The 112605-nt window shown below is 74.1% G+C and carries 98 protein-coding genes and 2 tRNA genes (2 of these 100 only partly in view); 63 read left to right on the top strand and 37 right to left on the bottom strand.

Going from position 1 to position 112605, the window contains the following annotated elements:
* Nucleotides 1-99: the beginning of a C39 family peptidase gene (locus AC0OLQ_RS28835; RefSeq protein WP_484528863.1), read on the bottom strand. The gene continues 552 nt to the left of window position 1, outside the view; the window shows 99 of its 651 coding nt (coding positions 1-99); its start codon is at nt 97-99; the stop codon falls past the left edge of the window.
* Nucleotides 100-1651: 1552 nt separating this feature from the next.
* Nucleotides 1652-3391: a beta-N-acetylhexosaminidase gene (locus AC0OLQ_RS28830; RefSeq protein WP_484528862.1), complete on the bottom strand. Its 1740-nt coding sequence runs from the start codon at nt 3389-3391 to the stop codon at nt 1652-1654.
* A gap of 309 nt (nt 3392-3700) precedes the next feature.
* Here AC0OLQ_RS28830 and ppdK point away from each other — a divergent pair, with 309 nt between their 5' ends.
* The 4 genes from ppdK to AC0OLQ_RS28810 all read left to right on the top strand — a co-directional run bounded on the left by ppdK (nt 3701) and on the right by AC0OLQ_RS28810 (nt 9131).
* Nucleotides 3701-6436, top strand: coding sequence for a pyruvate, phosphate dikinase (gene ppdK / locus AC0OLQ_RS28825; protein ID WP_484528861.1), 2736 nt, complete (start codon nt 3701-3703; stop codon nt 6434-6436).
* 126 nt (nt 6437-6562) lie between these two features.
* Complete coding sequence (locus tag AC0OLQ_RS28820; RefSeq protein ID WP_357345848.1) at nt 6563-6916, top strand: VOC family protein; 354 nt, start codon at nt 6563-6565, stop codon at nt 6914-6916.
* 57 nt (nt 6917-6973) lie between these two features.
* Nucleotides 6974-8215 (top strand): deoxyguanosinetriphosphate triphosphohydrolase, encoded by a 1242-nt coding sequence (locus tag AC0OLQ_RS28815; protein ID WP_484528860.1) that lies wholly within the window; start codon nt 6974-6976, stop codon nt 8213-8215.
* A 76-nt stretch (nt 8216-8291) separates the two neighbouring features.
* Entirely contained in the window at nt 8292-9131 is an 840-nt protein-coding gene (locus AC0OLQ_RS28810; RefSeq protein ID WP_484528859.1) for a siderophore-interacting protein, read from the top strand.
* A 4-nt stretch (nt 9132-9135) separates the two neighbouring features.
* Here the strand turns inward: AC0OLQ_RS28810 and AC0OLQ_RS28805 are convergent, their stop codons facing one another.
* Nucleotides 9136-11109 (bottom strand): DUF459 domain-containing protein, encoded by a 1974-nt coding sequence (locus tag AC0OLQ_RS28805; RefSeq protein WP_484528858.1) that lies wholly within the window; start codon nt 11107-11109, stop codon nt 9136-9138.
* Between the two features lie 102 nt (nt 11110-11211).
* Between AC0OLQ_RS28805 and AC0OLQ_RS28800 the strand changes: the two genes are divergently transcribed.
* From AC0OLQ_RS28800 to AC0OLQ_RS28780, 5 genes are all read left to right on the top strand, one after another.
* Nucleotides 11212-12186: an ABC transporter ATP-binding protein gene (locus AC0OLQ_RS28800; protein WP_357345856.1), complete on the top strand. Its 975-nt coding sequence runs from the start codon at nt 11212-11214 to the stop codon at nt 12184-12186.
* Complete coding sequence (locus AC0OLQ_RS28795) at nt 12183-13034, top strand: ABC transporter permease (RefSeq protein WP_357345858.1); 852 nt, start codon at nt 12183-12185, stop codon at nt 13032-13034. Before AC0OLQ_RS28800 ends, AC0OLQ_RS28795 begins: the two co-directional genes overlap by 4 nt.
* A gap of 10 nt (nt 13035-13044) precedes the next feature.
* Nucleotides 13045-13296, top strand: coding sequence for a helix-turn-helix transcriptional regulator (locus AC0OLQ_RS28790; protein WP_189194803.1), 252 nt, complete (start codon nt 13045-13047; stop codon nt 13294-13296).
* Between the two features lie 69 nt (nt 13297-13365).
* A complete protein-coding gene (gene dnaG, locus AC0OLQ_RS28785) occupies nt 13366-15258 on the top strand; it encodes a DNA primase (RefSeq protein ID WP_484528857.1) in 1893 nt (630 codons plus the stop codon).
* Complete coding sequence (locus AC0OLQ_RS28780; protein WP_484528856.1) at nt 15258-15794, top strand: hypothetical protein; 537 nt, start codon at nt 15258-15260, stop codon at nt 15792-15794. The genes dnaG and AC0OLQ_RS28780 overlap by 1 nt, the downstream gene beginning before the upstream one ends.
* Nucleotides 15795-15798: 4 nt before the next feature.
* Here AC0OLQ_RS28780 and AC0OLQ_RS28775 read toward each other — a convergent pair whose 3' ends face one another.
* The 5 genes from AC0OLQ_RS28775 to AC0OLQ_RS28755 all read right to left on the bottom strand — a co-directional run bounded on the left by AC0OLQ_RS28775 (nt 15799) and on the right by AC0OLQ_RS28755 (nt 22781).
* On the bottom strand, nt 15799-16767 hold the full coding sequence (locus tag AC0OLQ_RS28775; RefSeq protein WP_484528855.1) for a TAXI family TRAP transporter solute-binding subunit: 969 nt from the start codon (nt 16765-16767) through the stop codon (nt 15799-15801).
* Nucleotides 16764-17156 (bottom strand): roadblock/LC7 domain-containing protein, encoded by a 393-nt coding sequence (locus AC0OLQ_RS28770; RefSeq protein WP_357345867.1) that lies wholly within the window; start codon nt 17154-17156, stop codon nt 16764-16766. The genes AC0OLQ_RS28775 and AC0OLQ_RS28770 overlap by 4 nt, the downstream gene beginning before the upstream one ends.
* Nucleotides 17153-19564, bottom strand: a complete 2412-nt coding sequence (locus AC0OLQ_RS28765) for a sensor histidine kinase (RefSeq protein WP_484528854.1) — start codon at nt 19562-19564, stop codon at nt 17153-17155. The genes AC0OLQ_RS28770 and AC0OLQ_RS28765 overlap by 4 nt, the downstream gene beginning before the upstream one ends.
* 65 nt (nt 19565-19629) lie before the next feature.
* Nucleotides 19630-20649, bottom strand: coding sequence for a TAXI family TRAP transporter solute-binding subunit (locus AC0OLQ_RS28760; protein WP_484528853.1), 1020 nt, complete (start codon nt 20647-20649; stop codon nt 19630-19632).
* A complete protein-coding gene (locus AC0OLQ_RS28755; RefSeq protein ID WP_484528852.1) occupies nt 20646-22781 on the bottom strand; it encodes a TRAP transporter permease in 2136 nt (711 codons plus the stop codon). The genes AC0OLQ_RS28760 and AC0OLQ_RS28755 overlap by 4 nt, the downstream gene beginning before the upstream one ends.
* Before the next feature lie 404 nt (nt 22782-23185).
* On the opposite strand from AC0OLQ_RS28755, the gene AC0OLQ_RS28750 reads away from it, so the two are divergent.
* The gene (locus tag AC0OLQ_RS28750; protein WP_484528851.1) at nt 23186-24118 is read left to right on the top strand and encodes an ABC transporter ATP-binding protein; all 933 of its coding nucleotides are present in this window, start codon (nt 23186-23188) and stop codon (nt 24116-24118) included.
* 44 nt (nt 24119-24162) lie between these two features.
* Here AC0OLQ_RS28750 and AC0OLQ_RS28745 read toward each other — a convergent pair whose 3' ends face one another.
* Entirely contained in the window at nt 24163-24408 is a 246-nt protein-coding gene (locus tag AC0OLQ_RS28745) for a flavin reductase (protein ID WP_357341203.1), read from the bottom strand.
* Nucleotides 24409-24677: 269 nt separating this feature from the next.
* On the opposite strand from AC0OLQ_RS28745, the gene AC0OLQ_RS28740 reads away from it, so the two are divergent.
* The 22 genes from AC0OLQ_RS28740 (at nt 24678) to AC0OLQ_RS28635 (ending at nt 50551) form a co-directional block, all read left to right on the top strand.
* On the top strand, nt 24678-25481 hold the full coding sequence (locus AC0OLQ_RS28740) for a helix-turn-helix domain-containing protein (RefSeq protein ID WP_484528850.1): 804 nt from the start codon (nt 24678-24680) through the stop codon (nt 25479-25481).
* Nucleotides 25472-25663, top strand: a complete 192-nt coding sequence (locus AC0OLQ_RS28735) for a DUF397 domain-containing protein (protein ID WP_484528849.1) — start codon at nt 25472-25474, stop codon at nt 25661-25663. Before AC0OLQ_RS28740 ends, AC0OLQ_RS28735 begins: the two co-directional genes overlap by 10 nt.
* A 178-nt stretch (nt 25664-25841) precedes the next feature.
* Nucleotides 25842-26636: an ABC transporter permease gene (locus AC0OLQ_RS28730; protein ID WP_357341439.1), complete on the top strand. Its 795-nt coding sequence runs from the start codon at nt 25842-25844 to the stop codon at nt 26634-26636.
* A gap of 12 nt (nt 26637-26648) precedes the next feature.
* Nucleotides 26649-27458, top strand: coding sequence for an ABC transporter permease (locus AC0OLQ_RS28725; protein WP_484528848.1), 810 nt, complete (start codon nt 26649-26651; stop codon nt 27456-27458).
* A gap of 63 nt (nt 27459-27521) precedes the next feature.
* Nucleotides 27522-28538 carry a YihY/virulence factor BrkB family protein gene (locus AC0OLQ_RS28720; protein WP_484528847.1) on the top strand — a complete coding sequence of 339 codons (1017 nt, stop codon included), beginning with the start codon at nt 27522-27524 and terminating at the stop codon, nt 28536-28538.
* 239 nt (nt 28539-28777) lie between these two features.
* Nucleotides 28778-29956 (top strand): ROK family transcriptional regulator, encoded by a 1179-nt coding sequence (locus AC0OLQ_RS28715; protein WP_484528846.1) that lies wholly within the window; start codon nt 28778-28780, stop codon nt 29954-29956.
* Nucleotides 29957-30042: 86 nt separating this feature from the next.
* Entirely contained in the window at nt 30043-31554 is a 1512-nt protein-coding gene (locus AC0OLQ_RS28710; RefSeq protein WP_484532456.1) for a sugar ABC transporter ATP-binding protein, read from the top strand.
* A complete protein-coding gene (locus tag AC0OLQ_RS28705; protein ID WP_484528845.1) occupies nt 31551-32660 on the top strand; it encodes an ABC transporter permease in 1110 nt (369 codons plus the stop codon). The genes AC0OLQ_RS28710 and AC0OLQ_RS28705 overlap by 4 nt, the downstream gene beginning before the upstream one ends.
* Nucleotides 32661-32752: 92 nt before the next feature.
* Nucleotides 32753-33796, top strand: coding sequence for a substrate-binding domain-containing protein (locus tag AC0OLQ_RS28700; protein ID WP_357341220.1), 1044 nt, complete (start codon nt 32753-32755; stop codon nt 33794-33796).
* 20 nt (nt 33797-33816) lie between these two features.
* Nucleotides 33817-35022 carry a Gfo/Idh/MocA family protein gene (locus AC0OLQ_RS28695; RefSeq protein ID WP_484528844.1) on the top strand — a complete coding sequence of 402 codons (1206 nt, stop codon included), beginning with the start codon at nt 33817-33819 and terminating at the stop codon, nt 35020-35022.
* A 256-nt stretch (nt 35023-35278) separates the two neighbouring features.
* Nucleotides 35279-36427, top strand: coding sequence for an inositol-3-phosphate synthase (locus AC0OLQ_RS28690; RefSeq protein WP_484532455.1), 1149 nt, complete (start codon nt 35279-35281; stop codon nt 36425-36427).
* Complete coding sequence (locus AC0OLQ_RS28685) at nt 36424-37311, top strand: SCO3242 family prenyltransferase (protein WP_484528843.1); 888 nt, start codon at nt 36424-36426, stop codon at nt 37309-37311. The genes AC0OLQ_RS28690 and AC0OLQ_RS28685 overlap by 4 nt, the downstream gene beginning before the upstream one ends.
* Entirely contained in the window at nt 37308-38324 is a 1017-nt protein-coding gene (locus AC0OLQ_RS28680; RefSeq protein ID WP_484528842.1) for a sugar phosphate isomerase/epimerase family protein, read from the top strand. The genes AC0OLQ_RS28685 and AC0OLQ_RS28680 overlap by 4 nt, the downstream gene beginning before the upstream one ends.
* Nucleotides 38325-38356: 32 nt before the next feature.
* Nucleotides 38357-38977, top strand: coding sequence for an EboA domain-containing protein (locus tag AC0OLQ_RS28675; protein ID WP_357341233.1), 621 nt, complete (start codon nt 38357-38359; stop codon nt 38975-38977).
* A complete protein-coding gene (locus AC0OLQ_RS28670; protein WP_484528841.1) occupies nt 38977-39828 on the top strand; it encodes a TatD family hydrolase in 852 nt (283 codons plus the stop codon). Before AC0OLQ_RS28675 ends, AC0OLQ_RS28670 begins: the two co-directional genes overlap by 1 nt.
* Entirely contained in the window at nt 39828-41015 is a 1188-nt protein-coding gene (gene eboE, locus AC0OLQ_RS28665; protein ID WP_484528840.1) for a metabolite traffic protein EboE, read from the top strand. The genes AC0OLQ_RS28670 and eboE overlap by 1 nt, the downstream gene beginning before the upstream one ends.
* Complete coding sequence (locus tag AC0OLQ_RS28660; protein ID WP_484528839.1) at nt 41012-42406, top strand: alkaline phosphatase family protein; 1395 nt, start codon at nt 41012-41014, stop codon at nt 42404-42406. The genes eboE and AC0OLQ_RS28660 overlap by 4 nt, the downstream gene beginning before the upstream one ends.
* Nucleotides 42403-43470 (top strand): polyprenyl synthetase family protein, encoded by a 1068-nt coding sequence (locus AC0OLQ_RS28655; protein ID WP_484528838.1) that lies wholly within the window; start codon nt 42403-42405, stop codon nt 43468-43470. Before AC0OLQ_RS28660 ends, AC0OLQ_RS28655 begins: the two co-directional genes overlap by 4 nt.
* Before the next feature lie 285 nt (nt 43471-43755).
* Complete coding sequence (locus tag AC0OLQ_RS28650) at nt 43756-46590, top strand: ricin-type beta-trefoil lectin domain protein (RefSeq protein ID WP_484528837.1); 2835 nt, start codon at nt 43756-43758, stop codon at nt 46588-46590.
* Between the two features lie 58 nt (nt 46591-46648).
* A complete protein-coding gene (locus tag AC0OLQ_RS28645) occupies nt 46649-48760 on the top strand; it encodes a ThuA domain-containing protein (RefSeq protein WP_484528836.1) in 2112 nt (703 codons plus the stop codon).
* Between the two features lie 79 nt (nt 48761-48839).
* A complete protein-coding gene (locus AC0OLQ_RS28640) occupies nt 48840-49337 on the top strand; it encodes a sensor histidine kinase (RefSeq protein WP_484528835.1) in 498 nt (165 codons plus the stop codon).
* 203 nt (nt 49338-49540) lie between these two features.
* Nucleotides 49541-50551 carry a sugar phosphate isomerase/epimerase family protein gene (locus tag AC0OLQ_RS28635; protein WP_357341252.1) on the top strand — a complete coding sequence of 337 codons (1011 nt, stop codon included), beginning with the start codon at nt 49541-49543 and terminating at the stop codon, nt 50549-50551.
* A gap of 45 nt (nt 50552-50596) precedes the next feature.
* Here AC0OLQ_RS28635 and AC0OLQ_RS28630 read toward each other — a convergent pair whose 3' ends face one another.
* The 4 genes from AC0OLQ_RS28630 to AC0OLQ_RS28615 all read right to left on the bottom strand — a co-directional run bounded on the left by AC0OLQ_RS28630 (nt 50597) and on the right by AC0OLQ_RS28615 (nt 57039).
* Nucleotides 50597-51781: an ROK family protein gene (locus AC0OLQ_RS28630; protein ID WP_484528834.1), complete on the bottom strand. Its 1185-nt coding sequence runs from the start codon at nt 51779-51781 to the stop codon at nt 50597-50599.
* 110 nt (nt 51782-51891) lie between these two features.
* Nucleotides 51892-52962 (bottom strand): sugar phosphate isomerase/epimerase family protein, encoded by a 1071-nt coding sequence (locus tag AC0OLQ_RS28625; RefSeq protein WP_484528833.1) that lies wholly within the window; start codon nt 52960-52962, stop codon nt 51892-51894.
* Between the two features lie 83 nt (nt 52963-53045).
* Nucleotides 53046-56384, bottom strand: coding sequence for a ThuA domain-containing protein (locus tag AC0OLQ_RS28620; RefSeq protein WP_484528832.1), 3339 nt, complete (start codon nt 56382-56384; stop codon nt 53046-53048).
* A gap of 262 nt (nt 56385-56646) precedes the next feature.
* On the bottom strand, nt 56647-57039 hold the full coding sequence (locus AC0OLQ_RS28615) for a hypothetical protein (RefSeq protein WP_357341267.1): 393 nt from the start codon (nt 57037-57039) through the stop codon (nt 56647-56649).
* A gap of 286 nt (nt 57040-57325) precedes the next feature.
* Between AC0OLQ_RS28615 and AC0OLQ_RS28610 the strand changes: the two genes are divergently transcribed.
* The 6 genes from AC0OLQ_RS28610 to AC0OLQ_RS28585 all read left to right on the top strand — a co-directional run bounded on the left by AC0OLQ_RS28610 (nt 57326) and on the right by AC0OLQ_RS28585 (nt 63663).
* Nucleotides 57326-57398, top strand: a tRNA-Asn gene (locus AC0OLQ_RS28610).
* Between the two features lie 170 nt (nt 57399-57568).
* Entirely contained in the window at nt 57569-59713 is a 2145-nt protein-coding gene (locus AC0OLQ_RS28605; protein ID WP_484528831.1) for an MMPL family transporter, read from the top strand.
* Entirely contained in the window at nt 59703-60944 is a 1242-nt protein-coding gene (locus tag AC0OLQ_RS28600; protein WP_484528830.1) for an NAD(P)/FAD-dependent oxidoreductase, read from the top strand. The genes AC0OLQ_RS28605 and AC0OLQ_RS28600 overlap by 11 nt, the downstream gene beginning before the upstream one ends.
* A 42-nt stretch (nt 60945-60986) precedes the next feature.
* Nucleotides 60987-61925: a hypothetical protein gene (locus AC0OLQ_RS28595; RefSeq protein ID WP_484528829.1), complete on the top strand. Its 939-nt coding sequence runs from the start codon at nt 60987-60989 to the stop codon at nt 61923-61925.
* Nucleotides 61922-63457 (top strand): M16 family metallopeptidase, encoded by a 1536-nt coding sequence (locus AC0OLQ_RS28590; RefSeq protein ID WP_484528828.1) that lies wholly within the window; start codon nt 61922-61924, stop codon nt 63455-63457. The genes AC0OLQ_RS28595 and AC0OLQ_RS28590 overlap by 4 nt, the downstream gene beginning before the upstream one ends.
* 129 nt (nt 63458-63586) lie before the next feature.
* Nucleotides 63587-63663: transfer RNA gene (locus tag AC0OLQ_RS28585), tRNA-Ile, on the top strand.
* Nucleotides 63664-64655: 992 nt separating this feature from the next.
* Here AC0OLQ_RS28585 and AC0OLQ_RS28580 read toward each other — a convergent pair.
* Complete coding sequence (locus AC0OLQ_RS28580) at nt 64656-65066, bottom strand: contact-dependent growth inhibition system immunity protein (RefSeq protein WP_484528827.1); 411 nt, start codon at nt 65064-65066, stop codon at nt 64656-64658.
* A gap of 243 nt (nt 65067-65309) precedes the next feature.
* Between AC0OLQ_RS28580 and AC0OLQ_RS28575 the strand changes: the two genes are divergently transcribed.
* The 5 genes from AC0OLQ_RS28575 to AC0OLQ_RS28555 all read left to right on the top strand — a co-directional run bounded on the left by AC0OLQ_RS28575 (nt 65310) and on the right by AC0OLQ_RS28555 (nt 67411).
* The gene (locus AC0OLQ_RS28575) at nt 65310-65753 is read left to right on the top strand and encodes a DUF5990 family protein (protein WP_484528826.1); all 444 of its coding nucleotides are present in this window, start codon (nt 65310-65312) and stop codon (nt 65751-65753) included.
* Nucleotides 65754-65780: 27 nt separating this feature from the next.
* Entirely contained in the window at nt 65781-65948 is a 168-nt protein-coding gene (locus AC0OLQ_RS28570) for a hypothetical protein (protein WP_484528825.1), read from the top strand.
* A gap of 11 nt (nt 65949-65959) precedes the next feature.
* Entirely contained in the window at nt 65960-66322 is a 363-nt protein-coding gene (locus AC0OLQ_RS28565) for a hypothetical protein (protein ID WP_484528824.1), read from the top strand.
* The gene (locus AC0OLQ_RS28560; protein ID WP_484528823.1) at nt 66315-66929 is read left to right on the top strand and encodes a nucleotidyltransferase family protein; all 615 of its coding nucleotides are present in this window, start codon (nt 66315-66317) and stop codon (nt 66927-66929) included. Before AC0OLQ_RS28565 ends, AC0OLQ_RS28560 begins: the two co-directional genes overlap by 8 nt.
* 74 nt (nt 66930-67003) lie before the next feature.
* Entirely contained in the window at nt 67004-67411 is a 408-nt protein-coding gene (locus AC0OLQ_RS28555) for a hypothetical protein (protein ID WP_484528822.1), read from the top strand.
* 47 nt (nt 67412-67458) lie between these two features.
* On the opposite strand, the gene AC0OLQ_RS28550 is transcribed toward AC0OLQ_RS28555, so the two are convergent.
* The 5 genes from AC0OLQ_RS28550 to AC0OLQ_RS28530 all read right to left on the bottom strand — a co-directional run bounded on the left by AC0OLQ_RS28550 (nt 67459) and on the right by AC0OLQ_RS28530 (nt 72517).
* The gene (locus AC0OLQ_RS28550; RefSeq protein ID WP_484528821.1) at nt 67459-68349 is read right to left on the bottom strand and encodes a glycine betaine ABC transporter substrate-binding protein; all 891 of its coding nucleotides are present in this window, start codon (nt 68347-68349) and stop codon (nt 67459-67461) included.
* 66 nt (nt 68350-68415) lie between these two features.
* Complete coding sequence (locus AC0OLQ_RS28545; protein ID WP_357341320.1) at nt 68416-69309, bottom strand: ABC transporter permease; 894 nt, start codon at nt 69307-69309, stop codon at nt 68416-68418.
* On the bottom strand, nt 69306-70535 hold the full coding sequence (locus AC0OLQ_RS28540; protein ID WP_484528820.1) for a quaternary amine ABC transporter ATP-binding protein: 1230 nt from the start codon (nt 70533-70535) through the stop codon (nt 69306-69308). Before AC0OLQ_RS28540 ends, AC0OLQ_RS28545 begins: the two co-directional genes overlap by 4 nt.
* Nucleotides 70536-71147: 612 nt before the next feature.
* Complete coding sequence (locus AC0OLQ_RS28535; RefSeq protein ID WP_484528819.1) at nt 71148-71324, bottom strand: hypothetical protein; 177 nt, start codon at nt 71322-71324, stop codon at nt 71148-71150.
* 35 nt (nt 71325-71359) lie between these two features.
* A complete protein-coding gene (locus AC0OLQ_RS28530) occupies nt 71360-72517 on the bottom strand; it encodes an acyl-CoA dehydrogenase family protein (RefSeq protein WP_484528818.1) in 1158 nt (385 codons plus the stop codon).
* A gap of 223 nt (nt 72518-72740) precedes the next feature.
* Here AC0OLQ_RS28530 and AC0OLQ_RS28525 point away from each other — a divergent pair, with 223 nt between their 5' ends.
* From AC0OLQ_RS28525 to AC0OLQ_RS28515, 3 genes are read left to right on the top strand one after another with little or no spacing between them, the layout of a single operon-like run.
* Nucleotides 72741-73427, top strand: a complete 687-nt coding sequence (locus AC0OLQ_RS28525; RefSeq protein ID WP_484528817.1) for a hypothetical protein — start codon at nt 72741-72743, stop codon at nt 73425-73427.
* A 25-nt stretch (nt 73428-73452) separates the two neighbouring features.
* A complete protein-coding gene (locus AC0OLQ_RS28520; RefSeq protein WP_484528816.1) occupies nt 73453-75549 on the top strand; it encodes a sensor histidine kinase in 2097 nt (698 codons plus the stop codon).
* Nucleotides 75546-76199 carry a response regulator gene (locus AC0OLQ_RS28515; RefSeq protein ID WP_484528815.1) on the top strand — a complete coding sequence of 218 codons (654 nt, stop codon included), beginning with the start codon at nt 75546-75548 and terminating at the stop codon, nt 76197-76199. Before AC0OLQ_RS28520 ends, AC0OLQ_RS28515 begins: the two co-directional genes overlap by 4 nt.
* Here AC0OLQ_RS28515 and AC0OLQ_RS28510 read toward each other — a convergent pair.
* A complete protein-coding gene (locus AC0OLQ_RS28510) occupies nt 76190-76777 on the bottom strand; it encodes a TetR/AcrR family transcriptional regulator (protein ID WP_484528814.1) in 588 nt (195 codons plus the stop codon). The genes AC0OLQ_RS28515 and AC0OLQ_RS28510 overlap by 10 nt on opposite strands.
* Nucleotides 76778-76847: 70 nt before the next feature.
* On the opposite strand from AC0OLQ_RS28510, the gene AC0OLQ_RS28505 reads away from it, so the two are divergent.
* Nucleotides 76848-78053 carry an FAD-dependent monooxygenase gene (locus AC0OLQ_RS28505; RefSeq protein WP_484528813.1) on the top strand — a complete coding sequence of 402 codons (1206 nt, stop codon included), beginning with the start codon at nt 76848-76850 and terminating at the stop codon, nt 78051-78053.
* 4 nt (nt 78054-78057) lie between these two features.
* Here AC0OLQ_RS28505 and AC0OLQ_RS28500 read toward each other — a convergent pair whose 3' ends face one another.
* A complete protein-coding gene (locus AC0OLQ_RS28500; RefSeq protein WP_484528812.1) occupies nt 78058-78585 on the bottom strand; it encodes an SRPBCC family protein in 528 nt (175 codons plus the stop codon).
* A 2-nt stretch (nt 78586-78587) separates the two neighbouring features.
* Nucleotides 78588-78893 carry an ArsR/SmtB family transcription factor gene (locus AC0OLQ_RS28495; RefSeq protein ID WP_357341339.1) on the bottom strand — a complete coding sequence of 102 codons (306 nt, stop codon included), beginning with the start codon at nt 78891-78893 and terminating at the stop codon, nt 78588-78590.
* 88 nt (nt 78894-78981) lie between these two features.
* On the opposite strand from AC0OLQ_RS28495, the gene AC0OLQ_RS28490 reads away from it, so the two are divergent.
* Nucleotides 78982-79911, top strand: coding sequence for an LLM class F420-dependent oxidoreductase (locus AC0OLQ_RS28490; RefSeq protein ID WP_484528811.1), 930 nt, complete (start codon nt 78982-78984; stop codon nt 79909-79911).
* A gap of 72 nt (nt 79912-79983) precedes the next feature.
* Here AC0OLQ_RS28490 and AC0OLQ_RS28485 read toward each other — a convergent pair whose 3' ends face one another.
* Entirely contained in the window at nt 79984-80190 is a 207-nt protein-coding gene (locus tag AC0OLQ_RS28485; protein ID WP_484528810.1) for a hypothetical protein, read from the bottom strand.
* A 97-nt stretch (nt 80191-80287) separates the two neighbouring features.
* On the opposite strand from AC0OLQ_RS28485, the gene AC0OLQ_RS28480 reads away from it, so the two are divergent.
* Both AC0OLQ_RS28480 and AC0OLQ_RS28475 read left to right on the top strand, forming a co-directional pair.
* On the top strand, nt 80288-81010 hold the full coding sequence (locus AC0OLQ_RS28480) for a hypothetical protein (protein WP_484528809.1): 723 nt from the start codon (nt 80288-80290) through the stop codon (nt 81008-81010).
* Nucleotides 81007-82233 carry an FAD-binding protein gene (locus tag AC0OLQ_RS28475; RefSeq protein WP_484528808.1) on the top strand — a complete coding sequence of 409 codons (1227 nt, stop codon included), beginning with the start codon at nt 81007-81009 and terminating at the stop codon, nt 82231-82233. Before AC0OLQ_RS28480 ends, AC0OLQ_RS28475 begins: the two co-directional genes overlap by 4 nt.
* A 29-nt stretch (nt 82234-82262) precedes the next feature.
* Here AC0OLQ_RS28475 and AC0OLQ_RS28470 read toward each other — a convergent pair whose 3' ends face one another.
* From AC0OLQ_RS28470 to AC0OLQ_RS28460, 3 genes are read right to left on the bottom strand one after another with little or no spacing between them, the layout of a single operon-like run.
* The gene (locus tag AC0OLQ_RS28470; protein ID WP_484528807.1) at nt 82263-83405 is read right to left on the bottom strand and encodes a site-2 protease family protein; all 1143 of its coding nucleotides are present in this window, start codon (nt 83403-83405) and stop codon (nt 82263-82265) included.
* A gap of 51 nt (nt 83406-83456) precedes the next feature.
* Nucleotides 83457-84326 (bottom strand): alpha/beta hydrolase, encoded by an 870-nt coding sequence (locus tag AC0OLQ_RS28465; protein ID WP_484528806.1) that lies wholly within the window; start codon nt 84324-84326, stop codon nt 83457-83459.
* A 39-nt stretch (nt 84327-84365) separates the two neighbouring features.
* The gene (locus tag AC0OLQ_RS28460) at nt 84366-85106 is read right to left on the bottom strand and encodes a TetR/AcrR family transcriptional regulator (RefSeq protein ID WP_357341355.1); all 741 of its coding nucleotides are present in this window, start codon (nt 85104-85106) and stop codon (nt 84366-84368) included.
* Between the two features lie 85 nt (nt 85107-85191).
* Between AC0OLQ_RS28460 and AC0OLQ_RS28455 the strand changes: the two genes are divergently transcribed.
* The 5 genes from AC0OLQ_RS28455 to AC0OLQ_RS28435 all read left to right on the top strand — a co-directional run bounded on the left by AC0OLQ_RS28455 (nt 85192) and on the right by AC0OLQ_RS28435 (nt 90250).
* Nucleotides 85192-86643: an MFS transporter gene (locus tag AC0OLQ_RS28455; protein ID WP_484528805.1), complete on the top strand. Its 1452-nt coding sequence runs from the start codon at nt 85192-85194 to the stop codon at nt 86641-86643.
* An 83-nt stretch (nt 86644-86726) separates the two neighbouring features.
* A complete protein-coding gene (locus AC0OLQ_RS28450) occupies nt 86727-87617 on the top strand; it encodes an ABC transporter ATP-binding protein (RefSeq protein ID WP_484528804.1) in 891 nt (296 codons plus the stop codon).
* 30 nt (nt 87618-87647) lie between these two features.
* A complete protein-coding gene (locus tag AC0OLQ_RS28445; RefSeq protein WP_357341363.1) occupies nt 87648-88454 on the top strand; it encodes an ABC transporter permease in 807 nt (268 codons plus the stop codon).
* A 30-nt stretch (nt 88455-88484) separates the two neighbouring features.
* Nucleotides 88485-89630, top strand: a complete 1146-nt coding sequence (locus tag AC0OLQ_RS28440) for a sensor histidine kinase (protein WP_484528803.1) — start codon at nt 88485-88487, stop codon at nt 89628-89630.
* Nucleotides 89627-90250: a response regulator transcription factor gene (locus AC0OLQ_RS28435; protein ID WP_484528802.1), complete on the top strand. Its 624-nt coding sequence runs from the start codon at nt 89627-89629 to the stop codon at nt 90248-90250. The genes AC0OLQ_RS28440 and AC0OLQ_RS28435 overlap by 4 nt, the downstream gene beginning before the upstream one ends.
* A 6-nt stretch (nt 90251-90256) precedes the next feature.
* Here the strand turns inward: AC0OLQ_RS28435 and AC0OLQ_RS28430 are convergent, their stop codons facing one another.
* Nucleotides 90257-91168, bottom strand: a complete 912-nt coding sequence (locus AC0OLQ_RS28430) for a L,D-transpeptidase (RefSeq protein ID WP_484528801.1) — start codon at nt 91166-91168, stop codon at nt 90257-90259.
* An 82-nt stretch (nt 91169-91250) separates the two neighbouring features.
* Nucleotides 91251-92696, bottom strand: coding sequence for an alpha-amylase (locus AC0OLQ_RS28425; RefSeq protein ID WP_484528800.1), 1446 nt, complete (start codon nt 92694-92696; stop codon nt 91251-91253).
* A 280-nt stretch (nt 92697-92976) separates the two neighbouring features.
* Between AC0OLQ_RS28425 and AC0OLQ_RS28420 the strand changes: the two genes are divergently transcribed.
* The 4 genes from AC0OLQ_RS28420 to AC0OLQ_RS28405 are packed head-to-tail and all read left to right on the top strand — an operon-like array spanning nt 92977 to nt 97600.
* Nucleotides 92977-94617 (top strand): ferric reductase-like transmembrane domain-containing protein, encoded by a 1641-nt coding sequence (locus AC0OLQ_RS28420; protein ID WP_484528799.1) that lies wholly within the window; start codon nt 92977-92979, stop codon nt 94615-94617.
* Nucleotides 94614-96077 carry an NADH-ubiquinone oxidoreductase-F iron-sulfur binding region domain-containing protein gene (locus AC0OLQ_RS28415; protein ID WP_484528798.1) on the top strand — a complete coding sequence of 488 codons (1464 nt, stop codon included), beginning with the start codon at nt 94614-94616 and terminating at the stop codon, nt 96075-96077. Before AC0OLQ_RS28420 ends, AC0OLQ_RS28415 begins: the two co-directional genes overlap by 4 nt.
* Before the next feature lie 21 nt (nt 96078-96098).
* Nucleotides 96099-96683: a redoxin domain-containing protein gene (locus tag AC0OLQ_RS28410; protein WP_484528797.1), complete on the top strand. Its 585-nt coding sequence runs from the start codon at nt 96099-96101 to the stop codon at nt 96681-96683.
* Nucleotides 96680-97600: a cytochrome c biogenesis CcdA family protein gene (locus AC0OLQ_RS28405; protein WP_484528796.1), complete on the top strand. Its 921-nt coding sequence runs from the start codon at nt 96680-96682 to the stop codon at nt 97598-97600. The genes AC0OLQ_RS28410 and AC0OLQ_RS28405 overlap by 4 nt, the downstream gene beginning before the upstream one ends.
* Here the strand turns inward: AC0OLQ_RS28405 and serS are convergent.
* The 4 genes from serS to AC0OLQ_RS28385 all read right to left on the bottom strand — a co-directional run bounded on the left by serS (nt 97584) and on the right by AC0OLQ_RS28385 (nt 101786).
* The gene (gene serS / locus AC0OLQ_RS28400; RefSeq protein WP_484528795.1) at nt 97584-98870 is read right to left on the bottom strand and encodes a serine--tRNA ligase; all 1287 of its coding nucleotides are present in this window, start codon (nt 98868-98870) and stop codon (nt 97584-97586) included. The two genes, AC0OLQ_RS28405 and serS, sit on opposite strands and share 17 nt — an antisense overlap.
* A 93-nt stretch (nt 98871-98963) precedes the next feature.
* Nucleotides 98964-100034 (bottom strand): DNA polymerase III subunit beta family protein, encoded by a 1071-nt coding sequence (locus AC0OLQ_RS28395; protein WP_484532454.1) that lies wholly within the window; start codon nt 100032-100034, stop codon nt 98964-98966.
* Between the two features lie 47 nt (nt 100035-100081).
* On the bottom strand, nt 100082-101257 hold the full coding sequence (locus tag AC0OLQ_RS28390) for a saccharopine dehydrogenase family protein (protein ID WP_484528794.1): 1176 nt from the start codon (nt 101255-101257) through the stop codon (nt 100082-100084).
* Between the two features lie 100 nt (nt 101258-101357).
* Nucleotides 101358-101786, bottom strand: a complete 429-nt coding sequence (locus tag AC0OLQ_RS28385) for a hypothetical protein (RefSeq protein WP_484532453.1) — start codon at nt 101784-101786, stop codon at nt 101358-101360.
* A gap of 172 nt (nt 101787-101958) precedes the next feature.
* Here AC0OLQ_RS28385 and AC0OLQ_RS28380 point away from each other — a divergent pair, with 172 nt between their 5' ends.
* Nucleotides 101959-104889 carry a helix-turn-helix transcriptional regulator gene (locus tag AC0OLQ_RS28380; RefSeq protein WP_484528793.1) on the top strand — a complete coding sequence of 977 codons (2931 nt, stop codon included), beginning with the start codon at nt 101959-101961 and terminating at the stop codon, nt 104887-104889.
* A gap of 7 nt (nt 104890-104896) precedes the next feature.
* Here the strand turns inward: AC0OLQ_RS28380 and AC0OLQ_RS28375 are convergent, their stop codons facing one another.
* Both AC0OLQ_RS28375 and AC0OLQ_RS28370 read right to left on the bottom strand, forming a co-directional pair.
* The gene (locus AC0OLQ_RS28375; RefSeq protein ID WP_484528792.1) at nt 104897-105448 is read right to left on the bottom strand and encodes a DsbA family protein; all 552 of its coding nucleotides are present in this window, start codon (nt 105446-105448) and stop codon (nt 104897-104899) included.
* A gap of 149 nt (nt 105449-105597) precedes the next feature.
* On the bottom strand, nt 105598-106275 hold the full coding sequence (locus AC0OLQ_RS28370; protein WP_357341406.1) for a BON domain-containing protein: 678 nt from the start codon (nt 106273-106275) through the stop codon (nt 105598-105600).
* Nucleotides 106276-106592: 317 nt separating this feature from the next.
* Between AC0OLQ_RS28370 and AC0OLQ_RS28365 the strand changes: the two genes are divergently transcribed.
* The gene (locus tag AC0OLQ_RS28365) at nt 106593-109304 is read left to right on the top strand and encodes a cellulose binding domain-containing protein (protein WP_484528791.1); all 2712 of its coding nucleotides are present in this window, start codon (nt 106593-106595) and stop codon (nt 109302-109304) included.
* 62 nt (nt 109305-109366) lie between these two features.
* On the opposite strand, the gene AC0OLQ_RS28360 is transcribed toward AC0OLQ_RS28365, so the two are convergent.
* On the bottom strand, nt 109367-109771 hold the full coding sequence (locus AC0OLQ_RS28360) for a hypothetical protein (RefSeq protein ID WP_357341408.1): 405 nt from the start codon (nt 109769-109771) through the stop codon (nt 109367-109369).
* A gap of 435 nt (nt 109772-110206) precedes the next feature.
* On the opposite strand from AC0OLQ_RS28360, the gene AC0OLQ_RS28355 reads away from it, so the two are divergent.
* Complete coding sequence (locus tag AC0OLQ_RS28355; RefSeq protein WP_357341409.1) at nt 110207-110566, top strand: STAS domain-containing protein; 360 nt, start codon at nt 110207-110209, stop codon at nt 110564-110566.
* 183 nt (nt 110567-110749) lie between these two features.
* Nucleotides 110750-111202: an SRPBCC family protein gene (locus AC0OLQ_RS28350; protein ID WP_357341410.1), complete on the top strand. Its 453-nt coding sequence runs from the start codon at nt 110750-110752 to the stop codon at nt 111200-111202.
* Between the two features lies 1 nt (nt 111203).
* On the opposite strand, the gene AC0OLQ_RS28345 is transcribed toward AC0OLQ_RS28350, so the two are convergent.
* Nucleotides 111204-111716, bottom strand: coding sequence for a hypothetical protein (locus AC0OLQ_RS28345; RefSeq protein WP_484528790.1), 513 nt, complete (start codon nt 111714-111716; stop codon nt 111204-111206).
* A 101-nt stretch (nt 111717-111817) separates the two neighbouring features.
* A protein-coding gene (locus tag AC0OLQ_RS28340; protein WP_484528789.1) for a coiled-coil domain-containing protein crosses the window boundary here: on the bottom strand, nt 111818-112605 show its 3' portion. Its footprint extends 280 nt past the window's final position; only the last 788 of its 1068 coding nucleotides appear in the window; the start codon falls outside the window, past its right edge; the stop codon is at nt 111818-111820.

Below are 112605 nucleotides of genomic sequence, written 5' to 3'. Positions count from 1 at the left end.
GGTGGCCTGGGCGGCGATCGCGGGGCCGGCGATCCCACCGGCGGTCGCGGCGACACCAGCGGCGGTCAGAACGGTGTTACGCAGCAGATCGGTACGCATGATGAGTGCCTCTCTGTCGGGGGTGTCCAGCACACGCAAAGGGGTGCGCGTGCGGCTGAAAGTCTTTGGAGACGCCCGGCGATCAGGGGTGACCTGCTCGGGCGGTCCGGGGGTGTAACCGTCGACGGCGGGGAAGCGATTCCCACGGCCAGGTTCCGACGTCCCGGGGGGATGTAACGACCGGGGGCCGGGGGTGATTCCCTGGCTCACCGGCTCGGACCGGTGGTGCGCGGTCCGGGGGATGTAACGACCGGGGCTGGGAGGTCATTCCCTCGGCTGACCCGGTGCGGTGGACCCGGTGGTGCGGGGTCCGGGGGATGTAACGACCGTGGGGGGCGGCCATTCCGACCGGAGCCGCCTCACCCTCGGAAGGGGCGGGGTGCTGCGCGGTCTGCCATGTTCAACGACCCCGCCCCCGGCTGATTCCGCCCCGGCAGTGGCGCCGACCACCCCCACGGCACCGGCGGAAACCGGGCATCCGGCCACCACCAGCCCATTGCGCACCGGACATCCACCCCAGGCGGCGCAGGCCGGCGCGGACTCTGATCGGGCACTTTGCGCACCGGACATCCACCCCAGGCGGCGCAGGGCCGGCGCGGACTCTGATCGGGCACTTTGCGAACCCGACATCCACCCAAGGCGGCGCAGGCCGGCACCGACTCTGATCAGGCACTGATCGAGCACCAGGGTCGAATCGGGACTCACCCAGGCCGCCCCGCATCACGCACCCGGCATCACGCACCGGCCATTACGTACCTGGCATCGGGCGCCCGGCATGACTGCGCGCACGGTGAGTGCGGTGCGGCGACTGACAAGGGTGAGTGGGCGAGCGGCGAGCGGCGAGCGGCGATTTCATGATCGACGAAGCTTTGGCCAGCTGAGATGGCGACCTCGTCCGGAGCCGACGCACTCGGCGGCCGCAACCGGACGGGGCAACCAACCGCGATCTTGGACAGTTTTCGTTCGCTACGAACGGAAACTGTCCAAGATCTGCGCCGGTGTCGTTGCGGGTGCCGCCGCCCAGACCCCGGCCACGACGCAGCCGCCACCGGCCCGGGCCCCGCCGACCTCCCCGAAACGCCGCCAACGCCAGCGCCGCCCCAAAACCTCTTGATCAACGCCGAGGGGAGTCGGGCGACGGCGCCGGGTGGCGAGCGCTTGGGTGATCATGAGGTTAGCTGGTTGGTTTGTCCCGGTTCGGGGGGGCTAACTTCATGATCACCGCAGAGGGTCCGGGGCTGCCGCCGCCGAGCACGCCGGTGACCACACCGGGGTGACTGCGTCACGGACGGGCCCGTTCTGGGACGCAAACCTCTTGGTCAACTCGCGAGAGCGCGGGCAGCTTGGCGGGGTCGGGGAAGCTTCCCCCGGCTCGGCCGTCTCGTCAGCGGGTTACCGCCGTCCAGCAGCGGTCGCAGAGGGGCCCAAGCGGACATTCCCCTCAGGTCGAACCGCTTCAACGTGGTGAGTGGAACGCCATGTGTGTCTCACGGGAGCGGAGACACACATGGCGTTCCACCGAAGCGTCGGACGCGCGTGGCGGAGGTAGGTGTCAGTGGGTGTCGGCGGTGGTGTCGCGGCTGGGTTGGGTGGGGATGGCGGGCGTTGTGGGCCAGGGGACGTCCGGGGAGGGGTGGAAGGTGATGCCGGCGGCCGTCCAGCGCGGGCCGTGGCCGGCTAGCCGCTGGCGGAAGCCGGCCCAGTCGTCCGTCGAACGGGGCGACCAGCCGAGTTCGGCGACGGCGGGCAGGCGGGGGAAGAGCATGAACTCCACCTCGGTGAGGGTGGTGACCGATTCGGTCCAGAGCGGCGCCTCGACGCCCAGCACCGCCTCGGCCGGTACGCCGGTGAGGTGCGTCCCCGGATCCCAGTCGTACGCCCGCCGCACGTCGATGAGGCCGGCCCAGTCGTGCCCGATCGGGGTGTCGGCGGTGTACTTCATGTCCAGGTAGACGCGGTTGCCCGGGGAGAGGATGAGGCGGGCGCCGCGGCGTACCGCCTCGGCGGTTTCCGGGTCGTCGCCGTTGGTGCCCCACCACTGGAGCACCCGTCCGTCAACGTGCCCGGCCGGGGCGAGCTGGTGCCAGCCGACCACGGTCTTCCCGGTCGCCGCAACCAGGGTCTGGGCGCGTTCGACGAAGGCGCGGTAGGTGTCGGCCGGCACCTTGAACGCCTCGTCGCCGCCGAGGTGCAGCCACGGGCCGGGGGTCAGGGCGGCCACCTCGCCGACCACGTCGGCGACGAAGGCGTACGTCCGCTCGTCGGCCGGGTCGACGTAGCTGAAGCCGACCTCGGTGCCGGTGTAGGGCGGCGGCGGGATCTTGCCGGGCGCCAGCTCCGGGTAGGCGACCAGGGCCGCGTTGGTGTGCCCCGGCAGGTCGATCTCCGGCACCACGGTGACGTGGCGGCGGGCGGCGTACGCGACGATCCGCCGGTAGTCGGCCTGGGTGTAGCAGCCGCCGGGGCCGCCGCCCACCTCGGTGGCCCCGCCGACCTCGGCGAGCCGGGGCCAGGAGTCGACGGCGATCCGCCAGCCCTGGTCGTCGGTGAGGTGCAGGTGCAGGTGGTTGAGCTTGTACCGGGCCAGGTGGTCGACCACCCGCAGCACGTCCTCGACGGGGAAGAAGTGGCGGGCCACGTCGAGCATGGCGCCCCGGTAGGGGAAGCGCGGTCGATCGACGATCGTGCCGCCGGGCACCGCCCAGCGCTCGGCGACCGGGGCGGCGCCGTCGATCGCGGCGGGCAGGAGCTGCCGCAGCGTCTGCGCGCCGTGGAAGAGGCCGGCGGCGGTGGTGGCGGTGATCCGCACGCCGTCGCGGGTCACGTCCAGGCGGTAGCCCTCGTCGCCCAGCCCGCCGGGCAGGTCGGCCGCGCTGGCAGCCGCCGCGCTGGGAGCCGTCTCGACGCGCGCTGACGCGGCGGAGGAAGATGCCGTGCCTGCGGCGGACAGGGTGAGCACGAGCGCGTCTGCGGGCGCGGTGTCGGCGACCGGCAGTGGGTAGCCGGTGGCCGGGCGCAGCCACTCGGCGAGCTGCTCGGCGACGTCCCGGGCACCGGGGCTGACCTGGATCACGGCGTCCGAGGGCAGGGTGAAGTCGGCCGTCGGGTCGGGGAGCACCTGCTCGGGCGCGGGCACCACGTCGCCCAGGCCGACCGGAGACGGCGGGGCCAGGAGGTCGCCGGCCCGTCGGGCGGCGGTGCGGGCCAGCTCGGCGGCGGTCGGCTGGCGGCCGGGGAGGCGGTCGAGCGGCTCGGGACCGCTCTCGATGGGGGAGGCGGGGGTGGTCGGCACGGCGACGGCTCCGGGGTGTATTTGCGCGGGATATGGCAAAGGTCAGGTTCAGCAGAACCAGTGCCGTCAAGAGTACGAGGGGAATCGGAATTGCGTGATAGTGCGCGTGGAAGCGTTCCCAAAAACCGGTACGGACGCGGATAGTGGTGACCGTTGTGCCGATTGTCACCGAACGGTCCCAGGCCACCCGAACTTCGCTTAACCTTCGCCCACCGATCGCTGACGACGCCGGGATTACCGGTGGTCGCTCCCGGGGTATGTCCGAACTGAACCTTCGTTAAGTGTCAATGGCGCGCGTGGGAGGCTCTGGTGGCAGCGCAAGAGACGGTCGAGCACAAGTACGTCTACGACTTCGCCGAGGGCAACAAGGACCTCAAGGACCTGCTCGGCGGCAAGGGGGCCAACCTGGCCGAGATGACCAATCTCGGCCTGCCGGTGCCGCCCGGCTTCACCATCACCACCGAGGCCTGCAAGGCGTACCTGACGACCGGCCGGGAGCCGGACGGGCTGGCCGACCAGATCGAAGCGCACCTGGAAGCCCTGGAACGGGAGATGGGCCGCAAGCTGGGCGACCCGCAGGACCCGCTGCTGGTCTCGGTCCGCTCCGGCGCCAAGTTCTCCATGCCCGGCATGATGGAGACCGTCCTCAACGTCGGCCTCAACGACCGCAGCGTAGAAGGACTCGCACGACAGGCCAGCGGCCGAGCTGACTCGGCCGCCTCCGGCGGCGCAGACCGGTTCGCCTGGGACTCCTACCGCCGTCTGATCCAGATGTTCGGCAAGACGGTCTGCGAGGTGCCGGGCGAGGAGTTCGAGCACGCGCTGGACGACGCCAAGCGCGCGAAGGGTACGCACAACGACCTGGACCTGGACGCCGACGACCTGCGCGGGCTGGTCGACGCGTACAAGAAGATCTTCGCCAAGCACACCGGGCGGGAGTTCCCGCAGGAGCCGCGCGAGCAGCTCGACCTGGCCATCCGCGCGGTCTTCGAGTCGTGGAACGCCGAGCGCGCGGTGGTCTACCGCCGTCAGGAGCGCATCCCGGCCGACCTGGGCACCGCGGTCAACGTGGTGGCCATGGTCTTCGGCAACCTCGGCTCCGACTCCGGCACCGGCGTGGCGTTCACCCGCGACCCGGCCAGCGGCGCGCAGGGCATCTACGGCGACTACCTGGCCAACGCCCAGGGCGAGGACGTGGTGGCCGGCATCCGCAACACCGTGCCGTTGCAGGAGCTGGAGCGGATCGACAAGAAGTCCTACGACGAGCTGCTGGACTACATGGCCCGGCTCGAGGAGCACTACAAGGACCTCTGCGACATCGAGTTCACCATCGAGCGCGGCAAGCTCTGGATGCTCCAGACCCGGGTCGGCAAGCGCACCGCCGCCGCCGCGTTCGTGATCGCGGGCCAGCTCGTCGACGAGGGCCTGATCGACCTGGACGAGGCGCTGCACCGGGTCAACGGCGCGCAGCTCGCGCAGCTGATGTTCCCGCGCTTCCGGCTCGACCACGAGTTCCAGCCGGTCGCCAAGGGCATCGGCGCCTCACCCGGCGCCGCCTCGGGCAAGGTGGTCTTCACCTCCGCGCGTGCGGTCGAGCTGGCCGCCGAGGGGGAGTCGGTGATCCTGGTCCGCCGGGAGACCAACCCCGACGACCTCAACGGCATGATCGCCGCCAAGGGCATCCTCACCTCCCGCGGCGGCAAGACCAGCCACGCCGCGGTGGTGGCCCGGGGTATGGGCAAGACCTGTGTCTCCGGCGCGGACGAGCTCGACGTCAACGTGCCGGCGAAGAAGTTCATCGTCGCCGGGCAGACCGTGAACGAGGGCGACATCGTCTCCATCGACGGCACCACCGGCAAGGTCTACCTGGGCGAGGTCCCGGTCATGCCGTCCGAGGTGGTGCAGTACTTCGAAGGCAGCCTCGACCCGGAGCACATCGACAACCCGCTGGTCCGCGCCGTACACCGGATCATGACGCACGCCGACGCCAAGCGGCGGCTGCTGGTCCGGACGAACGCCGACACCGGGGCGGACGCGGCCCGGGCGCGGCGGTTCGGGGCCGAGGGCATCGGCCTGTGCCGCACCGAGCACATGTTTCTCGGCGACCGCCGCGAGCTGGTCGAGCGGCTGATCCTCGCGGCCACCGACCAGGAGCGGGAGAAGGCGCTCTCCGCGCTGCTGCCGTTGCAGCGGGAGGACTTCATCGAGATCTTCCGCGAGATGGACGGCCTGCCGGTCACCGTGCGGCTGATCGACCCGCCGCTGCACGAGTTCCTGCCCCCGTTGGAGCAGCTCGCGGTCAACGTGGCGGTCGCCCAGGAGCGCGGCGAGGACGTGGCCAAGGAGGAGGCGCTGCTCGCCGCCGTCCGGCGGATGCACGAGGAGAACCCGATGCTGGGCCTGCGCGGCGTACGCCTCGGCCTGGTCATCCCCGGACTCTTCGCGATGCAGGTCCGGGCGATCGTCGAGGCGGCGGTCGCGTGTGCCCAGCGTGGCGGCGACCCCCGACCGGAGATCATGGTCCCGCTGGTCGGCGCGGTGCAGGAGCTGGAGACGGTCCGCGCCGAGGCGGAGAAGATCATCGCGGAGGTGACCCGGGAGAAGGCGGTTGACGTGCTGATCGGCACGATGATCGAGGTGCCGCGGGCGGCGCTGACCGCCGGGCAGATCGCCGAGGCGGCGCAGTTCTTCTCCTTCGGCACCAACGACCTCACCCAGATGGCGTGGGGCTTCTCCCGCGACGACGTCGAGGGCGCGTTCTTCTGGCGCTACCTGGAACTGGGCATCTTCGGCATCTCGCCGTTCGAGTCGATCGACCGGGAGGGCGTCGGCCGGCTGGTCCGGATCGCCGCCGAGGAGGGCCGGGCGGCCCGGCCGGGGCTGAAGCTCGGCGTCTGCGGCGAGCACGGCGGCGACCCGGACTCGGTGCACTTCTTCCACGAGGTCGGCCTCGACTACGTATCCTGCTCCCCGTTCCGGGTGCCCGTGGCGCGGCTGGAGGCCGGTCGCGCGGCGATCAGCACCACCGGCTCCGACTCCCGCTGACCGCGTGACGCATCCGGGGCCGCCGGCGCTCAGGTCGGTGGCCCCGCTTGCGTCCGGGCGCGCCATTCCGGCCCGCCGGGCGTAACCTGGGCTCCCGCGTACGTGTCGATCAGGAAGGGTGGCCGCATGACCAGCGTCTGGGAGAACCTGACGGTCGACGCCCAGGATCCGTCCCGGCTCGCCCACTGGTGGGCGGAGGCGCTCGGCTACCAGGTGATCAGCGACAAGCCGGACGAGGTGGAGATCCGCCGCGCGCCCGACGCGCTGCCCGGCATCGTCTTCGTCCCGGTCAGCGGCCCCAAGGAAGGCAAGAACCGGCTGCACATCGACCTGCGCCCGGCCGACCTCGAGGCCGAGGTGGAGCGCCTGGTCGACATGGGCGCCCGGCACGTCGACGTCGGGCAGGGCGGGGTGGAGTGGACCGTGCTGGCCGACCCGGAGGGCAACGAGTTCTGCGTTCTACGTGAGCGCGGGGAGTGAGCCGGGTCTGCGAGCCCGCAGTCGCGAGCAGAGGCGGAACGGCAGCGGGGATGACGGTTGACCGCTCCCGGCCCTGACGACGCGGCGCGCCTGGTCACCGAGGCGCCCAAGGACACCGGGTACGGGCGGTCGCCGTACGAGCGGGACCGGGCCCGGGTGCTGCACTCGGCGGCGTTCCGCCGGCTCGCCGCGAAGACCCAGGTGCACACCGCCGGCACCGACGACTTCCTGCGTACCCGGCTGACCCACTCGCTGGAGGTGGCGCAGATCGCCCGGGAGATGGGCGCCCGGCTCGGCTGCGACCCGGACGTGGTGGACACCGCCGGGCTGGCGCACGACCTCGGCCACCCGCCCTTCGGGCACAACGGCGAGGAGGCCCTGGACGCGCTGGCCGCCGACTGCGGCGGCTTCGAGGGCAACGCGCAGACGCTGCGGGTGCTCACCCGGCTGGAGGCCAAGGTGCTCGCGCCGGACGGCCGCTCCGCCGGGCTGAACCTGACCCGGGCCTCGCTCGACGCGGTCGGCAAGTACCCCTGGGAGCGCCGGCCCGGGCGACGCAAGTTCGGGGTGTACGCCGACGACCGCCCGGTCTTCGCCTGGCTGCGCGCCGGCGCCCCGCCCGGCGACCGGCGCTGCCTCGAGGCGCAGGTGATGGACTGGGCCGACGACGTGGCGTACTCGGTGCACGACGTCGAGGACGGCATCCACGGCGGCTACGTCGGCCTGCGCCCGCTGCTCGTGGACGCCGACGAGCGGCGGGCACTCTGCGCCGACGTGGCGGCCGCGTACTCCGGGGAGGCCCCCGAGGACCTGGGCGAGGTGCTGGCCGAGCTGCTCGCCGACCCGGTGCTCGCCCCGCTCGCCGCGTACGACGGCAGCCACCCGGCGCTGGTCGCGCTGAAGACCACCACCAGCGTGCTCACCGGCCGCTTCGTGTCGACGGTGGTGGCCGCCACCGAGGAGCGCCACGGCCCCGGCCCGCACCGCCGCTACGCCGCCGACCTCGTGGTGCCGCGCCGGATCCGGGCCCAGTGCGCGCTGCTCAAGGGCATCGCCCTGCGCTACGTCATGCGCCGCCCCGGCGCCGGCCCCCGGTACGCGCAGCAGCAGGAGATCCTCGCCGACCTGGTCGCCGCCCTGCTCGACCGGGCCCCGGACGCGCTCGACCCGGTCTTCGCGCCGCTGTGGCGGGCCGCCCCGGACGACGCCGCCCGGCTGCGGGTGGTGGTCGACCAGGTGGCCTCGCTCACCGACCCGGCCGCCCTGGCCTGGCACGCCCGGCTGGTCGCGCGCCGCTGACCGTCCGGAAGCCCTCCGGGTCCGCAGTCGGACAGCCCGGTGGAAGGGCTCAGCAGCTTAGGCTAGCCTAAGAAGCATGACGGAGCAGCGCCCCAAGAAGCTCACCGCCGCCACGGTCGTCCGGACCGAGCGGCCCACCCCGCACCTGATCCGCCTCGTGCTCGGCGGTGCGGAGCTGACCGGGCTGCCGGTGGGCGCCTACACCGACCACTACGTGAAGTTCGTCTTCCCGCCGGCCGGGGTGCGCTATCCGCACCCGACCGACCTGGCCACCATCAAGCGCGAGTTCCCGGCGCAGCAGTGGCCGCGGCTGCGGGCGTACACGGTGCGGGCCTGGGACGCGGCGGCCGGCGAGCTGACCGTGGACGTGGTGCACCACGGCGACGAGGGGCTGGCCGGGCCGTGGGCGGCCGGGCTGCGCCCCGGCGACCGGGTGCTGTTCACCGGCCCCGGCGGCGCGTACGCCCCCGACCCGGCGGCCGACTGGCACCTGCTGGCCGGGGACGAGAGCGCGCTACCGGCGATCGCCGCCGCGCTGGAGCGGCTCCCCGCCGGCGCGCCCGCCAAGGTGTACGTCGAGGTGGGCGGCCCCGCCGACGAGCTGCCGCTGGCCAGCGCGGGCGCGGTCGAGCTGCGCTGGCTGCACCGCGCCGGCCGCCCGGTGGGCGAGCCGCTGGTCGAGGCGCTCCGCGCGCTGGACTTCCCGCCCGGCCGGGTGCACGCCTTCGTGCACGGCGAGGCCAGCGCGGTCAAGGAGCTGCGCCGGCTGCTGCGGGTCGAGCGCGGGGTGCCCCGGAGGGACCTGTCGATCTCCGGCTACTGGCGCCGCGGCATGGACGACGAGGGCTGGCGCTCCACCAAGGCGGCCTGGAACGCCCAGGTCGAGGCCGAGGAGTCGGCGGTCATCGCCGCCTGACTGGTCAGGCCCCCCGCACCGCCAGCCGGTAGAGCTGGGGGAGCAGCCACGGGGCGATCCATCGCTGCACGCCCTCCGGTGTGAAGTGCAGGCCGTCACTGCGTACCCGCACCCCGCCGGCCTCCCAGCTGAACCGCCCCTCCGGGCAGGCCCGCCGGTTGAGATCGAGCACGGTGGCGTGGTGCCGTTCCGCCGTCGCATGCAGCAGCCGGTTCCAGGCGTCCACCCGGGCCGGGTCGTCCTCCGGCCAGAGGCCGCCGTCCGGCCGTTCCGCCCGCCGGGTGTACGGCGCGGTCAGCAGGGTCACGTGCGCGCCCTGGCTGGACGCGATGCCGATCGCCTGGTCCAGCTCGCCGGTGAGATACCGGTCGAACTCCGGCTGGCCGACGTGCTGCCACCGCCCGTCGAGCTTGCGGTCCATCAGCTCCCAGCGGTCGAGCAGGATGACCGCGACGTCGGGGTCGTCGGCGCGTACGCCCCGTCGCCAGCGGTCGTCCCAGTGCTCGCAGCCGGGGTAGTTCGGGTGTGGATCACCGATGTAGCGCAGCTCGGGGAGCCGGGCGATGCCGCAGCCCTGCACGGCCCGCACGCTGACGGTGAGCTTCTCCTGCTCCGGCAGGTAGGTGCCGAGCGACCAGGAGACGGAGTCGCCGAGGAAGGTGAGCCGGGGCGGCCCGGGCCGCCGCCCCGGGCGCTGCGCCGGAGGCACCGGAGTGGGGGAGCCGGAGGCGGCGCCCGCCGTCGCGGACGGGGCGTCGAGGGCGATCGTCGGGTTCGGCGGCGGGGCGGGTGGCACGGTGCCCAGCACCGCGACCGCGGCCACGCCGGCGACCGCCGTACCGGCCAGCGCCGGCGCCAGCCGGGGCAGCCGCCGGGCCCGTCGGATCGGACGCTCCACCAGCAGGTACGACCCCGCGGCGACGGCCAGCGTCACCGCGCACCGGGCGGCGAGCAGGGCGACCCCGGTCAGCCCGGTCCGCTCGGCGGTGAGCCACTGGAACAGCGGCCAGTGCCAGAGGTAGACGCCGTAGGAGATCCGCCCGAGCCAGACCAGCGGCGCCAGGCCGAGCAGCCGTGCGGTCGGTGACGCCGGGCTCACCACCGCGTGGGTGATGACCGCCGCCACCGCGAGGGCGGCCACGGTCAGGCCGCCCCGGTAGAGCCAGGCGTCGCCACCCTCGGCGGTCGCCCAGCACCAGCCGGTGAGGGCGACTCCGGCGAGCGCCAGCGCCCCGAGGACCGGGTGCCGGGCCGGCCGGTCGGTCACCGCCTCGCTCCGCCGCGCCAGCAGCACGGCCAACCCGACGCCGACCAGCAGGGCGACCGCCCGCGTGTCGGTGCCGTAGTAGACGCGGTCCAGCGCGTTCGGGGTGAACAGCGCCCCGGCGGCGAGCGCCGACCCGGCCGCGCCCAGCAGGACCACCGGGAGCGCGGCGCCGAGCCGACGGCCGGGCGGGACCGCGCCCCGCCGGGCCGCCCAGCCCAGCAGCGCGATGAGCAACAGCGGCCAGAGCAGGTAGAACTGCTCCTCGATGCCGAGCGACCAGGTGTGTTGCAGCGGGGACGGGCTGCCGGTGGCCGCGAAGTAGTCCCCGTGCCGGTTCGCCATCCGCCAGTTGGCGACGTACCCGAGCGCGGCCAGCGCGTCCCAGCGCAGCGCGCCGAGTTCGGTGCCGGGCATCAGCTTGCGGGAGACCAGCAGCACCACGAGCAGCACCAGCAGCAGCGCGGGAAGCAGCCGGCGCACCCGCCGGCCCCAGAAGGCGACCAGGTCGATGCGGCCCGTGTCGCGGTGCTCGGCCAGCAGCAGCGACGTGATCAGGAACCCGGACAGCACGAAGAACGCGTCCACCCCGAGGAAGCCACCGGGGAGGGCGGCGACACCGCCGTGGAAGGCGAGGACAGCCGCGACCGCGAGCGCGCGGACACCGTCCAGCGCCGGTTGGTACGGGATCCTCGCCCTGCTCGTACCCGACATGGGCCGGTTGTGCCCGTCGACGGCCGCCTTACACCCGGTCGGCCGCCGAGGTGGTGAAGCGGGTGTACCTCGACTTGTAGTAGAGGTGCTACATTCCGGGGTATGACTGCGGTCGAACTGCCGGGGGCCGCCGCGGCCCCTCACCCGCCCGATCAGGACCTGGTCCTCGACGTCCGCGACCTGCGCATGCGCTACGGCACCGTCGACGTGCTGCACGGGGTCGACCTCACCGCCCGGCGCGGCGAGGTGCTCGCCCTGCTCGGCCCCAACGGCGCCGGCAAGACCACCACCATCGAGATCCTGGAGGGCTTCCGGCTGCGCTCGGCCGGGTCGGTCCGGGTGCTCGGCGTCGATCCCGGCCGGGGCGACGAGCGCTGGCGCGCCCGGGTGGGCGTGGTGCTCCAGTCCTGGCGCGACCACGGCAAGTGGCGGGTCCGGGACCTGCTGGCCCACCTGGGCGACTTCTACGCGCCGTACGCCACCGACCGGAGCCCCCGGCCCTGGCCGATCGACGACCTGCTGGACACCGTCGGCCTCACCCCGCACGCCGGCAAACGGGTGCACCAGCTCTCCGGCGGCCAGCGCCGCCGGCTCGACGTGGCGGTCGGCATCGTGGGCCGCCCGGAGCTGCTCTTCCTGGACGAGCCGACGGTCGGCTTCGACCCGGCCGCCCGGCGTGAGTTCCACGATCTGGTGCACCGCCTGGCCGACCTGGACGAGACCACCATCCTGCTCACCACGCACGACCTGGACGAGGCCGAGAAGCTGGCCGACCGGATCCTCATCCTGGCCGGTGGCCGGATCATCGCCGACGGGTCGCCCGACGAGCTGTCCCGCCGGGTCGCCGGCGACGCGGAGATCCGCTGGACCCGGGACGGCGAGCGCTTCGTGCACGCCACGGCCGACGCCACCGGCTTCCTGCGCGACCTGCTCCGCGAGCACGGCGACCGGGTGCAGGAGCTGGAGGTCCGCCGGGCCAGCCTGGAGGACGCCTACATCACGCTGGTCCACGAGGAGGAGTCCGGGCTGCGGGCCGGCCGGACCGCCCGGATCTGGCAGCAGGGGAGCGAGCGATGAACCCGACCGCGACGGCCGTCCGGGCCGGTGTCCGGCGCGGCACGATCGAGCTGCGCAACACCTTCACCAACGCGCAGGACCTCTGGAACTACTTCTTTCCGACCGCGGTCCTGCTGGTCGCCATGTTCTTCATGCGCGGCTCCACGGTGCCCGGCACCGACTTCTCCCTCGGCGCCCGGGCGCTGCCCAGCACGATCGGCATGGGACTGATCTTCGGCGGGCTGCTCGGCCTGTCCCAGCAGCTCATCGTCGACCGGGAGGACGGCACCCTGCTGCGTGCCAAGGCGACGCCGAACGGGATGCTCGGCTACCTGATCGGCAAGATCGTGCTGATCTCGGCGGTGTCGCTGATCGGGGTGGTGCTCCAGCTCACGCCGGGGCTGTTCTTCCTGGACGGGATCCGGCTCGGCGACCCCGGCGCCTGGCTCACCCTGGCCTGGGTGGTGCCGCTCGGGCTGGTGGCGACGCTCCCGCTGGGCGCCGTGATCGGCTCGCTGATCGAGAACCCCCGGAACATGGGCCTCGTGGTGCTGCCGATCTTCGGTCTCATCGCGCTCTCCGGCATCTTCTACCCGATCAACGGCCTGCCCGGTTGGCTCCAGGGCGTCGCCCAGGTCTTCCCGGTCTACTGGCTAGGGTTGGGCATGCGCTCGGCGCTGCTCCCCGCCGACCTGGCGGCGGTCGAACTGGGCGGCTCCTGGCGGCACCTGGAGACCCTCGGCGTGCTCGGCGCGTGGGCGGTGCTCGGGCTGGTGCTGGCCCCGGTGGTGCTGCGGCGGATGGCCCGGCGCGAGTCCGGCTCGCGGGTGGCGGCCCGCCGGGAGCGGGCCATGCAGCGGGTCGGATGAGAGGGCGCCGATGAGCGAGACCGTGCACAACCGGATCGCCGTGCTGCGGGCCGAACGGGGGATCTCCCGGCGGCAGCTCGCCGACGCGCTGGGCGTGCACTACCAGACGGTCGGCTACCTGGAGCGGGGCGAGTTCCGGCCCAGCCTGCACCTGGCGCTGCGGATCGCCGCGTACTTCGAGGTACCGGTCGAGGTGGTCTTCTCCATCGAGCCGTTCCCCCGGATCGGGGACGCCGCCACCGGGGCCGGTCGCTCGGCGTGACCGGGGGCGGGCGGTGTCCGCCACACGTCCGTCCCCCCGACCGCCGGATCGTCGGTCCGGCAGGGCAGGATGTACGCCGAGGAGGTGGCGGAGATGGCGGGGCGGATCCGGGACGAGGACATCGCGCTGGTCCGCGAGCGCACCTCCATCGCCGAGGTCATCTCCGACACGGTGACGCTCAAGTCGGCCGGCGGCGGCAACCTCAAGGGGCTCTGCCCGTTCCACGACGAGAAGAGCCCCTCGTTCAACGTCTCGCCGGCCCGCAACGTCTGGTACTGCTTCGGCTGCGGGGCCGGCGGCGACGCGATCAAGTTCCTGATGGACGCCGAGCACCTGAGCTTCGTCGAGTCCGTCGAGCGGCTCGCCGACCGCGCCGGCATCCAGCTTCGCTACGTCGAGGACGACCGCTCGACCCCGCGCCCCCGCCCGCAGCAGGGGCAGCGCCAGCGCCTGGTGGCCGCGCACGCCGCCGCCGCCGAGTTCTACCGCGCCCAGCTCACCACGGCCGGCGCCCGGCCGGCCCGGGAGTTCCTCGCCCAGCGGGGCTTCGACCGGGCCGCCGCCGAGCGCTACGGCTGCGGCTTCGCCCCCGACGCCTGGGACCTGCTCACCAAGCACCTGCGCCAGCAGGGCTTCACCCACGACGAGCTGGTCACCGCCGGGCTGTCCCGCCCGTCCCGCTCGGGCAGCCTGATCGACCGGTTCCGGCGCCGGCTGCTCTGGCCGATCCGCGACCTGGCCGGCGACACGATCGGCTTCGGCGCCCGCCGGCTCTTCGACGACGACGACGGCCCGAAATACCTGAACACCCCCGAGACGCCGATCTACAAGAAGTCGCACGTCCTCTACGGCATCGACCAGGCCAAGCGGGAGATCGCCAAGCAGGGCAAGGTGGTGGTGGTCGAGGGCTACACCGACGTGATGGCCTGCCACCTGGCCGGCGTGCCCACCGCGGTGGCGACCTGCGGCACCGCGTTCGGCGCCGACCACATCGGGGTGCTGCGCCGGCTGCTCATGGACACCGACGCGGTGGCCGGCGAGATCATCTTCACCTTCGACGGGGACGCCGCCGGGCAGAAGGCCGCCCTGCGCGCCTTCGAGGACGACCAGCGCTTCGTCGGCCGTACCTTCATCGCGGTCAGCCCCGACAACATGGACCCGTGCGAGCTGCGCCTGGCCAAGGGCGACCTGGCCGTCCGCGACCTGGTCGCCCGCCGCGAGCCGCTGGTCGACTTCGCGCTCCGCCACGTGATCAACCGCTACGACCTGGACACCGTCGACGGCCGGGTGGAGGCCATGCGCCGGGCCGCCCCGCTGGTCGCCAAGATCAAGGACCGGGAGAAGCGCCCGGAGTACGTCCGCAAGCTCGCCGGCGACCTCGGCATGGAGATCGAGCCGGTGCAGCGCGCGGTGCTGTCCGCCGCCCACGGGCAGCCCGCCGGGGAGGCGACCGCACCAGCCCGCCGCGCCCCGGCCGCGCCCACGGTGGACAGTCCACGGTCGATGGTCGAGCGCGAGGCGCTGAAGCTCGCCCTCCAGGAGCCGGTGCTGGCCGGCCCGATGTTCGACGCGGTCGAGGCGGCCGAATACCGGCACCCCGTGCACGCGGCGGTCCGCGCGGCCATCGCCGCGGCTGGCGGGGCGGCGACCGCCGCCGGCGGCGCGGTCTGGATCGAGCAGGTCCGCGACGCCTGCGACGACCTGGCCGGCCAGGCGCTCGTCGGCGAGCTGGCCGTGGAGCCGCTGCGCATCGACGGCGAGCCCGACCCCCGGTACGTCTCGATCACCATGGCCCACCTCCAGTGGGGCTCGGTGACCGGGCGGATCAAGGACCTCAAGTCGAAGATCCAGCGGATCAACCCGGTGAGCAACAAGGACGAGTACTTCGCCCTCTTCGGGGAGCTGCTCTCGCTGGAACAGCACGCGCGGGCGCTGCGCGAGCAGGCCGCCGGAGGGCTGTGATGGGACTCTTCAGTCGCAAGCCGAAGCTGCCGCCCGCCGACCGGCCGCCGCTGCACGCCGACGAGCGGGTGCTCGCCTGGGCCGCCGTCGGCAACGGCGAGGGCGACGGCGTGGTGGTGGCCAGCAACCTCGGGCTCTGGCTGCCCGGCCGGGGAGAGCGCATCGGCTGGCACGACGTCCTCAAGGCGGTCTGGTCCGGCCGCGAACTCACCGTCACCCCCGCCGACCGGGTCGCCGAGCGGGACGGCTACCTGGTGGTGGCCGACTGCCCGGCCGAGACCTACCTGCTGCTCGACCCGGGCGACCTGCCGCACCAGGTGCGGGCCCGGGTCACCCGCTCGGTCGCGTACACCGCGCACCAGCCGGTGCCCGGCGGCGCCGGCCGGATCGCCGCCCGCCGGGTGCCCGGTGTGGACGGGCTGACCTGGACGGTGCGCTACGACCCGGGCACGCCCACCGACGACGAGGCGGTGGCCGCCGAGACCGACCGGCTGGTCGCCGCGGCCCGGGCCGCTACCGCTCCTGCGGACCTCTGAGCAGTCAGCCGTTGCGGTAGTAGCGCACCGCCCCCGGGTGCAGCGGGATCGGCTCGGTGAGGGCGCCACTCTCCCGGGTGAAGTTCGCCGCCTCCGGGTGCACCCTGATCAGCTCGCCCTGCCAGGTGAAGAGCACCCGGGTCAGGTCGTACGCGAGCTGGTCCGGCATGTCCGCCGCCACCAGGATCACGTTCGCCACCGTGATGGTCGGGGTGGCCGCCGGGGTGCCGTAGACCTCCTTGGGGAGGGTCGCGGTGGTGTAGACCGAGCCGTAGCGGGCGGCCAGCGGCTCGATCAGCTCGGTGAGCGGAAGCAGCCGGAACGCCCCGGGAGCGCTGGCGAGCAGGTCGTTGATCCCCGGGGTGGGCAGGCCCCCGGAGAAGAACATCGCGTCCAGGCTGCCCGCCCGCATCCGCTTCACGGTCTCCGGCAGCGACAGGTTGAGCCGCTGGATGTCCCGGTCCGGGTCGATCCCCCCGGCGGTGAGCAGCCGCCCGGCGATGATGTCGGTGCCGGACTTCGGCGAGCCGGTGGAGATCCGCTTGCCGCGCAGGTCGGCGAAGCTGGCGATCTTCCCGCCGGTCCGGACGATCACGTGGGTGTAGTTGCTGTAGACCCGAGCCAGCGCTCGTACCGGCTGGGGCTGGCCGTCGAACGCGCCCCGGCCGCTGATCGCGTCCGCGGCCGTGTCGGCCAGGCTGAAGGCGATCTCCATGTCGCCGCCGGCCAGCCGGGTGATGTTCTCCACCGAGGCGCCGGTCGGCTCGGCCCGCGCCTCGTAGCCGGGCAGGTGCCGGCTGATCAGGTCGGCGTAGCCGCCGCCGAGCTGGTAGTAGACGCCGGTGGTGTTGCCGGTGGCCAGGAAGATCCGCCCGTCGTGCCAGGCCCGCGGCCCGGCGTCGGCTCCGCCGCAGCCGGCCACCAGGGCGGCCAGCAGGAGCACGGCGACCAGCCGCAGCGGGCGGCCGGTCACCGGCGGACCGCCGGTTCCAGCGCCTCCGCCACCCGCTGGACCAGCGTCGCCGTCTCGTAGCCGATCTGCCCCAGGTCGCAGCCGGGCGCGGCGAGCACCCCGAGCAGCGCCCGCTCGCCGACCGCCATCACCAGCATCACCCCGCCGTCCATGTCGACGATCTGCTGGCGTACCCGCCCGGCGGACATCAGCCGGGCCGCGCCCACGGTCAGGCTGGCCAACCCGCTGATCACCGCGGCGAGCTGGTCGACCTGGTCGGGCGCGAGGTCGGGGGACGCGGCCAGCCGCAGGCCGTCCTCGGACACCGCGAGGGCGTGCGACACGTCCGGCACCTGCTCGGCGAAGTTCGCCAGCAGCCAGTCGAGTCCGGCGGTCACGGGTGAGGTCATGGATTTCTCCCGGTGGGTGTGGTGTGCGGGGCACGGCGCATCGCGCTGGCCACCCCCTCGGCGAGGGCGGACAGGCGGGCGCGTACCACCTCGGGGTCGAGCAGGTCGTCAGCGGGCCGGGGCGGCGGGGCGGTGCTGGGCAGCCGTGCGGGAAGCTGCCCGCCCCGGGTGCGGCGCGGCAGTGCCGCGCCGGTGGCCGGCGGGGACGCCGGGGTGCTCGCCGGCCGGATCCGGGCGGCGCTCGGCGCCAACAGGGCGGCGCCCGGCGCGCGTACGGCCGCGACGCCCCGGACGGCGCCGGCGGCCGGCGGTCCGTCGGTCACCGGCCCGGCGCCGGCCGGCTCGGGGGTGGTGGTGACCAGGTCCCGGGTGGCGGTGGCCGGCCGCCGTGGCGCCGGGCCGGTGGCCCTGGGCCGGAACCAGGCCGCGCCGCGGCCGGTCGGCGGGCGGCGCTCGTCGGCCGGCCGCCGGGTCGCCGACTCGACCCGGGTCAGCAACGCCTCGGGCACTTCCACCTGGGCGACCGTGCCGCTCGCGGTGTGGTGCAGCCGCACCCGGATGTCGTGCCGGGCGGCCAGGTGGGCCACCACATGCAGGCCCATGCTGCCGGCCGCGGCGCTGGACAGCGTGGCCGGCGCGGCGAGCCGCTCGTTGATGGTGGCCAGCCGGGTCTCGCTGATGCCGATGCCCTGGTCGTGCACCCGCAGCGTGAGCCCGTCCACGGTGCGCCGCCCGTCGACCAGCACCCGGGAGTCCGGTGGGGAGTAGACGGTGGCGTTCTCCAGCAGCTCGGCCAGCAGGTGCACCAGGTTGCCCGCGGCCGCGCCGGGCACGGCGGCGGTCGGCACGTCGATCTCCACCCGCGGGTAGTCCTCGATCTCGGAGGCCGCTGCCCGGACCACGTCGTCGAGGAGCAGCGCGCCCTCGTGCCCCCGGCCGGGCTCGCCGCCGGCGAGGACCAGTAGGTTCTCCCCGTTGCGGCGCAGCCGGGCGGCGAGGTGGTCCAGGGCGAAGAGCCGGGCCAGCGCGTCCGGGTCGGTCTCCTCGCGTTCGAACTCGTCGAGCAGGCGGAGCTGGCGGGTGATCAGCGTACGGATCCGCCGGGCCAGCGCCTCGGCCATCCGGGTCACGTCCAGCCGCAGCTCGGCCTGCTCGCCGGCGAGCCGCAACGCGGCCTTGTTGACCGTGTCGAACGCCTCGGCCACCTGGGCCACCTCGTCCCCGCCCCGGCGGATCCCGTCGGTCAGCCGGCTGGCCGTGCCCTCGCCCGGCGCGCCCTGGCCCGTGGCGATCGCGGTGATCCGCTCCGGCAGCTCCCGGTTCGCCATGGTGAGCGCCGCGACCCGCAGCCGGCGCAGCCGCCGGCTGGTCCGGACCGCCAGCAGCCCGGCGGTGAGCAGCGAGCCGAGCGCCACCGTGCTGGTCGCGCTGGCCGTGAGCAGGGCCCGCTGGCGGGCGACCCGGGCCAGCGCGGCGGCGTCCCGGTCCAGCTCGTCCGAGAGTTCCCGGCCGAGCAGGTTGTAGCGGCGGATGGTGCCGCTCTGCGCCACGTACCAGGCGTCGCCGTCGGTCTTCAGCGACTCCGGCCCGCCGTCGGTGTCCAGCACGGCGTCGCGCATCCGCCGGGCCGTCTCCACGTCGGGGCCGCCGACCAGCCGGTACCAGGCGGAGTTGGCCGGGGCGGCGGCGATCCGGAGGAACTCGGCCTGGCGCTGCTCCCGGGCCCCCCGGAGCCGGCCGAGCCGGGCCAGCTCGCCCCGTACCAGCGCGCCCCGCACGAACACGCTGCGCAGCAGGTCGCGTTCCAGTGCCGAGAGGTGCTCCTGGGCGGCCACCGCGGCCACCTCCCGTGCCTCGTTGGCCAGCTCGGCGTCGCGGAGTTGGGCGGGCAGCGCGTCGGCGACGGCGAGCAACGACTCGACCAGCGTCCCGTACGCCGGGTCGCCGCCGTCCCCGCCCAGCGCCAGGTCCCGGGTCGGCGCGAGCTGGCCGAGCCGGCCGTCGGCGTCGTCGAGCACCACGGCCAGGTCCGGGGCGGTCTCCCGGGCGTCCCGGCCGGCGGCGCGGTACCGGGCGACCGCCGCGTCCACCCGGCGCCGCTGCGCGTCCACCAGCGGCCGGCCGGCGGTGCCGCCGCGCTGGCGCAGCGCCGCCGTCTCGCCGAGTTCGCGTTCCACCTCGTGGACCAGCCGCACGGTGGCGGTGGCGGTGCCGGCGAGCACGCGGGCCCGGTCGGCGTCGGCGGAGGCGTCGAGCGCGGCGTCGGTCTGGGCGGCGCCGAGCACCACCAGGCCGACCGTGGCCACCAGGATCGGCGCGAGCAGTTGGACCCGGACCGAGCGGAGGTGCCCGGTGCGGTCCGCGGGCCGGTGGTGCCGGCGTACGCGGGCGGGGTGGGGCAGCGGCACGGGAGGCTCCCGGTCGAGGTCGGAGGGCCGGGCCCGGGCGGTCGGCCCGGGCCCGGCTCGTCGGGTCAGCTCGCGCCGAGGTCCTTCAGCGCCCGGTCCGCCCCGCGGTGCAGCCCCACCGGGTCGGTCTTGCGGGCGTTGGCCAGGTCGATGCCCTTCGCGGCCGGGTTGGCCTGGGCGAGGGCGTCCTTCTTCTCGAAGACCGTCTTCGTGATGACGCAGGCCACGTCGGCGTCGAGGTTGTCGCGGACCAGCAGCACGTTCGGCACCACGATGGTGGGCACGTCGGCGGCCGTCCGGTAGACGTCCTTGCCGATGGTGCCGGCCTGGTACGCCGGGTTCAGCTCGGCCATCTTCGGCAGCAGCGGGCTGATGTCGATGAACTTCACCTTGTCGCCGGCCGTGGTGAACAGGTCGGTCAGCCCGCCGGTGGGCACGCCGCCGGACCAGAAGAAGCCGTCGATGCTGCCGTCCTTCATCCCGTCGACGGTCTTGGTCAGGTCGAGCCGCTGCGCCTGGATGTCCTTGGCCGGGTCCAGCCCGGCCGCGGTGAGCAGGCGGTTCGCGATGACCTCGGTGCCGGACTTGGGTGACCCGGTGGAGATCTTCTTCCCCTTCATGCCGGCGACCGAGGTGATCCCCGAGTCGGCCCGGACGACCACCTGGGTGTAGTTGTCGTAGATCCGGGCCAGCGCCTTGACCGGCTGCGGGGAGCTGAAGCTGCCCTTGCCCTGCACCGCGTTGACCGCGGTGTCGAAGAGGGAGAACGCCACGTCGTACTGGCCCGCCACGAGCTGCTCGACGTTCTGTACTGAGGCGCCGGTCTCGGCGGCCGTGCCGGTGAGCTTGCCCCCGGTGGTCGCGGAGAGCTGACCGGCCAGCGCGTTGCCGACCACGTAGTAGACGCCGGTGGCGTTGCCGGTGGCGATGCCGACCCGGGTGTCCTTGGTGACCTTGCAGGTGACCTCGCGGGCGGCGTCATCCGTCGCCGCGCCGTCCTGACGGCCCCCGCATCCGGCGGCGCCGGCGGCGACCAGGGCCAGCGCCCCGACGCCCGCGGCGATCCGCACGTCGATCCGTCTCACTCTTTCTCCTCCCGATGGTCCACCAATTCGGCGACCGACGGGCCGCCGGCGCGACCGGCGGAGCCACGTCGGACGAGCACGCCCGCGACGGCCACCGCGGCGAGCACCGCGCCGACCGCGACGGGCAGGGGTTCCAGCCAGAGCAGCACCAGACCGGCGACCGCGCCGAGGACCCGCTCCGGCGTGCCGGCCGGGCCGACGCCGGGCAGCCAGCTCCCAGCCGCTACGGCCAGCACGGTGACGCCGAGCGCGGAGACCACCGCGGCGACGGCGATCCGTCCGACCCCGCCGATGCCGAGCAGCCCGAGGCCGGTCGGCGTGATCACGAAGGCGATCGGGGTGAGGTACGCGGGCAGCGCGTACCGCAGGGTCTGCCACATGGTCGGCACGAGCCGGCCGCCGGTGACCGCGGCGGCGGCCACCGCGGCGAGCGCGGTCGGCGGCGAGACCTCGGACAGCACCGCGAAGTAGAAGACGAACATGGCCGCGGCCGGGGCGGCGACGCCGAGGTGCAGCAGCGCCGGGCCGATGATCACCCAGCCGATCACGAAGGAGGCGGTGACCGGCACGGCCAGCCCGAGCAGGGTGAGCGCGACCGCGGCGAGCAGCGCGGTCAGGGCCAGCACCACGGCCGGCTCGGAGCTGACCGCCTGCGCCCCGCCGACCAGCAGCGCGGCGGCCTGCGGGCCGAGGCCGGTCTTGGTGGTGGTGGCGGTGATGATGCCGGCCGCGGCGCAGACCGCGCTCACCGCGAGCACTCCGCGTACGCCGCCGCTGAGCGCCTCGACCAGCCGGGCGGGGGTGAGCCGGTGGCGGCGGTCCAGGAAGGAGAGCGCGGCGGCCAGCACGGTGGCGATCACCACGGCCCGGGTCGCCGAGGCGCCGGTGGCGAGCACCACGATGATCACGATGAGCGAGAGGAAGTGGTAGCCGAAGCGGGCCAGCAGCCGTCCGGCCGAGCCGGCGTCGATGACCACCGGGCGCACCCCGGAGCGCCGGGCGTCGATCTCGACGGAGAGCAGGATGCCCAGGTAGTAGAGGATCGTCGGCACGGTGGCCCAGCCGAGCACCTGGAGGTACGACACACCCAGGTACTCGGCGATGATGAAGGCCGCGGCGCCCAGCGTGGGCGGGGAGAGGATCGCGCCGACGCCCGCGGCGGCCAGCATGCCGCCGGCCCGCTCGGGCGGGTAGCCGGCGCGGCGCAGGATCGGCCAGGTCACCGCCCCGATGCTGACCGTGGTGGCGGCGCCCGAGCCGGAGACCGTGCCGAGCAGGAAGCCGGAGGCGACGGCGGTGCGTCCGGCGGCGGTGCGGGAGCGGCGGAACGCGGCGGCCGAGAGTTCGACGAAGAACCGGCCGGCCCCGGAGAGGTCCAGCACCGCGCCGTAGATGGTGAACAGCACGATGTACGAGGCGGCCACGTCCAGCGGTGTGCCGTAGAAGCCGCTGTCGGAGTTGTAGAACGCGTCGACCAGTTGCGCGAAGTCGAGCCCCGCGTGGGCCACCGGCCAGGACTGCGGCAGCAGCCCGCCGTAGTAGCCGTAGGCGAGGAAGAGCAGGCAGACGACGGGGAGGATCCAGCCGGTGGTGCGCCGGCACGCCTCCAGCAGCAGCAGAAGCAGCACGGTGCCCAGCACCACGTCCAGCGGCACGAGCAGGCCCTGCCGGTCGAGGAACGCGTCGTAGCCGCCACCGCCCGCGCCGAGGGCCACCGGCAGCACCGGGTAGAGGCAGGCCAGCAGCGCGGCGGCGGCGAGCAGCCAGTCGGCCGGGCTGGGAGCGCGCCGCTCCGCCGGCCGGTCCGCCGCCCGCCGGCGCAGCCGCACCCCGGAGGGGTACGCCAGGAACACCATCGGCAGCACACCGGCGAGGAAAATGATGAGGTAGTACTTGCTGCCCTGCGGAAGCGGGAAGAACACCTGCCAGAGGGCGAGCAGGGCGACCGCGACGGCGCCGCCGGTGAACAGCAGGCCGACCGGTCCGGACAGCACCCGCCCCGGTTTCTCATCCTCGAACCGCGCCGCCAGTTCCCGGCTGTCGTGGTGCGTTTCCACCGGCCCGTCGTCGGCCCACACCGGATCGGCGGCGCCCCTCTGATCGGGCGGTAGCGGCACCGACTCGGTGTCCACGTCGGACGCCGTGGATTCCACCGCGGCGGGCCGCGGCGGCGGGGGAGGCGGGTCGGAAGGGCGAACGGGCGGCACGGGGGGACGATACGCGAATCGTCTACATCATGGGAACATTGCCGGACGTGATTGCATGGAGTGACCGGAATGAAGGATCACTCACTCACCGCACATCGATGCCGAGCTGATTTCACAATTTCCCCGCGAAAAGTCGCAACAATTTTCCGCGCCCCCGCGAATCGACTGGCGTTCCGTCCACTATGGCGAGTTAGGTCCGGTTCCCCGGCCCCGACGGGCGGGCCCTCGGATGATCACCTTGCGTAGCGGGCATCACGCCCCGTGTCCGTCCGCCCGTGCCCCCGCGTTAACCGGTCGAGCCTGTCGGACCGGGCGGTTAGGGTCGGCCGGTGACCAGCGGGCAACCACTCATCCAGGCGCGGGGGCTGGTGAAGCGGTTCGGCGACTTCACCGCCGTCGACGGCATCGACGTCGAGGTGCGTCCCGGCGAGGCGTTCGGCTTCCTCGGCCCCAACGGCGCCGGCAAGTCCTCCACCATGCGCATGATCGGCTGCATCTCGCCGCCCTCCGGCGGGGAGCTGCGCATCCTCGGCCTGGACCCGGTCCGCGACGGCCCGGCGATCCGGGCCCGGCTGGGGGTCTGCCCGCAGCTCGACAGCCTCGACCCGGAGCTGACCGTCCGGGAGAACCTCACCACCTACGCGCGCTACTTCGGCATCCCGCGCCGGGTGGCCCGCGAGCGGGCCGCCGAGCTGCTCGACTTCGTCCAGCTCACCGAGCGGGCCGAGAGCAAGGTGGAGCCGCTCTCCGGCGGCATGAAGCGGCGGCTGACCATCGCCCGCGCGCTGGTCAACAACCCCGAGATCGTGCTGCTCGACGAGCCCACCACCGGGCTCGACCCGCAGGCCCGTCACCTGGTCTGGGAGCGGCTGTTCCGGCTCAAGCAGCAGGGCGTCACGCTGGTCCTCACCACCCACTACATGGACGAGGCGGAGCAGCTCTGCGACCGGCTGGTGGTGATGGACGGTGGCCGGATCGTCGCCGAGGGCTCGCCCCGGTCGCTGATCGAGCAGCACTCCACCCGCGAGGTGGTCGAGCTGCGCTTCGCGGCCGAGTCGCAGGAGGCGTTCGCCGGCAAGCTCGGTGGGCTGGGCGAGCGGGTGGAAGTGCTGCCGGACCGCATCCTGCTCTACGTGGCCGACGGCGACGCCGCGGTGGCCGAGGTGACCGAGCGGGGCCTCGTCCCGGCCGGCGTCCTGGTCCGGCGCAGCAGCCTCGAGGACGTCTTCCTCCACCTCACCGGCCGCACCTTGATCGACTAGCGCTCCACCTCGGCGTCGGCACGTCGACCTCTCCGACCAGGTCGTCACCGCGCCCGCGCCCAGGTGACGAAGCGATCAACCAGCCGCTGCGGCGCGTCCGGCCCGTGCGGGTCGGCGAGGTCCGCCGTCGCCTCGCACAGGAGCGTGCCGAGGTAGACCAACAGGGCGATGCGGTCCTGGCGATACTCCCCGAGCAGCGCCAGCCGGGCCGGCGAGCACGGCCACGGGGCCCCGCACGCCCGGCACCGCCAGGACGGCCGCGCCGCGACGTGCGGGCGGTAGCGGGGCATCAGCGCACGCCCTCCTCGCCACCGCGCGGCGTCGGGCGCCAGAACCTGAGTCGCATGAGATGGGCCTCCGTCGTGGGATGGGGGTGCCCGCGCACCTCGTCGTACGCGGGCACCCCCGGCCTGGTTCCGCCCGCCGTCCGGTGCCCGTGAGCGGTTCCGCTGCGTGACAGTCTGGTGAGCGGGCGACTACGGTGGGAGATCCCGCGCGCCGACGACCAGGGCGTACGGCGGCCGGCCCGGAGCGGTACGAGGATGTACGGAGGCTGTCCGTGGACCGTTCGTCCATGCTGGACCACTTCGCCGAGGAGTTGCGGCTCGCCCGGGCCGCCGGTGGCATGTCCCAGAGCGCACTGGCCGAGGCGCTGAGCTACTCGGGCGCGCTGGTGGCCAAGGTGGAGACCTGCGAGCGCCGGCCGGGCCTCGACTTCGCGCGCCGGTGCGACACCGTGTTCGGCACGGACGGGCGGTTCGAGCGGATCCAGCGGCGGATCAGCCGGGAGACGGTGGTGCCGTGGTTCCGCGACTGGGCCGGCATCGAGTTGGAGGCCACCGCGCTGCGGTGGTTCGAGCCGCTCTATGTGCCGGGCCTGCTGCAGACGGAGGGCTATGCCCGCGCCGTGCTGGCCGGGGCCGGGCTGTTCGCGCCCACCGAGATCGACCAGCAGGTGGCCGCGCGGCTCGACCGGCAGAGCGTCCTGACCCGCGACCGGCCACCGCTGCTCACCGCCGTCATCGACGAGTACGTGCTGCGCCGACTGGTCGGCGGCCCGGAGGTGATGCGCGAGCAACTGGCGCACCTGGCCAAGCTCGGTCGCACGTTGACGCGGGTCCGAATCCAGGTCGTGCCCCTCTCCGCCGGGGCCTACGCTGGGCTCGACGGCCCCTTCGTGATCGCCACCTCAACCGGCCGGGAGGATGTCGTCTACCTGGAGGGACAGCGCCACGGCCAGGTGGTGGACCGCGCCGAGTTCGTGCAGCAGATGGTCGAGGTGTGGGAATCGATCCGGGGTGAGGCACTATCGCACCAGCAGTCCCTGGAGTTGATCTCGGAAGTGGCGGAGACATGGATTTGACCGGCGCCCGGTGGCGCAAGAGCACCCGGAGCAACGGCAGCGGCGGCGCCTGCGTGGAGGTGGCCGGGAACCTCCCCGGCGTGGTCGCCGTACGCGATTCGAAGGACCCGGCCGGTCCCGTGCTGACGTTCGGCCCGGACGCGTGGCGCGCGTTCGTCGCGCGGGTCGCCGGCCGGCCGTAGGGCCCCGACCTGCGGATCTTGGACAGTTGCCGTTCGAGACGGACGGCAACTGTCCAAGATCTCGTTCGCCCACGGGAAACCCCGGCGACACCGTCCGCCGCCCGTCGTAGGGTGACCGGCGGCCTGTCGTACCCGAGCGGTAGGAAGGTCGACGTGGGCGGAGAACGGGGTGGTCGACGTGACCGTGGCGGAACGCTCCGGGCGGGCGCTGCCCCGGGTGCCGGCCCTGGCGGTGCTCTCCCATCACCTGGTCGGCTACCGCCGGACCTGGCGGGCGGGCGTCTTCTCGTCCTTCCTGCTGCCGGTGCTCACCGTGCTCGGCTTCGGCGTCGGGGTCGGGGCGTACGTGGACCGGGGCGTGGGCGGGGTGTCCTACCTCGACTGGCTGGTGCCCGGCCTGATCGCCTCCACCGCCTTCCAGGTCGCCGTCGCCGAGTCCACCTGGCCCGTGCTCAGCAACTTCCGCTGGATCCGGACCTACCACGCGCAGGTCGCGGCGCCGCTGCGGGTCGGCGACATCCTGGCCGGCCACCTCGCCTTCGTGCTGTTCCGGGCGCTCACCAGCACGGCCGCGTTCCTGCTGGTGACGGCGCTGTTCGGGGCGCTGCACTCGCCCTGGGCGGTGACCGTCCTGCCGGTGAGCCTGCTCCTGAGCCTGGCGGTGGCCGCGCCGACCTTCGCGTTCGCCGCCGCGGTGCCGGGCGACAGCTACCTGGCCCTGCTGTTCCGGTTCGCGGTGATCCCGATGACCCTCTTCGCCGGCGTGTTCTTCCCGGTCGAGTCGTTGCCGGCCGGGCTGCGGCAGTTCGCCTACGCGACCCCGCTCTGGCACGGCGTGGACCTTTGCCGGGCCGCCACGCTCGGTGTCGCTCCGCAGTGGTCGGTCACCGGCCACCTGCTCTACCTCGCCGCCTGGGCGGGCGCCGGCTGGTGGCTGGCCCGGCGCGTGTTCCGCCGTCAGCTCGTCGTCTAGGGGAGGGATGTCGTGGTCGGTCTCGTCCTGCCCCGGCTGGTCAGCTTCGAGGGCGCGCCGCGTCGCTCCGCCTCGGTGGCCGAGCGCAACCTCACCGCGCTGCGCAGCGCGTACTGGCTGGTGCTGCTCTCCGGCTTCCTGGAGCCGGTGCTCTACCTTTTCTCGATCGGCGTCGGGGTGGGCGCGCTGGTCGGCGACCTGACCCTGCCCGGCGGTCAGGTGGTCACCTACGCGGCGTTCGTGGCGCCGGCCATGCTCGCCTCGTCGGCGATGAGCGGGGCGCTGTCGGAGACCACCTTCAACTTCTTCGGGAAGATGAAGTACATGAAGCTGTACGACGGGGTCATCGCGACCCCGGTGCAGCCGTTCGAGATCGCCCTCGGTGAGCTGGGCTGGGCGATGATCCGGGGCGGCCTCTACTCGGCCGCGTTCCTGGTCATCATGGTCGCGATGGACCTGACCAGCGCCGACCGGGCCCTGGCCGCGTTCCCGGCCGCGCTGCTGGTCGGCTTCGCCTTCGGCGCGCTCGGCATGACGGTCTCGACGCTGATGCGCAGTTGGCAGGATTTCGACCTGATGGGCTCGGCCCAGTTCACCCTCTTCCTCTTCTCCGGCACGTTCGTCCCGGCCGAGGCGTATCCGGCCGTGCTGCGCTGGGTGGTCGAGGTGACCCCGCTCTACCGGTCGGTGCATCTGATCCGGGGCATCTGCGTGGGCGCGTCCGGTTGGTCCTGGCTGCTCGACGTGGCCTACCTAGTGGCGCTCACCGCTGGCATGCTCGCGCTCGCCTCCCGACGGATGAGCAGGTTGCTGTACAAGTAGTGGTTAACCGGCCCTCCCGCCGGGGCATGTCGTGGCGACGAAACCGACGACGAGGGAGGGGCCATGGCCGCCGACGAGTCATCCGCCCGGCACGGGCGCGACCGGACCGGGCCGGTCGGCCCGGACGAGGGGCCGGAGAGCCCCACCGATCTGCCCGGCACCGGATGGGTGGCGACGCTCAAGCGCACGGTCCGGGAGTTCCAGGACGACAGCCTGACCGACTGGGCGGCCGCCCTCACCTATTACGGCGTGCTGTCGATCTTCCCGGGCCTGCTGGTGCTCATCTCGGTGCTCGGCCTGCTCGGAGAAGGGGCCACCAAGGGGGTCAAGGACACCGTCAACCAGGCGGTGCCGCAGGAGAACATCCGCCAGATCATCGAGAGCGCGATCGAGCAGGCGGGACGCTCGGGCGGGCTGGCCAGCATCGCGGCGATCATCGGTCTGCTGGCCGCATTCTGGTCCGCCTCCGGTTACATCGCCGCCTTCATGCGTGCCTCGAACAGCATCTACGACGTGCCGGAGGGGCGGCCGATCTGGAAGACCCTGCCGATCCGGCTCGGCGTGACCGCGGTGATCGGCGTGATGCTCCTGATCAGCGCGGTGATCGTGGTCTTCACCGGTGGTCTCGCCGAGCAGGCGGGCAACGCCATCGGGCTGGGCTCGACCGCCGTCACGGTGTGGAACATCGCCAAGTGGCCGGTGCTGCTGGTGCTGGTCAGCCTGATGTTCGCGATCCTCTACTGGGCCTCGCCGAACGCCCGGCACGGCGGCTTCCGCTGGGTCAGCCCCGGCGGGATCCTGGCCGTGGTGATCTGGCTGGTGGTCTCCGGGCTGTTCGCCCTCTACGTCAGCAACTTCGGCTCGTACAACAAGACCTACGGCGCGCTCGCCGGCGTGATCATCTTCCTGGTCTGGCTCTGGCTGAGCAACATCGCCATCCTGCTCGGCGCGGAGTTCGACGCGGAGTTGGAGCGCGGCCGCGCCATCGCTGCCGGGCACCCGGCCGACGAGGAGCCGTACGTCGAGCTTCGCGACGACCGCAAGCTCAAGAAGAAGCGCAACGCCGCCAACCGGCGCTGACCCACCCGACCCGCCCGCCGCCCCCGCCGCAATCAGGCGCCGGGGGCGGCGTCGTGTCACGGCACCGCTCAACTGGGCGAGTTTCCATGATCCAACACATGCTTTTGCTCAGATGGACAAAAGTTTGGACCGGATGTGCCGAAGCTATGGACATGTGACCTGGAAGGCTCCTACTGTGTCGGACACGACACATCGCCGTTGCGTCGATGTGAACGACTCCGATGCGGAGGTGAGTCCCGGTGCGGACGGCGGACCCCCTGCACGTACAGCTCCTGCGAACCCTCCGGGACGAGGGGGCGGTCTCCCGGGCCGAGCTCGGCGACCGGCTCCAGATGCCGCGCCCGCGCCTCCTCGCCGAGCTGGACCGCCTGGTCAACCTCGGCTACGTGGCCGAGGCCGGGCTGGCCGCGTCGCGGGGCGGGCGCCGGTCCACTCTGGTCGAGCTGAGCCCGCACCTGCGCTTCGCCGCGGTCGACCTGGGCGCCAGCTCGATCGACGTCGAGGTGGTGAACGGCCGGCTGGAGCCGGTGGTCGCCTACACCGAGCCCGCCGACATCCGCTCCGGCCCGAAGGTGACCCTCCAGCGGGTCAACGAGCTGCTGCACAAGGCCAAGGTGGACGGCGCGTACGAGCGGCTCGACGCGATCGGCATCGGCGTACCCGGCCCGGTGAGCTTCCGGGACGGGGTGCCCGTCTCCCCGCCGATCATGCCGGGCTGGGACCGCTTCCCCGTGCGTGAGCTGCTCACCCGCGAACACGGCTGCCCGGCGGTGGTCGACAACGACGTCAACATCATGGCGATCGGCGAGCGGCACGGCGGCGTCGCCCACTCGGTGAACGACTTCCTGTTCATCAAGATCGGCACCGGCATCGGCTGCGGCATCTACCTCAACGGCGAGGTCTACCGGGGCACCGACGGGTGCGCCGGCGACATCGGCCACATCCAGGTCGACCCGAACGGTCCGATGTGCTCCTGCGGCAACCTCGGCTGCCTGGAGGCGGTGTTCAGCGGGGCCGCGATGGCCCGGGCGGCCACCGCCGCGGCCCGCGCCGAGGTGTCGCCCGCGCTCACCGAGCGGCTCGCCGCCCGGGGCGCGGTGACCGCGCTCGACGTGGCACAGGGGGCGGTCGAGGGGGACGTCACCTGCATCCAGCTCATCCGCGACGGCGGCCGCCGGGTCGGCAGCGTGCTGGCCGGCCTGGTCAGCTTCACCAACCCGTCGATGATCGTGATCGGTGGCGGGCTCGCCCAGCTCGGCCACATCCTGCTCGCCGAGATCCGCAGCGTGGTCTACCGCCGCTCGCTGCCGCTGGCCACCGGCAACCTGCCGGTCGTCCTCTCCGAGCTGGGCCCCCGCGCCGGCGTCGCCGGCGCCGCCGTGCTCGCCAGCGACCTCGCCTTCGGGGAGGCCGGGTGAGCGAGCCGGGCACGAACGACAGCCAGGAGGCCGAGGTGACGAACGAACCGCTGGTCGAGGCGCCCGCCGACACCGTCGCGGGCGAGATGGTGCTGCGCCTCACCGACGTGGTCAAGACCTTCCCCGGCGTACGCGCGCTGGACGGAGTGCAGCTGGAGGTGCGGGCCGGCGAGGTGCACTGCCTGCTCGGGCAGAACGGCGCCGGCAAGTCCACCCTGATCAAGGTGCTCGCCGGGGTGCACCGGCCGGACGCGGGTGAGGTGGTGTGGCGCGGCGAGCCGGCGGCCTTCGCCAACCCGCAGGCCGCCATGCGGGCCGGGATCGCCACCATCTACCAGGAGCTCGACCTGGTCGAGGACCTGTCGGTGGGGGAGAACGCCTTCCTCGGCCACGAGCCGCGCCGGCTCGGCTTCGTCCGGCGCGGGCACATGGCCCGGCGGACCCGGCAGATCCTGGCCCGGCTCGGCCACCCGGAGATCCCGCCCGGGCGGCTGGTCCGCCACCTGCCGGCCGCCGGCAAGCAGATCGTCAGCATGGCCCGGGCACTCTCCCACGAGGCCCGACTGATCATCATGGACGAACCGAGCGCGGTGCTCGCCCACGACGAGGTGGGCAACCTGTTCCGGATCATCCGGGAACTCACCGCGCAGGGCATCGCGGTCATCTACATCTCGCACCGGCTGGAGGAGATCCGCGAGATCGGCGACCGGGTCACCGTACTCAAGGACGGCCGGACCACCGCGGCGAACCTTCTGGCCCGCGAGACCCCGACCCGCGACCTGGTCTCCCGGATGACCGGCCGGACCATCGAGTACGTCTTCCCGGACCGCCCCGCCGCCGACTCGACCGGCACGGAGCTGCTGCGGGTGGAGGGGCTGACCCGGCAGGGCGAGTTCGCCGACGTCTCGCTCGACGTGCGGGCCGGAGAGATCGTCGGCATCGCCGGACTGGTCGGCTCCGGCCGCTCGGAGCTGCTGGAGACGATCTACGGGGCCCGCCGGGCCCAGGCCGGCACGGTCCGGATGGGCGGCCGGACCCTGCGCCCGGGCAGCGTCGGCGCGGCGGTGCGGGCCGGCCTGGGAATGGCCCCCGAGGAGCGCAAGAGCCAGGCGCTGCTGCTCGGCGAACCGATCTACCGCAACGTCACGCTGGCCACCTTCGGCCGGTACGCCCGCCTCGGCTTCACCGACGCCGGGCGGGAGCGGGCCGCGGCGGACCGGATCGCGGCCTCGCTGGAGCTGCGCCCCCGGGACGTCCGCCGGCCGGTGCGCACCCTCTCCGGCGGCAACCAGCAGAAGGTGGTGGTCGGCCGGTGGCTGCTCGGGGACACCCGGCTGCTGCTGCTCGACGAGCCGACCCGGGGCGTGGACGTGGGCGCCCGGGCCGAGCTCTACCAGGTGATCCGGGAACTCGCCGCGCGTGGCGTCGGCGTGCTGCTGGTCTCCAGCGAGGTGCCCGAGGTGCTGGGCCTGGCCGACCGGGTGCTGGTGATGCGGGAAGGCCGGGTGGTCCGCGAGGCCCCGGCCGGCGAACTCGACGAGAACACCGTGCTCGACCTCGTCATGGCGGGGTCCCTCATGGAAGGCGCGCCAGCATGAGCGACATGACACCCACCGCGGCGCCGGAGCGGGCGGCGGAGCTGCCGGCCCAGTCGCCGCCGGTCGACCCGGCCGAGACCGCGAAGGCCGACCGGTCGGCCCGGCTCTCCTGGTGGCGCGGCGACGGCGGCGAGGGCGCCAAGCGCAACCTCGGCCTGCTGGCGACCCTGGTCGTGCTGGTGGTCATCGGCATCCTGACCCGGCCCGACCTCTACGGCGACGCGAGCTGGGTGTGGGGCAACACGCTCACCATCCTCAAGCTCGCCTCGGTGGTCGGCGTGGTCACCGTCGGGATGACCTTCGTGATCATCGGCGGCGGCATCGACCTGTCGGTCGGCGCGATCGTCGCGCTCGCCGGGGTCTGGTGCACCACGGTCGCCACCCAGAGCTACGGCGCCGGCGGCATGATCTTCAGCGCCCTCACCGTCGGGCTGGCCGTCGGCGTGGTCAACGGGCTGCTCATCTCCTACGGGCGGCTGGTGCCCTTCATCGCCACGCTGGCCATGATGGTCGCCGCCCGCGGCCTGGCGGCCGAGATCTCCGACAAGCAGACCCAGGTCTCCAACGACAGCTTCATCAACGGCATCGCCACCGTGAAGCTGCTCGGCATCCCGCTGCTGGTCTACATCCTCGGCGCGGTGGTGCTGGCCGGCTGGGTGCTGCTCAACCGGACCACCTTCGGCCGCCGCACGGTGGCCGTCGGCGGCAACCCCGAGGCGGCCCGGCTCGCCGGCATCAACGTCCGCCGGCACACCGTGCTCCTCTACGCGCTCTCCGGCCTCTGCTGCGGCATCGCCGCGATCATGCTGACCGCGCAGGCCACCTCCGCCCAGGCGGCGATGGCCAACCTCTACGAGCTGGACGCGATCGCCGCCGCGATCATCGGCGGCACGCTGCTCAGCGGCGGGCGGGGCACCATCATCGGCTCCCTGCTCGGCGTGATCATCTTCTCCACGATCACCAACCTCTTCGCCATCAACGGCCTCTCCAGCGAGGCCCAGAACATGGTCAAGGGCGGCATCATCGTCGCGGCCGTCCTGGTCCAGCAGGTGCAGTTCCGCAGCCTCTCCCAGTTCCTCGCCCGCAACCGGGCCACCACCACCTGATCCCATCGCGACCGCCAGGCCGCCGTCATCGCGACGGTGGTCCGGCCCACCGCACCCGAAAACACCCCACCACCTCATTTCAGGAGGCCGTCATGACAAGTGACCTGTCGCGCCGCCGGCTGCTCTTCGGCGGGGCCGCGCTCTCCGCCGGAGTGCTGCTCGCCGGCTGCACCAGCAACGAGCAGACCCCGACCGAAGCCCAGACCAGGGCCGCAGCGACCGGCGCCAACAGCGAGCCGGGCAAGAAGGTGACCATCGGCTTCTCCGCACCCGCCGCCGACCACGGCTGGATCGCCGCCATCACCAACAACGCCAAGGCGCAGGCCGGCGCGTACTCGGACGTGGAGCTGAAGAGCGTGGAGGCCGGCGCGGACGCGGCGGCCCAGCGCGCGGCGCTGTCCACCCTGATCTCCCAGAAGCCCGACGTGATCGTGCTGCTGCCGCACGACGGCAAGGAGCTCAACGCGTTCGGCCTGGAGGCCATGAAGGCCGGCATCCCGGTGGTCAACCTGGACCGGGCCTTCCCCGACGCGCGGGCCTACCGGCTCCAGATCAAGGGCGACAACTACGGCATGGGGGTGGCCGCCGCCACCTACATCGCCGCGCAGCTCAAGGCCAAGGGCGTCAGCAACCCGGTCATCGGCGAGATCCCCGGCATCGACTCGCTGGAGCTGACCCAGGAACGCTCCAAGGGCTTCGCCGACACCCTGGCCTCGCTCGGGCTCAAGGTGGCCAACCGCCGCCCGGCCGAGTTCACCGCCGACTCCGGCCAGCAGGCCGCCACCGGCCTCTTCCAGGCGCTGCCGAAGATTGACGCGCTCTGGAACCACGACGACGACCAGGGCATCGGCGTCCTGGCCGCCGTCAACCAGGCCAACCGCAAGGAGTTCTTCATGGTCGGCGGCGCCGGCTCGAAGAAGGCCATGGAGGACATCGCGGCCGACAACACCGTGCTGAAGGCCACGGTCACCTACAGCCCGTCGATGGCCTCCTCGGCCATCTCCCTGGCCCGCCTGATCGGCCAGGGCAAGGGCATGTCCGACCTGGTCGAACTCCAGGTTCCTAAGGAGATCGTGCTCGCCTCGGAGACGATCACCAAGGAGAACGCGGGCAACTACCTGAAGCTCGGGTTCTGACACACGGGGGGAGACCCACCTTGTCCACTCACGACAGCGTCCTGCGGGTCGGCATGGTCGGCTACGCGTTCATGGGCGCCGCGCACTCCCAGGCGTGGCGCACCGTGAACCGCGTGTACGACCTGCCCGCCCGGGTGCAGATGGCGCTCATCTGTGGCCGGGACGAGCCGAAGGTGGCCGAGGCCGCCGGTCGGCTCGGCTGGGACGGGCACACCACGGACTGGCGGCGGCTCGTCGAGTCCGACGAGATCGACGTGGTCGACATCTGCACACCGGGGGACAGCCACTGCGAGATCGCCATCGCCGCGCTGGCCGCCGGCAAGCACGTGCTGTGCGAGAAGCCGCTGGCCAACACCGTCGAGGAGGCTCGGCAGATGACGGCCGCCGCCGCCCTGGCCCGGGCCGCCGGGGTACGCGCCATGTGCGGCTTCAACTACCGGCGGGTGCCCGCGGTCGCCCTGATGCGGCAGCTCGTCGCCGACGGGCGGCTCGGCGAGATCCGGCACGTCCGGGCGGTCTACCTCCAGGACTGGATCGTGGACCCGCAGTTCCCGCTGGTCTGGCGGCTGCAGCAGGACAGGGCGGGCTCCGGCGCGCTCGGCGACATCGGCGCGCACATCATCGACCTGACCCAGTACGTGACCGGGCAGCGGATTGCCGGGGTCAGCGCGGTCACTGAGACCTTCGTCAAGGAGCGGCCGCTGCCGGCCGGGTCGAGCGGCCTGGCCGCGCAGGCCGACGGCAACGGCCGGGCCATGGGGCGGGTCACGGTGGACGACGCGGCGGTCTTCGTGGCCCGGCTCGACGGCGGCGCGCTCGCCACCTACGAGGCGTCCCGGTTCGCCACCGGCCGCAAGAACGCCCTTCGCGTCGAGATCAACGGCTCGCTGGGCAGCGTGGTGTTCGACCTGGAACGCCTCAACGAACTGGAGTTCCACGACGCCACCCGGCCGGCGGCCGAACAGGGCTTCAACCGGATCCTGGTGACCGAGCCGGAGCACCCGTACATGTCGGCGTGGTGGCCGCCGGGCCACATCATCGGCTACGAGCACTCCTTCACCCACCAGATGCGCGACTTCGTCGAGGCGGTCGCCACCGGCGTCGACCCGGCGCCGTCGTTCGCCGACGCGTTGCAGGTCCAGCTCGTGCTCGACGCGGTCACCCGCTCCGCCGAGCAGGCCGCCTGGACGGAGGTGGAGCCCGCCCTGGCCGAACTGGCCGCCTGACCGAGCCATCCCGCGGCGCCCCGCGCGCCGCCCGACACCGCTGTCCACGCGGCGCGCCCGCGCCGCCCGAAGGGCTTTCCGGCGCCGACCGGCGAGGGCCCGCCGCGGTTGCGCCCCGCGGCGGGGACGAGGTCGGCCCCGGAGAGCGTGCCGCCGCCCGAACCCGCGGCCGGCACGAATCAGCACGGCCGTCCGGTGCGGCCGGACCGGGATTCCCCGGCCGCACCGGCGGCCCGACGACGGGGAGGCAAGCATGATGCGTACGGGTGTCTGGCTGGTGGGAGCGCGCGGCTCGGTCGCGACCACCAGCGTGGTCGGGGCGCTCGCCCTGCGGGCGGGGCTCACTGACCCGACCGGCTGTGTCACCGAGCTGCCCGAGCTGCGCGGGCCCGCCCTGCCCTCCTTCGCCGACCTGGTGTTCGGCGGCCACGACGTGGTGGCCACCCCGCTCACCAAGCGCGCCGAGGCGCTCGCCGCCGCCGGCGTGCTGCCCGGCCGGCTGGTCGACGCACTCGCCGGGGAGCTGGCCGAGGTGGAGGCGGCCCTGCGTCCCGCACCGACCGGCGGCAGCCCGGCCGAGCGGGCCGCCGCGGTGGCCCGCGACCTGGCCGAGTTCCGCCGCCGGCACGCGCTGGACCGGGTGGTAGTGGTCAACGTCTCCGCCACCGAGCCGGCGCCCGAGCCGCACCCGGCCCACCAGGACCTCGCCACACTGCGGGCGGCGCTGGCCGGCCCCGCCGACGTGCTGCCGCCCAGCTCGCACTACGCGTACGCGGCGTTCACCGCCGGCTGCCCCTACGTCGACTTCACCCCGTCCACCGGCGCCCGGCTGCCGGCCCTGGCGGCGCTGGCCGAGGAGCGCGGCCTGCCGTACGCCGGGCACGACGGCAAGACCGGGGAGACCCTGGTCAAGTCGGTGCTCGCGCCGATGTTCGCGATGCGGCACCTGGCCGTGCGCTCCTGGTCCGGGGTGAACCTGCTCGGCGGCGGCGACGGCGCCACGCTCGCCGAACCGGCCGCCAACGCGGCCAAGGTGGCCAGCAAGCAGCGGGTGCTCGGGGAGACCCTCGGCTACGTCCCGCAGGGCGACACCCGGATCGACCACGTGGCCGAGCTGGGCGACTTCAAGACCGCCTGGGACCTGGTCACCTTCGCCGGCTTCCTGGGCACCGGGATGCGGATGGAGTTCACCTGGCACGGCTGCGACTCCGCGCTGGCCGCGCCGCTGGTGCTCGACCTGGCCCGGCTCACCGCCGCGGCGCACGCCGCCGGCCGGACCGGGCCGCTGACCGAGCTGGCCTTCTTCTTCAAGGACGGCATCGACGCGCCCACGCACGCCCTCGCCGAACAGTGGGCGCTGCTGCGCGACTTCGTCGCCGGGCTGCACGCGGCGGCGTCCCGATGAGCCGCCTCGCCGACCTGGCCGAGCTGGTCCGGGCGCCGGCCGCGCTCTCCGTGCCGGGGGACGTGCTGTCCGGTGCGGCGGCGGCCGGCGCGCTGGACCGGCGCACGCCGGCGCTGGCCGGGGCCTCGGTGCTGCTCTACTGGGCCGGGATGGCCGCCAACGACTGGGCGGACCGGCGGCTGGACGCCGTCGAGCGCCCCGAGCGGCCGATCCCCTCCGGCCGGATCCGCCCGGCCGCCGCGCTCGGGGTCGCGGCCGGGCTGACCGCCGCCGGGCTCGCCCTGGCCGGCGCCGCCGGTGGCCGCCGGGCCGCCGCCGTCGCGGTCCCGCTCGCCGCCACCATCTGGGGATACGACCTGCTGGCCAAGAACACCGCCGCCGGCCCGGCGGTCATGGCCGCCTGCCGGGGGCTGGACGTGCTGCTCGGCGCGAGCGTCGGGCCGACCCGCGGGCGCGACGGGCGGAAGGCGCCACCGGCCGCGCACGGGCTGGTCCGGGCGCTGCCGGCCGCGCTCACCGTGGCCGCGCACACCTGGACCGTCACCGCGCTGTCCCGCCGCGAGGTCTCCGGCGCCGACCGGCGGCTGCCCCGGGCCACCCTGGCCGGGACCGCGCTGGTCGCGGCCACCGCGCTGGGCCGCCCCGACCCGGTGCCGGTGGCGCTCGCCGCCGGTTACGCCGGCCGGTACGGCGCCGCGCAGGCCCGGGTGCTCGCCGACCCGTCGCCGGCCCGGGTGCGCGCCGCCGTCGGGGCCGGCATCACCGGGCTGCCCGCGTTGCAGGGCGCGCTGACCGCCCGGGCCGGCGCCCGGGTGCTCGGCCTCGCCGTCGCCGCGGCCGCCCCGCTCGGCCGCCGCCTGGCCCGACTGATCTCGCCGACATGACCGCCCCGCCGCCCCCCGCGCCCGCCGGGCCGGACCACCCGGCCGGCCGGCCGCCGCTCGACCCGGCCGCGCTGCGCCTCGGGTACGGCACCAACGGGTTCGCCAACCACCGGCTCGGTGACGCGCTCGCCGTCATCGCCGACCTCGGCTACCGGGGGGTGGCGCTCACCCTGGACCACGACCACCTGGACCCGTTCACCCCGGGGCTGGCCCGGCGGGTGGCCGCCGTGCGCCGCCGGCTGGACGCCCTCGGCCTGGGGGTGGTGGTCGAGACCGGGGCCCGCTACCTGCTCGACCCGTGGCACAAGCACGCCCCGACGCTGCTGCACGACGACCCCGCCCGGCGGATCGAGTTCCTCCGCCGGGCCGTCCGGATCGGCGCGGACCTCGGCACGGAGGCGGTCTCCTTCTGGGCCGGCGTACGCCCGCCGGAGGTGCCGGCGGCGCTCGCCTGGGACCGCCTGGTCGCCGGCTGCGCCACGGTCTGCGCCGAGGCCGAGGCGGCCGGCGTGCCGCTGGGCTTCGAGCCCGAGCCGGGGATGCTGGTCGAGGACATCGCCGGCTGGCGGCGGCTGCGGGAGGCCCTGGGCGCCCCGCCGGGCCTCGGCATCACTCTCGACATCGGACACTGCCGCTGCCTGGAGCCGGCGCCGGTGCCCGACTGCGTCGCGGCGGTCGCCGACCACCTGGTCAACGTGCAGATCGACGACATGCGCCGGGGCGTGCACGAGCACCTGGAGTTCGGCACGGGCGAGATCGACTTCCCGCCGGTGCTGCGGGCCCTGGCCGACGCCGGCTACCGCGGCCTGGTGGCCGTCGAGCTGCCCCGGCACTCGCACGCCGCGCCCGCCGTCGCCGCCCGGTCGCTGGACTTCCTGCGCACCGCCGCCCGAACGGCCGGGAGCGACCGGCACCACACCATCGACTCGGCCCCTCTGCTCCGCAGCCACGGAGGCGACACCTCCGGATCGCCGCTGCTGCGTGGGGGGCTGCAGAGCAAAGGCGGTGGCTGACCACCTGCCACCCGGCTCAGAGGGGAGACGGCATGACACCCGACCGACTGCGCGCCGCGCTGCGGGGCGTACCCGATCCGCAGTGGCTGGACGCGGCCCTGCGCCGCGTCGCGACCGATCCCGCGGCGATCCCGCGGCTGTTCGCCATCGCGGCCCGGAAGTGCGGCCGGGCGCCGCTGCCCGACCCGCCCGGCTGGACCGTCGACGAGGCCGCCCGGACGCTGCTGCTCACCGCGCTCCCCGCCGACCACGCCGCGGCGGCCGAGGCGCTCTACCGGCAGGGCGACGCGGCCGAGAAGCGCGCCGTGCTGCGCGCCTTGCCGCTGCTGCCGATCGGGGCGGAGTGCGTGCCGCTGCTGCACGACGCGATCCGCACCAACGACACCCGGCTGGTGGCCGCCGCCCTCGGCCCGTACGCCCGGCACCTGGAGCAGCCGGCCTGGCGCCAGGCGGTGCTCAAGTGCGTCTTCACCGGCGTGCCGCTGGCCGTCGTCGACGACCTGACCGGCCGGGCGGACGGCGAGCTGGCGGCGATGCTGGCCGGGCTCGCCGCGGAGCGGCACGCGGCCGGCCGGAGCATGCCCGCCGACGCCACCGACCTGCTCGACCGGCTCGGCGCCGGCTCGCACCCCACCACCGCCAGGGAGGCGTGATGCGCATCTTCGACCCGCACATCCACATGACGTCCCGGACCACCGACGACTACGAGCGGATGGCCGCGGCCGGGGTCCGCGCCGTGGTGGAGCCCGCGTTCTGGCTGGGCCAGCCGCGCACCAGCGTGGACACGTTCGTCGACTACTTCGACTCGCTGGTCGGCTGGGAGCCGTTCCGGGCCGGCCAGTTCGGCGTCCGGCACCACGCCACCGTGGCGCTCAACCCGAAGGAGGCCAACGACCCGCGCTGCCGCCCGGTGCTCGACCTGCTCCCGCGCTACCTGGACAAGGACGGCGTGGTGGCGGTCGGTGAGATCGGCTACGACTCGATGACCCCGGCCGAGGACGCCGCCTTCGCCGGTCAGCTCGCCCTGGCCGTGGCGCACGACCTGCCCGCCCTCGTGCACACCCCGCACCGGGACAAGGCGCGCGGCGTCGAGCGCACGCTTGCCGTGGTCGCCGAGTCCGGCATCGACCCCGGGCAGGTGCTGGTCGACCACCTCAACGAGATCACCGTGAAGCTGGTCCGGGACACCGGCTGCTGGCTCGGCTTCTCGATCTACCCGGAGACGAAGATGTCGCCGCCGCGGATGGTCGAGCTGCTACGGACGTACGGGACCGAGCGGATGCTGGTCAACTCGGCCGCCGACTGGGGGCGCTCCGACCCGCTGCTCACCCGGGCCACCGGGGACGCGATGCTGCTCGCCGGGTTCACCGAGGACGACGTGGACCGGGTGCTGTGGCGCAACCCGGTGGAGTTCTACGGCCAGTCCGGCCGGCTGGACCTCACCGACCTGGACGGCTCCGAAGCCACCTTCGCCGGCAACTCCATTCTGCGCGGGGGCGAGTGATGCGGCTCCGGCACGCCGACGGGACGACCGTCCACCTCGGCTACTGCACCAACGTCCACCCCGCCGAGGACCTGCCCGGGATCCTCGCCCAGCTCGACACGTACGCGGTCGAGGTCCGGCGGGCGCTCGACAGCGACCGGCTGGGGCTCGGGCTCTGGCTGGCCGCCCCGGTCGCCGCCGCGCTCGCCGCCGACCCGGCGGCCCGCCGCCGGCTCCGGCACGAGCTGACCGTACGCGGGCTGGAGGTGGTCACCCTCAACGGCTTCCCGTACGCGGCCTTCCAGGCGCCCGTGGTCAAGGGCGCGGTCTACCACCCGGACTGGACCACCCCGGACCGGCTGGCGTACACCCTGGACCTGGCCCGGGTGCTGGCCGACCTGCTCCCCGACGACGCGGTCCGCGGCTCGATCTCCACCCTGCCGCTGGCCTGGCGCACGCCGTGGGACACCGGCCGGGCCGAGGCCGCCCGACACCGCCTCGACGCCCTGGCCGCCGGGCTGGCCACAGTGGAGCGGGACACCGGGCGGAGCGTCCGGGTCGGCTTCGAGCCGGAACCGGGCTGTCTGGTGGAGTCCACGGGACAGGCACGCGCGGTATTGTCAGCCATGGATACCGACCGGCTCGGGATCTGCCTGGATCTGGCGCACCTCGCCTGTGCCTGGGAGGAGCCGGTCGAGGCCCTGGCGCGGCTGCGGGACGGCGGGCTACCGGTGGTCAAGGTGCAGGTCTCCGCCGCGGTCGAGGCCCCCGATCCGGCGGGCTCGGCCGGGGCGCTGCGCCGCTGGGTCGAGCCGCGCTTCCTGCACCAGACCCGGGCCGCGGGCTGCGCCGGCGCCGCCGACCCGGCCGACCCGGCGTACGCCGCCGACGACCTGGACGCCGCCCTCGACGCGCGGCTGCCCGGGGCGTGGCGGGTGCACTACCACGTGCCGCTGCACGCTCCACCCGAGCCGCCGCTGCGCTCCACCGTGCCGGTGCTGCGGGCCGCCCTGGCCGCGCTCTACGCCGGCCCGGCCGCCGGCTGCGACCACCTCGACGTCGAGACGTACACCTGGGGGGTGCTGCCGGCGGCGCGGCGGCCGCGCACCGACGCGGAGCTGGCCGCCGGGATCGCCGCCGAGCTGGCCTTCGCCCGCGACGAGCTGGTCGGCCTCGGCCTGGCCACGACGGCGGGGGTGACCCGGTGAGCCGGCGTCTGGTGGTGCTCGACGTGGTCGGGCTGACCCCGCGGCTGCTGGCGCACATGCCCCGGCTGCGGGCGGTCGCCGAGGCCGGGTTCGCCGCCGAGCTGGGCACCGTGCTGCCGGCGGTGACCTGCTCGGTGCAGTCCACCTTCCTCACCGGCGAGCCGCCGGCGGGGCACGGGATCGTCGGCAACGGCTGGTATTTCCGGGACCTCGGCGAGGTGCTGCTCTGGCGGCAGCACAACGCGCTGGTCGGCGGGGAGAAGCTGTGGCAGGCGGCCCGCCGGGTCGAGCCCGGCTACCGGGTCGCCAACGTCTGCTGGTGGTACGCGATGGGCGCCGACGTGGACTGGACGGTCACCCCGCGCCCGATCTACCACGCCGACGGGCGCAAGGAGCCGGACTGCTGGACCGACCCGCCCGAGCTGCACGACACGCTCACCGAGGCGCTCGGCACGTTCCCGCTCTTCACCTACTGGGGGCCGGGCGCCGGGATGCCCTCGTCGCGGTGGATCTGCCGGGCCGCCGAGCGGATCCTCGCCGACCACTCGCCCGACCTGACCCTGGTCTACGTCCCGCACCTCGACTACGACCTGCAACGCTTCGGCCCGTCCTCGCCCCGCGCCGCCGCCGCGGCGGCTGAGCTGGACGCGGTGCTCGCCCCGCTGCTCGACGCCGCCCGCGAGCGGGACGCCACGGTGGTGGCGCTCTCCGAGTACGGCATCACCGACGTCTCCCGCCCGGTGGACGTCAACCGGATGCTGCGCGCCGAGGGGCTGCTGCGGGTCTACACCCAGGCCGGCATGGAATACCTGGACCCGTGGACGTCGCGGGCCTTCGCGGTCGCCGACCACCAGGTGGCGCACGTCTACGTGAAGGACCCGGCCGACGTGCCCGCGGTGGCGAAGCTATGCGCGGCGCTGCCCGGGGTGGCCGAGGTGCTGGACCCCGCCGGCCAGGCCGGCTACGGGCTGGACCATCCCCGCTCCGGCGAGCTGGTGCTGGTGGCCGAGCCGGACGCCTGGTTCACCTACTACTACTGGCTGGACGACGCCCGGGCGCCCGACTTCGCGCGGCTGGTCGAGATCCACCGCAAGCCCGGCTACGACCCGGCCGAACTCTTCTTCGACCCGGCCGCGCCGGGCGCGGCGAAGCGCCGGGCCGCGGTCGCGCTGGCCCGCAAGAAGCTCGGCATGCGCTACCTGATGAGCGTGGTGGGGCTGGACGCCGGGGCCCGGGCGGTGCGCGGCTCACACGGCCGGCTCCCCGCCGACCCGGCAGACGGGCCGGTGCTGCTCTGCTCCGACCCGGCCGCGGCCCGGGAGCGGGTCGCCGCCACCGACGTCAAGGGATTGCTGCTCCAGCTCGCCGGACTGGCCCGGGAGGCACCATGACCGTTACCGTCGCACCGACCGACCCGGCCCTGCTACGGGACCGTTTCGACGCCGCGCTCGGCGCGTTCCTGCGCGAGCGAGGGCCGGGTCGGCCGGACGACGGCACGGCAGACGTGCACGAGGTGCTCCGCCGGTTCGTCCTGGCCGGCGGCAAGCGCCTGCGGCCCCTGTTCTGCTACTGGGGCTGGCGGGGCTTCGGCGGCCCCGACGGCAACCCGATCGTGGTGGCCGCGGCGGCGCTGGAGCTGTTCCACGCCTTCGCGCTGATCCACGACGACATCCTGGACCGCAGCGATCGCCGGCGCGGCCGGCCCACCGTGCACCGGGAGTTCGCCGACCGGCATGCCCGGGCCGGCTGGCGCGGCGACCCCGAGGCGTACGGCCGGCAGACGGCCCTGCTCTGCGGCGACCTCTGCGCCGCCTGGTCCGGCGAGATGTTCCACGGTTGCGGGCTGGACAGCGAGCGGCTGCGCCGGGGCCACGTCCTGCTGGCCAGGATGCGGGCCGAGGTGATCGCGGGGGAGTATCTCGACGTGGTGGCCGCGGCCGGCGACGGCTCGGTGGCCAGCGCCCTCGCGGTGGTCCGGCTGAAGACCGCCCGCTACACGGTCACCCGTCCGGTGCAGGTGGGTGCCGCTCTGGCCGGGGCCGACCCGGACGTGGTGACGGCGCTGACCGGGTTCGGCGACCCGCTCGGAGACGCCTTCCAGCTCCGCGACGACCTGCTCGGCGTCTTCGGCGACCCGGCGGTGACCGGGAAGTCCAATCTGGACGACCTGCGGGAGGGGAAGCCGACCGTCCTGTTGGCGCTGGCCCGCGAGGCCGCCGGGCCGGCCGGGGTGGCGCGGCTGCGGGCGCTGGTCGGTGACCCGGCCCTGGATCCGGCGGGCGCCGCCGAGGTACGCGCCATCGTGGCGGCGTCCGGCGCCCGGGCCGAGGTGGAGCGGATGATCCGGTCCCGGGCCGACGCGGCCCTGGCCGCCCTGGACCGGCTGCCGCTGGCGGAGCCGGCCCGGGCGGCGCTGGCCGACCTGGCGGCCCGGGCCGTGGATCGCCGGCGCTGACGCTACTTTTGTCGCTCATCGACGAAAGTCATTCCGGAACCAGCGGAAGCTATGGACAGCCGAATCGAAAGGTCTTAATGTCGTGCGCAAGCACAGAGCTGTTTCGTCGAGGTGAACCGCCCCCAATCGGCAGCCTCGTCGAGGTGACCACCGGCCGGCCGCAACCACCGGTGGTCACGGCCCACCGAGCCTCATCCGGCGGGCCCGCCGCAGCACCCCCGCACGGCATCCGGCGCGACGCGCGCCCGATCCTGGCTGCGCGCGTCAGGAAAGGACAGCAGAGGCATGTCCAGCCCCCACCACACCCCCACCCGACGCTGGCTTCCCGCCGGATCGGCGCTGCTGCTCGCGGCGGCCGCCGGCGCGGTCGGCCTGGCCGCGGCGCCCGTTCCGGCGTCCGCGCACCCCATCGTGGCGAGCGACTTCCAGCAGGTCGAACTCGCCCGCGGCGTCGCCGAGACCGGCGAACCGATGTCGCTCGCGGTGCTGCCCGACCGCTCGGTCCTGCACACCGCCCGCAACGGCACGCTGCGGCGCACCGACGCCGCCGGCGTCACCACCGTGATCGGCACCCTGCCCGTCTACACCCACGACGAGGAAGGGCTCCAGGGCGTCGGCGTCGACCCCGGCTTCGCGAGCAACCGGCAGATCTACCTCTACTACGCGCCCCCGCTGTCCACCCCGGCCGGCGACGCGCCCGCCACCGGCAGCGACTTCTCCGCGTGGCGGGGGGTCAACCGGCTCTCCCGGTTCAACCTCAACGCCGACTTCACGCTCAACCAGGCGAGCAAGGTCGACGTGCTGGACGTGCCGGCCGACCGGGGCCTGTGCTGCCACGTCGGCGGCGACATCGACTTCGACGCGGCCGGCAACCTCTACGTCTCCACCGGCGACGACACCAACCCCTTCGACTCCGGCGGCTACGCGCCGCTGGACGAGCGGACCGAGCGCAACCCCGCGTACGACGCGCAGCGCAGCGCCGGCAACACCAACGACCTGCGCGGCAAGATCCTGCGGATCAAGGTGAACGCCGACGGGTCGTACGCCATCCCCGCCGGCAACCTCTTCCCGTCCGGCACGGCGCGGACCCGGCCGGAGATCTACGCGATGGGCTTCCGCAACCCGTTCCGGATGAGCGTGGACAAGGCCACCGGCACCGTCTACGTCGGCGACTACGGCCCGGACGCCGGCACCAGCTCGGCCCGCGGCCCGTCCGGGCAGGTCGAGTTCGACCGGATCACCGGGCCGGGCAACTACGGCTGGCCGTACTGCACCGGCACCAACACGGCGGCCGAGACGTACGCCGAGTGGGACTTCGCCACCGGCACCGCGGGCGCCAAGTACAACTGCGCGGGCGGCCCGACGAACAACTCGTTCCGCAACACCGGCCAGGGCACCCTGCCGGCCGCGAAGCCGGCCTGGATCCGCTACGCCGGCGACGCCGGCAGCCCGCCCGAGTTCGGCGGCGGCTCGGAGTCGCCGATGGCCGGCCCGGTCTACCGGTACAACGCCGCCAACCCGTCCACCACCAAGTTCCCGCAGTCCTTCGACGGGCAGTTCTTCGCCACCGAGTTCGGCCGCGGCTGGATCAAGCCGATCCACCTCAACGCCGACGGCTCGCCCGGCACCATCGACACCTTCCCCTGGACCGGCAAGCAGGTGATGGACTCCGCGTTCGGGCCGGACGGGTCCTACTACGTGCTCGACTACGGCACCGGCTACTTCAACGGCGACGCCAACTCGGCGCTGTACCGCTTCGACTACCTGGGCGGCGGCAACCGCGCCCCGGTGGCCCGGGCCGCCGCCGACAAGACCTCCGGCACGGCCCCGCTGGCCGTCGCCTTCTCCTCGGCCGGCTCGTCCGACCCGGAGGGCGGGTCGCTCACCTACGCCTGGGCGTTCGGTGACGGCGGCACCTCGACGGCGGCGAACCCGTCGCACACCTACACCGCCAACGGCCGGTACACCGCCACGCTGACCGTCCGCGACGCGCAGGGCGCCACCGGCACCGCCGGCGTGGTGATCACCGTCGGCAACACCGCGCCGACGGTCACCGTGAACAGCCCGGGCAACGGCCAGCTCTTCTCCTTCGGCGACACCGTGCCGTTCCGGATCACCGTCACCGATCCGGAGGACGGCACGATCGACTGCACCCGGGTCAAGATGACCTACGTGCTCGGCCACGACCAGCACGGCCACCAGATCACCTCGTCGACCGGCTGCACCGGGTCGATCACCATCCCGGTCGACGGCGAGCACGACGACGCGGCGAACATCTTCGCGATCTTCGACGCCGAGTACACCGACGCCGGCGGCCTGACCACGCACACCCAGCACACCCTCCAGCCCCGGCACCGGCAGGCCGAGCACTTCAAGACCTCCGCCGGGATCAACACCTTCGACAAGGCGACCGCCGAGGGCGGCAAGACGGTCGGTGACATCCACAACGGGGACTGGATCGCGTTCGAGCCCTACCAGCTCGGCAACGTCACCGGGTTCAGCGCCCGGGTCTCCTCGGCCGGGGTGGGCGGCAGCCTCCAGGTCCGGGCCGGCTCCGCCACCGGCACCGTGCTCGGCTCGGCCACCGTGCCAGTGACCGGCGGATGGGACACCTTCACCACGGTGACCGGGGCGATCGCCAACCCGCCCGCCGGAACCACCACCCTCTACCTCACCTTCGCGGGCGGCGCCGGCGCCCTCTACGACGTGGACTCGTTCACCCTCACCACGTCGGGCGTGCGCACCGGGCCGATCCGGGGGCTGGCCGGCAAGTGCCTCGACGTGCGCAACGCCGCCACCGCCGACGGCACCCAGATCCAGCTCTACACCTGCAACGGCACCACGGCGCAGAGTTGGACGGTGACCCCGAACTCGACGATCAGGGCGCTGGGCAAGTGCCTGGACATCTCCGGCGGCGCGACCGCCGACGGCACGAAGATCCAGCTCTGGACCTGCAACGGCACCGGCGCGCAGAACTGGTCCGCCCAGGCCGACGGCACCCTGCGCAACCCGCAGTCCGGCAAGTGCCTGGACGTCTCCGGCAACAACTCCGCCGACAGCACCCCCGTGCACCTCTGGACCTGCACCGGCGCGGCGAACCAGAAGTGGATCCTGCCCTGACCCGACGGTGCGGGGCCGGCCGCCCGGCCCCGCACCCCGTCCGGACCTGGAGAGCGACATGAGACTCCTCCGACCCGTCCTCGGCGCGGCCACCGCCGTCCTCGCCACGCTCGCCTGCACCACCCCGGCCACCCCGGCGGCCGCCGCCGACGCCCCCTACGACGTGCTGGTCTTCTCCAAGACCGCCGGCTTCCGGCACGACGCCATCCCGGCCGGCATCCAGGCCGTCCGCGACCTCGGCGCGGCGAACAACTTCACCGTCACCGCCACCGAGGACGCCGCCCAGTTCACCACCGCCAACCTGGCCCGCTACGAGGCCGTGGTCTTCCTCAACACCACCGGCGATGTGCTGAACGCCACGCAGCAGACCGCCTTCGAGGCGTACATCGGCGCGGGCGGCGGCTACGTGGGCGTGCACGCCGCCGCCGACACCGAGTACGACTGGCCGTTCTACGGCAACCTGGTGGGCGCCTGGTTCGCCTCCCACCCGGCTATCCAGCCGGCCAACGTGAAGGTGGAGGACCGCGGGCACGCCGCCACCGGCCACCTGCCGCAGACCTGGAACCGCACCGACGAGTGGTACAACTACCGCACCAACGCCCGGTCCACCGCGCACGTGCTGGCCACCCTCGACGAGTCGTCGTACTCCGGCGGCTCCATGGGCGGCGACCACCCGCACGCCTGGTGCAAGGCGTACGCGGGCGGCCGGTCCTTCTACACCGGCGGCGGGCACACCCAGGCCTCCTACACCGAGGCCGCGTTCCGCGCCCACCTGCTCGGCGGCATCCGGTACGCGGCCGGCCGCAGCAAGGCCGACTGCCGCCCCGAGACCGGCTACACGGCGCTCTACAACGGCGCCACGACCGGCTGGTCCCAGGCCGGGCCGGGCAGCTTCACCAACGCCGACGCCACCCTCACCTCGGTCGGCGGGATGGGCCTGTACTGGTACAGCGCCAAGCAGTTCACCAACTACTCGCTGAAGCTGGACTGGCGGCTGGCCGGCGACGACAACTCCGGCGTCTTCATCGGCTTCCCACCGTCGAGCGACCCCTGGTCGGCCGTGAACAACGGCTACGAGATCCAGATCGACCCCACCGACAGCGCCGACCGCACCACCGGCGCGGTCTACACGTTCAAGTCCGCCGACCTGGCCGCCCGGGACGCGGCGCTCAACCCGGCGGGGGAGTGGAACACCTACGAGCTGCTGGTCGAGGGGGAGCGGCTCCAGGTCTTCCTCAACGGAGTGAAGATCAACGACTTCACCAACACCGACCCGGCCCGGTCGCTCGCCGGCCACATCGGCCTCCAGAACCACGGCACCGGCGACGACGTGTCGTTCCGCAACGTGCGGATCAAGGAGCTGGGGACCACCCCGCCGCCGACCGGGAGCACCACCGTGCAGGCCGAGGCGTTCAGCTCGGCCAGCGGGGTCACCCCGTTCACCAAGGCCGGCGCCAACGGCGGGCAGACCCTGGGGTACGTCGACCCGGGCGACTGGGCCGCGTACCAGGGGCTCGACCTGACCGGGGTGACCGCGCTGCGGGCCCGGGTGGTCTCCGGCGGCCCGGGCGGCACCCTCCAGCTCCGCACCGGCTCCCCGACCGGCACCGTGCTCGGCCAGGTGGCGGTGCCGAACACCGGCAGCTGGACCACCTTCGCCGACGTCACCACCGCGCTGGCCGGCGTGCCGTCGGGCAGCCAGACGGTCTATCTCACCTTCGCCGGCACCGGCACCGGGCTGTTCGACGTGGACGACTTCACCCTGGTCCGCGGCGGTGGGAGCGGCGGCGGGACCGGCCCGGTCCGAGGGCTGGCCGGCAAGTGCCTGGACGTGCGGGGCGGCGCCACCGCCGACGGCACCCAGATCCAGCTCTACACCTGCAACGGCAGCACCGCGCAGACCTGGACGGTGACCCCTAACTCGACCGTCAAGGCGCTGGGCAAGTGCCTGGACGTGTCCGGCGGCGGCTCGGCCGACGGCACGAAGATCCAGCTCTGGATGTGCAACGGCACCGGGGCGCAGAACTGGTCGGCGCAGGCCGACGGTACGCTGCGCAACCCGCAGTCTGGCAAGTGCCTCGACGTGGCGGGCAACAACTCCGCCGACAGCACCCCGGTGCAGCTCTGGTCCTGCACCGGCGCCGCGAACCAGCGGTGGACCCTTCCCTGACGGGCGGGGGCGGCCGCGGACCGGGCGACCTGCGGGATCCGCCCGGTCCGCGGCCGGAGTGCTGCCGTACCTTGACCGTGTGGGACGCCTGGAGCGGTGGCGTCGGGTCGCCCAGGCGCGCCCGAGGATGGGTGGCGGCCTGCGGGCCGCCCTGGTCCGCGCACTGCGTGGCGACGGGCGACCGACCGCGCCCACCGGGCCGGCGCCCAGCCTCACCCGGCTGGACACGCTCATGGACGACTTCGCCGGCCGGCCGGTGCGCTGGACGCTGGGCGGCCAGCCCCGCCCACTGCCCGCCGCCGTCGACGCGGCCGCGTACCGGATCATCGAGGAGGCGCTGGCCGAGGCGCACCGGCACGCGCCGTGCGCGGCCGTCGCGGTCCGGCTGCGTTACACCCCGGCCGGCCTCACCGTCGAGATCCGTGGCGACGGGCCCACCACCCCCGGCGCCGGCTCCGGGCTGCGGGCGCGGGCCGAGTCGGTCGGCGGCGCCTTCCACGCCGGCCCGCGCGCCGAGGGGGGCTGGCTGATCCGCGCCGAACTGCCCGCCCCGGAGGACGAGGCGGAGCTGTCCTGACGGTCCCCGGCCCTTCCGCGCCGGCTGCGGCCGACCTAGAGTGAGGGCGGCGACCGCGAGGTGGCCGGCGACCCGACGGGAGGCGCAACCCGTCGGGGCTTGGACGTGAGCGCGTCCGCCGGTGCCGTCCGCGGCCGCCCGCACCCGGTCGCCTCGCCCCGGTCCGCTACGGAATCCCCCATCACGACAGGGGAGAAGGACAAATGGCGCGACCCATCACGCTCTTCACCGGCCAGTGGGCCGATCTTCCGTTCGACGAGGTCTGCCGGCTCGCCGCCGAGTGGGGGTACGACGGCCTGGAGATCGCCTGCTGGGGCGACCACTTCGAGGTCGACAAGGCGCTCGCCGACGAGTCGTACGTGGACCGCAAGCGGGCCACCCTCGCCAAGCACAACCTCCAGGTCTTCGCCATCTCCAACCACCTCGTCGGCCAGGCGGTCTGCGACCACCCGATCGACGAGCGGCACCAGGACATCCTCCCCGCCCGGATCTGGGGCGACGGCGAGCCCGAGGGCGTACGCCGGCGCGCCGCCGAGGAGATGAAGGACACCGCCCGGGCGGCGGCGAAGCTCGGGGTGAAGACGGTGGTCGGCTTCACCGGCTCGTCGATCTGGCACACCCTGGCGATGTTCCCGCCGGTCCCGCCGGCCATGATCGAACGCGGCTACCAGGACTTCGCCGACCGGTGGAACCCGATCCTGGACGTCTTCGACGAGGTGGGCGTGCGCTTCGCCCACGAGGTGCACCCCAGCGAGATCGCCTACGACTACTGGACCACCAAGCGGGCCCTCGACGCGATCGGCCACCGGCCCGCGTTCGGGCTGAACTGGGACCCGTCGCACTTCGTCTGGCAGGAGCTGGACCCGGTCAACTTCATCTTCGACTTCGCCGACCGGATCTACCACGTCGACTGCAAGGACGCCAAGGTGCGTACGGGCGACGGCCGGCGGGGCCGGCTCTCCTCCCACCTGCCCTGGGCGGACCTGCGGCGCGGCTGGGACTTCGTCTCCACCGGCCACGGGGACGTGCCGTGGGAGGACTGCTTCCGCGCGTTGAACGCGATCGGCTACACCGGCCCGATCTCGATCGAGTGGGAGGACGCCGGCATGGACCGCCTGGTCGGCGCCCCCGAGGCGCTCCAGTTCGTCCGCCGGCTCGCCTTCGACGCCCCGGCCGCCGCCTTCGACGCGGCGTTCAGCAGCAGCCGGGACTGACCTCTCGGGCCTCGGGGCCGGCGTGGCCGGCCCCGAGGCGGGCCCTCAGCAGGCGGCGAAGACCTGGTTGCTGACCAGCCGGGCCGCGCCGACCAGGCCGGCCCGGTCGTCGAGGTCGGAGAGGACGATCGGCATGCTGCCGGTGGCCAGCGGGGTGGAGCGCCGGTAGACCACGCCCCGGATCTCGGCGAGCAGGACCGGCCCGACGCCCGGTGCCGCGCCGCCGATGATCACGATGGCCGGGTTGACGAAGCTGACCAGGCCGACCAGCACCTGCCCGAGCCGGCGGGCGGCGTCGCGGACCAGCGTCTGCGCGGCCGGATCCCCGGCGGTCGCCGCCGCGGCCACGTCGGCCACGGTGAGCGCGCCGGCGGCGGCCAGCCGGTCGGCGAGCGCCGTCGAGCGCCCGGCCCGCGCGGCCGTCACCGCCTCCCGCACCAGGGCGGCATTCCCGCAGTACGCCTCGACGCAGCCGGTGTTGCCGCAGCCGCAGAGCGGCCCGTCCTCGGTGAGCTGGAGGTGCCCGATGTCCCCGGCGCCGCTGGCCGCGCCCCGGTACAGCGCCCCGCCGAGCACCAGCCCGCAGCCCACCGCGTCGCCCAGCTTCACGTAGAGGAAGTCGTCGAACGGCCGGCCGGTGCCGGCGTGCCGCTCGCCCAGGGCCATCACGTTGGCGTCGTTGTCGACCTGCACCGGGCAGCCCAGCTCGGCGGCGATGGTGTCGCGTACCGGGAACTGGTGCCAGCCGGGCAGGGCGGGCGCGGACACCGGGGCGCCTTCCCGCACGGCGACCGGCGCGGGGAGCGCCACCCCGACGCCGGCCAGCCGGGTCAGCCCGGCCTCGGCCCGCAGCTTGCCGAGCAGCTCGACCGCCCGGCCGACCACCACCTCCGGGCCGAGCCGGACGTCGACCGGCTCGTCGTGCCGGGCGAGCAGCGTCAGCTCGCCGTCGGTGAGCGCGACCTCCAGCCGCCCGTCGCCGACCCGCACGGCGCCGAAGCGCACCTGCCGGCCGACCCGCAGCAGGGAGGAGCGGCGCCCACCCCGGGACGCGGCCGGCCCGGCGGTCTCCACCAGGCCCTGCGCGGTCAGCCGGTCCGCCTCGGCGATGAACCGGGCCCGGGGCAGGCCCAGGGCGTCGGCCAGTTCGACCCGCGAGCGCGGGCCGTCGTCGCGCAGCAGACGCAGCAGCCGCGCCTGGTCCGCGCTCTCCGGTCCGACCATCGTCATCACGATCACCTCCCCCCGAATGTGCCACACCGGCGTCACAGGCGCGTGACGCGAGGGGGCCGCTCCCGGTTTCCCGGGTGCGGCCCCCTGCGATCCTCCGGTCGGGTCGGTCAGCCCCGCAGACCCGACATGTGCTGGTAGCTGATCTCCGCGAAGCGCAGCGACCGGCCCGGGTCGGCGGCGCCGCCCGGGGCGTTGTCCTGCTCCCACATCGGGTTGTGGTAACCCTTCGCGCCCATGTTGGCGAAGAAGTTGCCGTAGTCGATGTCGCCCTCGCCGAGCGGCACCATCGCGTAGCCGGCCGCGGTGGCCGGGTCGTAGGTGCCGTCCTTGGCGTGGAACAGCGGGAACCGGATGGGCTGGGCGGCGACCACGGCCAGCGGGTCGAAGACGTTGGTCTGGGTCACCCCGTCCGGGTCGGTGTAGCTGCGGAACCGGTGCTGGGCCACGTGCGCCCAGTAGATGTCCATCTCGAACCAGACCCACTCGGGGTTGGTCCGGCCGATGAAGTACTCCAGCTTCCGGACGCCGGAGGACCGGGTCGGCCGGCCCAGCGCGTCCAGCGGCCCGCTGTCCAGCAGGAAGTTGTACGCGGCGTCGTGGTTGTGCGTGTACAGCTTCAGGCCCCGGGCCGCGGCCATCTCGCCGAAGGTGTTCCACCGGTCCACGGCGGCGTCCCAGTCGGCCTTGACGTTGCTGCCGGTCGGGTCGTTGCCGGTGCCGATGTGCGTCATGCCGAGGATCTCGGCGGTGTCCAGCGTCTGCTCGAACGCGGCGATGGTGTCCGGGCTGACCGTGCTCGGGACCGAGGCGTGCGAGCCGTTGGCGCGCAGCCCGTTGTCGTCGAGGATCTTGCGGATCTCCGCCGGGGTGATCTGCCGGCCGAGGATCGAGGTGTGCTGGGTGTACCCGGCGAACTCGACCTCCTTGTAGCCGATCTCGGCGAGCCGGGCGAGCACCCGCTCGAACCCGTACGGCACGCCGGTGGCGTCCGGGGCGGCGCTGATCCGGTCGCGGACGCTGTAGAGGATGATGCCCCGCTTGCCGGTCGGGACGAGCAGCCCGTTGCCGGCGAAGGCGGCCGACGGGAGCCCGGCGGCGCCGACGGCGACGGCGCCCGCCGCCCCGGCGATGGTGCCGAGCACCCGGCGGCGGCTCATCCCGTGCGATGTCTCGTTCATGTCCTGACTGCCTCTCTGACGGTGCCGGTGGTGTGGAAGGGAGAAGGCGGGTGGGGCCGCCGGGTGGCGACCCCACCCGGGCGTCACGGGGTGACGCCGATGCCCTGGCCGGTGAACTCGACCCAGTTGAGGTTGCCGAAGCCGCTGGCCGGACCGCCGGGGACGGTGGTCAGAACCAGGTAGAGCTTGTGCGTCCCGCCGGGGTCGGTGACCGGCACGGTGGTGCTGGTGAAGGCGTTGTTGCCGGAGGTGGCGTTGACCGTGGCCGTGGCCAGCAGCGGGCCGGTGGGGGAGTCCAGCCGGAACTGGACGCCGAACCGGGGCTGCCCGGCGGTGGCGGCGCTGCCCCCGGAGGTGCGCAGCGTCACCGACTGCATGTTCTTCAGGTTCACGGTGTTGTTGACGGCGATCCAGTCGCCGGGGTCGAGGCTGCCGCGCTGCTGCCCGCCCCCGGTGTCGGCGGTGGTGCCGACCGTGGTGCCGGACTCGTCGGTGGCGAACTCGACCTCCTGGCGCTTGGCCTGGATGATCTGCTGGTCCACCGTGGTGAGCGCCGGCTGGCCGTTGGCCCCCTGGTCGGTGTACGACGCGCTGACCACGCCGTAGATGTAGCCGCCGTGCGAGGCGTCGTCGGCGTCCGTGGGCAGCACCCCGGAGCAGCCGAACTGGTTGGCCTCACCGTGCCCGTGGCCGTCGTGGCCGAGCACGAAGGTCACCTCGACCTTGGCGCAGTCGACCGGTCCGTCCTCCGGGTCGGTGACGGTGACCGTCCACGGGATGTCGTCGCCCCAGCTGAAGAAGCCGCCTTCGAGCGGGGTGGTGACGGTGACGGTCGGCGCGGTGTTGCCGACGGTGATGGTGGTGTTCGCCGCCGCGGTCTTGCCGCTCGAGTCGGTCACCGTCAGCCGGGCCGTGTAGACGCCGTTGGTGGTGTAGGTGAACGACGGGTTCGGGTCGATCGAGTCGGTGGTGCCGTTGCCGTCGAAGTCCCAGGCGAACGAGATGGAGTCCGCCGGGTCCGGGTCCTTCGAGCCGTCGCTGGAGAAGGCGACGGTCAACGGGGCCCGCCCGTTGGTCGGGGTGGCGTTCAGCACCGCGGTCGGCGCCCGCAGGCCCTTGACGTAGCTGAACTTCAGCATCGCCGCGTCGGGGTTGACGTTGAAGAACCCGTCTCCGTACGTCAGCAGGTAGAGGTTGCCGTCCGCGCCCCAGCGCATGTCCATCGGGTTGTCGCAGAGGAACGGCTTGGCCGGCGTGGTGGGCGCCTGCCCGCAGTTCAACACGTTGTTGATCTTCAGGATCTCGCCCTGGTCGTCCAGCCGGATCTCCTTGAGGGTGTCCCGGGTGAACTCACCGAAGATGATCGCGTCGTCGTAGTACTCGGGGAACTTCGTCTCCGACCTCAGCTCCGGGTCGTAGTCGTACTTCGCCGCGCCGTGTGGGCCGACACCGCCCGTGCCGAGCTCCGGGAAGAGCACCGGGCAGGTCTGCGTCGGAGTCGACAGGTAGGACTCCGGGCAGGGCGTCGGGGCCTGGAACGAGTACCACAGCTCCGACTTCTCCACCCGCGGCAGGTCGGTCAGGCCGGTGTTGTGCCGCGAGGTGTTCTTCGGGGCCACGCAGTCGAACGGGGCCACCGGGGAGATCGGGCTGGTGGTCCAGTTCATCTCGATGTACGGCAGGTTCGGCTGCACGCACATCGGCCAACCGTAGTTCGCCGGCTTCTCGACCACCATCATCCGGCCGGTGCCGGCGGGACCGCGGCCCACCTGGGCGACCGAGGAGTCCGGCGAGTAGTCGGTGACGTAGGCGACGTCGTCCTTGTCGAGGGTGATCCGGAACGGGTTCCGGAAGCCCATCGCGTAGATCTCCGGGCGGGTCTTCGCCGTGCCGGTCGGGAACAGGTTCCCCGCCGGGACGGTGTACGACCCGTCCGCGCCGACGGTGATCCGCAGGACCTTGCCGCGCAGGTCGTTGGTGTTGGCCGAGCTGCGCCGGGCGTCGACGAAGGGGGCCTGGTAGACGCCGGTGGCGCTGACCGAGTCGTTGTGCGGCGAGAAGCCGCCCGACCCGCCGCCGCCGGCCGGGGTGTCGTCCCCGGTGACCAGCCAGAGGTTGTTCTTCGAGTCGAACGCGATGTCACCGGCGACGTGGCAGCAGGCGCCCCGGTCCACCGGCACCTGGAGGATCTTCTGCTCCGTGGCCACGTCCAACGACGGGGTCTCACCGTCGACGAACTTGAACCGGGAGAGCTGGAAGTAGCCCTTCCACTGGTCCCACGCGGCCGGGTCGGTGCTGGTGGTCGGCGCGCTGCCCGTCGGGGTGTCCAGCGGGGGCGCGTAGTAGAGGTAGACCCACTTGTTGGTGGCGAAGTCGTGGTCCACCGCCGGGCCGTACATCCCGTCCTCGCTGTTGGTGTAGACCGGGATCTGCGCCAGCACCGTGGTCTCGTTGGTGACGGGGTCGTGCAGCCGGACGCCGCCGCGCCGGTCGGTCTGGATCACCCGGCCGTCGGGGAGGACGTCGAAACCGATCGGCTCGTTGACGTTGGGCTGCGCCCCGACCACCGTCATCTGGTAGTTGGCCAGCACGGTCGCTCCGCAGTCGCCGTCGGTGACGCCGGCCGCCCACTGGATCGCCCCGCCCAGGTGGGCCCGCAGGTCCGCGCTGTCGTAGCTCTCCGGGGTGGCGCCGAGTCCGGTGTAGAACGAGCGGCCGCCCTGGTAGTCCTTGCACCAGGTGACCGGGTGGTCGAAGCCCATGCTGCCGCCGGCGTAGGTCTTCTCGTCAACGGTGGCCAGCACGTGCGAGACGCCCCGGACGTTGGCCGCAAAGTTGTACCACCGGTCGGTGGTGGACCAGCGCTGCGGCAGCGTCTCGGAGGCCGGGTGGACCCGGTCGGCCACGGTGACCGTCGCCCGGCTCGCGGCCGTCGGCGCGCCGGTGGCCCGGGTGCCGAGCACGTCGGTGAGGAACGACCAGTCCGGCTCGGCCTCGATGGCGGAGTGGACGCCGACGAAGCCGCCGCCGTCGCGGTAGTACGCCTCGAAGGCGGCCTGCTGGGCGTCGTTGAGCACGTCGCCGGCCGTGTTCAGGAACACCACGGCGCGGAACTGCTTCAGGTGGGCCTGGTCGAACTTGCGGGGGTCGTTGGTGACCTCGACGGTGAAGCGCCGGTCCCGTCCGAGTTGCTCGACGGCCTGCACGCCGGCGGCGGTAGCGGCGTTGCTGCCGGCGGCCGACCGGGTGAAGACGAGCACCTTGTACTCGATGCCGTTGCTGACGGGTACGGGGGCGGTGAGCACCGGCGCGGCCTGCGCCGGGGTCGGGGCCCGCTCCGCCGTCGCGACGAGCGTCGCGGCGGCGAGAGTGAGCAGGCCGAGATATGTGGCGGCCCTGCGGCCGAACGGTCTTCTGCGCATCGAACCTCGCTCTGGTCGGGCGGGTCCGCCTCAGCGCCGGGACGAGGCTGAGGAGGTCGCTGGGAGGTGACGAGAGCCTGGCCAGGTTCTACGCGAGACGATATTTGCGCTCGGGACCAAAGAGAAGAGGTTGAAGCCAAAAGTTTTCGATGAACAACTCCCACTTTTGTTCAGGATGAGCAAAAGTGGGAGTCGGGTCTCCTTCGGACAGACGAGAGCGGGCCGGTCGCCCGATGGCGACCGGCCCGCTGCCCGGTTGGCGTCAGAGGTTGGTGCTCGTGCCGGACGACCTGGTGCTCGTGCTGCTGGTCGACGACCCGGTCCCGCTGGTCGAGCCCGTGCCGGACGGTCCGGACTTGGCGCCGACGACGGCCGGCGTGCCGGCGAACGGCTTGTCGGCCTCGGTCAGCCCCTGCTTGCTGCCGTTGCCGGTGCCCAGCTTCTCGCCGAGCTTGGTCTGCCCGAGCTTGTCCTTGCCCTCCGAGTAGAGCCGGGTCGCCTGAGCCTGCGCGACCCCCGCCGCCTCCTGGACGGTCGGGTGGTCGAGCACCTTGCGGCCCCGGACCACCAACTCCTCGTACTTCTCCCGGCCGGCACGGGCGCCCAGGACGAATCCCGCAGCCAGCCCGCCAAGAAACATGATCTTTCCGCGCATGGCGGCTCCTTCCGTACCTGACGCGCCGCCGATCCCGACCGGGTGGTCCCGGGCGGGAGCGACCTTCTCGCGCCTGCATCCTCTGTCGGCGGCTAACTACCCATCCTGCTCTCCGGTCATGCCTCCCTGTGCCGAGATGGCGATTTGTCCGGTATTCTGATCGGGTTGCCCGGCCCCCGACCGGGCGGGGGAAGTGGGGTAACCCCCTGGCGCACCACCCCCCGGTGTCCTGTACTCTTGTCCCCGTCGCACGGCGCGGGGAGATCCGCAGCCGGGTGACCTACGGTCCCCCGTAGCTCAATTGGCAGAGCAGCCGGCTGTTAACCGGCAGGTTTTTGGTTCGAGTCCAAACGGGGGAGCTCCGCTCCACACGACGCCCGTCGGCCCTGGCCGACGGGCGTTTCTCGTTGCCGGCATCCACGCCCGTCGCGGTGTCGGTTTCCGCCCGCGGGCGCCGCTTCGCCCGGCAGGATGGTCGATGTCGACTCAGCCTCCCGCTGCGTCGATTGATGCGTCGATTCAAGGGTGGATGGAGATGGCCGGAGGGCGGAGCCGCTGGACCGCGACGCTGATCGCGGTCGTCGTGGTGCTGGGCTGGCTGGTCCTCGGCGGCATCGCCGGGCCCTACTCCGGAAAGCTCGGCGACGTCGCCACCAACGACAACGCCGCCTTCCTCCCCGCCGACGCCGAGGCCACCCGGGCGCAGAACCTCGCCGCCGGCTTCGTGGACCGCGAGACCACCCCGGCGCTCGTCGTCTACGAGCGCACCTCCGGCATCACCCCGGCCGACCAGCAGCGGATCCAGGCCGACGTGGCCGGCTTCGCCCAGTTGCCGGGCGTCGTCGGCCCGCTGCCGCCGCCGATCGTCAGCCAGGACCGGCAGGCCGTGCAGGTGGTCGTCCCGATCGACGCCGCCGAGGGTGAACAGGTCGGCGCGCTCGTCGACCGGCTGCGGGAGATCGCCGGCACCGACCGGGGCGGGCTCACCGTGGACGTGGCCGGGCCGGCGGGCCTGCTCGCCGACCTGATCGAGGTGTTCACCGCCATCGACGGGCCGCTGCTGCTGGTCACCCTGGTCGTGGTGCTGGTCATCCTGCTGATCGTCTACCGCAGCCCGGTGCTCTGGGTCTTCCCGCTGCTCGCCGCCGGGATGTCGTACTCGCTGGCCGCGCTCTTCGTCTACGTCCTGGCGAAGAACGACGTCATCAAGCTCAACGGGCAGGCCCAGGGCATCCTCACCGTCCTCGTCTTCGGCGCCGGAACCGACTACGCGCTGCTGCTCATCGCCCGCTACCGGGAGGAACTGCACCGGCACGAGCGGCCCTGGGACGCCATGCGGGCCGCCTGGAAGGGCGCCGCCCCGGCGATCATCGCCTCCGGCGCCACGGTCATCGTCAGCCTGCTCTGCCTGCTGCTGTCCAGCCTCAACTCCAACCGGGCGCTCGGCCCGGTGAGCGCCGTCGGCATCGCCGCCACCCTGCTGGTGATGCTGACCTTCCTGCCCGCCCTGCTGCTGCTCGGCGGTCGGTGGGCGTTCTGGCCCCGGCGACCCCGGCTCGACCAGGCCGACCCGCGAACCGAACACGGCATCTGGGGGCGGATCGCGGGCTTCGTGGCCCGGCGGGCCCGGACGGTCTGGATCGTCACCGCGGTGGTCCTGGCCGCGCTCGCCGTCGGGGTGACCCAGCTCGGCGCCACCACCCTCGGCCAGTCCGACCTGTTCACCCAGCGCACCGACTCGGTGGCCGGGCAGGAGGTGATCGCCCGCCACTACCCGGCCGGCACCGGCAGCCCGGCCACCATCTTCACCAACCAGGCCACGGCGCAGCAGGTCGCCCAGGTCGCGCAGGGCGTACCGGGGGTGTCCTCGGTCCGGCCGCTCACCCAGCAGGGACCGGCCGGGCCGCCCTCGGGGAACGCGCCGCCCAAGGTGGTCGACGGGCGGGTGCAACTGCAGGCCACCCTCGCCGACCCGCCGGACAGCAACGGCGCCGAACGCGCCGTCCGCGAACTGCGCGCCGCAGTGCACCGGGTGCCCGGCGCGGACGCGGTGGTGGGCGGCTTCACCGCGATCAACGTGGACACCGCCGACGCGTCCACCCGGGACCGCAACGTCATCATCCCGGTGGTGCTGCTGGTCATCGCCGTCATCCTGGCCGTGCTGCTGCGGGCCCTGCTGGCCCCGCTGCTGCTGATCGCCACCGTGGTGCTGTCGTTCCTGGCCACGCTCGGTCTCTGCGCGCTGATCTTCCGGTACGTCTTCGACTTCCCCGGGGTCGACCAGTCCTTCCCGCTGTTCGCGTTCGTCTTCCTGGTCGCCCTCGGCATCGACTACAACATCTTCCTGATGAGCCGGGTCCGCGAGGAGTCGGTCCGGCGCGGCACCCGGGCCGGGGTGCTCACCGGCCTGGCGGTCACCGGTGGCGTGATCACCTCCGCCGGCATCGTGCTCGCCGCCACCTTCTCGGCGCTCGCCGTGCTGCCGCTGGTGGTGCTGGTCGAGCTGGGCGTGGCGGTCGCCGCCGGGGTGCTGCTCGACACCATCGTGGTCCGCTCGCTGCTGGTGCCCGCGCTCGCGTACGACATCGGGCCGAAGATCTGGTGGCCGGGCCGGCTGTCCCGGACGAACCGGAACGGCGACCGGGCCGGGGCGGAGGCGGGCCGTGCCGGCTGACACCGACGTCGTCATCGTCGGCGGCGGCCTGGCCGGCCTCGCCGTCGCCCGCCGGCTGCACCGGGCGGGCGTGCCCTGGCGGCTGCTGGAGGCCGCCGACCGGCTCGGCGGCCGGGTCGCCACCGACGAGGTCGACGGCTACCTGCTGGACCGCGGCTTCCAGGTGCTCAACACCGGGTACCCGCGGCTCGGCGGCCTGGTCGACCTCGGCGCGCTCGACCTGGGCTGGTTCACCTCCGGGGTGCTGGTCCGCCGCGGCGACCGGCTGGAGCGCCTGGTCAACCCGCTGCGCGACCCCGCAGGCGCGCCCGGCACGGTGGCGGCGGGCGTCGGGTCGCTGGTCGACCGGCTCCGCTTCGCCGCGCTCGCCACCGGCTGCGCCACCCTGCCGGTGGGCCGGCTGCTCAACGCGCCCGAGACCACCAGCGAGGCCGCGCTGCGCCGGGCCGGCCTCTCCGACTCGTTCATCGAGGAGCTGCTCCGGCCGTTCCTCTCCGGCGTGCTGCTCGACCGCGAGCTGGCCACGTCCAGCCACGTGCTGGCCGTCCTCCTGCGCGCGTTCGCCCGGGGCCGGATCGGGCTGCCGGCCCGGGGGATGGCGGCGCTGCCCCGGGCCGTCGCCGGCCCGCTGCCCGCCGAGCTGATCGACCTCGACACCCGGGTCGCCGAGATCGCGCCCGGCCGCGTCCGCACCCCGGCCGGCGACCTCGCCTGCCGCGCCGTCGTGGTCGCCGTCGACCCGCCCGCGGCGGCCGCTCTGCTGCCGCGGCTGCAACGGGTACGCATGCACAGCTACACGACCTACTACCACAGCACCGACACCCCGCCGCTGAGTGAGCCGATCCTGCTCCTCGACGGGGAGCGGCGGGAACTGGTCGCCAACACGGTGGTGCCCAGCAACGCGGCGCCCACGTACGCGCCGGCCGGGAAGCACCTGGTGGCCACCTCGGTGGTCGGCCCGCAGGCCCCGCCCGAGGCGGTGGTCCGCCGCGAGCTGGACCGCCTCTACGGGTGCTCCACCGCCGACTGGACGCACCTCACCACGGTGTCCGTGCCGGAGGCGCTGCCCGCCGCGCCGCCGCCGCAGGGCCGGCTGCGCAAGCCGGTCGCGCTCGGCGACGGGCTCTTCGTCGCCGGCGACCACCGGGACAGCCCGTCCATCCAGGGGGCGCTGGCCAGCGGCTGGCGGGCCGCCGGGGCGGTGCTCGCCGAACTGCGCGCCGTGGGCTGAGCGGGGTCAACCGACGGCGGGAAGATCACCTATCATCCCGCCGTGCCTCGCACTACATCCGACACGCTCGACGCCGATGCCGCGTACCCCGAGGTGGTGGCGCTGCGCCCGGCGCTCCGCGACCATGACTGGGCGGCGCTGCGCGCGGTCTTCGCCGACGCCGACGCGGCCACCACCACCCAGCTGGTCGACGCCGTCGCGGCCTGGGGCGGCGCGGAGAACCTCCTGCAACCGCGGCTCCAGCGCGAGCCGGCGGACCGACTCGCCCAGGTCCTGCTCGCGGCGGCCCTCGTGCACAAGGGCTGGCGCATCCGGACCAGGGCGACGGCCGACCGGGTCAGCGACGGCCAGTTCGCCCGGTTCCACGACCACCTGCGCCGCGCCGAACGGATCCTGATCGACGTGACGGCGCGGTGGCCCGACGACGTCGCGGCCTGGACCCAGCGGATCACCCTGTCCCGTGGCCTGGGCCTGGGGTTGGCCGAGACCCGCCGGCGCTACGACCGCCTGGCCCGGCACGAGCCGCACCACCTGGCCGCCCAGGCCGAGATGCTGCAACAGCTCTGCCCGAAGTGGGGCGGCGACTGGGCGGCGGTCGACGCGTTCGCCCGTGACTGCGCCGAGGCGGTGCCAGCCGGGGCCCCACACGGCGTCCTGATCGCCCAGGCACACCGCGAGCGCGGCATGGAGTACGACGACCTCCGCGGCCTCCGGGACTACCTGAGGACGGACGAGGTGGCCGAGGAGATCCACGCCGCGGCGGACCGGTCCGTCCGGCATCCCGACTTCCGGCGCACCATCGGCTGGGTGCGCGTGCAGAGCACGTTCGCGCTGGTGTTCCACCTGATGGGGGAGCACACGGCGGCCCGGGAACAGTTCGAGGCGCTCGGCCCGTACGGCGATCCCGCCGTCTTCGGCGGCTCCGCCGCCTGGTTCGCCGAGGCCCGCGCCGAGGCGTACGCGAAGGGCGGAGCCCGATGATCCGGCAGTTCGACGTCGACGGAGTGCCGACGCTGCTGGCGCCCGCCCCCGGCCCGGTCCGCGCCGGGCTGGTGTTCCGGGTCGGCGTCGCCGACGAGACCCTGGCCCGGCGGGGAGTCACCCACCTCCTGGAACACCTGGCGCTCGCCCCGCTCGGCCCGCTGGACCACGCCGCCAACGGCATGACCGACGCCCTCTTCACCAGCTTCGTGATCCGCGGCGGACCGGCCGAGGTCACCACGTTCCTGGCGACGGTGTGCCGCCACCTGCACCAGCCGCCGCCCGGCGCACTCGCCATCGAGCGGGAGATCCTGCGGGTCGAGCAGCGTGGCCGGGGCCACGACGAACTACCCCTCTGGCGGCACGGCGCGCGGGACCACGGCCTGGTCAGCTACCCGGAGTACGGCGTCCCCGGCCTCACCGAGGACGACGTGCGGGAATGGGCCGCGCGGTGGTTCACCCGGCAGAACGCCGCCCTCTTCGTCACCGGCGACGACCTGCCGGCCGGGCTGCGGCTGGACCTGCCGGACGGAGCGCGGCAACCGGTGCCCGCTCCGTCGTCGGCGTTGCCGGAGACACCGGCGTACTTCGCGGCCGGGGCGGGGCTGGTCGCCCTCGACGCGGTGGTCCGGCGCCGGGCGGCCGGTGCCGTCTACGCCGGCGTGCTCGAACGGGAGCTGTTCCGGTCGCTGCGGCAGGAGGACGGGCTGTCCTACCTGGTCACCGCCGGCTACCAGCCCCGATACGACGGCACCGCCACCGTGCGCGCGATGGCTGACGCGCTGCCCGACAAGCAGGACGCGGTGCTCGGCGGCGTGATCGACGTGCTGGCCACCCTCCGGGTCGGCCGGATCACGCCGGCCGACCGGGACGTGGTGGTGACCCGGCACCGCGAGGCGTTGTCCGCCCCGCACACGGACGCGGACCGCCTGCCCGGGTGCGCGCGGGACCTGCTCACCGGGCAGCCGGTCCGCGACCTGGACGAGGTGCGCGCGGAACTCGACGCCGTCACCGTCGACGACCTGCGGGACGTGGCCGGCGAGGTGGACGCCTCCGCCCTGCTCCTCGTGCCGCAGGGCCTCACCGCCGACTGGGCCGGTTTCAGCGCGGCGCCCACCACCTCGGAGGAGGCGGTCGAGGGCAAGGCCCACCAGGGGACCGACGGCGAGACGGAGCTGACCATCGGGGCGGACGGGATCACCGCGACCTACGGCGAGGCGGTGTCCACCGTCCGGTACGCCGAATGCGCCGCCCTGCTCGTCTGGCCCGACGGCGCCCGCCGCCTGATCGGCGAGGACGGCATCGCGGTGCACGTCGAGCCGAACCTGTTCGTGCCGGCGCCGGACCTTGCCGTCGCCGACGCGGCGGTACCCCCGGAGCGTCATGTCCTCATGCCGGCCCGGCGCGCCGAGCAGATTCCACCGCCGCCACCCGTGGTCGGTCGACTCACACGGATCAGGCGCTCCGTCCGGGAGGCCACGAACACGGCCGGCGCCTGGTTGTCGGCCACCCTGCTGGATCCCGGGCGGTGACTGCGGGCACGAGGTGACCGCTGCGCGTTGTTATCCTCGCGTTGCCCATCGTGGCGGCCGGATCTTGACGTTGGCCCGTCGGGTGATGGCCGGTGATCCGTTGGACGGGTTACGATCCGGCGCGGTAGCGGGGCGGTAGCTCAGCGGGTTAGAGCAGGGGACTCATAATCCCTCGGTCGCGGGTTCGAGTCCCGCCCGCCCCACCACGCAAAACCCCAGGTCAGCGGTGCTGACGGCGACCCGGACGAACGGCGTCAAGATCGGGACCAACGTCATCAGTCCGCACTGAGTCCGCAGCAGCCCGAGCCGCCGCCCGTCGCGACGGTCCTGGTCCAGGTCGTCCTCGAACAGGTCCCCGTACACGTTCAAGGTCATCGCCGAGGCATGCCCGAGCATTCGCTGCACCGCCTTCACGTTGGCGCCCTTGGCCACCGTGCTACGTCTCGTCAGGATCTTCGAGGTGCGACCTGTCATTGAGGTCGACCACCATGTCCCCGAGGAAGCGAGCGCCGCAGCTATCGCAGAAGGCCCTTTCCGCTGCGCCGTCAACTACCAGTTGGCCGTCGGTACCTGGGTAGCCGAGGTACCACTGGCCGCGCAGCTTGACCATCAGCTTCGGCCACCGCGGCTCGCAGGAGCACACGGTGTTCTCAGGCTCGTGCGCCCATTCGAACGGAGGGGGCGTGCCTGGTTCGATGATGAAGTTGCCCGGGTAGGTCGCGGCACACTCGGCGCACCGGGGCTGACAGCTCGAATAGCTTGGTAATCGGACTGCCGTGCTCAGAGGGTTGGCACGGCATGACATAGCCATTCATCTCCGTCACCAGAGCTGACCACTGGGGCCGACAGCGGCACGCGGACTTCTTGGTCCTGAACAGCTTGATCACGTACGCTCCCGCACTCTGACGCTGAGGCGAGGAGCGTAGCGGGCGGTTAGACCTTCGGGGCTCCGCCCCGAACCCCGGCCTTCCCTCGGAGATCGGCGTCGGACGGGGGATCTCCTCGGTCAGGCACCACGAGGGCTACGCGAGAACCCCGGCCGGGCCAAGGCCAAGCCGCTTCGCGGTCGCCTACGGCGAGCCTTGACACGACCGGGGAACCTCGCGCTGGAATCGATGCTGGGCGACTGCCGCCGCTCCGCTCGGCGGTGTGCAGGTAGCGGCCTCCGCCCCAAACCTCGGCCTCAGAGACCCCGCCCTCATCGACCAAGAAACCGCACGATGGCATCGCGTAGCTGTCTGTCCGGGTCGCGAGGCCGAAGGTCAGGCTCGAACCGCGGGTTGGCAACGAGTTGGGTTAGAACTGATGCCAGCTGCTTCCGTTTCGCTTGCAGGTTCGACCACGCCGAGTCGGGTAGCCGCAGCACGTTGGAGAGCAGGTCGCCCGGGTAGTGGTCGCCCTCGGCCAACGGATCGTGCAGCAGGACTTGTACCGCGAGCGGCAGCAGGGCGGACACGCCGATCTCCTGCCCGAGCATGAGGCGCAAGTCCTCGACGGTGAACTCGGCCAACGGCTTACGTCGCAGCTCAGTGCAACGCGCCATGAGAGCTGAGGCGTCCGGACCGGGATCCGGCCACACTTCACGCTCAAGCCGCTCGATGGTCGTCACGGCGGCCACGGTAGCCCGCACCAACGGGCCGGTAGCCAGGCGGCCGGTGGCGACAGCTGTCAGCCGCGAGCAGACCGGAGGCGGTACAGCGTCAGCGCGGCCAAGGAGGGCCGCGTCGCGCCGAGAACTGGCCCCGCGTCAGTCGGCGCCGCGTTCGCAGCAGCAGAGAGCGCGGTGGGCGACCGGGTGGCGCTCCGGGCAGTGGCCGTCGGGCTTCTCGGTGTCCCGCCCTAGAGTCGGGGGATGCTGATCCGGATCGAGGGCAGCGACCTGCCGGGGCGGTGCGTCGGTGCCGAGGCGGACCTGCTGCGGCTCCGTAATGTGCACGTGGGGATGCAGCGCAAGGCCGAGGTGGTCGATCGCGTACCAGCCGATGCGCCCGGCGCGGTGTGGCGGTTCGAGGTCACCAGTCGCGAGGTGGACGGGCTGCTGGACGTCGGCGGACCGTGGGTGCACGGGCGCTTGGGGGCGCGGTTCCTCTATCTCAGCTGGGGATCGGTGACGGACGACCGCTTCGACATGTTCCGCCGGGCGAAGCTCATGTTCGGTGACATCCCGGCTGAGCTGCTGCGCGCCGGACACGAGGATGCCGGTGTGTTGGTCGGCCGGCTCCGGTTGACCGACGCCGAGGGCGGGCCGCTCTGCGCCCGGGTCCGGCCGCCCGACATCAGCTGGACTCTGGAGTGACCGAGCCTCGTCTGAGACCCTGAGGCGATGGGCTTGTTGCAGACCGCCTCCGCCTGGAACGAGGAGTACCGCCGGGGCCGGTACGTCGACGAGCCACCCGTGGCCTTCGTCGACGACATCCTCGCGGCCGCCACGAGGGAGGGCATCACGGCGACCTGGAGTCCCTGCCGGCCGGCCGGACCTGGCCACTTGTGATCGGAATCCAGGTGTTCCAGCACGGCAACCGCGAGCAGGCACACCGACATGTGCGGGCCGCACAGCGGCGAGTCGAGCCCGGCGGCCTGTTGTGCGTCCGGGTCAATGCGACCGGCACCGACGTGTGGCCTGCGCACGAGGTGACCGAGCGTGGCCCCGATGGCGGGTTCACGGTGCGCTACACCGCGGGCCCGAAGAACGGGCTGGACATCCACTTCTTCGGCGGGGAGGAACTCGAGCAGTTGTTCGAGGGTTGGCCCGGGCCGCTCGCCATCCGGGCCGACAGCACCGCATGCACACCACCCGCACCCGGGCAGTGGACGCAGTGGGAGGCGATCTGGCGGCGGCCGGTCGATCGGTGCCCGCATGCCTGAGCTCACGCGGAAACTCACCACCGAGCCGAGCGACCCTCGGGCAGCCGAGCTGGCCGAGCTGATCGCGGCGTGTCCGTGGCTCCTCAACGTGCTGGTGGTCGTGCGGGACGCCGGCCTGCCGGACGCCTGGGTGGGGGCGGGTGTCCTCCGGGATCTGGTGTGGGGCCGGCGGTACGGCGACGGCTTCGACCCGCGGAACGTTCGGGACGTCGACGTTGCGTTCTTCGACCCCGACGACCTCGCCCCGAGCGGTGACGCCGCCGCGACCGAACTGCTACGACGCCGCGATCCGACGATCCCGTGGGAGGCGACCAACCAGGCCGCCGTGCACACCTGGTACGAGAGCGTGTTCGGCCCCGGTCCGGTCGACGCGTTGCGCTCGGTAGCCGAGGCGGTGGCCACCTGGCCCGAGACCGCCACCTGTGTGGCCGTGCGTCTCGACCCTGCCGGGACGCTGCACGTCTGCGCCCCGCTCGGGCTGGACGACCTGCTCGACGGGGTATGGCGGCGCAACCCGCGGCGCGTGACGGTCGAGGTGTCCCGCGCCCGCCTCGCTCGCCACGATCCCACCCGACGATGGCCGACGGTGCGGATCCTGCCGCCGTAGCGACCAGCGCAGGGGGTGGCGATCCGAGTACGCGTGCTCATCCGCGCGGCGCCGCGACCCGGCAGGATCGGGCCGTGACGAAGACGACCCGTACCCTGCTCGGCGGCCTCATCCTTGCGGCGGCGACAGTCGGTGCCTGGTGGGCCTGGCTGGGCTGGGAGTCCGGCTACACGGTCGACCCGGAGACCGGCGCGACGAGCGGCCCGTACGCGGTGTGGCAGGTGGCCGCCGCCGTGCTCACCCTGATCCTGATCGCCGCCGTCGGTGGCTGGTTCTGGAGCCCGTGGCTGGTGGCGCCGGTGATGACGGTGGCCTTCACGGCCGTCTGGGCGGCGCGGGCCGCGTCGACGGACGACACCGGGCTCTGGGCGGTGGGGGCGGCGCTGGTCGCCATCGGCACCGCGCTCGGAGCGACGGTGGTCAGCGGCGGCGCCGGCTGGCTGCGCCGGCACCGGGCGGCAGGGCGGCGGCGCGCGGGATGACAGCGGGCCCCGCCGGATGCCGGCGAGGCCCCTGTTCACCGGGTCGCTCAGGCGAGCGCCTTCAGGTAGTCGGGGTTGGCCTTGAGCCACTCCTCGACGGCCTTCTCCTCGTCGCCCTTGTGGGTGTTGAACATCAGGTCCTCCAGGGACCCGAGCTGCTGGCCGTCCATCTTGAACGTCTTCAGCATCTCGGTGACCTCGGGGAAGTCCTTGCCGAAGCCCTTCCGGGCGAAGGTGTTGATCTGCTCGGCCTGACCGAGGGTGCCCTTCGGGTCCGCGAGGTCCTTCAGCTCGTACTTCGCGTAGGCCCAGTGCGGATGCCAGAGGGTGACCACGATCGGCTTCTTGTCGGCGATCGCGCCGTCGAGTGCGGCGAGCATGGCCGGGGTCGATGACGTCTTCAGCTTCATCGCCCCGTCCAGGCCGTAGCTGGGGAGCACCTTCTCCTGGGTCGCCTTGGTGAGACCGGCGCCCGGCTCGATGCCGATCATCTGCCCGCCGAAGGTGCCGGCCTTCCCGGCCAGGTCGTCGAGCGAGTCGACGCCCTCGACGTACTTCGGCACCGCGATGCTCAGGCTGGCGTCGTCGTACCAGACACCGAGCTTCTCCAGCTTGTCGCCGTACTTCTCCAGGTAGGAGGCGTGGGTCTGGGGCAGCCAGCCGTCCAGGAACAGGTCGATGTCGCCGCTGGCGAGACCGCCGTAGACGAGACCGGCCTCCAGGTTCTTGAGCTGGACCTGGTAGCCCTTCTCCTCCAGGATGTGCTGCCACAGGTGGGACGCGGCGACGGCCTCGTCCCAGGCCATGTAGCCGATGGTGATCTTCTTCTTGCCGTTGCCGGACGCGCCGTCCGACTGGTCGCCGCAAGCGACGGCGCCGCCCAGGGCCAGGGTGGCCGTCACCGCGAGTGCGACGACGCGCTTCAAAGTGCTGAGCACAGGGTTTCCTTCCTGATTCGGGATGCCGGCGGCCCGTCTGTGCGGGACCAGGGGTGCCGGCGTCGGTCAGGCGGCCTGCCGCGCGAGGCGTTGCGCCCGCGCGGACGGGAACCGGTCGCCCGCGGAGTCGGTGAGCCGGTCGAGCACCACGGCGAGGACCACGACGGCGATCCCGCCCTCGAATCCGCTGCCCACCTCGACCTGGGACAGCGCGAACATGATCACGTCGCCGAGGCCGCCGGCGCCGACCATGCCGGCGATCACGACCATGGACAGGGCCAGCATGATCACCTGGTTGACCCCGGTCATGATGGTCGGCAGGGCCAGCGGCAGTTTGGTGCGCAGCAGCACCATCCACGGCGGCGCGCCGAACGACTCGGCGGCCTGCACGATCTCCTTGTCGACCTGGCGCAGGCCCAGCTCGGTCAGGCGAACGCCGGGCGGCATGCTGAACACCAGGGTGGCCAATACGCCCGGAACCGTGCCGATGCCGAAGAAGAAGATCGCCGGGATGAGGTAGACGAACGCCGGCATGGTCTGCATCAGGTCCAGCACCGGCCGGGCGATCGCGGAGGCGCGCCTGTTCTCGGCGACGAAGACGCCCAGCGGGATCGCCAGCAGCAGGGCGATCGCGCTGGCCACGAGCACCTGCGCGAGGGTGCTCATGGTCTCCTCCCAGTACGGCATTCCGGCCACCAGGCCGAGGCCCACGGCGGTGCCGAGACCGAACTTCCAGCCGCGCAGCCACCAGCCGAGCGCGGCGAGGACCGCCACGACCGCGACCGCCGGTACGGCGGTGAGCAGGTCGTTGAGCGGACGCACGAGGGCTTCGACCACGGTGGCGATCGCGTCGAAGAGCGGGCCGAGGGTGGCGGTGGCCCAGTCGACGGCGGACTCGGTCCACATGCCGAGCGGCACCCGGGGCAGCCAGGCGTCGAGCGGAGACTGCATCAGGCTCATACCGGCTCCTCCTTCTTGACGATCGGTCCGAGATCGCTCGGCGCTGCCGCGTCGACCGGCACACCGTCGGCCGGCCCGCTGTCGCCCGGGCCGTCCACCCCGGGCCCGACGCCGTCCCTCGGTGAGCCGTCGGGAGCCGTGCTGGCCAGGGCTGCGAGCAGCGTGATCCGCGGGATGACGCCGGACAGCCGGCCCGTCGCGTCCAGTACGGCCACCGGATGGACGCTCTCCGCGCACTCGGCGAAGAGATCGGCCACGGCCGTGTCCGCGGTGACCGTCCGGACCTGCTCGGTCGAGACGTACCCCTCCAGGCTCTGCCGGCCCTCACGGAACGCCCGCAGGACCTCGTCCTCGCTGACCGTGCCGAGGAACTGCTTCCTCGGGCCGGTCACGTAGGCCACCGAGGTCTGGTTCTCCCGCAGCGCGCGGGCGGCCACCCGGGGGCCGACGTTGACGTCGAGCACGGTTTGCGCCTTCTCCATCACGGACGAGGCGGTGAGGATCCGGGTGCGGTCGACGTCCGCGACGAACTGGGCGACGTAGTCGTTGGCCGGGTCGGTGAGGATCTCCTCGGCGGTGCCGATCTGGACGATGCGGCCGTCCCGCATCACCGCGATCCGGTCGCCGAGCCGCATGGCCTCGTTGAGGTCGTGGGTGATGAAGATGATGGTCTTGCCCAGCTCGGCCTGGAGTTCCAGGAGCTGGTCCTGGATCTCCCGGCGGATGAGCGGGTCGAGCGCCGAGAACGCCTCGTCCATCAGCAGGATGTCGGTGCCGGCCGCGAGCGCGCGGGCCAGCCCGACCCGTTGCCGCATGCCGCCGGACAGGTCGTGGGGGAGTTTGTCCGCCCACTCCGTCAGGCCCACCATCCGCAGTGCGTCCATGGCGCGCTCGCGCCGCTCCGCCTTGGGCAGGCCGGCGACCTCCAGCGCGTATCCGGCGTTCTCCACCGCCGTCCGATGTGGCATCAGCGCGAAGTGCTGGAAGACCATACTGATCTTTTCCCGGCGCAGCTTGCGCAGCGCGGCGGGCTTGAGCGTGGTCAACTCGACCCCGTCGACCTGCACGCTGCCCCTGGTGGGCCGCAGCAGGCCGTTGAGCATCCGGATGAGGGTGGACTTGCCGGAGCCCGAAAGGCCCATCACGACGAAGATCTCGCCGGGACGTACTTCGAAGTTCGCGTCGATCACGGCGGCCGTGGCCGGCAGCCCGGCAAGAGCCTCCACGCGGGGCGCTCCGTCCGCGAGGCGCCTCATCGCCTCGTCAGCTCGGTTACCGAATATTTTGTAGAGCGACTTCACTGCGAGCGCAGGCACGATCCCCTCTCCGATGAAACCGCTGGCGGATCGCGCCATCGGTGACCATCTTCGCGTCTCGTCCGTCGATATCAACATCGGTCACATCAGTCGGACCCTGGGGGCCGGCCCGGAAACCTACCGACTTCATCGGGGTTAATCCAGCCGGGGCTGCGGGGAATGTGGATCTGCCCACAGAAACTCGCGGCCCCGGGTGCACGAATTCGGTCGTCCGTGCCCAGCAAGGACGTGGGGATCGGCCCACCGTGCGTGAGCATTTGCCCCTCCATGCGCCTTTCGCCCCCTCCGGTCACCGTCTCGGTCCGGAGGGGGGCGAGTTCTGTGGCTCGTCCTCGAATTTGTCAGGAGTGATAGAGAACTGTCATGCGTTCGTCACATTCTGGAGCGGCTTCGCCGTATCCCCGAGCGGGCTCCGGTTTGCGATTCCCGATCTGGTGCGGCGCAGGAGGAATCGCCGATGACGGATTCGCCGGCCCGATTTCCGAGCGGAGCCGGCGGCGCGGTCCGCCCTGATCGGCGGCGTCAATCCGGTCGCTCCCCGGCCGGCCGGACGAGGCGGCGGCCGTGGTCACCGCGATGCTGCGCGAGCCGGTCGCCACGGTCGAGCGCCGGCACCGGCACCAGTGACGGCGAGGTGGCCGCCCTGCGGGGGCGGGACCGGGTGGAGGTGGCGGCGGGCAGCGCGGTCGGCACCCCCACCTGGGGGACCAGGCCCCACCGGCCCCCCGATCGGGTCAGTACGCCAGCGCCGCCGGCCGGCCCAGCAGCCGCGCGCCGTTGTTGCCCAGCCAGCCCTCCGCGGCCGCCGCGTGCTGGGCGAACGTGTGGATGTCGCGGAACCGGCGCTGCAGCGGGGAGGAGTCCCGGGCGGCGCCGCCGCCGGCCGCCCGGTAGCAGGTGGCCACCGCGGCGATCGCCTGCTCGGTGACCCAGGGCAGCGCCGCGGAGATGGTCGGTTGCAGCGCCAGGATCCGCTCCGGATCCTGGGCGCAGGCCGCCCAGAGTTCGTCGGCGAGGTCGGCGAGGAGCGTCCGGGCGGCGCGCACGTTCAGGTCGGCCCGGCCCAGGTGGATCCGGAAGGCGGGGGAGTCGGCGAGCGGCTGCTGGGCGTAGAGCCGCTGCCGGTCGCCGCCGAGCAGCGCTGTCATGTCGTCGAGCGCGCCCTGTGCGATGCCGACCGCCACCGCGCCCAGGTGCAGGACGAACTGCGCCAGCGGCGCCACGAACCCCGGGCCGGGCAGGCACGGCGTGCCGGTGAACAGGTCGAAGCTGGCCTCGGCCGGGCAGAAGGCCGAGTCGACCACCACGTCGTGGCTGCCGGTGCCGCGCAGGCCCAGCACGTGCCAGGTGTCCACCACGGTCACCCGGTCGGCCGGGAAGAGCATCGAGCGGGTCTCCGGCGGCGCGCCGTCCGCGCCCGGCAGCGGCTGACCGTCGGCCGTGACCAGGCAGTTGCCGAAGATCCAGTCGGCGTGCCGGCAGCCGCTGGCGAACGCCCAGCGGCCGCTGACCTGGAAGCCGCCGTCGGCCAGCTCGGCCCGGCCCTGCGGCGCGAAGGCGCCGGCCACCACGACGTCCGGGCCGGCGGCGTAGATCTTGTCGAACCGGTCCCGGGACAGCAGGGCCAGCAGGTGCGGGGTCTCCGCGCCGATCATCACCGTCCAGCCGGCCGAGCCGTCCGCCCGGGCGAGCGTCTCCAGCACCGTCATGCCGGTGCGCAGGTCCATCTCGTACCCGCCGTGGCTGCGCGGCACGAACATCCGGAAGCAGCCGGCGGCGCGGAGCCGGTCGAGCAGATCGGCGGGCAGTTCCCGGGCCCGCTCGATCTCCGCGGCCCGCGCGGTCAGCTCGGGCGTCAGCTCGCGTACGGCGGTCAGCAGGTCGTGCGCCATTGGTGGCCTCCCTCGGCGTCGGTGTGGCGGCTCCACGGTGGGCGGCCCGCCGTCCCGGCCGCCAGGGACACCGGCACCGACCGGTCGGGACACCGCCGGAGCCCGGGTACGCCGACGGAACCGCCCGGGCGGTCGGGACGTTCCGCCCCATGCGCCCGGGACGCCGGGACGGCGACGCTCGCCTCGCGGCGGTCCGCCGCTTCCGTGACCCGAGGAGGAATCCATGACCAGCGCCACGCTCGACACCACCGCCGTGCCGGCCGCCACCGACCGCCCCCGCCGGGGCTGGGCGATCGCCGGGGCCGTCGCCGGCCTCACCGGCGTCGCACTGTTCCAGTTCAGCCCGGCGCTGACCGACGTGGACCGGTCGCTCTTCGCCGACAACGAGCGCTTCGTGGCGGCCATGGCGGGCCGCGAGGCGTACGCCTGGGTGTTCCAGGTCCTGGCCGTGCTGGCCGCCGGGTGCCTGGCGGTCTTCGCGGCGGGGCTGCGGCGGCGGCTGGCCGCCCGTGAGCCGGCCGGCGGGCTACTGCCCGAGGTGGCCGCGGCCGGCCTGCTGCTCACCGCCGCGCTGCTGCTCGTCGGCGGCGGGGTGGCCACCGAGCTGTACTGGGACCTGCTGCACCTGTCCGAGACCGACGCCGACACCGTCGCGGCGCTGGCCGCCGTCTACAGCACCCTCCCGTGGGTGTGGGCCGGGGCCGGTCTGAGCGCCGGCGCGGTGGCCGTGGCCGGGCTGCGCCGCCGGTCGGTCAGCCGCTGGCTCGCGGTGTTCAGCCTGCTCATGACGCTGCTGGTGGTGGTCACCCAGGCGGTGCCGCTGCAGTACCTGGCGCTCGCCCCGGCGGCGCTCTGGGCCACTGTCGCCGGTCTGACATTCGCGCTGGAACGGCGGGGTCTCGGCAACTGACCCGGCGACTGCCAGGATCAGGGCCATGCCCGCCGACCCGACGCCCGTGCCGTCCCGCGCCGGAGGCGACCGCCGCCGTCCGGTCGCCGCCCGGCTGGTCGCCGCCGGCTGCGCGCTGCTGCTCGTCGGCACGGCGGTCTGCTGGGTGGCGGCCCGCCGGCCGTGGGGCCTGTCGCAGCTCTACTTTCTGGTCGACTTCACCGACTGCGCGGTCTACGGCACGGTCGCCTGGCTGGTCCTGCTGCGCCGCGGTCATCCGGTCGCCTGGCTGCTCGCCGCGACCGGGCTGGGCGGCGGGCTCTCCGCGCTGAGCGCCCAGTACGTGGACCTGCTCGCGGTCCGGCCCGGCCTGCCCGCGCCGGTGCTGCTCACCTCGGCCCGGGACTGGGCCTGGGTGCCCGGGATGCTCTCGCTCATCACGGTGGTGCCCTGGCTGGTCCGGGAGGGGCGGCTGCGCGTGCCGGCCCGGGTCGCCGTGGCGGCCGGCGCCCTGGTCACCGCCGGGATCGCGCTGTTCCACGTCACCTGGCCCGGGCGGCCGGGGCACCCCTCGGGCGCGCCGTTCCCGGTCACCGCGCCGGGCTGGGCCGAGTTCGTGATCGCCGGAGAGCCGTGGCTGTTCCGGGTGGTGCCGCTGCTCGGGCTGGTGGCCGCCGCCGGGGTGCTGCGGCGGTGGCGTACCGGGCCGCCGGCCGAGCGGGTCGGGCTGGGCTGGCTGGCGGTCGGCACCCTGCTGCTCGCGGTGAGCTTCGCCCCGCTCGGGTTCCCCGCCGACTGGGCTCGGCAGGTCCCGGACTGGCTGGCCCCGACCGCGATGCTCGCCTCGCAGGCGTTCTTCCCGGCCGCGGTGCTGGCCGTGGTGCTCCGGCAGCGGCTGTGGGGGATCGAGATCGCGGTGCGTCGCACCCTGGTCTGGTTCCTGCTGACCTTCCTGCTGGTCGCCGCGTACGTGGTCGGGGTGAGCCTGCTCGACGGGCTGCTGCCGTCGTCGCCGGCCGTGCCGGGGGTGCTGGTCACCGCGCTGGTGGCGGCCGGCACCCAACCGGCCCGGTCCCGGGTGCAGCGCGGTGTGGACCGGCTGATCCACGGCGAGGCGGTGGAGCCGCTCGGCGTGGTCCGCGGCGTCGGCCACCGGATCAGCGCCTCCGCCGACCCGGCGGACGTGCTGGACGGGGTGGCGCGGAGCGTGACGGACCTGCTCCGGCTGGGTGCCTGCGCCATCGAGGTGGACGGTCCCGAGCCCTACGCCGCGCACGGCTCCTCCGCCGGCCCGGTCGGCGCGCCGCTGGTGCTGCCGTTGCGCCGGGGCGGCATCGAGATCGGCCGGCTGGTGGCCTGGGCCCGGGCGGGGGAGCGGCTGGACGGGCGGACCCGGGCGGCGCTGCTCGACCTGGTGCCGCTGGTCGCGTCGACGGCCAGCCTGGCCGCCACCGGCCGGGCGCTGGCCGCCTCCCGGACCCGGCTGGCGGAGGCGCGCGAGGAGGAGCGCCGCAAGCTGCGCCGGGACCTGCACGACGGGCTCGGTCCGGCGCTGGCCGGGGTGGCGCTGGGCCTGGCGGCGGCCCGTAACCTGCTGACCGTGGATCCCGAGGCGGCCGGCCGGTTGCTGGACCGGTTGCGCGACGAGACCGACCAGCGGGTGGAGCACGTCCGGGATCTGGCCCGCGGGCTGCTGCCGCCGGTGCTGGGCGAGCGCGGCCTCGCCCCGGCGCTGCACGAGCTGGCCCAGCGCTACGCGGGCTCGGGGCTGGCCGTGCAGGTGACGGCCGAGCCGCTGCCGCTGCCCGAGCCGGTGGCCACCGCGATCTACGGGATCGTCTCCGAGGCGGTCCGTAACGTGCACCGGCACGCCGGCGCGACGGACTGCCGGATCACCGTGCACCGGGACGACGAGGGGCTGACCCTCCGGGTCGGGGACGGCGGTCGCGGCATCGTGCCGGGCACGCCGGCCGGGATCGGGATGCGCTCGATGCGCGAGCGGGCCGAGGGGATCGGCGGGGTGTGCGTGGTCGCGCCGGGGCCGGACGGCGGCACCACGGTCACCGTCCGGGTGCCGGCCGCGCGGCTGTCCGGGGACGCCGCGGCGGACCAGGCCGGGCAGCCGCTGGCCGTGGTCCCGTGACCGGGGAGACGATCCGGGTGGCGGTGGTGGACGACCACCCGGTGTTCCGGCTCGGCATGAGCGCGCTGCTGGCCTCGACGGCCGGGCTCGAGGTGGTGGGCGAGGCCGCTGACGCCGACGCCGCGTTGCGGGTCGCCGACCAGCACCGGCCCGACGTGATCATCATGGACCTGCACCTGGGCGGCCGGTCCGGCGTGGCGGCGACCCGGGAGATCGTCGCCCGGCACCCGGGGATCGGCGTGCTGGTGGTGACCATGCTGGACGACGACGACTGGGTCTTCGCGGCGCTGCGCGCCGGGGCCCGGGGCTACCTGCTCAAGGGCGCCGCCCCGGCCGAGGTGGAGCGGGCGGTCCGCGCGGTGGCCAACGGCGAGGTGCTGCTCGGCCCGGTCATCGCCAGTCGGGCGGTGAGCTACCTGTCCGGGGCGCGTGTCGGCGGGGCGGCTCCGTTCCCCGAGTTGACCGACCGGGAACGCGAGGTCCTCGACCTGGTCGCCCAGGGGTTGAGCAACGTGGTCATCGCCCGGCGGCTGACGTTGAGCCCGAAGACCGTCCGCAACCACCTGTCCAACGTGCTGGCCAAGCTCCAGGTGGCCGATCGCGCGCAGGCCATCGTCCGGGCCCGGGAGGCGGGCCTCGGTCAGCCCTGACCGCCCCCGAACTCGGCGGCGAGGACCCGCAGTGCCCGGGTCAGCTCCCGCGCCGAGGGCGCCGCCGCCGGGTCGATCAGCCACTGGGCCGCGACGCCGCCGATCATCGCCTGGTGGAAGGCGCCGAGGGCGAGGGTGGTCGACTCGTCGAGGGCCGGGTCGAGCCGGTGGAAGACCTCGGCCAGCCCGAGCCGGGCCTCGCGGGTGACCCCGGCGAACGCCTCCCGCAGCTCGGGCGCGCGGTCCAGCTGCGCGATCAGCTCGAACTGGACCGCCCAGAGTGGCCGGAGCCGGGCGAACGACTCGATGATCCGCTCCCACGCCGCCTCGAAGCGCTGCTCGGGCGTGGCGTCCGGCCCGGCATCCTCGGCGAGGGCGCGGCCCAGTTCCTCGCCCCACTCCGCCATGGCCTCCACGAGCGCCTCGTTGAGCAGCGCCCTGGTGGTGCGGAAGTGGTAGCCGATGGCGGCCAGGCTGGTGCCGGCGGCGCCGGCCACGTCCCGGGCGGTGGTGGCCGCGTAGCCCTTCTCCATCAGGCAGCGCTTGGCCCCGGCGAGCAGGGCCTCCCGATTTCCCATGCCGGCAGCCTAGCCGATTCCCTGAACAACTGTCTTGCACAAACGTCTAAGACGGCTGTACCGTCAGGGCATGACTGATGTGCTGATCTCCGGCGCCGGTGTCGCCGGCCCCGCGCTCGCCTGGTGGCTGCGCCGCCACGGCTTCCGGCCGACCGTCGTCGAGCCCGCCCCGGCGCTGCGCGACGGGGGCTACAAGGTGGACGTCCGGGGCGCGGCCCTGACCGTGTTGGACCGGATGGGCCTGCGCGAGCAGGTGCGCCGGTGCGACACCGGGATGCGGCTGGCCCGCTTCGTGGACGCGTCCGGCGCGCAACTGGCCACCATGGACGCCGCGCTCTTCGGCGGCCGGGAGGGGGACGACGTCGAGCTGATGCGGGGCGACCTGGCCCGGCTGCTCGTCGACGCCACCGGCGACGTGGAATACCTCTTCGGCGACTCGATCGCCGCGCTGGAGCCGGCCACCGACGGGGTGGACGTGACCTTCGCCGGGGACGGGCGCCGCCGCTTCGACCTGGTGATCGGCGCCGACGGGCTGCACTCGACGGTACGCCGGCTGGCGTTCGGCCCCGCCGCGACGCACCTGCGCCCGCTCGGGCACCACATCGCGATCTGCACCGTCCCGGCCGAGTTCGGCGAGGAGCGGGTCGAGCTGATGCACCCGGCGCCGGGCCGGACCGTCGGGGTCTACCGCACCGCCGGCGCGCCGGACGCACGGGCGCTGTTCCTCTTCCCCTCGCCCGCCGAGGAGCCCGACCACCGGGACCTGCCCGCCCAGCGGGCGGCGCTGGCCCGGGCGTTCGCCGGGGCCGGCTGGCGGGTGCCCGAGCTGCTCGCCGCCGCCGCCGAGGCGCCGGACTTCTACTTCGCGCCGATGAGCCAGGCGCGGATGGACCACTGGTCCACCGGCCGGATCGGGCTCGTCGGCGACGCCGCCTACGGCCCCTCGCCGGCCTCCGGGCAGGGCACCAGCCTCGGGCTGGTCGGCGCGTACGTGCTGGCCGCCTCGCTGGCCGAGGCCGGCGGGGACCCGGTGGCCGGGTTCGCCGGGTACGAGCGGCGGATGCGCCCGTTCGTGACGGCGAACCAGGGGTTGGCCGAGCGCAACCTCAAGGGGATGGTGCTCTCCTCGGCCGCGCAGATTCGGTTCCAGACGCTGATGCTGCGCCTCATGCCGCGCCTGCCCGGCCGGGAGCGGATGATCCGCCGGGTCACCGAGCCGATCCGGCGGGCGGCCACCGCGATCACCCTGCCGGACACCCCGGCGGCCGCGCGCTGACCCGTCAGTCCGTCAGGCGCTCGTCGTACGCGGCGCGCAGCTCGTCCCAGCCGAACTCCTTGGCCTCGGCGCCCCGGATCGGGCCGACCGGGTCGCCGTCGAGCAGGTGGCCGGCGACGTCGAGGCAGAGGTGCCAGCCGGCCGCCATGCTGGCGCCCAGCGCGCGGTCGTCGAAGCGGTGCCGCAGGGTCAGCCGGGTGCCGGTCTCCGTGCCGGCCAGCTCCCAGCGCAGCAGCCCGTCGCCCCAGGTGTATTCGAGCAGGGTGGGCGGCTCGGCGCGGCGCACGGTGGCCGGGGCCGGCCAGCTCCGGTCGCCGTCGACGGTGCTCAGCGTGACCGCCCCGGGCGTGCCCAGGTCGCGGTCGGCCAGGAAGGGGGCCCACTGGGCGAGCCGGTCCGGCTCGGTGAGCGCGGCCCACACCTTCGCCGGCGGATGCCGCAGGTCGCGGATGAAGACCAGGTCCCACCGGTCGCCGGCCGGTGCCCAGGCGACGTCGGCGAGCGGGCCGGGCCGGAAGCTGTCGCGGTCCATGATCACTCCTTGTCGAGGTGGCGTTCCAGGGCGTCGAGGTGGTCGGTCCACATCCGCCGGTACGGCCCGAGCCAGTCGTCCACCGCACGCAGCGGGCGGAGGTCGATCCGGTAGATCCGCTGCTGGGCGGCGGTGCGGCAGGTGACCAGGCCGGCCTCGCGCAGCACCTTGAGGTGCTTGGAGACGGCCGGTTGACTGAGGCCGAGCGCGTCCACGAGGTCGCCGACGCTGCTCTCCGCCCGGCGCAGCCGGTCGAGGATGCGGCGTCGGGTGGGCTCGGCCAGCACGGCGAAGGCGTCCCCGGACACGCCCTCGAATATGCCCCGCCGCGCATATGCCTGTCAAGGAATACGAGGCGCGGGCGCGGCAGGCCCGCCCGCTTCCTATGCTCGGGGCATGGAACTGCGGATCTTCACCGAACCCCAGCAGGGCGCCCGCTACGACCAGCTGCTCGCCGTGGCGCGCCGCGCGGAGGAGACGGGCTTCGGCGCCTTCTTCCGCTCCGACCACTACCTGAAGATGGGCTCGGTGAGCGGCGACCCCGGCCCGACCGACGCCTGGACCACCCTCGCCGGCCTGGCCCGGGACACCAAGACGATCCGGCTCGGCACCCTGATGACCGCGGCCACCTTCCGGCTCCCCGGGCCGCTCGCCATCACCGTCGCCCAGGTCGACCAGATGAGCGGCGGCCGGGTCGAGCTGGGCATCGGCACCGGCTGGTACGCCGAGGAGCACACCGCGTACGGCATCCCGTTCCCGCCGCTGGGGGAGCGGTTCGACCGGCTGGAGGAGCAACTCGCGATCATCACCGGGCTCTGGGAGACGCCGGCCGGGTCGACCTTCGACTTCCCCGGCAAGTACTACCCGGTCAGCGACTCCCCGGCGCTGCCGAAGCCGGTCCAGCAGCCGCGCCCGCCGATCCTGCTTGGCGGCATGGGGCCGAAACGGACGCCCCGCCTCGCGGCCCGCTACGCCGACGAGTTCAACCTGCCGTTCGCCTCGGTGGAGGACTCGGCGGCGCAGTTCCAGCGGGTGAAGGACGCCTGCAGCGGGATCGACCGGGACCCGGCCACCATGACCTGGTCCAACGCGCTGGTGCTCTGCTGCGGCCGGGACGACGCCGAGGTGGCCCGGCGCGCCGCGGCGATCGGCCGGGAGCCCGCCGAGCTGCGGGAGAACGGCGCCGCCGGCACCCCCGCCGAGGTCGTCGACAAGCTCGGCCGGTACGCGGAGATCGGCAGCGAGCGGGTCTACCTCCAGCTGCTCGACCTCGCCGACCTTGACCACCTGGAGCTGGTCGCCGCCGAGGTGATGCGGCAGCTCTGAACGCGAGGACTCAGCGGGCCGGCCCGCGGCGCACCGTGTCCAGCCGGCCGTCCCGGTCGCTGTCCAGACAGGTCAGGTCCGGGACGCCGACCGGCCCCCCACGGTCCGGGGCGGCGGCCCCGGGTGGGGGATCGGGTCGGGCTCGGGCTCCGGGGTCGGCGGCGGCGCCGGGGCCGTGCCGTAGGCCCCGGTCGGCTCGGGACCCACGCCGGTCGGGTCGAGCTCCTCCTCCGACGGATGCACGTCGCCCCGGAGGGCCGGGTCGCGGTAGCTGCTCATGTCCACAGGGTGCCCTACCCGGTGGCGGGGCAACCACGACTTGCGCGATTGGCGGATGATGCACCCGGACACCGGCGCCGGGAACGGGGGGAACGACATGGAGCTGCACCGGAACCGAGGGGTCCTGCCGCTGGCCCTCGTCTGCGTGGCGGGCGGGGTGATGGTGCTCGCGGTCGCCGGTGACGGGCCGGTGCTGCGGATGCTGGTCGCCCTGGGGATCGTGGTGATCGGCGTCAAGGTGCTGGTCGGCGCGCTCCGGCCGTTCCGCTGCGTCCTCGGCCCCGAAGGGCTGGAGGTGCGCCGGCCGGGCCTGCGCGGGACGTACCGCTGGGAGCAGTTCGCGGCGCTCGCCCTCGACGACGCGGGCCGGCTGGTCGGCGTGCCCGGGTCCGGGCTGCCGCCGGGCCTGCCGGTCACCGCCCGGCATCCGCGCGACGGCCGTCCCGCCGTGGAACTGCTCGACCTCACCCAGGTGCGGGAGAGCCCGGACGAGGTGACGGCGGCCCTGACCCGGTACGCGGGCGACCGGTTCACCGACGCCCGCAGCCGGCCGGCCGGCGCGGACCTCGACTTCACGATCGGGCTGCGCGGCTACGACGTCCCCGAGGTCGACCGGCTGGTGCACCGGGCCCGCGAGGCCCTCACCCGGGGCGGGACGGCGGAGCGGCGGGCCGCCCGGGCGGAGATCGAACAGGCCCGGGCCGCCGGACTGCCGGTGGCGCTGCGCGGGTACAACACCACGCAGGTGGAGGCGGCGCTGGACGCGCTCTGCGCCGCCCTCGCCGAGGACACCAGCACCGATCGGGAGGCCACCGCGTGACCGGCACCAACTGGGCGGGCAACGTCACCTGGTCGGCCCGGGCCCGGCACGAGCCGGCGACCGTGGACGAGCTGCGCCGGCTGGTGGCCGACGCCGGCCGGGTCCGGGCGGTGGGCACCGGACACTCGTTCAACCGGCTGGGCGACACCACCGGCGTGCAGGTGTCGGTGGCCGGGCTCCCGCCGACCATCGCGCTCGACCGCGACCGCGGCACCGTCACCGTCGCCGCCGGGCTGCGTTACGGCGACCTGGCCGCCGCCCTGCACGCCGAGGGGTACGCGGTGGCGAACCTCGCCTCGCTGCCGCACATCTCGGTGGCCGGCGCGGTCGCCACCGCCACCCACGGTTCCGGACCGGCCCACGGCAACCTGGCCACCGCCGTGGCCGCCCTGGAACTGGTCACCGCCGACGGTGACCTGCTGACCGTGGACCGGGCCGACCCCCGGTTCGCCGGGCTCGTGGTCCACCTCGGCGCGCTGGGCGTGGTCACCCGGCTCACCCTCGACGTGGTCCCCGCCTTCGAGGTGCGGCAGTACGTCCGGCTCGGCCTGCCTCGCGAGGCGCTGGACAGCGCCCTGGACGCGGCCTACAGCGTGAGCGTCTTCACCGGCTGGCGGTCGCCCCGCTTCGACCAGGTCTGGCTTAAGCAGCGGGCCGACCAGCCGCCGCCCCCGGCGGACTGGCTGGACACCCGCGCCGCCGACTCGCCCCGCCACCCGGTGCCGGGGATGCCGGCGGAGAACTGCACGGCCCAGCTCGGCGTGCCCGGGCCGTGGCACGAGCGGTTGCCGCACTTCCGGCTCGGCTTCACCCCGAGCAGCGGCGACGAACTCCAGTCCGAGTGGCACCTGGCCCGGTCCGACGCCGCCGCGGCGCTGGCCGCGCTCGACCCGGCGGCCGAGCGGATCGCCGCCGTGCTCCAGGTCTGCGAGCTGCGTACCGTGGCCGCCGACGGGTTGTGGCTGAGCCCGAACTACGAGCGGGACAGCCTGGCCGTCCACTTCACCTGGGTCGGCGACCCGGCGGCGGTGGCGCCGGTGCTGGCCGAGGTGGAGGAGCGGCTCGCCCCCTTCGACCCGCGCCCGCACTGGGGCAAGCTCTTCGCCCGCGACCCGGCCGCCGCCTACCCCCGCCACGACGACTTCCGCGCCCTGCTGCGGGAGTTCGACCCGGCCGGCAAGTTCCGCACCGCGCTCCTGGACCGCTACTTCCCGCGCCACTGACCTGCCGGCACTCCACCGCCGGGCGAGGGTCAGGAGCGCCCGGCAGTCGTCTGCTCGCGCATGCTGCCGCGCTGCACGGCGCGGCTGATGTCGCTGGGCGAGACGATCCCGACCAGCCGCTGGTCGGCCACCACGAGGGCTCGGCCGTCGGCGCACTGGCTGAGCCGGGGGAGCAGGTCGGTGAGCTGCTCGTCCGGGTTGGCGAGCACCAGCTCGTCGGCGCGGCAGGAGACCTCCGCGAGGGTGGTCGCCTCGCGCCGGTCGGCCGGGATGCCGCGGACCCGGTCGAGGGTGACCAGCCCGACCGGCCGCCCCTGGTCGGTCAGCGGCAGCGCCGAGTGCCGGTATGCGAAGAGGTAGTGGTCGACGAAGTCGGCGACGGTCATCTCCCCGGAGGCGGTCTGCGGTTGCGGGGTCATGACCTCGGAGACGCGGATGCCGCGCAGCGCGCTGCCCATCCGGGCCTGGCGCTCCTCCATGCCGGCGGCGCCGATCAGGAACCAGCCGATGAGCGCCAGCCAGAGCCCGCCCACGCCGCTGCCGGCCAGGAACTGCCAGAGCCCCAGCCCGATCAGCAGCGCGCCGAGGACCCAGCCGGCCCGGGCCGCCACGACGGAGGCCTTCGTCCGGTCGCCGGTGGCCTTCCACACCGCCGCCCGCAGCAGCCGGCCGCCGTCCAGCGGGGCGGCTGGCAGCACGTTGAAGATCGCCAGCAGCACGTTGATGCCGGCCAGCCAGGAGAGGGAGCCGAGCAGCAGGCCGTGCGCCCCGGCCAGGGCGAGCAGTACCGCTATCGCGCCGAAGAAGAGCCCGATGATCAGGCTGACCAGTGGTCCCACCCCGGCGATGCGCAGCTCGGCGCCCGGGTCGCGGGCCTCGCCCTTCAGCTCCGAGACGCCGCCGAAGAGCCAGAGCGTGATCCCCTCGACCTCGATGCCGTTGCGTTTGGCGACCACGGCGTGGGCCACCTCGTGGGCGAGGAGGCCGAGGAAGAAGACCACCGCCGCGGCCAGCCCGGCGGCGACATACGCCACGACCGAGTGGCCCGGATACGCGCGGGGGAACTGGCTGGCGGACAGCGCCCACGCGATCAGCAGGAAGATGACCAGGACGCTCCAGTTGACCCCGACGGGTACCCCCGCGATCCGGCCAAGCCGGAAGCTCGCCCTCATGGCCCCGTCATACCCCGCGTAGCCGGAGCCACACCAGGGCGGACCGCGCCGTCACTTGCCCCCCGTCGAGGGACCACGGCCGGGGGCCGTGCTGACGACGGTGGGCGAGTACTCGTTGGCCGCCTCCACGGCCCACTCCAGCGCGAAGTCCGCCTCCTCCTCCCAGCCGGGTTCGCCGCCCACGAAGTGGGACCGCCCTGGGAACTCCCGGTAGCTGGTGATCGCCGTCGAGCCCCGATAGAGGTTGGCGGTGGAGGAAGCCAGCGAGGCCGGCACCACGTGGTCCTCGCCGCCGGCCGTCACCAGCAGCGGCGCCCGGTCGGACCGCTTGGTGTTCGCCGCAGTGGCCGAGGTCGGGTCCAGGTTGGCGAACGCCCCCTCGAAGAAGACGTGGCCCGCGGCGGGCACCGCGTACCGCTCCCAGGCGGCGTCCGACTCCTCGCGGCTGATCGTGTTGCCGAAGGTGTAGCGGAAGTCCTCGGGGGTGAACGGCACCGCGCGCTGCCGGTTCGCCGGGTTGCGCAGGATGGCGAACCCCGAGCGCAGGGTGCTGAGCGGGAGCTTCAGCACGCCCTTCACCGGCGCGGGGTGCAGGCCGACGACGGCGGCGCCGAGGCCCCGGTCCAGGAGCAGTTGGGCGATGAGGCCGCCGAACGAGTGACCCATGATGATCGGTGGCCGGGGCAGCTCGCGGATGATGGCCGTGTAGTGGTCGACGATGCCGGCGATCCGCTGCGCGGCGATCGGCGTCGTGTCCTCCCGGAGCCGCTCGACGTCGACGTCCATGCCCGGCCAGGCCGGGGTGAGCACCCGGAAGCTGCGCGCTTCGTACCGGTCGACCCAGTGCTCCCAGCTGCGTGACGTCATCCAGAGGCCGTGGATCAGCACGATCGTGTCGACCCGTCCCGTCGGTGCGCTCATGCCGTGACCTTCCGTGCCGCTACGAGTGAACGCGGCTGGTTACCCGGCGCGGCCGCCCTCACTCCCGGCCGGGACGTACGTGGCGACGCCCCGGATCAGCAGGTCGACGCCGAAGAGGAAGCGCTCGTCGCCGCCGCCCTCCATCAGGTCGTCGAGGTGCCCGGTGATGTTCGGGTACGTCCGGGCCGGCAGGTTCCCGTAGTACGTGCGCAGCTGCTGGTCCAGCCCGGCCCACCAGGTCTCCCGGTCCTGCCCGGAGGCGCGCACCTTCTCCGCGTACAGGGCGCCCTCGTAGGCGTCGCCGGCGATGTAGAGGAAGAGCCGGTCGAGGAACCAGGCCGCCGGGCGGGGCGGCACCCCACCGGCGAGCAGGATGGCGAGCATGCCCTCGGTGACCCGCAGCGCGTTGGGGCCGGTCGGGATGGTGGCGAGCGAGGCGAGCGCCAGGTTGGTGTGGGTGGCGTAGACCCGGTAGGCCTGCTCGGCGACCTCCCGGATCTGCTCGGCCCACCGCGCCGGCTCCGGGTCCGGCACGACGATCTCGGCGCTGGCCCGGTCGACCAGCAGTTCGAGCAGCTCCTCCTTGCCGGAGACGTGGGCGTAGAGCGAGGCGGGGCCGGTGCCCAGCTCCTGGGCCACCCGCCGCATGCTCAGCGCGCCGAGCCCCTCGCGGTTGATCAGGGCGAGGGCGGCGTCGACCACGGCCTGCTGGCTCAGCGGTCGGCGGGTCGCCCGGCTGCGCGGCCGGGTACGCCACGGGGGCGCCGGGGTTTCACTCACCCGAACATCGTACTTGCCGCGAACGTCGTTCGTTGATAGAACAGTGTTCGTCAACGAACAGTGTTCGCTCCGATCGGGGGACCGCATGACCACCGAACTCACCGCGCCGCACCCCGCGGCGCCGCCCGCCGCGGGTCACCGGTGGCGCTGGATCGCCCTCGCGGTGATCCTCGCCGCCGAGGTGATGGACCTGCTCGACGTGCTCGTCACCAACCTCGCCGGTCCGGCGATCCGGGCCGACCTCGGCGGCTCGCCGGCCGTCATCCAGTGGATCGGCGCCGGCTACACCCTCGCCATGGCCGTCGGTTTGGTCACCGGCGGCCGCCTCGGCGACCTGTACGGCCGGCGCCGGATGTTCCTGGTCGGGGTGCTCGGGTTCACCGCCGCCTCGGCGGCCTGCGCCCTCGCCGGCAGCCCCGGCACGCTGATCGCCGCCCGGGTGGCGCAGGGCCTGCTCGGCGCGCTGCTCCTCCCGCAGGGGCTCGGCCTGATCAAGGAGATGTTCCCGCCGGAGCAGCTCGCCGCCGCCTTCGGCGCGTTCGGCCCGGTGATGGGCATCTCCGCGGTCGGCGGGCCGATCCTGGCCGGCTGGCTGGTCGGCGCCGACCTCGCCGGCACCGGGTGGCGCGCGATCTTCCTGATCAACGTCCCGCTCGGCCTGCTCGCCGCCCTCGGCGCGGCCCGCTTCCTGCCCGCCTCCCGCCCCGGCCACGCCACCCGGCTCGACCTGCCCGGCGTCGCGCTCCTCTCGGTCGCGGTCTTCCTGCTGGTCCACCCGCTCGTGCAGGGCCGCGAGCTGGGCTGGCCGGCGTGGAGCTTCGCGATGCTCGCCGGCGCGGTCGTGGTGCTGGCGGTCTTCGCCCGCTACGAGCAGCGCCGGCAGCGGTCCGGCCGGGACCCGCTCGTGGTGCCCGCCCTGTTCCGCCGCCGCGCCTTCACCGGCGGGCTGGTCGCCGGGCTGGCCTTCTTCACCGCACTGGCGGGCTTCTCGCTGGTCTTCAGCCTCTACCTCCAGCTCGGGCTCGGCTGGTCGCCGCTGCGCGCCGGGCTGGCCGGCGTGCCCCAGGCGCTCGGCATGGTGGCCGCCTTCGTGCTCGCCGGAGCCGGCCTGGCCCAGAGGCTCGGCCGGCGGCTCATCCACCTCGGACTCGCCGTGGTGCTGGCCGGCGTCGCCGGGATGCTGCTCACCCTCACCCTGGCCGGCGCCGACGTCACCCCGTGGCGGATGGCGCCCGCGCTGCTGGCGGTCGGCTTCGGCATGGGCCTGGTGATGGCGCCGTTCTTCGACATCGTGCTCTCCGGGGTCGAGGAGGCGGAGACCGGCTCGGCCTCCGGCACGCTCACCGGCGTGCAGCAGCTCGGCGGCGCGCTCGGCGTGGCGCTGCTCGGCACGGTCTTCTTCGACGGGCTGACCGACTCGGTGTCGCACGCCGTGCGGGTCACCCTCCTCGCCGAGCTGGGCCTGCTGCTGGTCACCGTGGCCGGCGCGTTCCTGCTGCCCCGCCGGGCCCGGGAGGGCGCGGGCGGTGGGCACTGAATGCCGTCCCCTGACAAATGTCACGGCCGGAAGATGACGCGCGCTCCGGGGACCGGACCACCGGTCCCCGGAGCATCGTTGTCATGACCGACATCCCACCGGCCGTCGAGCTGGCCGGACTCACCAAGACCTTCGGCCCGGTGACCGCCGTCGACGGGCTCGACCTCGGGATCTCCCCGGGCGAGGTGGTGGCCTTCCTCGGCCCCAACGGCGCCGGCAAGACCACCACCGTGGACATGCTGCTCGGGCTGGCCCGCCCGGACGCCGGCACCGTACGGCTCTTCGGCGGCACGCCCGCCGACGCCGTCCGCCTCGGCCGGGTCGCCGCCGTGATGCAGACCGGCGGCCTGCTCAAGGACCTCACCGTCGCCGAGACGGTACGGATGACCGCGCACTTCTACGGCCACACCCGCTCGGTGGCCGAGGTGCTGGAGCGGGCCGGCATCGCCGACATCGCCGACCGCCCGGTGGGCAAGTGCTCCGGCGGCCAGCAGCAGCGGCTGCGCTTCGCCCTGGCGCTGCTGCCCGACCCCGACCTCATGGTGCTGGACGAGCCGACCACCGGGATGGACGTCGAGGGCCGGCGGGACTTCTGGCAGGCCATCCGGGCCGACGCCCGCTCCGGCCGGACCGTCCTGTTCGCCACCCACTACCTGGACGAGGCCGACGCGTACGCGGACCGGATCGTGCTGGTCCGCCAGGGCCGGGTGGTCGCCGACGGCACCACCGCCGAGATCAAGAACCTGGCCGCCGGCCGGGTCGTCCGGGCCACCCTGCCCGGCGCCGATCAGGCCGCGCTGGCGGCGCTGCCCGGCGTGCGGTCGGTCGAGGTGCGCGGCGACGCCGTGCTGGTCCACACCGAGGACTCCGACGTCGTCGCCCGGCACCTGCTGACCCGGACCGCCGCCCGGGACCTGGAGATCACCTCGCGCAACCTCGAGGACGCCTTCCTCGCCCTGACCACCGCCGCCTGACCGCGACCACGCCCAATCCCGGAGCCTGAGATGACCGTCACCGCCTCATCCGCCACCACCTCGTCCGATCGGGCCGCGAACCGCCGGCCCCCCGCCCTGGGCGGGTTCTCCGCCGCCGTGCTCGGCATCGAGATCCGCCGGGTGCTGCGCAACCGCCGCACGCTGGTGTTCATCCTGATCATGCCGGCGGTGTTCTTCCTGCTGTTCGGCCTGCCGCAGCGCGGGCAGAACCTGGACAACGGCCTGCCGATCACCGGCTGGATCATGATCAGCCTGGCCGTCTACGCGGCCATGGTCGCCACCACCAGCGCCGGCGCGGCCGTCGCGACCGAGCGGGCGCTGGGCTGGAGCCGGCAACTGCGGCTCACCCCGCTGCGCCCGGCCGCGTACGTCGCCACGAAGGTGGCCACCGCGATGGTGCTCGGCCTGCTCGGCGTGCTGGTCGAGTTCACCGTCGGCGCCGCCTCCGGGGTCCGGATGCCGGCGCACGTCTGGGTGGAGTCCGGCCTGACCGCCTGGATCGGTTCCCTGGTCTTCGCCGCCCTCGGCCTCTTCGTCGGCTACCTCGCCCCGGCCGAGAACGTCATGCAGTTCATGGGCCCGGCGCTGGCCATCCTGGCCATGCTCGGCGGGCTGTTCGTCCCGCTCGACGTGCTGCCCCACGCGATGCAGCAGATCGCCAAGTTCACCCCGGTGTACGGCGTCGGCCAGCTCGCCCGGGCGCCGCTGACCGGGGCCGGCGTGGACTGGGCGGCGGTCGGCAACGTGGCCGCCTGGACCGCCTTCTTCGGCCTCGGCGCGGCCCGGCTGTTCCGCCGCGACACCACCCGAGTCTGACCCGCGCCGACGGGGGCTAGCGTGTTCACGATGCACCTTCCGTGGGACCGGAGCTACCTGGCGACCCGCCACTGGCGGTTCACCGGCTGGCTGCTGGCCGCGGTCTGGCTCTTCTTCCTCAACATTCCGCTGCTCGCGGCCCTGCATCAGCCGGAGGTCTGGCGGCGGGTGGTGGGCGCGGGGACGCTGATCGCCTTCGGTGTCTGCTACGTGCTCGTCTTCCAGTGGGCCCGGGCCCACCGGCTGCAGCACCGGGCCATCCCGCTCGTCCCGGCGTGGGCGGCCCTGACACTGCTGGTCGGGCTCGGCCTCGCCGGCATACCGGGCACCGGTGGCGACTGGCTGACCACGCTGGTCTTCGTCGCCGCGGCGGCGGTGTTCCTGCTGCCGGGCTGGCAGGCGCTGGTGGTGGTGGCGCTGGCCGCGCTGACCCCACCGGTGACGGCCGCGCTGGTCCCCGGCTGGGCGGCGGAGGGCACCGTGATCTTCGCCGTCCTGCTCGCCTCGTTCGCCATGTTCGGGGTGACCCGGCTGACCCAGCGCAACGCCGAACTCCAGGGCGCCCAGCAGGAGATCCGCCGGCTGGCGGTGGCCGAGGAGCGCGCCCGGACCGCGCGCGACCTGCACGACATCCTCGGGCACTCGCTGACCGTGGTGGCGGTCAAGGCGGAGCTGGCCGGGCGGCTGCTGGAGCTGGATCCGGCCCGGGCGGCCACCGAGGTCGCCGACATCGAGCGGCTCGCCCGGCAGGCCCTCGCCGACGTGCGGGGCACCGTCGGGGCGTACCGCGGGGTGAGCCTGGCGACGGAGCTGGCCGGCGCCCGATCGGCGCTGGCCGCCGCGGGCATCGTCGCGGACCTGCCCGAGTCGGTGCCGTCGCTGCCGGCCGAGCGGGACGAGCTGTTCGGCTGGACGGTCCGCGAGGGGGTGACCAACGTGGTCCGGCACAGCGGCGCCCGGGGCTGTGAGATCCGGGTCGACCCGGCGGCCGTGGAGATCCGCGACGACGGCCGGGGGACGGACGGCGAGCCGGAGGCGGCCGGCCACGGTCTGGTGGGGCTCCGCGAGCGGGCCCGGCGGCTGGACGCCGCGGTCACCGTCGGCCGGCCCCCCGGCGGGCGTGGCTTCCTGCTCCGGGTGAGCCTGGCCGACACCGGACGGGGGACCACCGGATGACCGCGCCGATCAGGCTGCTGCTCGCCGACGACCAGGCGTTGGTCCGGGGCGCGCTCGCCGCGCTGCTGTCGCTGGAGCCGGACCTCACGGTGGTGGCCGAGGTGGGGCGGGGCGACGAGGTGGTGCCGGAGGCGCTGCGCACCCGGCCCGACGTGGCCCTGCTCGACGTGGAGATGCCCGGCCTGGACGGGGTGGCGGCGGCCGCGGCGCTCCGGGCCGCGCTGCCCGGGTGCCGGGTGCTGGTGGTGACCACCTTCGGCCGGCCCGGCTACCTGCGCCGGGCCATGGAGGCGGGTGCGAACGGCTTCGTGGTCAAGGACACCCCGGCCCGGCAGCTCGCCGACGCGGTCCGCCGCGTGCACGCCGGGCTGCGGGTGGTCGACCCGACGCTCGCCGCGGAGACCCTGGCCACCGGGCCGAGCCCGCTCACCGAACGGGAGACCGAGGTGCTACGCACCGCCCGGGGCGGCGGCACGGTGGCCGAGCTGGCGACGACGCTGCACCTCTCCGAGGGGACGGTGCGCAACCACCTCTCCGCCGCGATCGGCAAGACCGGCGCCCGCAACCGGGCCGACGCGGTGCGGGTGGCCGAGGAGAACGGCTGGCTGCTCGGCGACTGAGCCGGCTCAGGCGGTGGCCGGTGGGCCGGGGAGCTGGTCCACCACCACGACCGGGGTGCCCGGGCGCAGCTCGGCGAGGAGCTGCCGCTGCCCGCTGCGGGTGAGCCGGATGCAGCCGTTGGTGACGTTCTTGCCGAGCGTGGCGTCGGTGTACCAGCTGTGCAGTCCGATGTGCGCTCCGCGCAGCCCGGTCGGCACCGCGCCCGGGTCGTCGGGGATCGCGCCGAGGGCGAAGATGTCCACCCCGCCGTAGACGTCCTGCGGGGGTGGGGTGCGGCCCAGGACGAAGGTGCGGCCCAGCGGGGTGGACTGGCCCGGCATGCCCAGGCTGACCTCCCAGGAGCGCACCGCGCGGCCGTCCCGGTACCAGGTGAGCCGGTGCGGGCGGCGTTCGACCACGATCTGGTCGGGCAGCGCGACGGTGCGCCAGTTGCCGGCCGGCAGCCAGGCGATCCGGCGGTTGGCCGAGGGGAGCAGGACCGCGGTCCAGCCGACCCGCCGCTCGACGATCGGCACGGTTAGCTCGACGCCGCTGATGGTGGGGGCCAGGAAGGCCAGCGGCCGGCCGCCCGGCGCGTCGTACGCGGCCACGGTGCGGGTCGGCGTGAGCCCCTCGGCCAGCGGCCGGGTGTCGGCCGGGCCCGGGTCGGCCGGGAACCCGCCGGGTGCCGGGTCGTAGGTGACCACCGGCAGGTCGTCCGGGGCGGGCGCGGCGGCCGGCACGGACTCCTCGGGAGACGGGGTCGGCTCGTCGGGGGCCGGTGGCAGCGCCGCGGTGGGCGCCGCGACCACCGGCGCGGGGGGCGCCCCGCCGGTCAGGTTCCGCCCGACCAGGGCGGCCCCCAGCAGCAGCGGTACGCCGAACGCGGCGAGCAGCCAGCCGAGCGTCCAGCGCGAGAACAATCGGTCAAACAGCACGATCGGTACTATAATCGGACAGAGGTCCCCCGGGGTCGCGAACGGCCGTGCGGGGGACCTCCGGTTCAGCGATCCGTCGCCGTCAGGGCAGCTTCGCGCCGAGGTGGATGGCGACCGCGTCGTGCGCGTTGACGGTCGCGGCGAACCAGCCGTTCGAGTCCACGGTGATCACCGGACCGCTGCACGAGCCGTTGCCGAAGTCGCCGTGGATGACGTCGCAGTAGCGGCCGGCCGGCAGGCCGGTGTAGTAGGACCGGCCGGTGATCGCGAAGTCCTCGTCGTTGATGGTGAGGTAGCCCTTGCCGGCCCGGCTGAACGCGATGTGCTGCCAGCCGTTGTCGTACCAGTTGGCGACGCCGGAGCCCTGGGTGGCGTTGGCGAAGCCGACCATGTTGGCGATCACCCGCCAGCGGTGCTCGCACTCCCAGCCCGAGTAGCAGGTGGTGTTCGACGTCTTGTTGCTGGCGTCCGAGGGCGGGCCCTGGTCCTTGTTGCTGAACGTGTAGCTCGACATCACCGCCGGGGTGCCGTACGGCCAGGCGAGCATGAAGGCGTTCGCGAGGGCGTACTCGCCCCGGTCGCGATAGGTCAGCACGCCGCCGTCGCGCTGGGTGTCGTGGTTGTCGGTGAAGACCACCGCGGAGCCGCCGGGCAGGTAGCCCCAGGACTCGCCGAAGTTCCTCAGGTACGCCAGCCGCTCGCTGTTGAACATCCGGGCCAGGTCCTTGCCGTACCGGAACTCGTGCACGTCGCCGTTGCCGGTGTACTCGGTCGGCTGGATCGGCTCTCCGGCGCCGTAGATGACCTCCTGCACCAGGTAGGCCGAGCGGGACAGCTTGCCCTTGACGGCGGCGATGTCCGCGGCCGGCATGTGCTTGCTGGCGTCCAGCCGGAAGCCGTCGACGCCGAGCGACAGCAGGTCGTTGAGGTACGTGGCGAGCCGGGTGCGCACGTAGTCCGACTCGGTCTTCAGGTCGGCGAGGTTGACCAGCTCGCAGTTCTGCACCTCGTACCGGTCGCCGTAGTTGACGATGTCGTTGTTGCCGTTGCGGCCGCAGTAGTGGAAGTCCTGCGACGAGTAGGTGCCCGGGTAGTCGTAGTGGCCGTAGCCGCTGCCGGCCCAGCCGGTGCCGCCGTTGTCCTGGCCGGACATGTGGTTGACCACGGCGTCGACGATGACCTTCACGCCGGCGTTGTGGCAGGTGTTCACCATCGCCTGGAACTGGGCGCGGGTGCCCTTGCGGGACTCGATCCGGTAGCTGACCGGCTGGTAGGCCACCCACCACTGGTTGCCCCGGACGTGCTCCTGGGGCGGGGACACCTGGACGTAGCCGTAGCCCTTCGGGCCGAGGGTGCTGGTGCACTCGCCGGCCACCGAGGCCCAGTTCCACTCGAAGAGCTGGACGATGACCTTCTTGCTGCCGGGGGTGGCCGCGGCGGCCGGGGGAGCCGCCACGGTGGTGGGGACGAGCAGGCTGGCGGCCAGGCCCAGGGTGAGGGCGGCCGCGAGCCGTCGACGTCGATGCATCGGGACTCCTGAGGGGGTGCGGCGCGGGGGAAGGCTCCAGTGTCGGCTTTTTGCAAACCGGCCTGAAATTTGCGGCAAGGTTACAAGCGTATTGCAAGAGCTGTCAACGGATGGAAATGCGTCGTTGCGTCAGGCGTTACACGCGGCCGGGGGCGGGGCGGTTCGACGACGGGCCGAGAAATTCACCACCGGAGGTGATCCGCCCGTGCCGTCCGTCCGTACTGGAGGACGGAGCAGGGGCGGCCGGTGGGGGTGCCGCCGCGAGACGATCGAGGAGCAGATGGCCCGGGCAGAGCAGAACGAGAAGGCGACGACCGTCCGGACCGCCAGCAGCAGCCGAGGTGCCCGGACGATGTCGAAGTCCGCGATGGTGGCGCTCGCCGCGTCCGCCCTCGCCGTCGCGTGGGCCGGCCTCGAACTGGCCGGCGCCGGCACCGTCATGTACTCGTACGGCTTCTTCTTCACCGAGTTCTTCGCCGGGGTGGTCGCCCTGGTCTCGCTCAGCCTCACCGTGATGCTGGGGCTGCTCGCCACCGACCGGCTGGTGCTGCTCACCCGGCACCGGGTGCTGCTCCAGTCCGCGCACCGAGCCACCGGCATCCTCGGCGTGGCCGGGCTGGTCTGCCACGTGATCACCAAGATCTCGATCGGCCGGGCCGGGCCGACCGACGCGGTGGTGCCGTTCCTCGCCGGCCGGGGCCTCTACGTCGGGCTGGGCACCGTCGCCGCGCTGCTGATGGTCGGCGTGCTCTGGACCGGCCTGATTCGGGTCCGGTTCGCCGGCGTCGGCCCGAAGTGGTTCTGGCGCGCGCTGCACTCCATGGCGTACGTCTCCTGGCCGTTCGCGCTGCTGCACGGGCTCAACGCCGGCCGGGCGGCGAAGACCTGGGTGGTGGTGAGCTACCTGGCCTGCGTGCTGCTGGTGGTGATGGCGCTGCTGGTCCGCCTCTCCGTCCACCTCGGCAAGCGCAGCCGGGAGCAGCACCAGGCCGCCGCGCTGAACCAGGCGATGGTCGGCAAGGGGGAGGAGCGCACGGGCCTGTTCGCCGGGCTGACCCGGCGCCGGGCAGCCGGCCGGGACGAGAGCCGCCGGAGCCGCGAGGGCGGCTGGGCGGAAGTCACCGCGACCTGGACCGCGCCCGCCGGCACCGCCCGGCGCCGCGACCCCGAGCGGTTCGCCGTACCCGTGGTGCCGGAGCCCGGGACGCTGCGCGAGCCGGTCCGCGCGGCGGCCGCCCGGCGGCGCGCCGAGGCTCCGGTCTCCCCGGCCCGCCGGCGGGACGCGGAGCCGGCGCCGGCCGCCCGGCGACGCGCAGAGCGCGAGCGGGTGGCCCGCCGTGAGGAGCGCGAGGCGGTGGCCCGGCGCCGCGACGACGAGCGGGTCGGCCGCCGCTACCGGGACGAGGAGGAGCGGACCCCCCGCCGGTCCCGGGTCGACGAGGATGCCGCCGCCCGCTACTCGGCCCCGCCGGAGAGCGGCGGCCGGCACTCGGCCCCGCCGGACACCGGCAGCCGCTACGTGACCCCGGCGGAGGTCGCACGCTACTCGGCTCCGCCGCGCCGGACGGACGAGCCGGAGGAGCCGTGGGACAGCCCGCGCCGCTGGGAGGGCGAGCCGGTCTCCGGCGAGCCGATCTCGGCCGGCCCGATCTCGGGCAGCCCGATCTCGTCGGCGCCGCGCAGCGGCAGTGGCCGGCACAGCGTCGAGGAGGACGTGCCGGACGAGCCGGACTACTGGCGCCCGCCGGCCCGCTACGCCCCCGACGACGCCTTCGTCGACGACACCCCGACCCTGGTCGACCTCGCCTCCCGCCGGGCCATGAAGGCTTCCGGCGAGAGCCGGTCGAGCCGGCGCAAGCGGGCCAACGCGGACGCCGTGGACGGGGCGTACTGGGCCGGGCTGCGGGGTGAGGCGAAGTGATGCGGACGACAGTGCCGCCGGTGGCCTGCGTCGGCGAGCCCCGGCTCACCGCGGGCTTCGCCGAGTTCGGCCGGCTCGACCTGCTGGCCCACGAGGAGGTGCACGGCCCGATCGGGCCGGTGGAGCCGGCCGCCCTGCTCCGGCTCGCCGAGGCGATCGACCTCAAGGGCAAGGGCGGGGCCGGCTTCCCGTTCGCCCGCAAGCTGCGCGCGGTGCTGGAATCGTGCGAGCGGCAGGACCTGGCCGCCGTCGTGGTGGTCAACGCCACCGAGGGCGAGCCGGCGAGCTGGAAGGACAAGGTGCTGCTCACCCGGGCCCCGCACCTCATCCTGGACGGCGCCGCGCTGGCCGCGTACGCGCTGGACGCCGAGGAGATCGTGATCGGGGTGGCCGACGACGTGGGCCGGCCCTCGCTCACCGAGGCGTTGCAGGAGCGGCGGATGCCGGTGCCGACCACCATCGTCACCGTGCCGCACCGGTTCATCTCCGGCGAGGGCGGCGCCCTGGTCAACGGGATCAACGGCCTGCCGCACATCCCGCCGGGCACCAAGAAGCGGTCCAGCGACTCCGGGGTGAGCGGCCTGCCCACCCTGCTCTCCAACGCCGAGACGTACGCCCAGCTCGCGGTCGCCGCCCGGATCGGCCCGTACGAGTACGCCGCGCTCGGCACCGACGACGAGCCGGGCACCGTGCTGCTCACCGTCACCGGGGCGGCCAAGCGGCCCGCCGTGGTGGAGTGCGCGGCCGGCACCCCGCTGCGGGAGATCCTGGAACTCTGCGAGGTGCCCGACAGTCCGGGCATCCTCATGGGCGGCTACCACGGCAAGTGGATCACCCCGGAGGCGGCGGACCGGGCCGAGGTCTCCCGCAAGGGACTCGCCGCGGTCGGCGGCACCCTCGGCGCCGGCATCATCGTCCCGCTGCCCCGCGACACCTGCCCGCTCGGCGAGGCCGCCCAGGTGGTCCGCTACCTGGCCGGCGAGTCCGCCGGGCAGTGCGGCCCGTGCAAGATGGGCCTGCCCGACCTGGCCCGCGCCGTCGACCTGGCGGTCTCCGGCAGCGCACCGATCGAGGTGGTCCGGGCCGCGGCCGGCGACGTGAAGGGGCGCGGCGCGTGCAGCCACCCCGACGGCACGGCCCGGTTCGCGCTCTCCGCCATGGAGGTGTTCGCCGAGGACCTGCGGCTGCACGCCACCGGCGAGGGCTGCGGCAAGCGGGTCAAGGGCGTGATGGGGCTGCCCGGCGCGCCCGACGGCAACCCGCAGAAGCTCACCCTCGACTGGTCCCGCTGCGACGGGCACGGGCTCTGCGCCCACGTGGTGCCGGACTTCATCCGGCTCGACGGCAACGGTTACCCCGCCTTCCCCGCCACCCCCGTGCCGACCTGGCTGCGGCAGGGCGCGCTCAAGGCGGTCAAGGTCTGTCCCGAACTCGCGCTCCGGCTGGTCAAGGCCGAGTAGCCGGACCCAGAGGAGACGCGGATGCCCCCACGTACCGCCCGCCGGCTGGTCACCGCCGCCGTGCTGGCCGCCACGCTGCCCGGCGCGGTGTCCTGCGCGGTCCGGCCGGAGCGGGCCACCCCGGTCGGCGCGGTGGCCGCCGCGTCCACCGCCGCCGCCCCGGCCGGGTCGCCGGCCCCGCCGGTGGTCCCGGCCCGGGTGCCGGAGACGCTGTCGTTCACCGCGAAGACCCTCGACGGTACGGCGTTCTCCGCCGCCGCCCTGGCTGGGAAGCCGGTGGTGCTCTGGTTCTGGGCGCCCTGGTGTGCCACCTGCGCCAGCCAGGCGTGGACGGTCGCCGAGATCGCCCCGAAGTACCGGGACGCCGTGCCGATCGTCGGCGTCGCCGGGCTGGGCGAGCAGCGGGCCATGAAGGAGTTCGTCACCGAGTTCGACCTGGCCGGCACCCCGCAGCTCGACGACCGGTCCGGCGCGCTGTGGCGCCGGTTCGAGGTGGTCGAGCAGAGCACCTTCGTGATCGTGGACCGCGACGGCCGGGTGATCCACCAGGGCTTCCTGGACGGGGAGTCGCTGACCCGGCAGGTCGACGCGCTGGCCCGGGGATGACCGGCGGGCTGCTGCTCGCGCTGACCGCGGGCATGCTCGCCGCGGTCAACCCGTGCGGCTTCGCCATGCTGCCCGCGTACCTGTCGTTGCTGGTCGCCGGCCCCGCCGACGGCCGCGGCGCGGTCGGTCGCGCGCTCACCGCCACGGCCGGGCTGACCATCGGGTACGCGCTGGTCTTCGGCGCCTTCGGGCTGGCCCTGGCGCCGCTGGCGGACTGGCTGCGCCCCCGGCTGCCCTGGCTGACCGTGACCCTCGGCGTGCTGCTGGCGCTGGCCGGCTGCTGGCTGCTCGCCGGCCGGCGGCTGCCCGCCCCGCGCCCGTTCACCCGGGCGCCCCGGCTGACCCGCACCTGGCCGTCCATGGCCCTGTTCGGGGTGGCGTACGCGCTGACCTCGCTGACCTGCTCCATGGCGCCGTTCCTGGCGATCGTGGTGACCAGCCTGCGGGCCGGTTCGGCGCTGCGCGGGCTGGCGCTCTTCGGCGCGTACGCCATCGGGATGGGTCTGGTGGTCGGGGTGGCCGCGCTCGGCGTGGCGCTGCTTCGCGGCCGGTTGGTGGCCCGGCTGCGCGGCGCCGGCGCGTGGGCGCCCCGGCTGAGCGGTCTGGTGCTGCTGGTCGCCGGCGGCTACGTCGCCTGGTACGGCTGGTACGAGGTGCGCCTCGCCCAGGGCCGCCACGACGCCTTCGGCGACCCCGTCGTGCGCGCCGCCGCCCGCGCCCAGCAAACCCTGGCGCACGCGCTGGACACTGCCGGCCCAGCCCTCCTCGCGGCCCTGCTTGCCGGGCTACTGCTCCTGGCCCGCCTGCGCCGCCCCCGCGATCTTGCACTCGTGGCCCCGGCAGAAGCCGCAAGCCGGACTCCTGACGGGCCGGAAGTGCAAGATCGCGGGGCGGGGACGGTCAGCGGAGCGGGGTGAGGCGGTCGGTGCCGAGCTTGTCGCGGAGGACCTCGGGGACCACGACCGAGCCGTCGGGCTGCTGGAACTGCTCCAGGATGGCCGGGAAGAGCCGGCTGGTGGCCAGCGCCGACCCGTTGAGGGTGTGCACGAACCGGGTCTGCTTGCCGCCCGGCTCGCGGTAGCGGATGGCGGCCCGGCGGGCCTGGTAGTCGCCGCCCCAGGAGACCGACGACACCTCCTTGTACTTGCCGGTGCTCGGCATCCAGACCTCGACGTCGAGGGTCTTCTTCATCGCCGCGCTGGAGTCGCCGGCCGCGAGCAGGCTGGTCTGGAAGTGCAGGCCCAGCTTCTCGACCAGGCCCTCGACGTGGCCGACCATGGCCTCCAGCGCCGCGCCCGCCTGCTCCGGCAGGGTGAACTGGAAGATCTCCACCTTGTTGAACTGGTGGCCGCGCACCGTGCCCCGCTCGTCGGAGTGCGAGCCGGCGGCCTCCCGCCGGTAGCACGGCGTGTAGGCGAACGCCTTCAGCGGCAGCTTCCCGGTCTCCAGGATCTCGTCCTGGAACGCGCCGAGGATCGCCGTCTCGGCGGTGGGCAGCAGGAACTGGCCGCGCGGGGCGGACTGCTTGTCCAGGTGGTAGACGTCCTCGTAGAACTTCGGGAACTGGCCGGCCGCGAAGCCGGCGCTGTCGAGCAGCAGGTGCGGCGGGAGCAGGAACTCGTAGCCGGCCTGGATGTTCTGCTCGATCAGCCAGTTGACCAGCGCCCACTCCAGCCGGGCGCCCAGGCCGGTGTACATCCAGAAGCCGGAGCCGCCGAGCTTCACCCCGCGTTCGTGGTCGACCAGGCCGAGCGCCCTGCTCAGCTCCACGTGGTCGCGGACCTTCTCGACGGCCGGCGGCTCGCCGAAGGTGCGCACCACCCGGTTGGCCTCCTTGCCGCCGGCGATCACGTCGTCGGCGGGCAGGTTGGGCAGCTCGCTCATGGTGCCGCGCAGCCGGGACTGCACCTCGTCCAGCTGGGACTCCAGCTCGGCGAGCTGCTTGCGCTCGGCCTCCGGCGCGACCGGCTCCGGCGTGGCGCCGGACCGCTTCGCCTCCGCGTACGCCCGCGCCTCGGCCTTGCGGCGCTGCCGCTCGGCGTCGATCTCCGTGATCAGGGCGCGGCGTTCCTGGTCGAGCCGCTGGATCTCGTCCAGCGCCCGGTTGACCTCGGCGGGATCCAGACGCTTCGCCAGCGCGGTCGCCACCGCCTCGCGATCCTTCCGGATCAACTCCATGTCGAGCATGCTGCTCCGTACGCCTCCGTCCAGGCAGTCAGGTGGGACCCCCAGATGCTACCGTCGCGACCCGTTCCGCCCGCCCCGCACCCGGACGACCGGTCAGAGGCGGACCGGCATGAGGATGGAGAAGACGTCCTCGTCGTCCGGACGGCGCACGGCCAGCGGGGCGATCGGCCCGTCCAGCTCCAGCACGAGCTGGCCCCGGCCGCCGGCGTCGAGGGCGTCGAGCAGGTACTCCCGGTTCACCCCGACCCGCAGGCCGTCCGGGGTGTCGGGCCCGACCACGCTCAGGCCGCCCCGCTCGTCCAGGCCGAGCACGACCACCTCGTGGTCGACCCCCGCGTACTCGCGGAGCAGCACCGGGGCGCCCTCGGCGGTGAGCGCCCGCCGCAGCGCCGCCACGTCGACCGGGATCCGGTGGGCGGGCGCGTCGCCGACCTGCCCGTGCAGCAGCCGGCGATAGTCCGGGAAGTCGTACGGGAGCGCGGCGGCGGTCACCGGCCGGCCGGCCACCGTCACCTCGACCCGGTCCGGGGTCACGGTGACATACGCCTCCGGGGTGATCCCGGCGCCGGTGTCGAGCAGGGCGCGCAGCTCGTCCACCGCGTCCGCCGGGAGCAGCGAGCGCACGGGTGGCCCGTCGACCTTGCCGTCCGCGCGGGCCACGGCCAGCCGGTGCCGGTCGGTGGCGACCAGCCGTACGCCGTCCGGCTCGACCTCCAGCAGCACGGCGGAGAGCACCGGCAGTTCCGGGTCGGCGCCGACGGCGAACCGGACGGCGTCGACGGCGGCGGCCAGGTCGGCGCGGGACAGGATCAGTCGGGTGGTCATGGGGGTCTCCTCCGGATCGATCAGGGTGCGGATCCGGGAGAGCTCACGGCGGGCGTCGGTGAGGCCGTCCTCCAGGCGGCGCAGGTGCGCGTCCAGCAGCCGGTGCACGACCGCCGGCCGGTGCCGGTGCCGCAGCGCCTCGGCGATCCCGGCCAGCGGCATGCCGACCCGGCGCAGCCCGGCGACGAGCCGGGCCGGGTCGACCTGGTCGTCGGTGTACCAGCGGTAGCCGGTCGCCGGGTCCACCAGCGCCGGCTCCAGCACGCCGGAGCGGTCGTAGAACCGCAGGGCGCTCACCGTCAGCCCGCTGGCCCGGGCCAGCTCGCCGATGCTGCGCAGTTCGCTCTCCACGACGCCGGATCCTGGGCCCTCAACCCGGTCGAGGGTCAAGCGCCCAGCACCCGGAACGTGATCCCGGCCCGGACCAGTCGGTCGAGCAGGGCGTCGCCCATGGCGGTCACCGGGGTCACCTGCCCGGCGGTCGCGGGCAGGTCGTCGAGGGCCAGGCAGAGCGCGGACTCGGCGAGCATCTTGGCGGTCTCGTCGTAGCCGGGGTCGCCGCCGGCCACCTCGGTGCGTACGGTCCGGCCGCCGCCGGTGCCGACGAACCGGACGCGGAACCAGGACTTCGCCCGCTGCGCGGCGCTCGGTCCCTGCCCGGAGGAGAGCCGGCCGAGCAGCCAGCGCCGGGTCGGCGGCAGCTTGACCAGCCCGACCACGCCGGCCAGGCCCACCCCGGCGGCCAGCACGGTGGGCAGCCGCTTCACCGCGGCGAAGTGGCGGTAGCGGAAGTCCGGGCCGTACTCCGGGCGCGCCGCCGCCGACCGGCGGACCACCTGCGGGTCGATGGTGGGCAGCGGCACCGCCCACAGCCCGAACTCCTTCACCCGGCCGACCCTGCCGGGCACCGCCCGGACCCGGCGGCCCTCCGGCCGCGGCTCGACCGCCTTACGCGCCTTCGCCGCCCGGCTCATCTCCCCGGTCCGGGAGAACGCGGTCAGCGCCGAGTGGTACGTCCCGGCCGAGAACCGCCCGCCGGCCCGGACGTAGCCGTCCACGGTGACCGGCCCGTCCGTGGGCAGCTGCTTGACCGTGAACCACGCGCCCAGGTCGTGCGGGATCGAGTCGAAGCCGCAGGCGTGCACCAGCCGCGCCCCGGTGCGCACCGCCTCGGCGTGGTGCCGCACGTACATGAGGTCGACGAACTCCGGCTCGCCGGTGATGTCGAGGTAGTCGGTGCCGGCGGCGGCGCACGCCGCGACGAGCGGCTCGCCGTGGTGGATGTACGGGCCGACGGTGCTGGCGACCACCCGGGCGCTCTCCGCTACGGCGCGCAGCGACGCCGGGTCGGTGACGTCGGCGGTGAGCAGGGGCAGCTCGGCCAGGCCCGGGTCGATCGCAACCAGCCGGTCCCGCACCCCGGCCAGCTTGCCCGGGTTGCGTCCGGCCAGCGCCCAGCGCAGCCCGCCCGGGGCGTGCCGGGCCAGGTACTCGGCGGTCAGGCCGCCGGTGAACCCGGTGGCGCCGAAGAGGACGAGGTCGTACGGGCGGTCGTCGCGCATCCGCCGAGTGTGCCATCCCCGGCCGTTCGGCTCACCGGGCGAGGAGCGGCGGAATCGGGTCGTCGGCCCGCTCGCGGGGACGGCGCGGGGACGACCGCCCTCAGCCGGCCGCGCCGGGCAGGTCCAGCCGCGAGCGGTCCGCCCGCAGCACCTCCCCGGTCTCCACCAGCTGCTTCGCCTCCCGCAGCAGCTGGCGCAGGAACCGGCCGGGATCGTCGCCGAGCAGGTGGGCGGCCAGGCCCGGCAATGTCGCCTCGCCGCCGAGCAGGCGGAGCGACAGCTCGGTGCCGCGCCCGCCGGGGGCGGGGCGGGCGGCCAGCTCCACCGCGCCGTCGAGCGGGCGCAGCGGTTCCGGCGAGCGCCCGCGCGGCAGCACCTCCTCGGGCCGGCCGGCCACGGTCACCACCTGCCAGCGTCCGGGCAGTGGGCCGGGCGCGGCCCCGGGCGGCCGCCGCCCGCGCCGGCGTACGAGGACCGGCGCCCCGCCCGCCGCCACGAGGGCGAGGCCGGCGGCGACCAGCCGTCCCATCCGTGCCACCTGCCCCTCCCGTTCGTCGGGGGCTGCCGGGCGGCCGGATCCGTCGCCGGCCGCCCGCGTGCCTCCACCGTGCGGCCGGGGCGGGTGACCCCGGTTCGCCCCGAAGGGGTGAACCCGTCCCGGCCGGGTAACCGCTGCCCGCACCGACCGGGGGAGGGGCCGCATGCCGGAGGAGGCTGACCGCGTCGAGGTCGCCGCGACGCCGACCGACATCAGCGCGGCGACGGACGCCGCCGGCACGCCGGACCTCGCCCCGGGTGGCGCGGGTGCGGCGGTCGGCGGGCCGCCGGGCGGGGGCGGGTCGGCGGGTGGCCTCGGGGTGGTCGGCGCGCCACTGCTGGCGTCCCGGCTGGCGCCGGCCGCGCTGCCCGAGCCGGTCCTGGTCCGGCCGCGGCTGCTGGAGCGGCTCGACCGGGGCGCCGCCGGGCCGGTGACCCTGGTCCTCGCGCCCGCCGGCTGGGGCAAGACCACGCTGCTCGCCGGCTGGGCCCGGGCCGTGCGGGCCGAGCCGCCGCCGGCCTGGCTGACCGTGGAGGAGGGCGACACCGGGGAGCGGCTCTGGGCCTACCTGGCGGCGGCGCTGCGGGCCGCCGCGGAGGGGGTGCCGGACGAGGGCCCCCAGCCGCCGGTGCCGGACGGCCCGCCCCGGCCGGACCAGCTCGAACTGCTCGCCGCGGCGCTCGCCGCCCGGGAGCGGCCGGTGCTGCTGGTCCTCGACGACCTGCACCGGGCGACCGACCCGGCCGCGCTGGCCGGGCTGGAGTTCCTGCTCCGGCACACCGAGGGGCGGCTGCGGCTGGTGGCCGGAGCGCGGACCGACCCGCCGCTGGCCCTGCACCGGTGGCGGCTGGCCGGCGAGCTGACCGAGGTCGGCCCGGCGGAGCTGGCGTTCACCCCCGACGAGGTGGCCGACCTGCTGGTCGCGCACGGGGTGCCGCTGCCGGCCGCGGCGGTGCCCCGCCTGGCCGACCGGACCGGGGGCTGGCCCGCCGGCCTGCGCTTCGCCGCGCTGGCGCTGCGCGCCCAGGCCGACCCGGCCCGCGCGGTCGACCGGTTCGCCGGCGACCAGCCGGACGTCGCCGGGTACCTGCGTGACGAGGTGCTCGCGCCGCTGGAGCCGGCCGCCCGGGACGTGCTCCGCCGCAGCGCGGTGGCCGCCGCGGTCTGTGCCGACCTGGCCGACGCGGTGACCGGGCGGGCCGACGCCGGTCAGGTGCTGGCCGACCTGGCCCGGGAGGGCGGCTTCGTCCAGCAGGACGGGGGCAGCCCGCCCTGGTACCGGTGCCATCCGCTCCTGGCCGACCTGCTCCGCGACGAGCTGGACCGGCTTCCCGCCGACGAGCTGGGTGAGCTGCACCGGCGCGCCGCCGGCTGGTACGCGGGCCACGACCGGCCGGCCGAGGCGCTGCGGCACGCGCTGGCCGGGGGCGAGTGGGACACCGCCACCGAGCTGCTGATCTCCCGCTGGCCCGAGCTGGCGCCGTACGAGCGGGACCGTCCTGCCGCCCCGGCCCCGCCCGAACCGCCGGTCGAGGCGGTGCGCCGGGATCCCGAGCTGGCGCTGGCCGGCGCGGCCGAGCGGGCGTACGCCGGGGACGCCGAGGCGGCCGCGGGACAGCTCCGGCGGGCCGTCGAGCAGGCCCGCGACCTGCCCGCCCCGCGCCGGGACCGGTTCCGGCGGCTGGCCCTGGCGGTGGAGCTGACCCTGGCCCGGCTCGCCGGGGACCACGACGAGGTACGCCGGGCGGCCGAGCGGCTGCTCGCCACCGCCGCCCCGGCCGGCCCGAATGACGATCCGCGCGCCGGGGCCGCGGAGGACGCCGACGTGCGGGCGGTCGCCGGCACCGCGCTCGGGCTGGTGGCGCTGGCCGAGGGGGAGCTGTCCGCGGCCGGCGCCCACTTCACCGAGGCGCTGGCGGCGGCTCGACGGGCGGACCGGCCCCGCACCGAGCTGGTCTGTGCCAGCCGGTCGGCGCTGCTGGACGCGGGGCACGGCGCGCTGCGGGCCGCCGAACGCACCGCCCGGGAGGCGCTGGCCATGTCGCCCTGCGAGGGCTGGTCCTCGCGGCTGGACTGCGGGTACGCGTACCTCGCGCTCGCCCTGGTGGCCTGGGACCGGGACGAGCCGGCGGAGGCCGCGGCGAACCTGACCCTGGCCGGGCCGGCCACCGCGGAGCCGGGCGGGGCGGCGCTGGCCGCGCTCTGCCGGGCCGGGCTGCTGGCTGCCGACGGAGAGCCCGCCGCGGCGCTGCGCGCGCTGGCGGCGGCCCGCGAGGCGGCACCCGGCCCGGAGCTGGTCGCCCGCTTGGTCGCCGACGAGGCCCAGCTGCGTGCCGCCGTCGGCGACCTGGAGAGCGCCCGCGCCCTGCTCGCCGACGCGGGGGCCGGCGCGCCGGACGTCAGGACCACCGCGTCCGACCTGCCGCCCCGCCCGGCCGGCCCGCCGACGGCCGGCGCGGCCGACCGGGAGCCGGGCGGGGCGCGGGAGGCCGGGACCGGCCCGGCGGCCGCCCTGGACGTGGCCCTGGCCCGGGTGCGGCTGCGGGCCGGCGACCCCCGCGCCGCCGGGCGGGCGCTGCCCGACTGGACCGGGCCGGACGCGGATGCCTGGCCGCTGCCGGTCCGGCTCGCCGCCGGGCTGCTCGACGCGGCGCTGACCGGCGCGGCCGGTGACGACCGCCGGGCCGGGCGGATCCTGGAGCAGGTGCTGGACCTGGCCGAACCGGAGGGCTACCGGCGGGTCTTCACCCGCGCCGAGCCGGGGGTGCGCGACCTGCTCGCCGCGCACCTGGACTCCGGCACCGCCCACTGGCCGATGGTGAGCGACCTGGTCCGCGGGGCCGACGAGCGGCGGGCCGACGAGCCACCGGAGCGCCCGGCCGGCCCGGAGCGGACGCTGGACGAGCCGCTCACCGAGCGGGAGCTGACCATCCTGCGCTACCTGCAGAGCATCCTGTCCAACGTGGAGATCGCCAGCGAGCTGTCGCTGTCGGTCAACACGGTGAAGACCCACGTGCGCAACATCTACCGCAAGCTCGACGCGACCCGCCGGCGGGAAGCCGTCCGGCGGGCGCGCGAGCTGCGGCTGATCTGACGGCGGCCTAGGCGGTTGCGGCGGCGTCCACGACGGCCAGCAGCTCGGCCAGGTCGTAGCCGCCGTCGTGCCGCACCTCGTTGACGAAGAGCGTCGGGGTCCCGTTGACCCCGCTGCGAATACCGCCGACGAAGTCCCGCCGGACCCGGTCGGCGTGAGCCTGCCCCGCCACCTCCGCGCCGACCTCCTCGGCCGGCAGCCCGAGCTGTTCGACGCCGAGCGACAGGTGCACCGGGTCGAGCTGGTCCTGGTGCTCGTAGAGCCAGTCGTGCATCTCCCAGAACCGCCCCCGCCGGCCGGCCGCCTCGGCGGCCTCCGCCGCGCTCTCCGCGTAGGGGTGGACGTTGACGATGGGGAAGTGCCGGTAGACCAGCCGGACGGTGTCGGCGCGCTGGCGCAGCACCTCGGCCAGGTTGCGGTACGCGGCCCCGCAGAACCGGCACTGGAAGTCGCCGTACTCCACGAGGGTGACCGGCGCGTCGGCCGGCCCGCGGGCGTGGTCCGTCCCGGTCACCGGAAGACTCAGCCGGGCGGTGGTGACCTGCAGTTGCGTGGTCATCAGGCCACCACCCGCCCATCGGGCGTGGCCGGCAGGGCGAACCCGGGCGCGGGGCGCCCGGGGGTGATCAGCCAGTTCGGATCACTCATGGTTCCCACCCTCGCCCGCGGCGGGGTGAGCCGGGATCACCCGGCCCGGGTGGTCCGGTTTCACCGCCCCACGGTCACGTGGTTGTGCACCTCCCGGATGCCGGGCGCGCTCCACACCACCCGCTCGATCTCCTCGCGCTCGCCGGCCGAGTGGACCAGCCCCTCCAGCAGCACGGTGTCGCCGTGCACCCGGACGCTGATCCCCTCCGCCTCGGTGGCGCGGTTGCGGGCCAGCGCGTCCACGATCCGCTCGGCCAGGTCGCGCCCGTCGGCCCGGGCGCTGGGCCGCACGGTGATGCCGTTGCTCACCCCGCGTACGCCCTTGAGCCGGGCGACCGAGCGCTCGGCGGCGCGGCGCTGGTACTCCCACTCCACCTCGCCGTGCAGGGTGACCCAGCCGTCGGCGACGGTCACGTTGAGGGCCTCGATCGGCACGAACGCGTCCCACTCCAGGGCGCGGCTCGCCGCGGTGGCGATCTCCGGGTCGCTCTTCTCGGCCGAGGTGGCGATCCGGACGGCGAGGTCGTTGGCGACCGCCCGGACCCGGGGCACCCGGTGGGCGGCGCGTTCGGCGGCCCACTTCTTGGCGTAGCTGTCCACCCCGCCGGTCAGCGTCACCACCCCCTCGGTGACGGTCACCCCGATCTCGTTGGGGCGTACCCGGGGTTCCCAGGTCAGCTCGTCCAGGACGGCCGACTGGATCTCCTGGTCGGTACGGGTGGTCGTCGCGGTGGCCATGCTGGCCTCCCCTCCCGGGATCGGTTCGCGGTCCGCCGGGCTCCGCGGCCGGCACGGAGTCCCGCAACTCCGATCCTGTGCGTGTCCCGGGTGACCTGTCCTCACCCGATCCGGGTGGACGACATTCTTGGGAGCGCTTCCAAAGCCGGCAGACAACGGTTAAGGTGAATGTCCCTCGGCTGTGGGAGCCAAGCACGCCGACGGGGAGCCCTGGGCAGCTCCCCGAGATCCCCCCGACGTCGTCAGGGCGCGGTCGTCCGCCGACCGCCACCGCGTCGCTCCCGTTCCACCACCCGGGCAACCGAGAGGAACCGCCCATGCGCAGAAGTCTCGCCGGCGTGGCCGCCGCCGCGCTGGCCGCCGCGGCGGCGGCCGTCGTGCAGCTCGCCGCCGCACCCGCCGCCCCGGCCGCCGCCGCCGCGGCCGAGCCGTACGGCTGGAAGAACGTCCGGATCGACGGCGGCGGCTTCGTCCCCGGCATCATCTTCAACCAGACCGAGAAGAACCTGGTCTACGCGCGCACCGACATCGGCGGGGCGTACCGCTGGGAGCAGTCGACCCGGTCCTGGACGCCGCTGCTGGACTGGGTCGGCGCCGACAGGTGGGGCTGGAACGGCGTGGTCAGCCTCGCCACCGACCCGGTGCAGACCAACCGGGTGTACGCCGCGGTCGGCATGTACACCAACGACTGGGACCCGAACAACGGGGCGATCCTGCGCTCCACCGACAAGGGCGCCACCTGGCAGGCCACCGCGCTGCCGTTCAAGAACGGCGGCAACATGCCCGGCCGCGGCATGGGGGAGCGGCTCGCCGTGGACCCGAACCGGAACAGCATCGTCTACTACGGGGCCGAGGGCGGCAACGGCCTGTGGCGCAGCACCGACTACGGGGTCACCTGGGCCCGGGTGGCCAGCTTCCCCAACGTCGGCAACTACCGGGCCGACGCGAACGACAGCTCCGGCTACCAGAGCCAGAACCAGGGCCTGACCTGGGTCAGCTTCGACAAGAGCACGGGTACGGCGGGCACCGCCACGAAGACCGTCTACGTGGGCGTGGCCGACAAGCAGAATCCGGTCTACCGGAGCACCGACGGCGGCGCCACCTGGGAGCGGGTCCCCGGCCAGCCCACCGGCTACCTGGCCCACAAGGGCGTGGTCGACCCCGTCGGCGGCTACCTCTACATCGCCACCAGCGACACCGGCGGCCCGTACGACGGCGGCAAGGGCGACGTGTGGAAGTTCAACCGGGCCACCGGCGCCTGGACGCAGATCAGCCCGGTCCCGTCGTCCAGCGCCGACGCCTACTTCGGCTACTCCGGGCTGACCATCGACCGGCAGCACCCGAACACCCTGATGGTCGCCACCCAGGTCTCCTGGTGGCCGGACGCCATCTTCTGGCGCAGCACCGACGGCGGCGCCACCTGGACCCGGATCTGGGACTTCGCCGGCTATCCGAATCGCGCGAAGAAGTACACGATGGACATCTCCGCGGTGCCCTGGCTGACCTTCGGCACCAACCCGTCCCCGCCGGAGGAGAGCCCGAAACTGGGCTGGATGAACGAGTCGCTGGAGATCGACCCGTTCGACAGCAACCGGATGATGTACGGCACCGGCGCCACCGTCTACGGCACCACCGACCTGACGAAGTGGGACACCGGCGGCCAGGTCACCATCCGGCCGATGGTCAAGGGGCTGGAGGAGACGGCGGTGCTCGACCTGGTCAGCCCGCCCTCGGGCGCGCCGCTGGTCAGCGCGCTCGGTGACATCGGCGGCTTCCGCCACACCGACCTGGCCGCGGTGCCGCCGACGATGTTCACCCAGCCGATCTTCACGAGCACCACCAGCCTCGACTACGCCGAGACCAAGCCGGCGGTGCTGGTGCGGACCGGCAACTTCACCGACGCGGACCGCCCCAACGACAGCCACGTCGCGTTCTCCACCGACGGCGGGGCGAACTGGTTCCAGGGCACCGAGCCGTCCGGGATCAACAGCGGCGGCACGGTGGCCGCGTCCGCCGACGGCAGCCAGTTCGTCTGGGCGCCGGGCGACCCGGGTCAGCCGGTGGTCCGCTCGGTCGGCTTCGGCACCTCGTGGACCGCCGCGACCGGCATCCCGGCCAACGCGGTCGTCGAGTCCGACCGGGTCGACCCGAACCGGTTCTACGGCGTCAGCGGCGGGCGGTTCTACCTCAGCACCAACGGCGGCGCCGGCTTCACCGCCACCGCGGCGACCGGGCTGCCCAGCACCGGGGTCAAGTTCAAGGCCGTGCCCGGCCGGGAGGGCGACCTGTGGCTGGCCGGCGAGGGCGGGCTGTGGCACTCGACCGACTCCGGCGCGAGCTTCACGAAGCTCGCCGGCGTCACCTCGGCCGTCAACGTGGGCTTCGGCAGGGCCGCCCCCGGGCAGACGTACCCCGCGCTGTTCACCGTGGGCACCATCGACGGCACGCACGGCGTGTACCGCTCGGACAACGCCGGCGCGGCCTGGCTGCGGATCAACGACGACCAGCACCAGTACGGCAACGCGGGCGAGGCGCTCACCGGGGACCCGCGGGTCTACGGCCGGGTCTACCTCGGCACCAACGGCCGGGGCGTCCTGGTCGCGGACCGGCTCGGCGGCACGCCCGGCCCGACGCCCACCTCGGCGAGCCCGACGCCCACGTCCCCGAGCCCGACGCCGACGTCCCCGAGCCCGTCGCCCACCTCGCCCAGCCCGTCGCCGACCGGCGGCGGCTGCGCGGCCACCTACGCGGTGACGAACTCGTGGCCGGGCGGCTTCCAGGGCGAGGTGACGGTGCGCAACTCCGGCACCGCCCCGATCGCCGGGTGGACCGTCGCCTGGACCTTCCCGGACGGCCAGAAGATCACCCAGCTCTGGAACGGGTCGTACACGCAGACCGGGTCGGCCGTGACGGTCCGGGACGCCGGCTGGAACGGCAACCTCGGCGTCGGTGGGGTCACCACCGTGGGCTTCACCGGCACCTACCCGGGCGCCAACCGCGCGCCGACGCTCTCCTGCACCGCCCGCTGACGACTCCGCACACACCACGGTGGCCGTCCCCGACGTCGGGGACGGCCACCGTGGTGTCCGGCTCAGCCGTCCAGGCCGGCGGGGGAGTTGGGGCGGTCGACGTCGACGAACTCGATCTCGTCGACGTCCCGCTCCCGGCTGCCGGCGGCCCGCGCGGCGGTGCCGGCGGCCCAGCCGATCGCCGCGCCAGCCAGCGCCGCGGCGATCAGCAGCGTCCAGGGCAGCGCCGGCCGGCGGCCGGCTAGCGCGTCGAAGGCGAGGCTGGCCCGGCGGCGGGCCTCCTCGGCGGCGGACCCGACCAGGTCGGTCGCGTCGTCGGCGAGGCCGGAGGAGTTGCGGCGGGCCGAGCGGGCGGCGTCCCGCACGCTGTCACCGGCGGAGCCGACGGTGGAGAGCAGGTGCTGCCACGCCTGGTCGGCGACCCGCTCGGGCTTGCTGCGGCGGTCCAGCAGAGTGGATCCGAACATCGTGTTACCTCCTCGGGGGGCCGAAGTCCGGCGGCCGGTTCGGACTTCGGGTCATCCGGCGCGTGACGGTTCGCTCACCGGGGCCAGTGCCCCGGCCGGACCCGGCGCAAACACCCCGGACCGCGCGGGTCGCGGCCGAGCAGGGCGCTCACCGGACGAACCACCCGAACGCGCCGGGGCGGGTGCCACCCGGGCATGCGCCGGCCCGCTACCCTGGGTCGGCGGATCGGGCGGGCTCGTGACCGGTCGACCGACCGGTTGGGACCCGCGCCGCGGGGAAAAAGGGAGACCGAAGGTCCGGATTGGGATGCCCAGGTGTGCCCAGTCCGCGAATTGCTCATCCCGAGGGGTGGCGACCGAGGCCGTCGGAGGAATACTCTCGGTCGCGGCCCGCGTACTGATGAGGCGCCCAGATGGGCGAGTGGAGGTGCTCGCGTGAGCCTGTCGATCGTGAAGTCGGTGCTGTCGGGTGGTGTGGTCCAGATCGCCCCGCGTGGGGAGATCGACGTCGACACCGCGTACGAGGTGCGGGAAGCGATTGCCGAGGTGCTCGCCAAGGGCCGCCCCTCCCGGATCGAGCTCAACATGCGGCTCGTCACCTTCATCGACTCGGTCGGCATCAGCGCCATGGTCGCCGGCTTCCAGACCTGCGAGGTCAGCGGCGTCAAGCTGGTGGTCACCGAGCCGAGCCGGTTCGTGCACCGCCAGCTCTGGGTGACCGGCCTGCTCGGCCTCTTCGGCGCGCCCGAGCCCTGGTTCGCCGACAGCACCCCCGAGGTGCTCCCGGGCGCCTGAGTGGCCCGCCGCTGTTGATCGACTCCAGCTCGCCGCCCTGACGGCGCCGGGGTCGCGCGTGCTCCGCCGGCTTGCCGGTCCGGTGCGGCGCGCCCGGCACGCGGCCAGGGACTTCCGACCCGTTGCCAGCCCGGCTCCGGTACGGGACGATCGTGCGGACCCACGACGGCGAGGGGGTACCGCTTGCTCAGCAGCGACAGCTTCAGCTACACCGTGCAGGCCCGGTGCACCCGGGCGGACGCGGTGGCCCTGCTCGGCGACCTGAGCCGGCAGGGCGAGCTGCATCCGCTGATCGTCCGGGTCCGGCAACTGCCGCCCCGGCCGGGCGCGCTGGCCAGTTACGCGATCACCGACCGGCTCGCGCTCGGCCCGCTGCACTTCCCGGTCACCTACCAGGCCGACGTGCTGATCGCCAACGAGGACGAGGTGGTCACCGTGGCCCGGCAGCAGCCGGCCACCACGGTGCGCAACCACACCCGGCTGCGCGACGAGCCCGACGGAGTGGTGCGGATCGACGTGGAGATCACCCTCTCCGCCCCGGCGCCGCTGTTCGGCTACGCCTTCCGGCAGGCCCGGGCGGCCCACCTCGGGCTGGCCAGCCGACTCGGCGCCACCCTGGAGGGGTCGGCGGCCTGACTCAGCCGGCGCGTCCGGCGGGCACCGGTCGCCGGGCCGCCGGTCGGGCCGGCCGCAGCCGCCCCCACGGCTTGTACGTGGACAGCACCGTGACGACGAGCAGCAGCGTGCTGGAGACGGTCGGCGCGACCACCAGGTCGACGCGCAGGTGGGCGTCGGCCGCCCCGGCCAGCTCACCGAGGTGCCGGACCCGCGGGGTGAGCAGGAGCAGCACGAGCGTGAGCACCACCGTGGTGACGGCGAACTTCACCAGCACCCAGCGCCAGCGCAGCAGCCCCCACGGGGTGAGCAGCGCACTGGCCAGCCCGACCAGCCAGACCACCACGCTCAGCGGGGCGAACAGCCAGGTGACCAGGAGCGCGGCCGCCGGATAGACCACCTCGGGGTCGGCCCCGCGCAGCCCGGCCACGCCGAGGCTGAGCAGCACCAGGTCGGCGCCGAGCCAGCCCAGCGCGGTGACCAGGTGCAGGGTGAGCAGGGCCTTGCGTCCGGCGGGGGAGAGTCGTCTACTCATGCCCCCGATGCTCGGCCGCCGCGGGCGCTGCGTCGTGGGCCGCACGGCGACACCCGGCGTACGTCGTGGGGCGTAGGCCGGGTGTCGCCGGGGCGGAGCGGTCAGTACACCGACAGGTGCACGTGGTTGGTGTGGTCGCTGGACGGGTCGCCGTTGCCGCCGCTGTACGCCTTCCAGCCGCTGCTGGGCAGCCAGATCTGCTTGTACCAGATCACGTAGAGCACGGCGAGCGCGTCGGCGTTGCGGATGAAGTAGGCGGCCAGGTTGTTGCCGTACGTCTTGTCGCCACCGGTGGCCACGCCGCCGAAGCCGTCCTTCTGCGCGGCGAAGTCGCAGGCCCGCCCCTTCGGGTGCTCGCCCGAGCCGCTGGGCCGGTGGCAGGAGACGTACCGGGTGAAGCCGGCCGCCTTGGCCTGCTGGAGGGCGTGCAGCGTACGCGGGGTGATGCAGCCGTCGGCCGGCGTCGGGTCGTTGACGCTGCACGACTCCGGCGGCCAGGAGCCGTCGGCGTTGCGCGGGGCCGGCTTGGCGTTCGCCGACGAGGTGCCCTGGACGCTGCCGCCGCCGCTGCTCGACGCCCGCTTGTTCGCCACCTCCAGGGCGTGCTCGGCCTGCTGCTTGCGCTTGGCCATCACCGCGACCTGCTTGCGCTGCTCCTGGATCTCGCCGGTGAGCGCGTCCTGGGTGCGGGTGGCCTCGTCCCGGGTCTCGATCAGGTCGCGCAGCGCCCGGTCCTCGTGCGCCGCCACCTGCTCCAGCGCCGCGGCGCGGTCCATGAAGCCCTGCGGGCTGCTGCTGTCGAGCAGCGCCGCGGCCGTGCCCATCCGCCCGGCCCGGTACGCCACCCCGGCGATCTCGCCGACCTTGGCGTCCCGGACGGTCAACTCGG

The organism is Micromonospora sp. Utrum1, assembly GCF_057197805.1.
Note: the sequence above shows the minus strand (reverse complement) of the source record. Positions and strands in the feature narration are given on the sequence as shown.

Excerpts from the sequence above, each read along its gene's own strand:
- AC0OLQ_RS28820 (WP_357345848.1), top strand. The coding sequence starts at position 6,563 with ATGACCAGCGTCTGGGAGAACCTGACGGTCGACGCCCAGGATCCGTCC.
- AC0OLQ_RS28810 (WP_484528859.1), top strand. The coding sequence starts at position 8,292 with ATGACGGAGCAGCGCCCCAAGAAGCTCACCGCCGCCACGGTCGTCCGG.
- AC0OLQ_RS28805 (WP_484528858.1), bottom strand. The coding sequence starts at position 11,109 with ATGTCGGGTACGAGCAGGGCGAGGATCCCGTACCAACCGGCGCTGGAC.
- AC0OLQ_RS28800 (WP_357345856.1), top strand. The coding sequence starts at position 11,212 with ATGACTGCGGTCGAACTGCCGGGGGCCGCCGCGGCCCCTCACCCGCCC.
- AC0OLQ_RS28795 (WP_357345858.1), top strand. The coding sequence starts at position 12,183 with ATGAACCCGACCGCGACGGCCGTCCGGGCCGGTGTCCGGCGCGGCACG.
- AC0OLQ_RS28790 (WP_189194803.1), top strand. The coding sequence starts at position 13,045 with ATGAGCGAGACCGTGCACAACCGGATCGCCGTGCTGCGGGCCGAACGG.
- dnaG (WP_484528857.1), top strand. The coding sequence starts at position 13,366 with ATGTACGCCGAGGAGGTGGCGGAGATGGCGGGGCGGATCCGGGACGAG.
- AC0OLQ_RS28780 (WP_484528856.1), top strand. The coding sequence starts at position 15,258 with ATGGGACTCTTCAGTCGCAAGCCGAAGCTGCCGCCCGCCGACCGGCCG.
- AC0OLQ_RS28770 (WP_357345867.1), bottom strand. The coding sequence starts at position 17,156 with ATGACCTCACCCGTGACCGCCGGACTCGACTGGCTGCTGGCGAACTTC.
- AC0OLQ_RS28745 (WP_357341203.1), bottom strand. The coding sequence starts at position 24,408 with ATGCCCCGCTACCGCCCGCACGTCGCGGCGCGGCCGTCCTGGCGGTGC.
- AC0OLQ_RS28735 (WP_484528849.1), top strand. The coding sequence starts at position 25,472 with ATGGATTTGACCGGCGCCCGGTGGCGCAAGAGCACCCGGAGCAACGGC.
- AC0OLQ_RS28720 (WP_484528847.1), top strand. The coding sequence starts at position 27,522 with ATGGCCGCCGACGAGTCATCCGCCCGGCACGGGCGCGACCGGACCGGG.
- AC0OLQ_RS28710 (WP_484532456.1), top strand. The coding sequence starts at position 30,043 with ATGGTGCTGCGCCTCACCGACGTGGTCAAGACCTTCCCCGGCGTACGC.
- AC0OLQ_RS28705 (WP_484528845.1), top strand. The coding sequence starts at position 31,551 with ATGAGCGACATGACACCCACCGCGGCGCCGGAGCGGGCGGCGGAGCTG.
- AC0OLQ_RS28700 (WP_357341220.1), top strand. The coding sequence starts at position 32,753 with ATGACAAGTGACCTGTCGCGCCGCCGGCTGCTCTTCGGCGGGGCCGCG.
- AC0OLQ_RS28690 (WP_484532455.1), top strand. The coding sequence starts at position 35,279 with ATGCGTACGGGTGTCTGGCTGGTGGGAGCGCGCGGCTCGGTCGCGACC.
- AC0OLQ_RS28685 (WP_484528843.1), top strand. The coding sequence starts at position 36,424 with ATGAGCCGCCTCGCCGACCTGGCCGAGCTGGTCCGGGCGCCGGCCGCG.
- AC0OLQ_RS28680 (WP_484528842.1), top strand. The coding sequence starts at position 37,308 with ATGACCGCCCCGCCGCCCCCCGCGCCCGCCGGGCCGGACCACCCGGCC.
- AC0OLQ_RS28675 (WP_357341233.1), top strand. The coding sequence starts at position 38,357 with ATGACACCCGACCGACTGCGCGCCGCGCTGCGGGGCGTACCCGATCCG.
- AC0OLQ_RS28670 (WP_484528841.1), top strand. The coding sequence starts at position 38,977 with ATGCGCATCTTCGACCCGCACATCCACATGACGTCCCGGACCACCGAC.
- eboE (WP_484528840.1), top strand. The coding sequence starts at position 39,828 with ATGCGGCTCCGGCACGCCGACGGGACGACCGTCCACCTCGGCTACTGC.
- AC0OLQ_RS28655 (WP_484528838.1), top strand. The coding sequence starts at position 42,403 with ATGACCGTTACCGTCGCACCGACCGACCCGGCCCTGCTACGGGACCGT.
- AC0OLQ_RS28650 (WP_484528837.1), top strand. The coding sequence starts at position 43,756 with ATGTCCAGCCCCCACCACACCCCCACCCGACGCTGGCTTCCCGCCGGA.
- AC0OLQ_RS28645 (WP_484528836.1), top strand. The coding sequence starts at position 46,649 with ATGAGACTCCTCCGACCCGTCCTCGGCGCGGCCACCGCCGTCCTCGCC.
- AC0OLQ_RS28635 (WP_357341252.1), top strand. The coding sequence starts at position 49,541 with ATGGCGCGACCCATCACGCTCTTCACCGGCCAGTGGGCCGATCTTCCG.
- AC0OLQ_RS28630 (WP_484528834.1), bottom strand. The coding sequence starts at position 51,781 with ATGACGATGGTCGGACCGGAGAGCGCGGACCAGGCGCGGCTGCTGCGT.
- AC0OLQ_RS28625 (WP_484528833.1), bottom strand. The coding sequence starts at position 52,962 with ATGAACGAGACATCGCACGGGATGAGCCGCCGCCGGGTGCTCGGCACC.
- AC0OLQ_RS28620 (WP_484528832.1), bottom strand. The coding sequence starts at position 56,384 with ATGCGCAGAAGACCGTTCGGCCGCAGGGCCGCCACATATCTCGGCCTG.
- AC0OLQ_RS28615 (WP_357341267.1), bottom strand. The coding sequence starts at position 57,039 with ATGCGCGGAAAGATCATGTTTCTTGGCGGGCTGGCTGCGGGATTCGTC.
- AC0OLQ_RS28605 (WP_484528831.1), top strand. The coding sequence starts at position 57,569 with ATGGAGATGGCCGGAGGGCGGAGCCGCTGGACCGCGACGCTGATCGCG.
- AC0OLQ_RS28590 (WP_484528828.1), top strand. The coding sequence starts at position 61,922 with ATGATCCGGCAGTTCGACGTCGACGGAGTGCCGACGCTGCTGGCGCCC.
- AC0OLQ_RS28575 (WP_484528826.1), top strand. The coding sequence starts at position 65,310 with ATGCTGATCCGGATCGAGGGCAGCGACCTGCCGGGGCGGTGCGTCGGT.
- AC0OLQ_RS28570 (WP_484528825.1), top strand. The coding sequence starts at position 65,781 with ATGGGCTTGTTGCAGACCGCCTCCGCCTGGAACGAGGAGTACCGCCGG.
- AC0OLQ_RS28560 (WP_484528823.1), top strand. The coding sequence starts at position 66,315 with ATGCCTGAGCTCACGCGGAAACTCACCACCGAGCCGAGCGACCCTCGG.
- AC0OLQ_RS28545 (WP_357341320.1), bottom strand. The coding sequence starts at position 69,309 with ATGAGCCTGATGCAGTCTCCGCTCGACGCCTGGCTGCCCCGGGTGCCG.
- AC0OLQ_RS28530 (WP_484528818.1), bottom strand. The coding sequence starts at position 72,517 with ATGGCGCACGACCTGCTGACCGCCGTACGCGAGCTGACGCCCGAGCTG.
- AC0OLQ_RS28525 (WP_484528817.1), top strand. The coding sequence starts at position 72,741 with ATGACCAGCGCCACGCTCGACACCACCGCCGTGCCGGCCGCCACCGAC.
- AC0OLQ_RS28520 (WP_484528816.1), top strand. The coding sequence starts at position 73,453 with ATGCCCGCCGACCCGACGCCCGTGCCGTCCCGCGCCGGAGGCGACCGC.
- AC0OLQ_RS28510 (WP_484528814.1), bottom strand. The coding sequence starts at position 76,777 with ATGGGAAATCGGGAGGCCCTGCTCGCCGGGGCCAAGCGCTGCCTGATG.
- AC0OLQ_RS28505 (WP_484528813.1), top strand. The coding sequence starts at position 76,848 with ATGACTGATGTGCTGATCTCCGGCGCCGGTGTCGCCGGCCCCGCGCTC.
- AC0OLQ_RS28500 (WP_484528812.1), bottom strand. The coding sequence starts at position 78,585 with ATGGACCGCGACAGCTTCCGGCCCGGCCCGCTCGCCGACGTCGCCTGG.
- AC0OLQ_RS28490 (WP_484528811.1), top strand. The coding sequence starts at position 78,982 with ATGGAACTGCGGATCTTCACCGAACCCCAGCAGGGCGCCCGCTACGAC.
- AC0OLQ_RS28485 (WP_484528810.1), bottom strand. The coding sequence starts at position 80,190 with ATGAGCAGCTACCGCGACCCGGCCCTCCGGGGCGACGTGCATCCGTCG.
- AC0OLQ_RS28480 (WP_484528809.1), top strand. The coding sequence starts at position 80,288 with ATGGAGCTGCACCGGAACCGAGGGGTCCTGCCGCTGGCCCTCGTCTGC.
- AC0OLQ_RS28470 (WP_484528807.1), bottom strand. The coding sequence starts at position 83,405 with ATGAGGGCGAGCTTCCGGCTTGGCCGGATCGCGGGGGTACCCGTCGGG.
- AC0OLQ_RS28465 (WP_484528806.1), bottom strand. The coding sequence starts at position 84,326 with ATGAGCGCACCGACGGGACGGGTCGACACGATCGTGCTGATCCACGGC.
- AC0OLQ_RS28455 (WP_484528805.1), top strand. The coding sequence starts at position 85,192 with ATGACCACCGAACTCACCGCGCCGCACCCCGCGGCGCCGCCCGCCGCG.
- AC0OLQ_RS28450 (WP_484528804.1), top strand. The coding sequence starts at position 86,727 with ATGACCGACATCCCACCGGCCGTCGAGCTGGCCGGACTCACCAAGACC.
- AC0OLQ_RS28445 (WP_357341363.1), top strand. The coding sequence starts at position 87,648 with ATGACCGTCACCGCCTCATCCGCCACCACCTCGTCCGATCGGGCCGCG.
- AC0OLQ_RS28440 (WP_484528803.1), top strand. The coding sequence starts at position 88,485 with ATGCACCTTCCGTGGGACCGGAGCTACCTGGCGACCCGCCACTGGCGG.
- AC0OLQ_RS28435 (WP_484528802.1), top strand. The coding sequence starts at position 89,627 with ATGACCGCGCCGATCAGGCTGCTGCTCGCCGACGACCAGGCGTTGGTC.
- AC0OLQ_RS28425 (WP_484528800.1), bottom strand. The coding sequence starts at position 92,696 with ATGCATCGACGTCGACGGCTCGCGGCCGCCCTCACCCTGGGCCTGGCC.
- AC0OLQ_RS28420 (WP_484528799.1), top strand. The coding sequence starts at position 92,977 with ATGGCCCGGGCAGAGCAGAACGAGAAGGCGACGACCGTCCGGACCGCC.
- AC0OLQ_RS28410 (WP_484528797.1), top strand. The coding sequence starts at position 96,099 with ATGCCCCCACGTACCGCCCGCCGGCTGGTCACCGCCGCCGTGCTGGCC.
- AC0OLQ_RS28405 (WP_484528796.1), top strand. The coding sequence starts at position 96,680 with ATGACCGGCGGGCTGCTGCTCGCGCTGACCGCGGGCATGCTCGCCGCG.
- serS (WP_484528795.1), bottom strand. The coding sequence starts at position 98,870 with ATGCTCGACATGGAGTTGATCCGGAAGGATCGCGAGGCGGTGGCGACC.
- AC0OLQ_RS28390 (WP_484528794.1), bottom strand. The coding sequence starts at position 101,257 with ATGCGCGACGACCGCCCGTACGACCTCGTCCTCTTCGGCGCCACCGGG.
- AC0OLQ_RS28385 (WP_484532453.1), bottom strand. The coding sequence starts at position 101,786 with ATGGGACGGCTGGTCGCCGCCGGCCTCGCCCTCGTGGCGGCGGGCGGG.
- AC0OLQ_RS28380 (WP_484528793.1), top strand. The coding sequence starts at position 101,959 with ATGCCGGAGGAGGCTGACCGCGTCGAGGTCGCCGCGACGCCGACCGAC.
- AC0OLQ_RS28375 (WP_484528792.1), bottom strand. The coding sequence starts at position 105,448 with ATGACCACGCAACTGCAGGTCACCACCGCCCGGCTGAGTCTTCCGGTG.
- AC0OLQ_RS28370 (WP_357341406.1), bottom strand. The coding sequence starts at position 106,275 with ATGGCCACCGCGACGACCACCCGTACCGACCAGGAGATCCAGTCGGCC.
- AC0OLQ_RS28365 (WP_484528791.1), top strand. The coding sequence starts at position 106,593 with ATGCGCAGAAGTCTCGCCGGCGTGGCCGCCGCCGCGCTGGCCGCCGCG.
- AC0OLQ_RS28360 (WP_357341408.1), bottom strand. The coding sequence starts at position 109,771 with ATGTTCGGATCCACTCTGCTGGACCGCCGCAGCAAGCCCGAGCGGGTC.
- AC0OLQ_RS28345 (WP_484528790.1), bottom strand. The coding sequence starts at position 111,716 with ATGAGTAGACGACTCTCCCCCGCCGGACGCAAGGCCCTGCTCACCCTG.